The sequence below is a fragment of the uncultured Microbacterium sp. genome, assembly GCF_963528945.1.
Classification (GTDB): Bacteria; Actinomycetota; Actinomycetes; order Actinomycetales; family Microbacteriaceae; genus Microbacterium.
In genome coordinates this window covers 684814-799183 of the sequence record NZ_CAURWX010000001.1, presented here as the reverse complement: position 1 = coordinate 799183, position 114370 = coordinate 684814, and the positions used below count along the sequence as shown (strand labels likewise).

The 114370-nt window shown below is 69.8% G+C and carries 105 protein-coding genes, 1 tRNA gene and 1 other RNA gene (1 of these 107 cut by a window edge); 24 read left to right on the top strand and 83 right to left on the bottom strand.

Features of this window, described 5'->3' with window-relative positions:
* Positions 1–53: 53 nt before the first annotated feature.
* Positions 54–423, bottom strand: a transfer-messenger RNA (tmRNA) gene (gene ssrA, locus RWS82_RS03630).
* A gap of 159 nt (positions 424–582) precedes the next feature.
* Here ssrA and RWS82_RS03625 point away from each other — a divergent pair.
* Positions 583–1248 carry an SIMPL domain-containing protein gene (locus tag RWS82_RS03625; RefSeq protein ID WP_314647021.1) on the top strand — a complete coding sequence of 222 codons (666 nt, stop codon included), beginning with the start codon at positions 583–585 and terminating at the stop codon, positions 1246–1248.
* A 34-nt stretch (positions 1249–1282) separates the two neighbouring features.
* Here RWS82_RS03625 and hflX read toward each other — a convergent pair whose 3' ends face one another.
* Positions 1283–2788, bottom strand: coding sequence for a GTPase HflX (gene hflX / locus RWS82_RS03620; RefSeq protein WP_314647020.1), 1506 nt, complete (start codon positions 2786–2788; stop codon positions 1283–1285).
* A 67-nt stretch (positions 2789–2855) separates the two neighbouring features.
* On the opposite strand from hflX, the gene RWS82_RS03615 reads away from it, so the two are divergent.
* Entirely contained in the window at positions 2856–3497 is a 642-nt protein-coding gene (locus tag RWS82_RS03615; RefSeq protein ID WP_314647016.1) for a methyltransferase, read from the top strand.
* A 54-nt stretch (positions 3498–3551) separates the two neighbouring features.
* Here the strand turns inward: RWS82_RS03615 and dapF are convergent, their stop codons facing one another.
* From dapF to RWS82_RS03545, 14 genes are all read right to left on the bottom strand, one after another.
* Positions 3552–4424: a diaminopimelate epimerase gene (dapF, locus tag RWS82_RS03610; protein ID WP_314647013.1), complete on the bottom strand. Its 873-nt coding sequence runs from the start codon at positions 4422–4424 to the stop codon at positions 3552–3554.
* 9 nt (positions 4425–4433) lie between these two features.
* On the bottom strand, positions 4434–4988 hold the full coding sequence (locus tag RWS82_RS03605) for a dihydrofolate reductase family protein (protein ID WP_314647009.1): 555 nt from the start codon (positions 4986–4988) through the stop codon (positions 4434–4436).
* A 61-nt stretch (positions 4989–5049) separates the two neighbouring features.
* Positions 5050–5982 (bottom strand): tRNA (adenosine(37)-N6)-dimethylallyltransferase MiaA, encoded by a 933-nt coding sequence (gene miaA / locus RWS82_RS03600; protein ID WP_314647007.1) that lies wholly within the window; start codon positions 5980–5982, stop codon positions 5050–5052.
* Positions 5979–7526, bottom strand: coding sequence for a tRNA (N6-isopentenyl adenosine(37)-C2)-methylthiotransferase MiaB (gene miaB, locus RWS82_RS03595; protein WP_314647005.1), 1548 nt, complete (start codon positions 7524–7526; stop codon positions 5979–5981). The genes miaA and miaB overlap by 4 nt, the downstream gene beginning before the upstream one ends.
* A 50-nt stretch (positions 7527–7576) precedes the next feature.
* Positions 7577–8464: a regulatory protein RecX gene (locus RWS82_RS03590; RefSeq protein ID WP_314647004.1), complete on the bottom strand. Its 888-nt coding sequence runs from the start codon at positions 8462–8464 to the stop codon at positions 7577–7579.
* The gene (gene recA / locus RWS82_RS03585; RefSeq protein WP_314647001.1) at positions 8461–9510 is read right to left on the bottom strand and encodes a recombinase RecA; all 1050 of its coding nucleotides are present in this window, start codon (positions 9508–9510) and stop codon (positions 8461–8463) included. Before recA ends, RWS82_RS03590 begins: the two co-directional genes overlap by 4 nt.
* Before the next feature lie 257 nt (positions 9511–9767).
* Positions 9768–9992 (bottom strand): DUF3046 domain-containing protein, encoded by a 225-nt coding sequence (locus tag RWS82_RS03580; RefSeq protein ID WP_314646998.1) that lies wholly within the window; start codon positions 9990–9992, stop codon positions 9768–9770.
* 19 nt (positions 9993–10011) lie between these two features.
* Positions 10012–10320: a helix-turn-helix transcriptional regulator gene (locus tag RWS82_RS03575; RefSeq protein ID WP_314646997.1), complete on the bottom strand. Its 309-nt coding sequence runs from the start codon at positions 10318–10320 to the stop codon at positions 10012–10014.
* 141 nt (positions 10321–10461) lie between these two features.
* A complete protein-coding gene (locus RWS82_RS03570) occupies positions 10462–10950 on the bottom strand; it encodes a CinA family protein (RefSeq protein WP_314646994.1) in 489 nt (162 codons plus the stop codon).
* Positions 10947–11519 (bottom strand): CDP-diacylglycerol--glycerol-3-phosphate 3-phosphatidyltransferase, encoded by a 573-nt coding sequence (gene pgsA / locus RWS82_RS03565; protein WP_314646991.1) that lies wholly within the window; start codon positions 11517–11519, stop codon positions 10947–10949. The genes RWS82_RS03570 and pgsA overlap by 4 nt, the downstream gene beginning before the upstream one ends.
* On the bottom strand, positions 11519–14263 hold the full coding sequence (locus RWS82_RS03560) for a DNA translocase FtsK (protein WP_314646989.1): 2745 nt from the start codon (positions 14261–14263) through the stop codon (positions 11519–11521). Before RWS82_RS03560 ends, pgsA begins: the two co-directional genes overlap by 1 nt.
* Positions 14264–14329: 66 nt before the next feature.
* Positions 14330–16006: a ribonuclease J gene (locus RWS82_RS03555; protein WP_314646987.1), complete on the bottom strand. Its 1677-nt coding sequence runs from the start codon at positions 16004–16006 to the stop codon at positions 14330–14332.
* Between the two features lie 53 nt (positions 16007–16059).
* Positions 16060–17037 (bottom strand): 4-hydroxy-tetrahydrodipicolinate synthase, encoded by a 978-nt coding sequence (gene dapA / locus RWS82_RS03550; RefSeq protein ID WP_314646985.1) that lies wholly within the window; start codon positions 17035–17037, stop codon positions 16060–16062.
* A gap of 28 nt (positions 17038–17065) precedes the next feature.
* Positions 17066–17434, bottom strand: coding sequence for an EF-Tu/IF-2/RF-3 family GTPase (locus RWS82_RS03545; protein ID WP_314646982.1), 369 nt, complete (start codon positions 17432–17434; stop codon positions 17066–17068).
* A 40-nt stretch (positions 17435–17474) separates the two neighbouring features.
* Here RWS82_RS03545 and RWS82_RS03540 point away from each other — a divergent pair, with 40 nt between their 5' ends.
* Complete coding sequence (locus RWS82_RS03540) at positions 17475–18023, top strand: NUDIX hydrolase (protein WP_314646980.1); 549 nt, start codon at positions 17475–17477, stop codon at positions 18021–18023.
* Between the two features lie 3 nt (positions 18024–18026).
* Here the strand turns inward: RWS82_RS03540 and RWS82_RS03535 are convergent, their stop codons facing one another.
* Genes RWS82_RS03535 through RWS82_RS03525 form a run of 3 tightly spaced genes read right to left on the bottom strand, consistent with a single transcriptional unit; the run spans position 18027 to position 20073 of the window.
* Positions 18027–18788 (bottom strand): SDR family oxidoreductase, encoded by a 762-nt coding sequence (locus tag RWS82_RS03535; RefSeq protein ID WP_314646979.1) that lies wholly within the window; start codon positions 18786–18788, stop codon positions 18027–18029.
* On the bottom strand, positions 18788–19267 hold the full coding sequence (locus RWS82_RS03530) for a dihydrofolate reductase (RefSeq protein WP_314646976.1): 480 nt from the start codon (positions 19265–19267) through the stop codon (positions 18788–18790). Before RWS82_RS03530 ends, RWS82_RS03535 begins: the two co-directional genes overlap by 1 nt.
* Positions 19264–20073 carry a thymidylate synthase gene (locus tag RWS82_RS03525; protein ID WP_314646974.1) on the bottom strand — a complete coding sequence of 270 codons (810 nt, stop codon included), beginning with the start codon at positions 20071–20073 and terminating at the stop codon, positions 19264–19266. The genes RWS82_RS03530 and RWS82_RS03525 overlap by 4 nt, the downstream gene beginning before the upstream one ends.
* 135 nt (positions 20074–20208) lie before the next feature.
* Between RWS82_RS03525 and RWS82_RS03520 the strand changes: the two genes are divergently transcribed.
* A complete protein-coding gene (locus tag RWS82_RS03520; RefSeq protein ID WP_314646971.1) occupies positions 20209–20634 on the top strand; it encodes an OsmC family peroxiredoxin in 426 nt (141 codons plus the stop codon).
* Positions 20635–20642: 8 nt separating this feature from the next.
* Here RWS82_RS03520 and RWS82_RS03515 read toward each other — a convergent pair whose 3' ends face one another.
* The 5 genes from RWS82_RS03515 to RWS82_RS03495 form a co-directional block, all read right to left on the bottom strand.
* Positions 20643–21080, bottom strand: coding sequence for a hypothetical protein (locus RWS82_RS03515; protein WP_314646969.1), 438 nt, complete (start codon positions 21078–21080; stop codon positions 20643–20645).
* Positions 21077–21817 (bottom strand): 4-hydroxy-tetrahydrodipicolinate reductase, encoded by a 741-nt coding sequence (gene dapB / locus RWS82_RS03510; protein WP_314646966.1) that lies wholly within the window; start codon positions 21815–21817, stop codon positions 21077–21079. Before dapB ends, RWS82_RS03515 begins: the two co-directional genes overlap by 4 nt.
* Positions 21818–21888: 71 nt before the next feature.
* Positions 21889–22491, bottom strand: coding sequence for a histidine phosphatase family protein (locus RWS82_RS03505; RefSeq protein ID WP_314646964.1), 603 nt, complete (start codon positions 22489–22491; stop codon positions 21889–21891).
* A gap of 81 nt (positions 22492–22572) precedes the next feature.
* Complete coding sequence (locus tag RWS82_RS03500) at positions 22573–23601, bottom strand: aldo/keto reductase (protein WP_314646962.1); 1029 nt, start codon at positions 23599–23601, stop codon at positions 22573–22575.
* Positions 23602–23815: 214 nt separating this feature from the next.
* Positions 23816–26092, bottom strand: a complete 2277-nt coding sequence (locus tag RWS82_RS03495; protein WP_314646960.1) for a polyribonucleotide nucleotidyltransferase — start codon at positions 26090–26092, stop codon at positions 23816–23818.
* Between the two features lie 378 nt (positions 26093–26470).
* Here RWS82_RS03495 and RWS82_RS03490 point away from each other — a divergent pair, with 378 nt between their 5' ends.
* On the top strand, positions 26471–27781 hold the full coding sequence (locus tag RWS82_RS03490; RefSeq protein ID WP_314646959.1) for a UDP-glucose/GDP-mannose dehydrogenase family protein: 1311 nt from the start codon (positions 26471–26473) through the stop codon (positions 27779–27781).
* Between the two features lie 45 nt (positions 27782–27826).
* On the opposite strand, the gene RWS82_RS03485 is transcribed toward RWS82_RS03490, so the two are convergent.
* A complete protein-coding gene (locus RWS82_RS03485) occupies positions 27827–29752 on the bottom strand; it encodes a GDSL-type esterase/lipase family protein (RefSeq protein ID WP_314646957.1) in 1926 nt (641 codons plus the stop codon).
* Between the two features lie 154 nt (positions 29753–29906).
* Between RWS82_RS03485 and RWS82_RS03480 the strand changes: the two genes are divergently transcribed.
* Together RWS82_RS03480 and RWS82_RS03475 are read left to right on the top strand one after the other, a co-directional pair.
* The gene (locus tag RWS82_RS03480) at positions 29907–30521 is read left to right on the top strand and encodes a VTT domain-containing protein (RefSeq protein WP_314646955.1); all 615 of its coding nucleotides are present in this window, start codon (positions 29907–29909) and stop codon (positions 30519–30521) included.
* Positions 30522–30531: 10 nt separating this feature from the next.
* Positions 30532–30711, top strand: coding sequence for a DUF5302 domain-containing protein (locus RWS82_RS03475; protein WP_314646952.1), 180 nt, complete (start codon positions 30532–30534; stop codon positions 30709–30711).
* 85 nt (positions 30712–30796) lie between these two features.
* On the opposite strand, the gene RWS82_RS03470 is transcribed toward RWS82_RS03475, so the two are convergent.
* Positions 30797–31441, bottom strand: coding sequence for an FMN reductase (locus RWS82_RS03470; RefSeq protein ID WP_314646949.1), 645 nt, complete (start codon positions 31439–31441; stop codon positions 30797–30799).
* 1 nt (position 31442) lies between these two features.
* Positions 31443–32669: an LLM class flavin-dependent oxidoreductase gene (locus RWS82_RS03465; RefSeq protein ID WP_314646946.1), complete on the bottom strand. Its 1227-nt coding sequence runs from the start codon at positions 32667–32669 to the stop codon at positions 31443–31445.
* Between the two features lie 108 nt (positions 32670–32777).
* Between RWS82_RS03465 and RWS82_RS03460 the strand changes: the two genes are divergently transcribed.
* Together RWS82_RS03460 and RWS82_RS03455 are read left to right on the top strand one after the other, a co-directional pair.
* A complete protein-coding gene (locus RWS82_RS03460; RefSeq protein ID WP_314646943.1) occupies positions 32778–33908 on the top strand; it encodes an acyltransferase family protein in 1131 nt (376 codons plus the stop codon).
* A 9-nt stretch (positions 33909–33917) separates the two neighbouring features.
* Positions 33918–34781, top strand: coding sequence for a serine hydrolase (locus RWS82_RS03455; protein WP_314646940.1), 864 nt, complete (start codon positions 33918–33920; stop codon positions 34779–34781).
* 21 nt (positions 34782–34802) lie between these two features.
* On the opposite strand, the gene efeB is transcribed toward RWS82_RS03455, so the two are convergent.
* From efeB to efeU, 3 genes are read right to left on the bottom strand one after another with little or no spacing between them, the layout of a single operon-like run.
* Positions 34803–36101 (bottom strand): iron uptake transporter deferrochelatase/peroxidase subunit, encoded by a 1299-nt coding sequence (gene efeB / locus RWS82_RS03450; RefSeq protein WP_314646936.1) that lies wholly within the window; start codon positions 36099–36101, stop codon positions 34803–34805.
* 28 nt (positions 36102–36129) lie between these two features.
* Positions 36130–37362, bottom strand: a complete 1233-nt coding sequence (gene efeO / locus RWS82_RS03445) for an iron uptake system protein EfeO (protein ID WP_314646932.1) — start codon at positions 37360–37362, stop codon at positions 36130–36132.
* Entirely contained in the window at positions 37359–38333 is a 975-nt protein-coding gene (efeU, locus tag RWS82_RS03440; protein WP_314648174.1) for an iron uptake transporter permease EfeU, read from the bottom strand. The genes efeO and efeU overlap by 4 nt, the downstream gene beginning before the upstream one ends.
* A 123-nt stretch (positions 38334–38456) precedes the next feature.
* On the opposite strand from efeU, the gene RWS82_RS03435 reads away from it, so the two are divergent.
* On the top strand, positions 38457–39461 hold the full coding sequence (locus tag RWS82_RS03435) for a 2-oxoglutarate and iron-dependent oxygenase domain-containing protein (protein WP_314646929.1): 1005 nt from the start codon (positions 38457–38459) through the stop codon (positions 39459–39461).
* 132 nt (positions 39462–39593) lie between these two features.
* On the opposite strand, the gene rpsO is transcribed toward RWS82_RS03435, so the two are convergent.
* The gene (rpsO, locus tag RWS82_RS03430) at positions 39594–39863 is read right to left on the bottom strand and encodes a 30S ribosomal protein S15 (protein WP_017203073.1); all 270 of its coding nucleotides are present in this window, start codon (positions 39861–39863) and stop codon (positions 39594–39596) included.
* Between the two features lie 187 nt (positions 39864–40050).
* On the opposite strand from rpsO, the gene RWS82_RS03425 reads away from it, so the two are divergent.
* Entirely contained in the window at positions 40051–41343 is a 1293-nt protein-coding gene (locus RWS82_RS03425; protein WP_314646927.1) for an MFS transporter, read from the top strand.
* 30 nt (positions 41344–41373) lie between these two features.
* On the opposite strand, the gene RWS82_RS03420 is transcribed toward RWS82_RS03425, so the two are convergent.
* From RWS82_RS03420 to RWS82_RS03410, 3 genes are all read right to left on the bottom strand, one after another.
* Complete coding sequence (locus RWS82_RS03420) at positions 41374–41922, bottom strand: YceI family protein (protein ID WP_314646924.1); 549 nt, start codon at positions 41920–41922, stop codon at positions 41374–41376.
* A 166-nt stretch (positions 41923–42088) separates the two neighbouring features.
* Positions 42089–42457 carry an FKBP-type peptidyl-prolyl cis-trans isomerase gene (locus tag RWS82_RS03415; protein ID WP_314646921.1) on the bottom strand — a complete coding sequence of 123 codons (369 nt, stop codon included), beginning with the start codon at positions 42455–42457 and terminating at the stop codon, positions 42089–42091.
* A 197-nt stretch (positions 42458–42654) separates the two neighbouring features.
* Positions 42655–44106, bottom strand: a complete 1452-nt coding sequence (locus RWS82_RS03410; RefSeq protein ID WP_314646919.1) for a PrsW family intramembrane metalloprotease — start codon at positions 44104–44106, stop codon at positions 42655–42657.
* 89 nt (positions 44107–44195) lie between these two features.
* Between RWS82_RS03410 and RWS82_RS03405 the strand changes: the two genes are divergently transcribed.
* Positions 44196–45065, top strand: a complete 870-nt coding sequence (locus RWS82_RS03405; protein ID WP_314646917.1) for a fumarylacetoacetate hydrolase family protein — start codon at positions 44196–44198, stop codon at positions 45063–45065.
* Between the two features lie 53 nt (positions 45066–45118).
* Here RWS82_RS03405 and RWS82_RS03400 read toward each other — a convergent pair whose 3' ends face one another.
* The 4 genes from RWS82_RS03400 to RWS82_RS03385 all read right to left on the bottom strand — a co-directional run bounded on the left by RWS82_RS03400 (position 45119) and on the right by RWS82_RS03385 (position 49292).
* Positions 45119–46579 carry an aspartate ammonia-lyase gene (locus RWS82_RS03400; protein ID WP_314646916.1) on the bottom strand — a complete coding sequence of 487 codons (1461 nt, stop codon included), beginning with the start codon at positions 46577–46579 and terminating at the stop codon, positions 45119–45121.
* A 90-nt stretch (positions 46580–46669) separates the two neighbouring features.
* A complete protein-coding gene (locus RWS82_RS03395) occupies positions 46670–47578 on the bottom strand; it encodes a phosphodiesterase (RefSeq protein ID WP_314646915.1) in 909 nt (302 codons plus the stop codon).
* 32 nt (positions 47579–47610) lie between these two features.
* Positions 47611–47946: a peptidase gene (locus RWS82_RS03390; protein ID WP_314646913.1), complete on the bottom strand. Its 336-nt coding sequence runs from the start codon at positions 47944–47946 to the stop codon at positions 47611–47613.
* A complete protein-coding gene (locus RWS82_RS03385; protein WP_314646910.1) occupies positions 47943–49292 on the bottom strand; it encodes an anion permease in 1350 nt (449 codons plus the stop codon). Before RWS82_RS03385 ends, RWS82_RS03390 begins: the two co-directional genes overlap by 4 nt.
* A gap of 154 nt (positions 49293–49446) precedes the next feature.
* Here RWS82_RS03385 and RWS82_RS03380 point away from each other — a divergent pair, with 154 nt between their 5' ends.
* A complete protein-coding gene (locus RWS82_RS03380; RefSeq protein ID WP_314646907.1) occupies positions 49447–51543 on the top strand; it encodes a S9 family peptidase in 2097 nt (698 codons plus the stop codon).
* Positions 51544–51592: 49 nt separating this feature from the next.
* On the opposite strand, the gene RWS82_RS03375 is transcribed toward RWS82_RS03380, so the two are convergent.
* From RWS82_RS03375 to truB, 6 genes are all read right to left on the bottom strand, one after another.
* On the bottom strand, positions 51593–52621 hold the full coding sequence (locus tag RWS82_RS03375) for a 6-phosphofructokinase (protein WP_314646904.1): 1029 nt from the start codon (positions 52619–52621) through the stop codon (positions 51593–51595).
* Positions 52622–52827: 206 nt separating this feature from the next.
* Positions 52828–54972 carry a DEAD/DEAH box helicase gene (locus tag RWS82_RS03370; RefSeq protein ID WP_314646902.1) on the bottom strand — a complete coding sequence of 715 codons (2145 nt, stop codon included), beginning with the start codon at positions 54970–54972 and terminating at the stop codon, positions 52828–52830.
* A gap of 199 nt (positions 54973–55171) precedes the next feature.
* The gene (locus tag RWS82_RS03365; RefSeq protein WP_314646899.1) at positions 55172–56125 is read right to left on the bottom strand and encodes a bifunctional riboflavin kinase/FAD synthetase; all 954 of its coding nucleotides are present in this window, start codon (positions 56123–56125) and stop codon (positions 55172–55174) included.
* Entirely contained in the window at positions 56122–56559 is a 438-nt protein-coding gene (locus RWS82_RS03360) for a hypothetical protein (protein WP_314646898.1), read from the bottom strand. The genes RWS82_RS03365 and RWS82_RS03360 overlap by 4 nt, the downstream gene beginning before the upstream one ends.
* 55 nt (positions 56560–56614) lie before the next feature.
* Positions 56615–56983 (bottom strand): hypothetical protein, encoded by a 369-nt coding sequence (locus RWS82_RS03355; protein WP_314646896.1) that lies wholly within the window; start codon positions 56981–56983, stop codon positions 56615–56617.
* Positions 56980–57873, bottom strand: a complete 894-nt coding sequence (gene truB / locus RWS82_RS03350) for a tRNA pseudouridine(55) synthase TruB (RefSeq protein WP_314646895.1) — start codon at positions 57871–57873, stop codon at positions 56980–56982. The genes RWS82_RS03355 and truB overlap by 4 nt, the downstream gene beginning before the upstream one ends.
* Before the next feature lie 66 nt (positions 57874–57939).
* Between truB and RWS82_RS03345 the strand changes: the two genes are divergently transcribed.
* Complete coding sequence (locus tag RWS82_RS03345; protein WP_314646893.1) at positions 57940–58839, top strand: A/G-specific adenine glycosylase; 900 nt, start codon at positions 57940–57942, stop codon at positions 58837–58839.
* Between the two features lie 5 nt (positions 58840–58844).
* Here RWS82_RS03345 and RWS82_RS03340 read toward each other — a convergent pair whose 3' ends face one another.
* The 8 genes from RWS82_RS03340 to RWS82_RS03305 form a co-directional block, all read right to left on the bottom strand.
* Positions 58845–61004: a LuxR C-terminal-related transcriptional regulator gene (locus tag RWS82_RS03340; protein WP_314646891.1), complete on the bottom strand. Its 2160-nt coding sequence runs from the start codon at positions 61002–61004 to the stop codon at positions 58845–58847.
* Positions 61005–61122: 118 nt separating this feature from the next.
* On the bottom strand, positions 61123–61551 hold the full coding sequence (gene rbfA, locus RWS82_RS03335) for a 30S ribosome-binding factor RbfA (RefSeq protein WP_314646889.1): 429 nt from the start codon (positions 61549–61551) through the stop codon (positions 61123–61125).
* Positions 61552–61685: 134 nt separating this feature from the next.
* Positions 61686–64439 carry a translation initiation factor IF-2 gene (infB, locus tag RWS82_RS03330; protein ID WP_314646888.1) on the bottom strand — a complete coding sequence of 918 codons (2754 nt, stop codon included), beginning with the start codon at positions 64437–64439 and terminating at the stop codon, positions 61686–61688.
* A gap of 59 nt (positions 64440–64498) precedes the next feature.
* Complete coding sequence (locus RWS82_RS03325; protein WP_314646886.1) at positions 64499–64771, bottom strand: YlxR family protein; 273 nt, start codon at positions 64769–64771, stop codon at positions 64499–64501.
* 61 nt (positions 64772–64832) lie between these two features.
* Positions 64833–65816 (bottom strand): transcription termination factor NusA, encoded by a 984-nt coding sequence (gene nusA, locus RWS82_RS03320; RefSeq protein ID WP_314646883.1) that lies wholly within the window; start codon positions 65814–65816, stop codon positions 64833–64835.
* Positions 65817–65909: 93 nt separating this feature from the next.
* Positions 65910–66950 (bottom strand): TIGR00730 family Rossman fold protein, encoded by a 1041-nt coding sequence (locus RWS82_RS03315; protein WP_314646880.1) that lies wholly within the window; start codon positions 66948–66950, stop codon positions 65910–65912.
* A 100-nt stretch (positions 66951–67050) separates the two neighbouring features.
* Positions 67051–68808 (bottom strand): proline--tRNA ligase, encoded by a 1758-nt coding sequence (locus RWS82_RS03310; protein WP_314646877.1) that lies wholly within the window; start codon positions 68806–68808, stop codon positions 67051–67053.
* A gap of 47 nt (positions 68809–68855) precedes the next feature.
* Positions 68856–69626 (bottom strand): isocitrate lyase/phosphoenolpyruvate mutase family protein, encoded by a 771-nt coding sequence (locus tag RWS82_RS03305; RefSeq protein ID WP_314646876.1) that lies wholly within the window; start codon positions 69624–69626, stop codon positions 68856–68858.
* A 62-nt stretch (positions 69627–69688) separates the two neighbouring features.
* Between RWS82_RS03305 and RWS82_RS03300 the strand changes: the two genes are divergently transcribed.
* The gene (locus tag RWS82_RS03300; RefSeq protein WP_314646874.1) at positions 69689–71107 is read left to right on the top strand and encodes an RNB domain-containing ribonuclease; all 1419 of its coding nucleotides are present in this window, start codon (positions 69689–69691) and stop codon (positions 71105–71107) included.
* 25 nt (positions 71108–71132) lie between these two features.
* Here RWS82_RS03300 and RWS82_RS03295 read toward each other — a convergent pair whose 3' ends face one another.
* A complete protein-coding gene (locus RWS82_RS03295; RefSeq protein ID WP_314646873.1) occupies positions 71133–71999 on the bottom strand; it encodes a hypothetical protein in 867 nt (288 codons plus the stop codon).
* Positions 72000–72007: 8 nt separating this feature from the next.
* Positions 72008–73138: a flavodoxin-dependent (E)-4-hydroxy-3-methylbut-2-enyl-diphosphate synthase gene (gene ispG, locus RWS82_RS03290; RefSeq protein WP_314648172.1), complete on the bottom strand. Its 1131-nt coding sequence runs from the start codon at positions 73136–73138 to the stop codon at positions 72008–72010.
* Between the two features lie 248 nt (positions 73139–73386).
* Between ispG and RWS82_RS03285 the strand changes: the two genes are divergently transcribed.
* On the top strand, positions 73387–75273 hold the full coding sequence (locus RWS82_RS03285) for a chorismate-binding protein (protein ID WP_314646871.1): 1887 nt from the start codon (positions 73387–73389) through the stop codon (positions 75271–75273).
* A 35-nt stretch (positions 75274–75308) separates the two neighbouring features.
* Here RWS82_RS03285 and RWS82_RS03280 read toward each other — a convergent pair whose 3' ends face one another.
* The gene (locus RWS82_RS03280) at positions 75309–76622 is read right to left on the bottom strand and encodes a site-2 protease family protein (protein ID WP_314646870.1); all 1314 of its coding nucleotides are present in this window, start codon (positions 76620–76622) and stop codon (positions 75309–75311) included.
* A gap of 61 nt (positions 76623–76683) precedes the next feature.
* Here RWS82_RS03280 and RWS82_RS03275 point away from each other — a divergent pair, with 61 nt between their 5' ends.
* The gene (locus RWS82_RS03275; RefSeq protein WP_314646867.1) at positions 76684–78306 is read left to right on the top strand and encodes a UDP-N-acetylmuramoyl-L-alanyl-D-glutamate--2,6-diaminopimelate ligase; all 1623 of its coding nucleotides are present in this window, start codon (positions 76684–76686) and stop codon (positions 78304–78306) included.
* Between the two features lie 16 nt (positions 78307–78322).
* On the opposite strand, the gene dxr is transcribed toward RWS82_RS03275, so the two are convergent.
* Positions 78323–79405: a 1-deoxy-D-xylulose-5-phosphate reductoisomerase gene (gene dxr, locus RWS82_RS03270; protein ID WP_314646864.1), complete on the bottom strand. Its 1083-nt coding sequence runs from the start codon at positions 79403–79405 to the stop codon at positions 78323–78325.
* Positions 79406–79442: 37 nt separating this feature from the next.
* The gene (locus tag RWS82_RS03265; protein WP_314646862.1) at positions 79443–80399 is read right to left on the bottom strand and encodes an FKBP-type peptidyl-prolyl cis-trans isomerase; all 957 of its coding nucleotides are present in this window, start codon (positions 80397–80399) and stop codon (positions 79443–79445) included.
* 122 nt (positions 80400–80521) lie between these two features.
* Here RWS82_RS03265 and RWS82_RS03260 point away from each other — a divergent pair, with 122 nt between their 5' ends.
* Positions 80522–81301, top strand: a complete 780-nt coding sequence (locus tag RWS82_RS03260) for a lysophospholipid acyltransferase family protein (protein ID WP_314646859.1) — start codon at positions 80522–80524, stop codon at positions 81299–81301.
* A 3-nt stretch (positions 81302–81304) separates the two neighbouring features.
* On the opposite strand, the gene RWS82_RS03255 is transcribed toward RWS82_RS03260, so the two are convergent.
* Complete coding sequence (locus RWS82_RS03255) at positions 81305–81799, bottom strand: OsmC family protein (RefSeq protein ID WP_314646857.1); 495 nt, start codon at positions 81797–81799, stop codon at positions 81305–81307.
* Between the two features lie 85 nt (positions 81800–81884).
* On the opposite strand from RWS82_RS03255, the gene RWS82_RS03250 reads away from it, so the two are divergent.
* Positions 81885–82880 carry an asparaginase gene (locus RWS82_RS03250; RefSeq protein ID WP_314646854.1) on the top strand — a complete coding sequence of 332 codons (996 nt, stop codon included), beginning with the start codon at positions 81885–81887 and terminating at the stop codon, positions 82878–82880.
* A gap of 30 nt (positions 82881–82910) precedes the next feature.
* Here RWS82_RS03250 and RWS82_RS03245 read toward each other — a convergent pair whose 3' ends face one another.
* The 17 genes from RWS82_RS03245 to prmC form a co-directional block, all read right to left on the bottom strand.
* Positions 82911–85781, bottom strand: coding sequence for an FtsK/SpoIIIE domain-containing protein (locus RWS82_RS03245; protein ID WP_314646852.1), 2871 nt, complete (start codon positions 85779–85781; stop codon positions 82911–82913).
* A 58-nt stretch (positions 85782–85839) separates the two neighbouring features.
* Positions 85840–86640: a protein phosphatase 2C domain-containing protein gene (locus tag RWS82_RS03240; protein WP_314646850.1), complete on the bottom strand. Its 801-nt coding sequence runs from the start codon at positions 86638–86640 to the stop codon at positions 85840–85842.
* Positions 86641–86718: 78 nt separating this feature from the next.
* Positions 86719–87702, bottom strand: coding sequence for an aldo/keto reductase (locus RWS82_RS03235; protein ID WP_314646848.1), 984 nt, complete (start codon positions 87700–87702; stop codon positions 86719–86721).
* Positions 87703–87798: 96 nt separating this feature from the next.
* The gene (locus tag RWS82_RS03230; RefSeq protein WP_314646846.1) at positions 87799–88611 is read right to left on the bottom strand and encodes a DUF5684 domain-containing protein; all 813 of its coding nucleotides are present in this window, start codon (positions 88609–88611) and stop codon (positions 87799–87801) included.
* 123 nt (positions 88612–88734) lie between these two features.
* On the bottom strand, positions 88735–89493 hold the full coding sequence (locus tag RWS82_RS03225) for a peroxide stress protein YaaA (RefSeq protein ID WP_314646843.1): 759 nt from the start codon (positions 89491–89493) through the stop codon (positions 88735–88737).
* A gap of 71 nt (positions 89494–89564) precedes the next feature.
* Positions 89565–89825, bottom strand: coding sequence for a F0F1 ATP synthase subunit epsilon (locus tag RWS82_RS03220; RefSeq protein ID WP_314646841.1), 261 nt, complete (start codon positions 89823–89825; stop codon positions 89565–89567).
* Positions 89826–89827: 2 nt separating this feature from the next.
* Positions 89828–91282, bottom strand: coding sequence for a F0F1 ATP synthase subunit beta (gene atpD / locus RWS82_RS03215; RefSeq protein ID WP_314646840.1), 1455 nt, complete (start codon positions 91280–91282; stop codon positions 89828–89830).
* A 26-nt stretch (positions 91283–91308) separates the two neighbouring features.
* Positions 91309–92205, bottom strand: coding sequence for a F0F1 ATP synthase subunit gamma (locus RWS82_RS03210; RefSeq protein WP_314646838.1), 897 nt, complete (start codon positions 92203–92205; stop codon positions 91309–91311).
* Between the two features lie 19 nt (positions 92206–92224).
* Entirely contained in the window at positions 92225–93865 is a 1641-nt protein-coding gene (gene atpA, locus RWS82_RS03205) for a F0F1 ATP synthase subunit alpha (RefSeq protein ID WP_314646836.1), read from the bottom strand.
* Between the two features lie 47 nt (positions 93866–93912).
* Positions 93913–94701 carry a F0F1 ATP synthase subunit delta gene (locus RWS82_RS03200; RefSeq protein WP_314646833.1) on the bottom strand — a complete coding sequence of 263 codons (789 nt, stop codon included), beginning with the start codon at positions 94699–94701 and terminating at the stop codon, positions 93913–93915.
* Positions 94701–95258 carry a F0F1 ATP synthase subunit B gene (locus tag RWS82_RS03195; protein ID WP_314097611.1) on the bottom strand — a complete coding sequence of 186 codons (558 nt, stop codon included), beginning with the start codon at positions 95256–95258 and terminating at the stop codon, positions 94701–94703. The genes RWS82_RS03200 and RWS82_RS03195 overlap by 1 nt, the downstream gene beginning before the upstream one ends.
* Before the next feature lie 27 nt (positions 95259–95285).
* Positions 95286–95525 carry an ATP synthase F0 subunit C gene (atpE, locus tag RWS82_RS03190; protein ID WP_045265023.1) on the bottom strand — a complete coding sequence of 80 codons (240 nt, stop codon included), beginning with the start codon at positions 95523–95525 and terminating at the stop codon, positions 95286–95288.
* A 44-nt stretch (positions 95526–95569) separates the two neighbouring features.
* A complete protein-coding gene (gene atpB, locus RWS82_RS03185) occupies positions 95570–96355 on the bottom strand; it encodes a F0F1 ATP synthase subunit A (RefSeq protein WP_400190068.1) in 786 nt (261 codons plus the stop codon).
* Positions 96356–96486: 131 nt separating this feature from the next.
* Positions 96487–97020, bottom strand: coding sequence for a hypothetical protein (locus RWS82_RS03180; RefSeq protein WP_314646829.1), 534 nt, complete (start codon positions 97018–97020; stop codon positions 96487–96489).
* On the bottom strand, positions 97017–98183 hold the full coding sequence (locus RWS82_RS03175) for an MraY family glycosyltransferase (protein WP_314646827.1): 1167 nt from the start codon (positions 98181–98183) through the stop codon (positions 97017–97019). The genes RWS82_RS03180 and RWS82_RS03175 overlap by 4 nt, the downstream gene beginning before the upstream one ends.
* On the bottom strand, positions 98180–98896 hold the full coding sequence (locus RWS82_RS03170; RefSeq protein WP_314646825.1) for an L-threonylcarbamoyladenylate synthase: 717 nt from the start codon (positions 98894–98896) through the stop codon (positions 98180–98182). The genes RWS82_RS03175 and RWS82_RS03170 overlap by 4 nt, the downstream gene beginning before the upstream one ends.
* A 39-nt stretch (positions 98897–98935) precedes the next feature.
* Positions 98936–99796 (bottom strand): peptide chain release factor N(5)-glutamine methyltransferase, encoded by an 861-nt coding sequence (gene prmC / locus RWS82_RS03165; protein WP_314646822.1) that lies wholly within the window; start codon positions 99794–99796, stop codon positions 98936–98938.
* 92 nt (positions 99797–99888) lie between these two features.
* On the opposite strand from prmC, the gene cysK reads away from it, so the two are divergent.
* Both cysK and epsC read left to right on the top strand, forming a co-directional pair.
* The gene (gene cysK / locus RWS82_RS03160) at positions 99889–100827 is read left to right on the top strand and encodes a cysteine synthase A (RefSeq protein ID WP_314646819.1); all 939 of its coding nucleotides are present in this window, start codon (positions 99889–99891) and stop codon (positions 100825–100827) included.
* Between the two features lie 8 nt (positions 100828–100835).
* Positions 100836–101399 carry a serine O-acetyltransferase EpsC gene (gene epsC, locus RWS82_RS03155; RefSeq protein ID WP_314646816.1) on the top strand — a complete coding sequence of 188 codons (564 nt, stop codon included), beginning with the start codon at positions 100836–100838 and terminating at the stop codon, positions 101397–101399.
* A gap of 49 nt (positions 101400–101448) precedes the next feature.
* Here the strand turns inward: epsC and prfA are convergent, their stop codons facing one another.
* The 5 genes from prfA to lysA all read right to left on the bottom strand — a co-directional run bounded on the left by prfA (position 101449) and on the right by lysA (position 108290).
* The gene (gene prfA / locus RWS82_RS03150; protein WP_314646814.1) at positions 101449–102528 is read right to left on the bottom strand and encodes a peptide chain release factor 1; all 1080 of its coding nucleotides are present in this window, start codon (positions 102526–102528) and stop codon (positions 101449–101451) included.
* 11 nt (positions 102529–102539) lie between these two features.
* Positions 102540–104447 carry a transcription termination factor Rho gene (gene rho / locus RWS82_RS03145; protein ID WP_314646811.1) on the bottom strand — a complete coding sequence of 636 codons (1908 nt, stop codon included), beginning with the start codon at positions 104445–104447 and terminating at the stop codon, positions 102540–102542.
* A 166-nt stretch (positions 104448–104613) separates the two neighbouring features.
* Positions 104614–105549, bottom strand: a complete 936-nt coding sequence (gene thrB, locus RWS82_RS03140; protein WP_314646809.1) for a homoserine kinase — start codon at positions 105547–105549, stop codon at positions 104614–104616.
* Complete coding sequence (locus RWS82_RS03135) at positions 105546–106850, bottom strand: homoserine dehydrogenase (protein ID WP_314646807.1); 1305 nt, start codon at positions 106848–106850, stop codon at positions 105546–105548. The genes thrB and RWS82_RS03135 overlap by 4 nt, the downstream gene beginning before the upstream one ends.
* A gap of 21 nt (positions 106851–106871) precedes the next feature.
* On the bottom strand, positions 106872–108290 hold the full coding sequence (gene lysA / locus RWS82_RS03130; protein ID WP_314646804.1) for a diaminopimelate decarboxylase: 1419 nt from the start codon (positions 108288–108290) through the stop codon (positions 106872–106874).
* A 150-nt stretch (positions 108291–108440) separates the two neighbouring features.
* On the opposite strand from lysA, the gene RWS82_RS03125 reads away from it, so the two are divergent.
* Positions 108441–109529 (top strand): YihY/virulence factor BrkB family protein, encoded by a 1089-nt coding sequence (locus tag RWS82_RS03125; RefSeq protein WP_314646801.1) that lies wholly within the window; start codon positions 108441–108443, stop codon positions 109527–109529.
* A gap of 28 nt (positions 109530–109557) precedes the next feature.
* On the opposite strand, the gene RWS82_RS03120 is transcribed toward RWS82_RS03125, so the two are convergent.
* Together RWS82_RS03120 and argS are read right to left on the bottom strand one after the other, a co-directional pair.
* The gene (locus tag RWS82_RS03120) at positions 109558–110400 is read right to left on the bottom strand and encodes a DUF2993 domain-containing protein (protein ID WP_314646798.1); all 843 of its coding nucleotides are present in this window, start codon (positions 110398–110400) and stop codon (positions 109558–109560) included.
* Positions 110401–110437: 37 nt separating this feature from the next.
* Positions 110438–112102, bottom strand: coding sequence for an arginine--tRNA ligase (gene argS / locus RWS82_RS03115; RefSeq protein ID WP_314646796.1), 1665 nt, complete (start codon positions 112100–112102; stop codon positions 110438–110440).
* A 70-nt stretch (positions 112103–112172) separates the two neighbouring features.
* Between argS and RWS82_RS03110 the strand changes: the two genes are divergently transcribed.
* Together RWS82_RS03110 and RWS82_RS03105 are read left to right on the top strand one after the other, a co-directional pair.
* Complete coding sequence (locus tag RWS82_RS03110; protein ID WP_314646794.1) at positions 112173–112979, top strand: SGNH/GDSL hydrolase family protein; 807 nt, start codon at positions 112173–112175, stop codon at positions 112977–112979.
* Positions 112980–112995: 16 nt separating this feature from the next.
* Positions 112996–113071, top strand: a tRNA-Arg gene (locus RWS82_RS03105).
* A 233-nt stretch (positions 113072–113304) separates the two neighbouring features.
* Here RWS82_RS03105 and RWS82_RS03100 read toward each other — a convergent pair.
* Positions 113305–114370: the 3' portion of a hypothetical protein gene (locus RWS82_RS03100; protein WP_314646792.1), read on the bottom strand. 782 nt of this gene lie beyond the right edge of the window; only the last 1066 of its 1848 coding nucleotides appear in the window; its start codon lies beyond the right edge, outside the window; it ends in the stop codon at positions 113305–113307.

The window sequence follows — 114370 nt, the reverse complement described above, 5'->3', positions numbered from 1 at the left end:
CGCCTCCCCAGTGCTTACCGGGGAGGCGAGCCTCTTCGTGTGCGACAGCGACCTGGTGGAGCTGGGGGGAATCGAACCCCCGTCCAACGCTGAGTCTCCACGCCTTCTCCGGGCGCAGTCTGTGGAAGCGTTCTGCTCGGCTCCGACCTTTGTCACAGACACCTAAGTCGACGAGCCCAGCCTGGGAAGAGTCCCACGTGACGTCCAGACGCCGTCACGCAGCAAGATTCCTCAATGACGCCAGGATCCGTATCGGAATCACATACGGTCTGACGGACTATCGGGCTCGCTTAGGCAGCGAGGGCGAAGTCGTTGCGCTTGGTTTCGGCAACTATTGTTTTGCAGAGAGCGTTAACGAGATAACTCTGCATCCTCGGCCCGCTTCTCGTGGATTCACAGGCGCTGTCGAAACCGATCAGCCCCGTGGTCCTTCTCTCGAAGGAGCCGCTGTCGCTCTGTGGAGTTTTCACAACCGGATGCTCCGCACCCGGCTTCACAGGATACAACGAACTCGATACCGGTGTCATTCCCGCCCGACCCGGCTCCCCGGTCGCAGCCAGGCGACGGGCGTAGAGTCGCCGCATGAGCGATGTCACCGTCACCGTCCGCGGCGAGCACGAGGCGCGCATCGCGCCCGAGCGCGCCACCGTTCGTCTCAGCGTCCGATCGGACGGTCCCGACCGTGCGGCGGTGGTCGATGAGGTGATGCGCCTGGCGCAGCCCGTTCGCGACACCATCACCGACCGGGCGGCGAGCGGGGTGGTGCACGACTGGTCGAGCACCCGCCTCTCGGTCCGGGCCGAGCGCCCGTGGAACAACGAGGGCAAGAGACTCGCCCCGGTGTACTACGCCGGCATCGACTTCACCGCGACGTTCTCCGAAGCCACGGAGCTCTCGCTCTGGGTCTCCGACGTCTCCGCGTGGGACGGGGTGGAGATCGGCGGAGTGAACTGGCACCTGACCACGGAGACGCGGGCTCGCATCGAGCGCGAGGTCGCCGCGGCCGCCGTCGGCGTCGCCGTCACCCGCGCGGAGGCCTACGCCGGAGCCCTCGGACTCGAGAGCGTCCTTCCCCTTGAGATCGCCGATGTCGGCCTCATCTCCGGCCCGCAGGGAGCGTCGTCTGCGCCGGTGTTGAAGGCGCGCGCGGCGGCCTTCGCCGTTGCCGACACCGCACCGGGCATGGCGTACGAGCCCGACGAGATCGTCGTCTCCGCCACCGTCGAGGGACGTTTCCTGGCCCGCTGAGATCCGTGCGGAACGCTCGTCCGACCCCGATCGCTCAGCCGGAGAACGGCGCGAGGTCGGCGGCGAGCCGCTCCGACACCCGTGCGTGCACGGCCGTGCCGTCTTCACGATGCTCGACCGAGAGCAACATGCCGGTCTCGTGAATGGCGGCGACGAGGTCTCCGCGGTCGTACGGGACGACAGCGCGCACCTCGACCGCGGGCTTCGGCAGGGCCTCCTCGATCGCAGTGCGGAGTTCATCGATCCCCTCGCCCGACCGGGACGAGACGAAGTGAGCCTTCGGCTGCAGCCCTCGCAGCACCATCCGCTCGTCATCGTCGAGCAGGTCGGCCTTGTTGAAGACGACGATCTCCGGCATGTCGCGCACACCGACGTCGCCCATCACGTCGCGGACCGTCTGCAGCTGACCGGCGGGATCGGGGTGCGAGCCGTCGACCACATGCAGCACGACATCCGCCTCGCCCACCTCTTCCAGCGTCGAACGGAAAGCCTCGACCAGCTGATGCGGCAGGTTGCGCACGAAGCCGACCGTGTCAGTCAACGTGTAGACACGGCCATCCGAAGTCTCCGAACGTCGAACCGTGGCATCCAGCGTGGCGAAGAGAGCGTTCTCGACGAGCACGCCCGCACTGGTGAGAGCGTTGAGCAGGCTCGACTTGCCGGCGTTGGTGTACCCGGCGATCGCGACCGAGGGGATCGTGTTGCGCTTGCGTTCGGCCCGCTTCGCTTCTCGCGCGGGGCCGAAATCGCGGATCTGACGACGCAGCAGCGCCATCTTCGTGCGGATGCGTCGACGGTCGAGTTCGATCTTCGTCTCACCCGGACCACGCGAACCCATACCGGCCCCGCCGGCGCCGACCTGGCCACCGGCCTGACGGCTCATCGAGTCACCCCAGCCGCGCAGGCGCGGCAGGAGGTACTCGAGCTGGGCGAGCTCGACCTGGGCCTTGCCCTCGCGGCTCTTCGCGTGCTGGCTGAAGATGTCGAGGATGACCGTCGTCCGGTCGATGACCTTGACCTTGACGACGTCCTCGAGGGCACGCCGCTGGCTGGGAGCCAGCTCGGTGTCGGCGATCACGGTGTCGGCGCCGACGGCCGCGACGATGTCCTTCAGCTCCTGGGCCTTGCCCCGTCCGAGGTAGGTCGCAGCGTCGGGGTGCGGGCGGCGTTGCAGCACCCCGTCGAGCACCACGGCGCCCGCGGTCTCGGCGAGGGCTGCGAGCTCGCGGAGAGAGTTCTCGGCCTCCTCCTGCGCCCCCTGCGGGTATACGCCCACGAGCACCACGTTCTCGAGGCGCAGCTGGCGGTACTCGACCTCGGTGACGTCTTCGAGCTCGGTGGAGAGACCGCCCACGCGTCGGAGCGCATGCCGATCCTCGAGGTCCCACTGCTGTCCGTCCGACGCCGTGTGCGCCGCCGTCGACTCGTCCTGCAGCGCCTGTGCTGCCCCGAAGACTCTGACCTCCGACCGACTGTCGGCGTTCGCGAGCACCCGATCCAGTGCGTCGCCGTCTTCGTGCTGAGTGGTGGTTTCCGTCATCCGTCCCTGATCTCTTGCTGTCATACGCGCCTTAACCTTAGCCCGCGCTCTCCGGTACGCTCACCGTATGGGGTCCGATCACTACTTCACGGCGACCCCGGCCAGTCCTGAGAACCTGCGAACGATCCGCGTGACGCTCGCCGGTCGCGAGCTGGAGCTGACCACCGCGGGTGGCGTCTTCAGCCCCGACCGTCTGGACGCCGGGACATCCGTGCTTCTCGCGAACACGCCGCCGGTTCCGCCGGGCGGTCACCTACTCGACATCGGCAGCGGGTGGGGACCCATCAGCCTGTCGATGGCGCTCGCCGCTCCCCATGCCACAGTGTGGGCCGTGGACGTGAACGAACGGGCTCTCGACCTCGTTCGCCGCAACGCGGAATCCCTCGGCCTCACCAATGTCAACGCATCGCTGCCCGAAGATGTTCCCGCCGAGGTCTCCTTCCGCACGATCCGCTCGAATCCACCCATCCGCGTCGGCAAGAGCGTGCTCCACGATCTGCTCGAGACCTGGCTCCCCCGTCTCGACGAGCGCAGCGACGCGTGGCTCGTCGTGCAGCGCAACCTCGGTGCCGATTCGCTGCAGCGATGGATCGGGTCGACCTTCCAGCCCGGGTACAGCGTGTTCCGCGCAGCGACCAGCAAGGGCTACCGCGTCCTCAAGGTGCGCAAGCACGGCACTCCGCCGACGGCGCCCATCGTCGTTCCCTGACCGGGCGGGCGCCGTCTCGACCTCGGGAGCGCGCGTCGGCGGGGCGAACCGGGGTCAGACGAGCTCGACCTCGCCGTGGAACGACAGCTGGGCGGGACCGGCGAGGGCCACGTGCTCGCCGTCCTCGGCCGGGAACATCCGCACCGCGAGGGTGCCGCCCGGCACCTCGACCCGCCAATGATCGGGAGCGTGGACACCGGCCCAGTGGCGCACGGCCAAGGCGGTCGCGGCCACGCCCGTGCCGCAGCTGAGGGTCTCGCCCACGCCTCGCTCGAACACGCGCATCCGCACGTGTCCGATGCCGTCGCGCACCAGCGGTTCCCCGGGAACGACGAACTCGACGTTCGCACCGGCCGGCGGTGCGGGTTCGAGCAACGGCTGACGCTGCAGATCGAGCGCGGCGAGCTCCGACTCCGACGCCACGGCCACCACGACGTGCGGGTTGCCGACGTCGATGCCCAGACCGGGCCGGGTGACCGAGAGCCCGCTCGCGGTCACCTCAGGATCGCCGCCGTCGAGCCGCCAGCGGCCGAGGTCGACCTGATAGCCGTTCTCGCTGCGGGTGACGTCTCGCACACCTGCGCGGGTCCCGATCGGGAGGGTCGTGCCGTGCTCGATCGTCGCCAGCCCTGACCACACGAGGTAGTGGGCGAACACCCGGATGCCGTTCCCGCACATCTCCGCGATGGATCCATCGGCGTTGCGGTAGTCCATGAACCACTCGGCCGCAGGTTCCTCGGCGAGCGATGCCGCGCCGTCGGGGATGGCCGCCGAACGCACCACGCGGAGCACCCCATCCGCCCCGATCCCGAAGTGTCGATCGCACAGGGCGGCGACCTGTTCGGGGGTCAGGTCGATCGCTCCCTCGGGGTCGGCGATGATGACGAAGTCGTTGCCCGTGCCGTGCCCTTTGGTGAATGCGACCATCCGCCCAGTCTAAGAGAGTCGGGAATCGCCTTCGTCGTCTCGAGCCACGCGATAACGCGCGCACACGAACGAGCGGTTCTGTGCGGTCTCGACGAGCTCGAGGTCGAGGCGGCGCGGAAGAAGCGGAGCGCCCGCACCCAGCATGACCGGCGCGTACTGGACCCACACCTCGTCGAGCAGCCCGGCATCCGCGAACTGTCCCGCGAGGTCGCCTCCCCCGATCACCCACACGTCTCGTCCGCCGGCGGCCTCGACGAGGACGGGATGCAGATCGGACACCGCGCCGTGCGCGAAGCGGATGTCGGCACCCTCGACCACCCGCAGATCGCGGTGCGTGAGCACCCAGGTCGGCGACGAGTATGGCCACGGCTCCTCTCCCTGCTCCCGAAGGAGCCACTCGTAGGTGGACGCGCCCATCACGAGAGCGCCGATGCGCTGCAGGAAACCTGCGTAGGCCATCGGTCCGTTCTCGTCGAAGTCCTGCGAGAGCAGCCAGTCCAACGAGTGCTGAGGAGTCGCGATGAAGCCGTCGAGGCTCGATGCGGTGTAGTAGTGGGTCGCCATCCCGTCATGCTGCCAGCGACCACCGACACGGGCGGGAAGTGACATGTTGGGGCGCAGCGCGCTAGCGGACGAGAGCGTCGACGTCGATCGGATGCCCGATCCACTCGATCGACGGATACCTTTTGAACCACGACACCTGTCGCCGCGCATAGCGCCGGGTCAGGGCCTGCGTCTCCGCGATCGCTTCGGCCTCGGTCGAACGCTCCTCGATCTGCGCCAGAGCCTGCGCGTAGCCGATGGCACGACCCGCCGTGGACCCGAGCTCGAGCCCGCGAGAACGGAGGTCGGCGACCTCCTCGACCAACCCGGCGGCCCACATTCTCTCGACCCGCGCATCGAGCCGAGCGACGAGTTCGGAACGCTCGACCTGCAGTCCGATGATGCGCGTCTGCGGCGACCAGAGCGTCGGGGCATCGGGTAGGACGGCTCCGTGGTTGTGGCCGCCCTGCTCGACAACCTCGAGCGCGCGCACCACTCGACGCGTGTTGCGCGGATCGATACGCGCAGCCGTGGCGGGGTCCGCCTCGCGGAGGCGTGCCAGAAGGACACCCACCCCGTCGCGCGCCAGCTCGGCCTCCAGGCGTTCGCGGACCCCCGGCATGCGCGGAGGAAAGCGGAAGTCGAAGATCACGCTCGACACGTACAACCCGGAGCCGCCGACGAGGATGGCATCGCCCCCGCGTTCATGAATCTGCTGCACCGCCGCGCAGGCTTCGGGTTGGTACCACGCGACCGCCGCGTCCTGATCGACCTCGCGGACATCGAGGAGATGATGCGGGATGCCCCGTCGCTCGTCGACGGAGAGCTTCGCGGTGCCGATGTCCATGCCGCGGTAGAGCTGCATGGCGTCGGCGTTGACGATCTCGGCCGGGTTGCCGTCCGCACGGAGACGCTCCGCGAGGTCGAGCGCGAGGTCGCTCTTCCCCGTGCCCGTGGCGCCGACCACGGCCCAAAGCCGTCGCCCCGCGCCGCGGGAGCCGTCGAGATCGTTCACACCCCGACGCGCAGCGTGGGAAGACCCAGCGACACCGCACGAGGAGCGCCCGGAGCGCTCGGGGCCGGGACCGCGCAGGACTCGGCCTGCGACCGATCCCACGCATCTCCGCCACGCGTGCGACGGATGCGGAGAGGCTGTCCACTGGGGTCATCGGCGAGCAGATGGAACGGCGCCGCATGCGTGATCCGCACGGTCACCACGTCGCCCGGCCGCGGCAGGTCAGACCCCGGGGTGACCTCGAAGTGCACCAGTCGGTTGTCCTGCGCACGACCGGTCAGCCGGTGGGTCTCGGCGTCCTTCTTGCCCTCACCTGTCGACACGAGAACCTCGACCTCGCGCCCGAGCTGCTTCTGGTTCTCCTCGAGCGAGATGCGCTCCTGGAGGGCGATCAGGCGGTCGTACCGCTCCTGCACCACGGCCTTGGGAACCTGATCCTCCATCGTGGCCGCCGGCGTGCCCTCGCGGATCGAGTACTGGAAGGTGAAGGCTCCCGAGAACCGCGACAGCTCGACGACGCGCATGGTGTCTTCGAAGTCCTCGTCGGTCTCGCCCGGGAACCCGACGATGATGTCGGTCGTGATGGCGGCGTCCGGCATGCGTTCCCGCACGCGGTCGAGGATGCCGAGGAACTTCTCGCTGCGGTACGAGCGTCGCATGGCCTTAAGGATCCGGTCGCTCCCCGACTGGAGAGGCATGTGGAGCTGAGGCATGACGCTGGGCGTCTCGGCCATCGCGTCGATCACGTCGTCGGTGAAGGCCGCCGGGTGCGGACTGGTGAAACGGATGCGCTCCAACCCGTCGATCTCCCCTGCGGCGCGGAGGAGCTTGCTGAACGCCTGACGGTCGCCGAACTCTACGCCGTACGAGTTGACGTTCTGTCCGAGAAGGGTAACCTCGATCGCTCCGTCTTCGACCAGGAGGCGGATCTCGTTGAGGATGTCTCCCGGTCGGCGGTCCTTCTCTTTGCCTCGCAGACTGGGGACGATGCAGAAGGTGCACGTGTTGTTGCACCCGACCGAGATCGAGACCCATCCCGAGTGGGCGGAGTCGCGCTTCGTCGGCAGGGTGGAGGGGAAGACCTCGAGGGATTCGAGGATCTCGAGCTCGGCATCGCCGTTGTGACGCGCTCGCTCGAGAAGTCCGGGCAGGGAGCCCATGTTGTGGGTGCCGAAGACCACGTCGACCCAGGGCGCCTTGTCGATGACCGCCTGCTTGTCCATCTGCGCGAGGCACCCGCCAACCGCGATCTGCATGCCGTCCTTGCGACGCTTGACAGCCGCGAGTTGACCCAGGGTGCCGTACAGCTTGCCGGCCGCGTTGTCGCGCACGGCGCACGTGTTGATGATGACCACGTCGGCCTCGACCCCGGCGTCGGCGCGGACGTACCCGGCGCTCTCGAGCGAGCCGGAGAGACGCTCCGAGTCGTGGACGTTCATCTGGCACCCGAAGGTGCGCACTTCGTAGGATCGCTGTCGCCCATCGTGACCGATGGCGGCCGACGAGGCGCTGATGATCGTCGGTTCGCTGCGCGGAGTAGTCATGATGAGTCCATTCTACGAGCGACCGGGCCGCCCCACCGCCGGGCGCGGGATCAGTCGGAGTCGACGAAGCGCACACCGGACGGTCGTGCCGGTGACGAGACCTCGCGGAGTGCGGTCTTCGCCGCCGACATGGCCGCCGACCCACCGTACCCGCGCCGAGCCAGCTGCCCCATCAGACGGCGGAGCGCGGTGTCGGGATCGAGCCGGCTCATCGACCGTGCTTTGGATCGCGCGAACTCGAGCGCACGCTCCTCGTCGTCGTCTGGCACCTCGCTGAGCGCCGCCTCGACGACGTCTCTCGCGATGCCACGCTTCGCGAGCTCGCGCGCCAGCACGACCCGGCCCTGATTCCGCCGCTCGACGCCCGACGTGACGAGCGATCGGGCGAGTTCTTCGTCGTCGAGGTACCGACGTCGCAGGAAGTCGTCGAGGAGATCGTCGACCTCGGAGGAAGGGAGCTCGTGGGAGCGCAAGACCTGACGGGCCTCAGAGACGGAGAGAGATCGCGCGCGAAGCTTGCGCAGGAGGGCTTCCTCCGCGGTCGCACGAACCTGTTCGAGGTCCGCGGCGGCCTCGTCGCCGTCCTCCTCCGCCGAGGACGGCAGGGCGCGCAGAACCTCGGCGGCCCGCTGCGTTGGGGCAGCGGAGCGGGCGGGGTGCCGGGGGCTCGGAGACCCCATGGCATCGAGGCGCGCGCGCGATGCTGGATCACGAACCTGCTCCTCGGCACGGTCCGGACGCTGCCCGGACGAGGGGTGCCACGTCGATGCCCACGGTGCGTCGTCCCCCGACGATGACTCGGCGGCCGACGAGGGTCCGCCGGTTCCGGAGGATCCGCGCGAGGCGTCGCTCCCGGAGCGGCCGAACAGTGGGATCACGGGGGCGATGCGCTCGGACTCCCCGCGCGCATCGCCCCCGCTGATGTCATCCATCGTCATGCAGGCCGGCGCTCGGCGAGCTCATCCGCCGGCGCAGCGCCCGGCGCCTTGGCCCCGATGCCGAGCTTCTGGAGGATCTGCGTCTCGATCGCGAGCGCGACGTCCTTGTTGTTCAGCAGGAAGGTGCGGGCGTTCTCCTTGCCCTGACCGAGCTGATCGCCGTCATAGGTGTACCACGAGCCCGACTTCTTGACGATGCCGTGTTCGACTCCGAAGTCGATCAGGCTGCCCTCGCGCGAGATTCCCACCCCGTAGAGGATGTCGAACTCGGCCTGCTTGAACGGCGGCGCCATCTTGTTCTTGACGATCTTGACGCGAGTGCGGTTTCCCACCGCATCCGTACCGTCTTTCAGCGTCTCGATCCGTCGGATGTCGATGCGCACCGACGCGTAGAACTTGAGCGCCTTTCCACCGGCCGTGGTCTCGGGAGAACCGAAGAACACACCGATCTTCTCGCGCAGCTGGTTGATGAAGATCATCGTGGTGTTGGTCTGGTTGAGACCACCGGTCAGCTTGCGGAGAGCCTGCGACATCAGTCGTGCCTGGAGGCCGACGTGGGAGTCGCCCATCTCGCCTTCGATCTCGGCGCGCGGAACGAGCGCGGCGACCGAGTCGATCACGATCAGGTCGATGGCGCCCGAACGCACGAGCATGTCGGCGATCTCGAGCGCCTGCTCTCCGGTGTCGGGCTGCGACACGAGCAGCGCGTCGATGTCGACACCGAGCTTCGCGGCGTAGTCCGGGTCGAGCGCGTGCTCCGCGTCGATGAACGCGGCGATTCCGCCGGCGCGCTGGGCGTTCGCGATCGCGTGCAGGGTGAGCGTCGTCTTACCCGACGACTCCGGACCGTAGATCTCCACGATCCGACCACGCGGGAGGCCGCCGACGCCGAGCGCGACGTCGAGGGCGATGGAGCCGGTCGGGATCACGGCGACGGGTGCGCGCTCGTCGCTGCCCAGCCGCATGACCGAGCCCTTCCCGAACTGGCGATCGATCTGGGCGAGGGCGGTCTCGAGGGACTTCTCGCGGTCTGCGGGAGATGGCATGTCGTGCTCCTAATGCTCGCGTGGTGCCGCCTGTAGGCTGTCGCGGCGCTCCCGGCTGGAAGCAGACTCTCCGACAAGGCGTATGGCTCGGGGCCATGTCTTCACCGTACGAGGGGCCACCGACATTGAGCGGGCGGATACAAGCACGGTGGAGAGAAATGATCTCGGAACCACTGTGCAGAACACTACGCCCGCTTCGAACGGATATTCGACGACACGCCGATCAATCGCGGCGACCGCTCGCACGTCTCGAAGAGTCAGCGCTTGCGCGGCTCCAGCCGGCCCGCGCCGTGGCGACGGTTCTCGGGAACGTCCATCTCCGCGCACAATGCGAGCCAGATGTCGCGCGGTGGCACGCCGGCAGCGAGAGCCTCGGTCGAGGTCTGGCCGGCGAGGGGTGAAAGGACGAGGTCGTTCAGCAGTGCTGACGTGCGCCCCGGGAATTCGTGTTCCACGGCGCGCAGGAACTCACTACGACGCATGAAGGAAGAAAGCGCCCGGTCAGTGCAGCGACAGCTCGGGCTCGACCTCGGCGACCAGGTCGTCGGGAACGACGTCCGGGAAGACCTGGATGCCCTCGAGCACGGAGATGCGGTCGCCGACCTCGCGCATGATCTTGGAGATGGGAACGTCGAGGGCTTCGGCGACCGAGGCGAGGATCTCGCTCGACGCTTCCTTCTGTCCCCGCTCCACCTCACTGAGGTAGCCGAGGGCGACCGAGGCCTTGCTCGCGACCTGGCGGAGGGTGCGACCCTTCTGAAGACGGAAGTCCCTCAGAACATCGCCGATCTCCTGTCGTACAAGAATCATCGGAACCTCCTCCCCCATCGATCTCGCGAGGCCTTCCCCGTCGAGATGGCCAGTATAGTCTCGCCGTCCTGCACAGAATCTACCCTTGCACTCTGTGGTTTGAATGTGAGCACAAAGGTGATAACCGCCGCGGGCGGCGGGCTATTCCCCCAGGCATTCCGCAAGCAGGCGGAGCGCCGCGTCGACGCTCTGCGCTCGCACCGTCTCGCGATCCCCCTCGAAGAGGAACGCCCGGGTGAGCGTGCGCTCGGGGGTCGACACCCCGATGTGGACGGTGCCGACCGGTTGGCCGTCGGGAGAATCCGGACCCGCGATGCCCGTGGTCGCGACACCGACAGAGGCCTCCTCATCGGAGACCTGCAGTGCGGTCCGCACACCTCGGGCCATCTGCCGCGCGACCTCGGGGTGGACCGCCCCTTCGCGCGCCAGCAGCGCGGCATCCACCCCGAGCACGGAGTGCTTGATCGGGGTGGCGTACGCCACGACCCCACCCCGCAGCACCTCAGACGCCCCCGGAACAGAGACGAGAGCAGCGCACAACGCGCCGCCCGTGAGGGACTCGGCGACGGCGATCGTCCATCCGCGTTCGCGCAGTCCGCGAACCACCTCCGCCGCAGGGATCACCGTCATCGCCGCCGGGCACCCCGCATCTGGGCCACGATGTAGTCGATTCCGCTCAGCACGGTGAGCCCGACGACCACGATCATCAGCACGGTCGTCACCGTCGTCCACAGCGGTTCGCCCAGCCAGACATGAAGCGGCAGCAGCGCCCACGACAAGGCCACCGCCTGCACGGCGGTCTTGAGCTTGCCCATCCAAGCGGCCGCCACAACGTGCTCGTTCACGATCATGAGCCGGTGCACCGTGATGCCCCACTCGCGCACGAGGATGACGATGACGATCCACCACGGCACCTCGCCGAGGATGGCCAAGCCGATGAAGCCGGCGCCCGTGAGCAGTTTGTCGGCGATCGGGTCCCACAGCTTGCCGAAATCGCTGACGATGTCATAACGCCGGGCGAGGTAACCGTCGACCCAGTCGGTCGAGATCGCGAGGATGAACAACACCGCGGCGACCCACCGCAGGGTCAGATCAGCGTCGCCTTGTGCACCACCGAGGAGCAGCAGCACGAAGAACACCGCCGCGAGCGGGATGCGGGCGACCGTGATGGCGTTCGGCAGCTGGCGGGGAATGGTCATCAGTCGCGCCCCGTCAATCCCCAGGCATCCTCGTCGCCCTCGGCCTCCACCTCGGGGAGCCCCTGGAACTGTGCCTCGATCGGATCGGACGCCATCCCGGCGGGCGGACCGGCAGTCGCCGGAGTCGACGAGGGCGCGGCCGGTGACGCGGGCACATCTTCTCCACGGAGTTTCGCCATGACAGTGGGCAACTGCTCGACGGTGACGAGCACGTCGCGCGCCTTCGACCCCTCGGAGGGGCCGACGATCTCGCGGGACTCGAGCAGATCCATCAGACGACCCGCCTTCGCGAAGCCGACGCGGAGCTTGCGCTGCAGCATCGACGTCGATCCGAACTGGCTCGAGACGACCAGCTCCGCTGCGGCCAGCAGCAGCTCCAGGTCGTCGCCGATGTCTTCGTCGACCTCCTTCTTGCGCGGCTCCAGCGCCTCCTGCACGTCGGGTCGGTACTCGGGCTGCGCCTGGCGCGTGACGTGCTTGACGACCGCGTCGATCTCCTTCTCGTCGACCCACGCGCCCTGCAGCCGGAACGGCTTCGAGGAGCCCATGGGTGAGAAGAGCGCGTCACCCTGACCGATGAGCTTGTCGGCGCCGGGAGCGTCGAGGATCACGCGGCTGTCGGTGACGCTGGTGACCGCGAACGCGAGGCGCGAGGGCACGTTGGCCTTGATGAGTCCGGTGACCACGTCGACGCTCGGTCGCTGCGTGGCGAGCACCAGGTGGATGCCCGAGGCACGCGCGAGCTGGGTGATGCGCACGATCGAGTCCTCGACATCGCGCGGGGCGACCATCATCAGGTCGGCGAGCTCGTCGACCACGACGAGCAGGTAGGGGTACGGCTTGAGCACGCGCTCGCTGCCCACGGGGACGTCGACCTCACCGGCGCGGACGGCCCGGTTGAAGTCGTCGATGTGGCGGAATCCGAACGACGCGAGGTCGTCGTACCGCATGTCCATCTCCTTCACGACCCACTGCAGCGCTTCGGCCGCCTTCTTGGGGTTCGTGATGATCGGCGTGATGAGGTGGGGCACGCCGGCGTAGCTCGTGAGCTCCACGCGCTTCGGGTCGATCAGCACCATCCGCACGTCCGCCGGACGGGCCCGCATGAGCAGGCTGGTGATCATCGAGTTCACGAAGCTGGACTTTCCCGAGCCCGTCGAACCGGCGACCAGGAGGTGCGGCATCTTGGCGAGGTTGGCGGTGACGAAGTTGCCGCCGACATCCTTGCCGACGCCGATCGTGAGCGGATGCGTGCTCTTCTGAGCGGCCTGCGAGCGCAGCACGTCGCCCAGAGCGACCGTCTCGCGGTCGGTATTGGGGATCTCGATGCCGATCGCGCTCTTGCCCGGGATGGGCGACAGGATGCGGACATCGTTCGACGCGACGGCGTACGCGAAGTTGTTGCTCAACTGGAGGATCTTCTCGACCTTGACGCCGTGCCCGACCTCCACCTCGTACTGCGTGACCGTCGGTCCGCGGGAGAACCCGGTGACCTTGGCATCGACGTTGAACTGCGACAGCACGCTGGTGATCTGCTCGACGATCCGGTCGTTCGCCTCGGACCGTGCGACCGAGGGCGGGCCGTCGGCGAGGATGCCGGGCGAGGGCAGCACGTACGGCGTCATCGGCGCCTGCAGGCCCCGCTCCCCCGGGCCATCGGTGCCGAAGCCGTCGAGTCCGGGCAGCTCGGGCATCTCGCCCGTGTCGGAGTCGTCGTCGAGGAGTGCCGTCGTCTGCTGCTCGGAGAGCGCATCGGCGACCGAGCGCACATCGGAGAGAACCTCGGTGGCGGCGTCGTAGGGGTGATCGTCGACGACGACCGCCTGGTCGTAGGCGGGAGTGGCGTCGGTGGTGGAGAGCAGCGCGGTGATGTCGTCGGAGCCGAGGGTGCCCTCGTCGGGGTCTTCCTCGCGTCCGGTCTTGTTGCGGCGCCACCACGGGAGGACGTTCTCGTCGTCGGTCTTGTCGGCCTCGTCGATCGCCACCTCCTTCGGCGCCGGCTCCGCTCGCTGGGCGTCGAACATCCACGCGTAGAGGTCGCCGAGCCGCTGCCCGATGCGGTTCGGGGGCGTCTTGGTGAGGATGAGGATGCTGAGGCCGGCCAGCAGGCCGAGCACGACGTAGGCCAGGATCGGCGTGACGAGGGCGAGCGGCTCGCCGACGAGCCAGCCGGCGAGTCCGCCGGCCTCGCTGACCGCCGGGGGGCCCTGGCTGGGGTGCGGGCGGACGACGCCGGCGCTGCCCGTCGTTCCCGCCGCGGCGTGACTGATGCCGGCGACGGCGATCACGAACAGGCCGAAGCCGATTCCGATCCTGCCGTTGTCGTGGACGGAGGACGGGTGACGGAAGAGCCAGCCCGCCAGCAGCAGGAGCAGCACCGGCATGAAGAAGGCCACGCGGCCGACGAGGAGGCCGACCGAGTACGCGCTGATGTTCGCGGCGACCTCGTTGCCGATGAAGAACCACTCGTTGACTGCTCCGGCGATCGCGAGCAGCACCAGGAACAAAGGGAACCCGTCGCGGCGATCGTCTTTCTCGAGCGTCTCAGGGCCGAAGGCGCGGAACAGGCCGCCGACGGCATGAGCCAGACCGTTCCAGGCCCGGACGGCCACGGGAGGCTTGTCGAGCTCGTCGATGTACTTCTTCGGCGCGGGCGAAGCCTTGGCCTTCGGAGCCGCCTGCCGCTTCGGGCGTGACGATGCGCTCTCCGACGCGCGCTCGGACTTGGTCGTGCTCCTGGCCATGCCCTCACGTTACGCCGGGCGTCGGACATCTCCGCGTATCGACGCGGCTTTCCGGGGATCCGGAGGTCAGGCCTCGATCACCAGCGGGACGATCATGGGCCGGCGACGCAGCTTCTGGTTGACCCAGCGGCCGATGGTGCGGCGAACCACCTGCGACAGTGCGTGCGTGTCGCGCACGCCGTTGCCCGAGGCCTCCTTGAGCGCCGCGACGATCTTCGGGGCGACGTCGTCGAACACCGAGTCGTCCTCGGCCACACCCCTGGCGTGGATCTCGGGTCCGGAGATGATCCGACCGGTCGCGGCATCCACCACGACGATGACCGAGATGAAGCCCTCCTCGCCGAGGATGCGGCGGTCCTTCAGATCGGCGTCGGTGATCTCGCCGACCGTCGAGCCGTCGACGTAGACGAAACCGAGGTCGAGCTGGCCCGCGATCCGCGCGGCGCCGTCCTTCAGATCGATCACGGTGCCGTTGGACGCGATGATGGTGCGCTCCTCGGGAATGCCCGTCTCCTGCGCGAGCTTCGCGTTCGCGATGAGGTGGCGGTACTCGCCGTGCACGGGCAGCACATTGCGGGGCTGCAGGATGTTGTAGCAGTAGAGCAGCTCGCCGGCCGCCGCGTGGCCGGAGACGTGGACGCGAGCGTTCGCCTTGTGCACGACGTTCGCTCCGAGCTTCGTGAGTCCGTCGATCACGCGGTAGACGGCGTTCTCGTTACCCGGGATGAGGCTCGACGCGAGGATGACGGTGTCGCCCTCGCTGATCTCGATCGCGTGGTCCATGTTCGCCATCCGGCTGAGCACGGCCATCGGCTCGCCCTGCGAACCGGTCGACATGTAGACGATCTGCTCGTCTGGGAGGTCGCGGGCCTTCTTGAAGTCGATGAGAACACCGTCGGGCACCTTGAGGTAGCCGAGCTGCTCGGCGATCGTCATGTTGCGCACCATGCTGCGGCCGAGGAAGGCGACGCGGCGGCCGTGAGCGTGCGCTGCATCGATGACCTGCTGCACGCGGTGGACGTGGCTCGAGAAGCTGGCGACGATGACCCGCCGCGGCGCGCGGCCGATCACCTGGTCGAGCACGGGACCGATCGAACGCTCGGTCGGGGTGAAGCCGGGGACGTCGGCGTTCGTGGAGTCCACCAGGAAGAGATCGACGCCCTCTTCGCCGAGCCGCGAGAAGGCGCGGAGGTCGGTGATGCGCCCGTCGAGAGGCAGCTGGTCCATCTTGAAGTCGCCGGTGGCGAGCACGAGACCCGCGGGCGTGCGCACCGCGACGGCCAGCGCGTCGGGGATCGAGTGGTTGACGGCGACGAACTCGAGGTCGAAGGGTCCGACCTTCTCCTGCTGCCCCTCCTTCACCGTGAGGGTGTAGGGCTTGATGCGGTGCTCCTTGAGCTTCGCCTCGACGAGCGCGAGGGTGAGCCCGGAGCCGATCACCGGGATGTCGCCCTTGAGGCGCAGCAGGTACGGGACGGCGCCGATGTGGTCCTCATGTCCGTGGGTGAGGACGACGCCGACGATGTCGTCGAGCCGATCGCGGATGGGCTCGAAGTCGGGAAGGATGAGGTCGACACCCGGCTGGTGCTCCTCGGGGAAGAGCACGCCGCAGTCGATGATCAGGATCTTGCCCGCGTACTCGAACACGGTCATGTTGCGGCCGATCTCGCCGAGCCCGCCGATCGGGATGACCCGAAGCGTGCCCTCCTCGAGCGCCGTCGGTTCTGCCAGGGGAATGGACATGCTGTCTCCTCAGTCGGACACTCCGCGCGTCCGTTCGTTCGTGGTGACGCGACTCAGCGCGTCGTGCCGTGCACCTTGGGCAGGGCACCACCCGCGGCCGCGTTGCGGTCGGGGCGGAAGTTCGAGAAATCGGCGCCGGGGACGCCCGTGACGAGATCGAGCTCGTCTTCGATGAGGGCGGCTTCCCACTCCTCGGGACCGACCAGCGGCAGCCGCACTCGCGGGCTGGAGATGCGGCCGAGGCCGTGCAGGATGTACTTCGCCGCGACCGTGCCGGGAACGTGGGTCATGACGGCACGGACGAGAGGCTCGAGGCGCCGGTGCTCGGCGGTCGCGGTCGCGAGGTCGCCGCGGTTCACCGCATCGATGATCGTGCGGTACGGGGTCGCCGCGATGTTCGCGGTGACGCCGATCAGGCCTGCCGCGCCGATCGACAGGTGCGGCAGCACATTCGCGTCGTCGCCGGAGAAGTACATCAGGTCGGTCTGGTTGAGCACGCGGCTGACCTCGGAGAAGTCGCCCTTGGCGTCCTTCACGGCGAGGATGTTCGGGTGCTTGGCCAGGCGCAGGATCGTCTCGTACTTGATCGGGACTCCGGTGCGCCCGGGGATGTCGTAGAGGATGACCGGGAGATCGGTCGCATCGGCCACGAGCCGGAAGTGGGTCAGGATGCCCGCCTGCGTCGGCTTGTTGTAATACGGCGTGACGATCATGATGCCGTCGGCGCCGGCCTTCTCGCTCGCCTTGTACAGCTCGATGGCGTGAGCGGTCTCGTTCGATCCGCCGCCCGTGATGATCTTCGCCCGACCGGCCGAGACGGATTTGCCCACCTCGACGAGCTTGAGCTTCTCAGGGTCGGTGAGGGTCGAGGTCTCACCCGTGGTGCCGGTGACGACGACGCCGTCGGCGCCGGCCGTGATGACGTCGTCGATGTGCTTCTCGACCGCGGGCCAGTCGACCTCGCCGTCGGCCGTCATCGGAGTGACGAGCGCGACGAGAACCTGTCCGAAGGGGTTGCCCGTGTGCGTCATGCCTCCAGCGTATCGTCTCGCCGCAGCGTCACGATGATGCGGATGCCCGGATGACGTCACCCGACGCGACGTCGACGCGGTGCCGGAACAGGATGCCGACCGTGGCCCCCACGCTCGCCTCCGTCGCGCGTTTGCGGAACATCTCGATTCCGGCGATCTCCGTCGACGACACCGTCGCGCCGTCGCGGACGATGCTGATGCGATCGCCGACCCGCAGGACGCCGGAGGCGACCTTCCCCGTCGCGATCGTGCCGCGGCCGGTGATCGAGAACACGTCGTCGACCGTGAGCTCCCCCGCGCCGACCGCGGACAGTCGAGCGGTCTGCTCGTCGTTGTAGCGGCGCAGCATGTCCTCCGCGCTCTCGGGCTCCTTCTTCCTGCCGAACAGCCATCCCATGCTTCGATCCTAGGCAACCGCGCCGCCTAGGCTCGGACCCATGACTTGGGTGACTCACGGCTCGCAGACGGTCTACACGAACCCCTGGATCGAGGTGCGGGAGGACGCCGTGACCGGTCCGGGCGGGGCGCCGGGCATCTACGGCGTCGTGACGATGCGGCATCCGGCGGTCTTCGTGGTGGCCATGGACGATGCCGATCGCGTGTGCCTCGTCACCGTCCAGCGGTACACCACCGGCACGTCGGTCGAGGTGCCCGCCGGCGGAAGCGACGGCGAGGACCCCGCGATCGCTGCGCGACGCGAGCTGCTCGAGGAGACGGGTTTCGAGGCCGCGGAGTGGACGTCGATCGGCCGCATGAACGCGCTCAACGGCATCGCGGATGCTCCCGAGCACGTCTTCCTCGCCCGGGGACTCCGAGCATCCGACCCCGAGGCCGCCGCCGAGGGTCAGCGCGACGAGGGCATCGGGGCCGTGTCGTGGGTGCCGTTCGCGGACGTGCTGGCAATGATCGCCGATGGACGCATCACCGATGGGGAGACCATGGCCGCGATCACCCTGGCCGGCATCCGTCTCGGACGGTTCCGCTGACGGTCAGACCCGGCCGCGCCGTGCGACGCGGGCGGTCACCGACGGCGGCAGCACCCGGGTGAGAGCGACGAGGGCCTTGTAGCGCAGCGACGGCACGGACACCGCGCGCCCGCGGGCCGCATCGCGCAGACCTTCGCGCACGACGTCGCGTGCGTCGAGCCACATGATCGGCGGTACGCCCTCGTGACCGGGAGCGAGTCCCATCCGCTCGTGGAAGGACGTGTGCGTGAACCCCGGGCACACCGCGGTGACGCTCACACCGTCGCCCGCGTACTCGGCGTTGGCCCAGCGGCTGAATCCGATGAGCCACGCCTTGCACGCCGAGTACGTCGAGCGCGAGATGAAGCCCGCGACCGAGGCGACGTTGATGATGCGTCCTCCGCGCCCGCGCATGACCTGGAGCGCGGCGTGCATCAGCCGCATCGATGCCTCGACGTGTACGCGCAGATGGCGCACCTCATCGTCGACGTCGTTGTCGGCGAACTGCAGAGGCAGGCCGAATCCCGCGTTGTTGATCAGGAGGTCCACCGGGTCGCTCGCGTCGCGCAGGCGTGCCGCGACGCGTGCGACACCGTCGTCGGTGGCGAGGTCGGCCGCCATGACCTCGACGGCCACGCCGTGCTCGCCGCGTAGCTCGGTCGCCAGCTCGTCGAGCGCATCGACGGAGCGCGCCACCAGCACGAGGTCGGCCCGGCGTCGCGCCAGTTGACGAGCGAACTCTGCGCCGAGGCCGGCGCTCGCGCCGGTGATCAGTGCGGTGGGCATCAGCGTTCCAATCCCAGGAAGCGGAAGCGGACTCCCGTGCGCGAGGTCTGCCATTCGCCTTCGTCGACGACCCGCCATCCGACCCTCGACGGCGCGAAGGCGTCGCCGCCCTCCACCTCGAGGTCCAGCTCGGTGACCTCCAGCCGATCGGCGTCCCCGATGACCTGGCGGAAGATCTCCGCACCGCCGATGATCCACACGCGGTCGGCTCCGCGCACGGCCTCGGCCACGGTGGCGGCACGCCGGGCCCCGTCGGCCGCCCAATCCTGCTGGCGCGTGACCACGATGTTCTCGCGCCCGGCGAGCGGGCGGAACCGTTCGGGCAGGGAGTCCCAGGTCTTGCGCCCCATCACCACGGGAGCGCCGAGGGTGATCTCCTTGAAGTGCGCGAGATCCTCCGGCACATGCCAGGGCATGCCGCCCTCGGCGCCGATGACGCCATCAGCGGCCTCGGCCCAGATGAGCCCGACCCAGGTCATACCGCCACCGCCGCCCGGATCGGCGCGTGGTGCTGGTAGTCGTCGACGATGAAGTCCTCGTAGCGGTAGTCGAAGATCGACGCGGGCTTTCGGGCGAAACGAAGCGTCGGGTACGGGAAGGGCGCGCGCGTCAGCTGCTCGGCGACCTGCTCGCGGTGGTTGTCGTAGATGTGCGTGTCTCCGCCTGTCCAGACGAAATCGCCGGGCTCCAGCCCGACCTGCTGGGCGATCATCATGGTCAGCAACGCGTAGGAGGCGATGTTGAACGGCACACCGAGGAACATATCGGCGCTGCGCTGGTACAGCTGGCAGGAGAGCCGCCCGTCGGCCACGTAGAACTGGAAGAGCGCGTGGCACGGGGCGAGGGCCATATCGGGGATGTCGGCGGGGTTCCATGCCGACACGATGAGTCGGCGCGAGTCGGGCGTCCGGCGGATCTGGTCGATCACCTCGCTGAGCTGATCGATGCTCGCGCCCTGCGGCGTGGGCCAGGATCGCCACTGGACGCCGTACACCGGGCCGAGCTCGCCCGCGTCATCGGCCCACTCGTCCCAGATCGACACGCCGTTCTCCTGCAGCCAGCGCACGTTGGAGTCACCCCGCAGGAACCACAGCAACTCGTAGGCGATGGACTTGAAGTGCACGCGCTTCGTCGTGATCAGCGGGAACCCCTGCGACAGGTCGAAACGGATCTGACGACCGAAGACGCTCGTCGTCCCCGTGCCCGTCCGGTCGGACTTGCGGGTGCCGTTCTCGAGCACGTCGCGGAGGAGGTCTTCATAGGGCGTCGGCACGACATCGCTCATGCTTGCCAGAATACCCGCCTCGGTCGGTCGAGGGACGGACGGGCGCCGACGGCCCGTTCCGCGGGGCGGGGCCGCTCGCTAGGCTGGCCACGACGCGACGCTGCAGACCCGCGCGGCGCGAGAACCGGAGGAATCATGCCCGTCACCAGCGAAGCCAACACCACCTGGACCGGAACCCTCGCCGACGGGAGCGGGACCGTGGCGTTCTCGTCGTCGAAGCTCGGCACCTTCCCCATCGACTGGAAGGCCAGGAGCGAGGGCAGCGAGACCACCACGACGCCCGAAGAGCTGATCGCCGCCGCGCACGCCTCGTGCTTCAGCATGGCTCTCGCCCACGCACTGAGCGAGAACGGCACCCCTCCGGAGCGCATCGATGCCGGAGCATCCGTCACCTTCAAGCCGGGGACGGGAATCACGGGCAGCCACCTGAACGTCAACGCCGTCGTGCCCGGACTGTCGTCGGAAGACTTCCAGCGGATCGCCGCCGAGGCGAAGACCGGATGCCCCGTCTCGCAGGCACTCGCAGGGATCGAGATCACCCTGGAGGCCACGCTCGCCTGATCGCGACGCTAGGCGCGGGAGCGGCGGATCGCCTCGCGGATGCTCGCGCGGGCGTCCTTGCGCCGCCCCGCCGCGTCCTGGACGACACCGAGGCGGAAATGGGACCGCCAGTCGTCCGGCGCCTGAGCCGCCTCCGCCGCGTATCGCTCGACCGTCGGCCCGGCGTCCTCCCGAGCCAAACGGCCGCTCGGCGTGAGCGGGGTCTCGGGCTCCGGCATCCGCCCCTCCGACTCGAGCGTGCGGGCCAGCCGATCCGCCGCGAAGCCGAACTGCATCTCGCGGAGCAGCGCCCAGGCCCCGATCAGCGGCATGACGATCAGGGCCACCCCGATCGCGATCGCGATCGGCTCCCCCGTCATCAACATCAGCACGGCGCGCTGGCCGACCACGACGATATACAGCAGAAGGCAGAGCGCCATGACGGCGACGCCGATGCGCGACGTCATGAGCGGAGACCGATGTCGATCATGTTCTCGAGTCCCACGACGATCCCGCGGGCATCTCGAGCGAAGGGCACGGCGAGACGGATGCCCGGGGCATAGGCGAGCGCGGGTTCGACGGTGTCGTGCGTGAGGGTCAGCGACTCGCCGGGCCCCGAGAGCACGACCTCCTGCTTCGCGACGACGCCCGGACGCCGGAGCGAGTGGATGGGAACGCTGCCGACCTGCTGGCCGCGGGCGCGCTGATCGGCATGCGGCGCGCTCACCGGGCCCTGTTCGGACCGGGCAGCGGCGATGAGCTCGGCGGTGCGCACTGCGGTACCGCTCGGCGAATCCACCTTGGTGTCGCGATGCGCCTCGACGATCTCCACCGATCCGAAGTACGGGGCGGCTGCGGCGGCGAGGGCGGATCCCAGCACGGAACCCAGCGAGAAATTCGGGATGAAGACGGCGCCCGTCTCGGCATCGTCGACGAGCGCCCGCACGAGCGCGATGCGCTCGGCCGACCAGCCCGACGTGGCGACGAGCACGTTGATGCCGCGTTCGACCGCCGCGCGCACGACGTCGATGCTCACCTGCGGGGTCGAGGCATCGATGACCAGGTCGGCGCCGTCGAGCTCCGTCAGGCTGCTCGACGAGCTGAGTACCCTAGTGACCTCGAAGCCGTCCATCTCGTCGACCACCGCATGGATGATCGATCCGAGCCGGCCCGTGCCGCCGACGAGTGCAACCTGCGTGGTCATACTCCCAGTCTAGGGAGCGCGGCCGAACACCGGCCTCGGGGCGCGCGGACGCGACGGAGACGCGGGATCGATCAGACCGGGATGGGGTCGGGCATCCCCGTGCGCAGTTCGACGGGGAGGTGGCCGGTGTCATTGTGCGTGAGCAGTGTCCACGGGCGGCCCTGCTTCTGCGCGATGACGGTCAGCGCGCAATGCGCCTGGTTGAGTGTCATCCATCGCCATTCCGGAGCACCCAGCACCTCGCGCACGAACCACGAGATCACGAAGTTGTGGGTGATGAGCACCTCGTGCACCTCACCGGTCTTGCGCACGAGGAACTCGTTGACCGCGTCGGACATCTGAGCACCGCCGGCCTCGACCTCGGCGTCGGTCACCGAACCGAAGAACGGCTCGAACACGGCGGGCGTCTCCTCCGTCATCCCGGTAGGGACGCAGTCGAAGAGCAGCGAGGTCGGCTTGGGGTCGACCGACGGCAACCGGGCCGCGATGGCGCGCGCCGTCTCGGCCGCCCGCAGGAGCGGGGAATGCCACACGGCATCGAGGGGCAGCCCGCCGAGGCGGTCGGCGATCAGCTCGGCCTGCCGCTGACCCCGCGGCGACAGTGGACCGTCGGTGAGACCGTGCTCGGCATCCTGATGCTCACCGTGTCGAACCAGATAGATGTAATGCGTCACAACCCGCTCGCTTCGCTGCCAGCGTCTGCCGGACTTTCCTCCACCCTACGTCACACCTGTGACGAGAGCGGGAAGCCTCGCTCAGCCGGCCGCTCGCGAGAGTTCCGAGACGTGCGCCCGGGTCAGCGCGACCCCGGCTCCCTGGATGAGCTCGTCGACATGGTCGGCCGAGAACACGTTCACGATGGGAGCCGCGACCGTGCGCTGCGCGAGCAACCAGGCGATCGACACGGCCGCGACGGGCACGCTCAGCTCGGCGGCCACCTCGTCGAGTGCCCGCAGCACCTTAGTGCCGCGGCGGTTCATACTGCCCCGCAGCTGCTCGCCCCGCACCCCGCGCGACGCGACCGCCTTCGACCGGTGGCGCCCCGAGAGGAAGCCGTGCTCGAGCGCGTGCGACGGCGTCACGGCGAGGCTCTGCGCCGTGGCGACCAGGCGGAGGTCGCCCTCGAAGGCCTCGCGACGGAGCAGGTTGTACGGTGCGTCGACGATCTCGATCCTCGGGTACCCCGCCGAGGCGAGGATGCGCGCCTCGACCAGGCGCTCGGCCGAGAAGCCGTAGGCACCGACGGCACCGATCTTGCCCGCCTCGACGAGCCATTCGACCGTGGCGAGCGTGTCTTCGAGGTTCGTGGTGGTGTCGAGCGTCGCGTCGAGGTAGAGCACGTCGAGGCGCTCGACCCCGAGGCGCGAGAGCGATCCTTCGACCGCTCGCACGAGGTTCACCGACCCGAGGCCGGGGTTGTCGGCGTGCGCCCCGATGCGCGCCGCCAGGACGATGTCGTCGCGCACCCCACGGGAGCGCAGCCACTGACCGATGATGTGCTCGCTGCGACCGCCCGAGAAGCCGTCGGCCGTGTGTACGGCGTTGCCGCCGAACTCGACGTACCGATCGAGGATGCCGTGGCTTGTCTCGAGATCGACGTTCCAGCCGAACTCGGCAGCGCCGACGAACAGCGGGAAGATCGTCAGGCCCGTCTCCCCCAGGTCGACGCGCACGGCCTCGCCGACCCCTGGCCCGACGATCGGGATGGGAGCGGACGGGTGGGAGGACTCGGTCTGCGGCGCGCGTTCGTCCGGCGCTGTCGCACCTGCATTGAACAACCGCATATCCTCACCCCCACGTCGATCGGCGTTTTCCGATCCGGCGTATCGCACCTCAGCACCCCCCGGTGCGTACTTCGAGAGTAGGCGAAGACGAGGAGCGGGCCGACCAAACCACGGAACGGCGGAAGAACTTCCTATAACGGTTTGATCACGCCTCACGACGAGAGCCCGACACCATCCCGGAGGGGCGGTGTCGGGCTCTCGAAGACGAAGCCGATTACTCGGCTGCGGCCTCCTCGGACGCCGCAGCGTCGGAGGCGGGCGCCTCGTCGATGACGGGCTCGAGCGACAGCTTGCCGCGGTCGTCGATCTTCGTGATCTTCACGAGGATCTTCTGGCCGACCGACAGCACGTCCTCGACGTTCTCGACGCGCTTGCCACCGGCGAGCTTGCGCACCTCGGTGACGTGCAGCAGGCCGTCCTTGCCCGGGAGCAGCGAGATGAAGGCGCCGAAGGTGGCGATCTTCACGACGGTTCCGAGGAACTGCTCGCCGACCTCGGGGTTGGTCGGGTTGGCGATCGCGTTGACCTGGGCGCGGGCGGCCTCGGCCGACGGGCCGTCGGTCGCGCCGATGTAGACGGTGCCGTCCTCCTCGATGGAGATCTGCGCGCCGGTCTCGTCCTGGATCGCGTTGATCGTCTTGCCCTTCGGGCCGATCAGCTCGCCGATCTTGTCGACGGGGATCTGCACGCTGATGACGCGCGGCGCGGTGGGCGCCATCTCGTCGGGAGCGTCGATCGCGGCGTTCAGCACGTTGAGGATCGTCAGACGCGCGTCGCGCGCCTGGGTCAGCGCACCCGCGAGGACCGACGACGGGATGCCGTCGAGCTTCGTGTCGAGCTGGATCGCCGTGACGAACTCGCTGGTACCCGCGACCTTGAAGTCCATGTCGCCGAGAGCGTCCTCGGCGCCGAGGATGTCGGTCAGCGCGGCGTAACGCGTCTCACCGTCGACCTCGTCCGAGACCAGGCCCATGGCGATGCCGGCGACGGGAGCGCGCAGCGGCACACCCGCGTTCAGCAGCGACAGGGTCGACGCGCAGACCGAGCCCATCGACGTCGAGCCGTTCGAGCTCAGCGCCTCCGAGACCTGGCGGATCGCGTAGGGGAACTCCTCGCGGCTGGGCAGCACCGGCACGAGGGCGCGCTCGGCCAGGAAGCCGTGCCCGATCTCGCGACGCTTCGGCGAACCCACGCGGCCGGTCTCGCCGGTCGAGTAGGGCGGGAAGTTGTAGTGGTGCATGTAGCGCTTGCTCGTCGTGGGCGACAGCGAGTCGATCTGCTGCTCCATCTTGAGCATGTTCAGCGTGGTGACACCCATGATCTGGGTCTCACCGCGCTGGAAGATCGCCGAGCCGTGCACGCGCGGGATGACCTGCACCTCGGCGTCGAGCGGACGGATGTCGGCCAGGCCACGACCGTCCATGCGCACGCTCTCCGTGAGGATGCGTCCGCGGACGATGGTCTTCGTGACCGACTTGTAGGCGGCGGAGAACTCCAGCGGCGCACCGGCGGGAAGTTCCCCCGCCTCGACGGCGGCGATCAGATCGGCCTTGACGCGGTCCTTCACGGCGTCATCGGCGCTCTGGCGCTCCTGCTTGTCGGCGATCTGGTAGACGTTCACCAGGTCGTCGTACGAGCGTCCGGCCACGAAGTCGTAGACCTCGCTGCTGTATGCGGGGAAGACCGGGTACACGCCCGGCTCCTTCGACGACGTCGCGGCGAGCTCGGCCTGTGCCTTCACCAGCTGCGCGATGAAGGGCTTGGCGGCCTCGAGGCCCTGGGCCACGACGGCCTCGTCGGGCTTGGTCGCCCCGGCCTTGATGAGGTTCCAGCTGCCCTCGGTCGCCTCGGCCTCGACCATCATGATCGCGACGTCTTCGGTACCGTCGGCCTTGGTGACCACGCGGCCCGCGACGATGAGGTCGAACACGGCCTCCGAGACCTGCTCGGCGGTCGGGAACGCGACCCACTGGTCGGCGTGCTCGCCGTGACCGGGGATGAACGCGAGACGCACACCCGCGACCGGACCCGAGAAGGGCAGGCCGGAGATCTGGGTCGACGCCGATGCGGCGTTGATCGCCAGCGCGTCGTAGAACTCACCCGGCGCGATCGAGAGCACGGTGATGACGATCTGGACCTCGTTGCGCAGGCCGTCGACGAACGACGGACGCAGCGGACGGTCGATCAGACGGCAGACGAGGATGGCCTCGGTGGAGGGGCGGCCCTCACGACGGAAGAACGAGCCGGGGATCTTGCCCGCGGCGTACGAGCGCTCCTCGACGTCGACCGTCAGCGGGAAGAAGTCGAAGCCCTCGCGCGGGTGCTTGCCCGCGCTGGTGGCCGAGAGGAGCATGGTCTCGCCGTCGAGGTACGCGGCGACAGCGCCCTGAGCCTGCTGCGCAAGGCGGCCGGTCTCGAAGCGGATGGTACGGGTGCCGAAGCGGCCGTTGTCGAGAACGGCCTCGGTGGCGGTGATTTCAGGACCTTCCAAGAGGTCTCTCCTTCTTTGTTTAGACTCGCGAATCCGTGTGACGCGCGAGCGTGTTCATGAAGGAGCGGAACGGCAGGATAAGGGCGCGCGAGCACTCTCGCGAATGTCGCCTGCGCTGGCCACCAGTAGAAAGCCACCCGACATGCCATGCCGAGGAACCCACCACAGGGGACCAGCTCCTCCGCCGATCGCTCCATGAGTCGATGTGAAGTTGTGGGCCGCGCCGGAGCACAGCCCCCACGACTCTACCAGCGCGGCCTGCGGATACGTCGGAGCATCTGCAGGGAGATCGGCGTCGGATCGAACCGTCAGCCGCCGGACACCCGCCGTTCATCGGCCGGATGCCTGCGCTGCCGGTGCATCCGCTGAGGTGTGACCATGCGCATGTCAGTGATCGGATGCGGGTACCTGGGTGCCGTGCATGCCGCCGCGATGGCCTCGATCGGGCACGACGTCGTCGGGATCGACGTCGACGAGCAGAAGGTGGCGCGATTGTCGCGCGGCGAGGCTCCGTTCTTCGAGTCGGGACTCGACGATCTGCTCCGCGCCGGCATCGACTCCGGGCGGCTCTCGTTCTCGACGGACATGGCGGATGCCGTCGGCGCGGAGGTCCACTTCCTCGCCGTGGGCACACCGCAATCGTCCGACGGCGACGCCGCCGACCTCCGTTTCGTCTCGGCAGCGGTGGACGCGCTGCTCCCCCATCTGCGGCAGGGCGACGTGCTCGCCGGGAAATCCACCGTGCCGGTCGGCACGGCCGCCGGAATCGCCGAACGTATCGCTCCCGTCGGGGCGACCCTCGTATGGAACCCGGAGTTCCTGCGCGAGGGGTGGGCCGTGCACGACACTCTCACCCCCGATCGCATCGTCGTGGGCGTGCCGGAGGGCGATGCCGGGCGACGGGCGGCCGACCTGCTGCGATCCGCGTATCGGACGGCGGTCGAGACCGACACCCCGTTCCTGGTGACGGACCTCGCCACGGCGGAGCTGGTGAAGGGCGCGGCGAACGCGTTCCTGGCGACGAAGATCTCCTTCATCAACGCGATGGCCGAGATCGCCGACGCGGCCGGCGCCGACGTGACCCTGCTGGCGGAGGCGCTCGGGCATGACAGCCGCATCGGCCGGCGCTACCTCGGTTCGGGGATCGGATTCGGAGGCGGATGCCTGCCCAAGGACATCCGCGCCTTCGCCGCACGCGCGGAAGCGCTCGGACGTGGCGAGTCGGTCGGATTCCTCCGCGAGGTGGACGCCATCAACCTGCGTCGACGCGACCGCGCGGTGCAGCTCGTGCTCGATGCCCTCGAGGGCCGCGTGTTCGGCCGACGCGTCGCCGTGCTCGGTGCCGCCTTCAAGCCGTTCAGCGACGACATCCGCGACTCCCCCGCTCTCGACGTGGCGGTGCGCCTGCGCGGTCTGGGCGCCGACGTCGTGGTGACCGATCCCGCCGCGATCGACAACGCCGAGGCCGCCCACCCGCAGCTCGCCTACGCACGGGCGACCGACGACGCCCTACGCGACGCCGATGCGGTGGTCGTGGTGACCGAGTGGGACGAGTACCGTCGCGACCTCACGCCGACCCACGCGGGGTCCCTCGTCCGCCAGCGGATCGTCATCGACGGACGCAACTGCCTCGACGCGGCGGCCTGGCGTGCAGCGGGGTGGAACTACCGGGGCATGGGACGACGCTGAGTGCCGCCGGAGCGCCGCGCTCCACGGCTCGCCCCACCGGGGGCCTCAGGGGACCAGGACGCTCCGCTGGGCATCGGACCGCCCGACGTAGACGTAGTCGTCGTGCTTGGCCGAGCGGCCGTCGCCCGCGGTGCGGCCGTGCAGGCGCCGCCACACCCACGGCAGGGCGTGGCGTGACCACCACTGCCCGGTGCTGATCGTCGACGACTCGTGCAGAGCCGCGTCGAGCGCACCGAGCGCATCGGCATGCGGAACACCCAGCACGTCGCCGACGCGGTAGGCGAGGAACCGGTGGCCGCTGCTGCTCAGGTGGACGAGATCCTCCCCCCAGTGCTCGCGCTCGCGGAGAGCCGGGTGCAGATCGGTGTCGATCAGCACCGCTCCCGTGCGCGCGGCGACCCCGGCGAGCGCTGTCGCGAACGCCGCGAAGCGCGCCGTGTAGATGCGGGCGGCGCGGCGGCCCGGCAGGAACGGAGTGACCAGCACCACCGTCGCGCCGATCGCGCGGAGCCGGCGGACGGCCCCCTCCACCGCCGCGGCCAGGGTCGGGATGTCGACGCGGTGCTTCACGAGGTCGTTGGCGCCGATGAGGATCGACACCAGGTCGGGCTGCAGAGCGACGGCGCGTTCGACCTGCCCGCCGCAGAGGTCGGCGACGCGCTTCGAGCGCACCGCGAGGTTCGCGTATTGCAAGCCGCCCCGACCGGCGAGCAGCAGGGCGAGCCGGTCGGCCCAGCCCCGCAACGACCCGTCCGGTGCGGGATCGCACAGGCCCTCGGTCAGCGAGTCGCCGAGAGCCACGTAGCGGCGCCACCGCTGCGGATCGACCGGCACGGGGCTCTCCGGCCGGACCGAACGGCGGGCGGCAACGGCCCGATCCGCCCCGTGCAACCGGCGGGCGTCGTCGTAGTGCGTCAGCAGCTGATCGCACACGCTCTCCCAGGACCGCGCCTGCACCGCGGCGTGCCCCGCCGTCCCGAATGCTCGGCGCGCGCGGGGGTCGTCGACGAGGCTGCCGACACGGGCGCGCAGATCGCGCAGCTCACCGGGGCGGTAGAGCCATCCGTCGACACCGCTGCGGACGAGGTCGACCGGACCCCCGCGGCCGGTGGCGACGACGGGCACGCCGCTCGCGTGCGCCTCTTGCAGGGTCTGCCCGAACGTCTCACTCTCGCCGGGGTGCACGAAGACATCGAACGACGCGACGGCTGCGGCGAGCGCGTCGCCGCTGAGGTGGCCGAGGAAGACGGCGGACGGCAGCAGGGCCTCGAGGCGGGGGCGGCTCGGACCGTCGCCGACGATCACCAGGCGGATGCCGGGGAGGTCGTGCAGCACCGCGAGATCCTCGACCTGCTTCTCGGGCGCGAGCCGTCCGACGTATCCGACCACCGTGCCCCCGCCCCACGCCGCGCGCAGCGCCTCGTCCCTCCGGTGAGGCGCGAACCGCTCGGCGTCGACGCCCCGTCCCCACCGGCGGAGCCGGTCGACGCCGAGCCGCTCGAGCTGCTGAGCGGATTCCGACGAGGGCACGAGCGTGAGGGTGGACCGCCGGTGCAGCCGCGCGATGTGCGCCTGGGCGAGACCGGTCGTGGCGGGAACGCGGTAGCGCTCCGCGTATGCCGCGACGTCGGTCTGGTACGCCGCGACGGCCGCCACGCCCCGACGTTCGGCGGCGAGCACCCCACGCCAGCCGAGGGCGAACGGGGAGGCGAGGTGCACGACGTCGGGTTCGAAGCGCTGGAGCGCGAGAGCGACGCGGGATGCCGGGGAGGTGCCGACGCGCACGTTGCGGTACCCGGGCAGGGGCAGGCTCGGCACGGCCTCGACACGAGCGCCGTGGAGGGTGTCCGGCATTCCGTCGGCTGCGGGCGCGATGACGTGCGCCTCGTGGCCGCGACGTTCGAGATGACGGAGGATCTGGAGCACCGATCCGGTCACGCCGTTCATGTGCGGGAGGAAGGACTCTGTCACGATCGCGACTCTCACCTGCCCAGGATGACGCCGACCGCGGCGCCGCGCACGCGTATCCGCCCGGTCTCACCGGATGTTCACCGGATGCACGAGCGCCGGTCACCGGCTATCCCGATTTCAGTCGCCGTTCACCGCCTGCGGGCACCGTGGAGGGGTGCTCGCAGACCTGCTCTCCTCCGCCGTGACCGGACCTTGGGCGCTGCTGCTCATGTGCCTGCTCGTGTTCGGCGACGCGTTCCTCGTGGTCATTCCCGGCGAGGTGGCGGTCACCGCGCTGGGCGCCGCCGCAGCGACCGCGGGCGCTCATCCGCTCTGGGCCGTGATCGTGTGCGCGGGGGCATCCGCCGCCGCCGGCGACGTCGCCTGCTACCTGCTCGGTCGCCTCGCGGGCACCGACCGCTGGCGCTGGATGCGCACCGTGCGGGTGCGGGGCGCGCTCGCCGCAGCGCGACGCCGGCTCGACGGCGGCCTGGCGACCGTGCTGTTCACGGCGCGCTTCGTGCCGTTCGCGCGCCTCGCGGTGAACCTGGTCGCCGGGGCATCCCGCGTTCCTCCCGCGCGCTACCTCGCGCTGGTTTCGGTCGCGGCTTTCGGCTGGGCGGCGTATCAGGCCTCGGTCGGCGCGGCCGTCGCCGCCCTGCTGCCCGGAGGTGTTCTCGTGGCGGTGCCGGTGTCGATCGCCGTCGCGGTCGGGCTCGGGTTGCTGATCGACTTGATCGTCCGGCGTGCGAGCCGTCGGCGCCCCCACGGCGAGACTCCGGTGTCCTAGGCTGGCGGACATGAGCACCGAAGAAGGCGCCTCCTCCCCCGCGGAGGAGATGAAGCGCAAGTTCAAGGAAGCGCTCGAGAAGAAGAACGCGCACCACCGGGAGGGCCAGGCCCACCTCGACGGCGATTCCGCCGTCCACGGCGGCGCGGCTCCGCAGACGCGGCGCGAGTTCCGACGCAAGAGCGGGTGACCGCCGATGCGGGGGCCGGTCGTTGCCGGCCCCCGCATCCTGTTCTCCGCGATCGGCGTCCGCCGGGGTCATCCCGGCTGCGGCCTCACTCCCCGGCGAGACCGCCGAGCAGGTGTCCGAACGAGCGCCCCTCGCCGAGATACGTCGCGGGGTCGAAGGGATCGGTGGACACGGCGGCGTCCCGTCGCGCGACGGCATCCGCGAGTTCCCTCGCGCCCTTCTCGACCCGCTTCGCCAGCGGGGCGACCTGATCGCCTGCGCCGCCCCAGTCGCTCGACGCGGCGAAGACACCGGTCGAGACGGCGTCGGCGTGCAGGTACGCGAAGAGCGGACGGATCGCGTAGTCGATCGCAAGCGAGTGCCGGGCCGTCCCGGCGTTGGCACCGATCAGCACGGGCTTGCCGGTGAGGGCGTCCGGGTCGAGCACATCGATGAACGACTTGAACAGGCCGGAGTAGCTCGTCGAGAAGATCGGGGTGACCGCGATCAGAGCGTCGGCCGAGACGACCGTGTTGACGGCGGCTTCGAGGGCCGGCGGCGCGAACCCCGTGAGCAGGTTGTTCGTGATGTCGTGCGCATGGTCGCGCAACTCGATCACGTCGACCGTGGCCTCGATGTCGCGCTCACGGAGCGCCTTCACCGTCTCGGCGGCGAGGCGGTCGGCCAGCATGCGGGTCGACGACGGATTCGACAGCCCCGCCGACAGGACGGCGATGCGACGCGCGGTCATCTCAGGCTCCCTTCCGGCTGAGGCCGAAAGCGGCTCCGGCCGCGGCGGGCGTGTCCTGGTAGGGGCTGTCGCCGGTGAGGTTGTCTCCGCGGTTCGCCCCGGGACGCGCCTGGCGGGTCGGCCCGTCGCCGAACACGGCCTTCACGCGAGCGCTGTGGGTGGGAGCATCCGGCACCGACGCCGGGCGGTCCTTGGCGAGCTCGGCGCGCAGCACGGGCACGACCTCCGAGCCGAGGATGTCGAGCTGCTCGAGAACCGTCTTGAGGGGCAGGCCGGCGTGGTCGATGAGGAACAGCTGGCGCTGGTAGTCGCCGAAGTGCTCGCGCATGCCCGCGTAGCGGTCGATCACCTGCTGGGGCGAGCCGACGGTGAGCGGCGTCATCTCGGTGAAGTCCTCCATGCTCGGACCGTGACCGTAGACGGGGGCGTTGTCGAAGTACGGGCGGAACTGGTTCACCGCATCCTGCGACTTCGCCGCCATGAAGACCTGTCCGCCGAGCCCGACGATCGCCTGCTCGGGCGTGCCGTGTCCGTAGTGCGCGTAGCGCTGGCGGTAGAGCTCGATGAGGCGCTGGTAGTGCTCCTTCGGCCAGAAGATGTTGTTCGCGAAGAAGCCGTCGCCGTAGTACGCGGCCTGCTCTGCGATCTCGGGCGTACGGATGGAGCCGTGCCAGACGAACGGCGCGACGCCGTCGAGGGGACGCGGGGTGGACGTGAAGCCCTGCAGAGGCGTGCGGAACTTGCCTTCCCAGTCGACGACGTCCTCGCGCCACAGCTTGTGCAGCAGCGCGTAGTTCTCGATGGCGAGGGGCAATCCCTGGCGGATGTCCTGACCGAACCACGGGTAGACCGGGCCGGTGTTGCCGCGGCCGAGCATGAGGTCCATGCGCCCGTCGGACACGTGCTGGAGCATCGCGTACTCCTCGGCGATGCGCACCGGGTCGTTGGTGGTGATGAGCGTGGTCGAGGTCGAGACGATGAGGCGCTCGGTCTGCGCGGCGAGCGCGGCGAGGAACGTGGTCGGGCTGGACGACCAGAACGGCGGGTTGTGGTGCTCGCCGACGGCGAAGACGTCGAGGCCGACCTCCTCCGCGTGCTTCGCGATGGCGAGGGTCGCCTTGATGCGCTCCTGCTCGCTCGGGGTCTCGCCCGTCGTGGGGTCGCGCGTGATGTCGCTCACCGACATGATGCCGAACTGCATCGCGGGTGCCCCTGACTGCTGGCTCATGATTGCTCCAACTCTCTCGATTCGGACCTGGGATCCGGTTCTATTCACTTGAATGTATATGAGTCAACGCGATCGCCTCCACTTTATTCCCCCCGGTAGCCTGAGCGGATGAGCACCACCGGGACCGCCGACCCCTCAGGCCCCGCGACGGAATCCGCGTCGCGCCCGCGGCGACGCGTGCCGTTCTGGGACAACGCCCGCTACGCGTGCATCGTGCTGGTGGTGCTCGGCCATGCGATCCAACGCCTCATCTACGACTCCGACATCGCGTTCGCGTTCTATCTCGCGCTGTACGCCTTCCACATGCCGGCCTTCGCGATCATCTCGGGGTACTTCTCGAAGTCGGGTTCGCCCACGAAGACTCAGATGGCCCGCATCCTGACCGACATCGTCCTGCCCTACGTGATCTTCGAGACGCTGTGGACCGTGACGAAGTGGCTCGTCGAAGGTCAGGTCAACCCCAACCCCTCGCAACCGTCGTGGACCCTGTGGTTCCTCCTGGCGCTCGGCATCTTCCGTCTCGTGCTCCCCTACCTCGCCCTGCTGCGGTGGCCCCTGCTGTGGACGGTCGTGATCTCGATCGGATCCGGCTACCTCCCGAACATCGACAGCACGTTCTCCCTCTCACGGACCCTCGGCCTCCTGCCGTTCTTCGCGCTGGGATGGTGGCTGCGCGACCGCGACATCGTCGCGCGACTGCGCCTCATCGACGCGCGCCCGTGGTGGTCGCGTGTCGCGGCCGTCGCCGTGCTGGCCGCGGCGGGATGGGCCGCGTGGCACTGGCTGCCGCTGTGGGAGCAGGTCGACCTGCGCCACTGGCTGTTCTACGAGGACTCCTACGCCGACCTCGCCGGCGAGCAGTGGTGGGCCGGGGGCATCCGCATCGCGCTGATGCTGCTGGCGGTGCTGCTGTGCGCCGCGTTCTTCGCGCTCGTGCCGCGGGGGTCGTATCGGTGGACCGTGTTCGGGCAGTACACGATGTACGTGTACCTGCTGCACTCGTTCGTGCTGTACCCGTTCCGCGAGTCCGGCGCCCTGCGGGGGCTCGAACCCACCTGGCTCTGGCTCCCTCTCGTCACGGGCCTCTCGGTGGTCCTCGCCCTCGCCCTCGCGACGGCGCCGGTGCGCCGCGTGTTCCGGCCCCTCGTCGAACCGCGTCCTCGCTGGCTGTTCCGCGACCCCGAGTTGGCCTCCGGCCGAGGCAGGAACGATCCGACCGGGTCGCGGCGACCGCGATAGCGTGGAGCGGTGACCCGAGCCGAGGCCTTCCGCGACCGCATCGTCGCCCACATCGAGACCGTCGGGTTCGGCGCCCTCGGGCTGCACGTGCTGGCGGGTGCAGACGAGGCTCAGCACCGGTGGTCGCCCGACGACCGCATCGACGTGCAGTCGGTCGCGAAGGGCGTATGCGTGATCGCGGCGGGGATCGCCGCCGATGAGGGTCTCGTCGATGTCGACGCACCGATCGCGGAGCTGCTCCCGTCGTGGCAGACGGGCTCGGGGACCGATGCCGTCACCCTGCGTCACCTGCTCAGCATGTCGAGCGGCATCGACCTCGCCTGGTCCGAGACGATGATGACGGATTGGCCCGACCTCGCCGCCGAGTTCCTGCGCCGCCCCACGACCGGCCGCCGGTTCCAGTACTCGAACGCCAGCACGTACACCGCGATGACGGCACTGGCGGAGCGCACCGGCGATGTGGTGTCGTATCTGCGCCCACGGTTCTTCGAGCCCCTCGGCATCCACGACGTGCAGTGGGAGCGATGCCCGAACGGGCGGATTCTGGCGGGAGGCGGGCTGATGCTGCGCACCACCGAGATGGCGGCGATCGGACGTCTCATCCGGGACCGCGGTGCGTGGGAGGGTCGCCGGATCGTCTCCCCGGGTTGGATCGATGCGATGCACGGCGACTGGGTACCGGCGGGCACCTCCCCCGCCTACGACCGCTACGGCCTCGGCGGGTGGGCGGGGCCCGGGCCGTCCTGGCGGCTGCACGGAGCGCACGGTCAGCTGCTGCTGTTCGTCGACGACGTCGTCGTGACGATCACCGCGCACGACCATTTCGGTGCGGATGCCGTGGCCGCCGCCGTGGTCGACATGGTCGCGGCCTGAGCTCCCCCTCGTTCCCGCCGGTCAGGCGAAGAGTTCGGCCCCGACGTACGAGCCGGGGGTGGCGCCGCGGGGGATCGCCCAGATCCCGGAGCCGACGTGACGGATGTACTCGTTCAGCGCGTCGGTCGACAGCCGCTTCTGCAGCTCGATGAACTGCGCGGGAGACCGCTGGTACGACAGGAAGAACAGGCCGGCGTCGAGGCGACCGAGATCGTTGTTACCGTCGACGTAGTTGAACCCGCGACGCAGGATCCTGGTGCCTCCGTTCGAATCCGGATGCGCCAGACGCACGTGCGCGTTCACGGCGATCGCGTCGCCGTCGAGGTCGGGGCGCGCGAACTCGTCGCCGCCGGAGAGGGGGGCACCCTTCCCCTTGTCGCGCCCGATGATTCCATCCTGCTCGGACAGGCGCACGCGATCCCACGTCTCGATGAGCATGGCGATCTTGCGGGCGACGAGGTACGAACCGTCCGCCATCCACGCCGGCTCATCCTCGGGGCCCACCCACACGTGCGCGTCGAGCGCAGCGGTGTCGTCGGCGAGGATGTTCGCCGTCCCGTCCTTGAACCCGAACAGATTGCGCGGTGTGGCCTGGGCCGAGGTCGTGCGCGACGTCTTGCCGAACCCGAGCTGCGACCACCGCAGCCGCGCACGCCCGAACGCGATGCGACTGAGGTTGCGCACGGCGTGCACGGCGACCTGAGGATCATCGGCGCACACCTGGATGCAGAGGTCTCCGTGGGACCGCTGCGGGTCGAGGTCCTCGCCGAGGAACGGCGGCAGCCGTTCCAGCACCGCGGGGCGACGATCGGCGATGCCGTAGCGGTCGCCGTCCTCGTTCTCGAACAGCCCCGGACCGAATCCGAAGGTGACCGTGAGCCCCGACGCCGGCAGTCCTTGCGCCTCGCCGGTGTCGTCCGGCGGTTCGTCCGCCGAGCCGCCGACGGCACCGGTCGCGCTGACCTCGAGTCCCTGCGTCATGCGCGCGGCCGCGTAACTCCAGTCCTGCAGCAGTGCGACGAGGTCGTCTCGATCGGTGCGGGGCATCATGTCGAAGGCCGCGAAGTGCAGGTGCTCCTGCACGGGCGTCGTGATTCCCGCCTGATGCGCTCCGAAGAAGTCGTACGCGTGCTGTGCATCTTCCGCGGCCTGTGCCCGGCCCAGGGCCGCGCCGCCCGCCACGCCGGCGCCCGCGCCGATCGCGAGTCCCGCGACGCCTCCGCCGATGGCGAGGCCGAACAGACCGCGCCTGCTCAACCCCGCCGGGGCGGATGCCGTGCGGCGCCCGTCGCCGTCGGCATCCGATCCCGCGTGCTCCATGCCCGTACCCTCGTCGCTCACCGGCCGGTCACTCGAGCACGGTGCCGGTGAGCTGCGACAGCGGTTCGGCGAGGGCGTTGATCAGATCGGTGAACTCGCGCTTGTCGGCGTCGGTGAGCTCCGCGTAGGGCACGAATCCCTCGGTGAGCGAGCCGTGCTCGGCCAGCGAGGCTTCGAGAGCCGCGTAACCCTCTTCGATCTCGGAGACGAGCGCGTCGCCCTCGTCGCCCTGGGCGGCCGCGAAGTCCTGCACGAGCGAGAAGGCCATCTTCGACCCCTCGACATTGGCGGCGAAGTCCGAGAGGTCGGTCCCCGACCACCAGTCCTCCTCGCCCGAGATCTTGCCGGTCGCGACCTCGTCGAGCAGAGCGATCGCTCCGTTCGAGATGCCGCCGATGCCCTGGTCGTCGAGCGAGTCGGTGAAAGCGTCCGAGTGCACGTAGTCGTACAGCTCCTGCACGTCTGCCAGCAGCAGGTCGCCGAAGTCGGCGCGCTGCTCGGGCGTCGATGGCTCCCAATCCTGCCACGCCGGTGTCTCACCGTCGGCGTTCAGTGCATCCTGCGCCGGCACCCAGAGGTCCTTCTCGATGCGGTGGAACCCGGTCCAGTCCAGCCCCTCGGCCACGGCGTCCACCTCGCGGTAGTCGATGCGCGGGTCGAGATCACCCAATGCCTCGGCGACGGGTTCGATGCGCTCGTAGAAGGCGCGCGTGGTCGGGAAGAGCGTACGAGCGGTCTCGTCGTCGCCCGACTCGTAGGCCGCGACGAAGTCCTCGACGGCCGGGACGAGCTGGCCCACCTGATCCTTCACGAACGCGGCGTACAGATCGACGGCCTGCTGCTTCTGCTCCGCATCCGGACCATCGACACTCACCCGGTCGCCGCTCACCGTGAACCCCGCCTTGCCCACTCCGTCACCGATCATGCCCGGCTTGCAGAGGGTGAAGTAGTCGCCCGGCTGTGCGACCACGGTGAGGGTGCGCGATGCCGAGGGCGCGATGTTCTCGACCTCGCCGACGATCCGCAGGCCGTCGTCTGCGAGCAGGTAGAACTCCGACACCTGACTGCTGCTGTTGGTCACCTCGAACGTGAGCGTCCCGCTCTTCGCGGTCGTGCCGGACACCTCGCACGAGGAGTCCGTCGACGTGACCTCGAACGCCGCTCCGGATGCGGCGTCGCTCTTCGCGACGCAGCCGCTGAGGACGAGGGCCGCGGCGCCGGTCGCGGCGATCGCGGCGAGGGCTCGCTGAGAGGTGGTCATAGTGCTCCTTGTTCGCTGGACAGGGTGGTGTGCTCGTCGTGTCCCGCTGCCGGGCGCGGAGTGGCGACGGGCGAGGAGGACGAGCGGGGCTTCGAAGCGCGGGCGGCCCGGAGGCCGCGGGCGAAGAGGATGCCGACGACCACGAGGTACAGGCTCCACGCGACCACCTGCAGCCAGGTCATGCGCGGCATGAAGCCGATGGTCGCCTGGAGGATGGCGGCGACGGCACTGTCGGGCGGAATCATCCCAGTCAGGTCGAAGGCCCAGCCGAAGGGGAACGCCGCGGCGCCCACCGTCACCGCACCGGAGGTCGGATCGACGGGAGCGGCCGCGGTGAACGGGCCCGGGAGCGCACCGGCCTCCTGCAGGTCCATGACGGCGTAGGCGAGGACGCCGGCCGCCACGACGACGAGGAACCCTCCCGTCCACGCGAAGAATCGACGCAGGTCGAGCCGCACCGCTCCGCGGGCGATGAGGGTGCCTGCGACGACGGCCGCGGCCAGCCCGAGGAGCGCGCCGAGCAGGGCCGCCGGCGCGTCGCCGAAGGACTGCACCATCGACCACAGAAGGAGCGTCGTCTCGATGCCCTCCCTGGCCACGGAGACGAACCCGATGGCGACGAGCGCCCAGAGCCCGCCGTGGGTGAGGGCGCGGTCGATGCCGCCCTCGAGGGTGGCCTTCATGGTGCGGCCGGCGCGCTGCATCCAGAAGATCATCCACGTGACCATCCCCACCGCCAGGAGCGAGAGGAGGCCGCCGATCATCTCCTGGGCGACGAAGGTGAGTTCGTAGGCACCGAACGTCAGCACGGCTCCGATGGCGAGCGCGAGAGCGACGGCGAGACCGACGCCTGCCCAGAGACGCGGCAGGACGTCGCGACGGCCGAGGCGCCCCAGGTAGGCGACGAGGATGCCGACGACGAGCGCGGCTTCGAGGCCCTCGCGGAGACCGATGAGGAAGGTGGCGAGCACGGGTGGAGACCTTCTGACGTTCGGGGTGAGGTAAGGCATCCCTTACCGACGGAAGACTCTAGCATCGAAGTAATGGTCCGCAACACACGGCATCCCCTGTGCAGGCGCACGTACGCTCGTGCCATGGCTGAACTCTCGCTTCCGATCCTCGACCTCTCGCAGCTCGACCAGGGCCCGGACGCGGCCGCCCGGTTCCGCGACGACCTGCGCGCCGCGACGCACGATGTGGGCTTCTTCTACCTCGCCGGCACGGGCATCTCCCCCGCTCTCGAGGCACGGCTACACAAGGCGGCACTCGACTTCTTCGCCTTGCCTGAGGCCGACAAGCTGGCGATCGAGAACGTGCACAGCCCGCACTTCCGCGGGTACACGCGCATCGGCGGCGAGCGCACCCAGGGCGAGATCGACTGGCGAGAGCAGATCGACATCGGCCCGGAGCGGCAGCCCGTCGAGCATGGCCCGGCGTTCAACCGGCTGATCGGCCCCAACCTGTGGCCTGCGGCACAGCCCGATCTGCGCGAGGTGGTGTCGGAATGGCACGAGACCCTCAGCGATGTCGCTCGACGTCTGCTGCGGGCCTGGGCGGAGGCGCTGGGGGCAGAGGCCTCGTACTTCGACGAGCATTTCGGGGAGCCCTCGACCCTCATCAAGATCGTTCGCTACCCCGGGACCCATGAACCCGAGCCGCAGCAGGGTGTCGGTGCACACAAGGACTCCGGGGTCCTCACCCTGCTCTGGGTCGAACCGGGCAAGGGCGGTCTGCAGGTCGAGCGCGACGGCGAGTGGGTCGATGCTCCCCCGGTCCCCGGCGCGTTCGTGGTGAACATCGGCGAACTGCTGGAGTACGCCACCGGCGGCTATCTCAAGGCCACGAACCACCGCGTCGTCTCGCCGCGGGCGCCCCACGAGCGCATCTCGATCCCGTTCTTCTTCAACCCGGCTCTCGACAAGCGGCTGCCGCTCATCGACCTGCCGGCCGACCTCGCCGCCGAGGCGACCGGCGTGACGCAGGACCCGAGCAACCCCATCCACGCCCTCTACGGCGAGAACGCGCTGAAGTCGCGTCTGCGGGCCCACCCGGACGTCGCGGCGATCCACCACGCCGATCTCGTCGGCGCGCCCGCCTGACCGCAACGGATGCCGCGGCCGACACGGGGTCGCGGCATCCGTGCGCACCCCCGGATATGACGAAGGCCGCCCCACACCTGGGGCGGCCTTCTCAAGAATGTTTTGCGCGATTGTACGCTGGCGTGCTCTGCCTTATCGACGGAGACCCAGGCGAGCGATCAGCGAGCGGTAACGCTCGATGTCGACGCTCTGGAGGTAGCCGAGGAGACGACGGCGCTGACCGACGAGCAGGAACAGACCACGACGCGAGTGGTGGTCGTGCTTGTGCTCCTTCAGGTGCTCGGTGAGGTCCTTGATGCGCTGCGTCAGCATGGCGGCCTGCACCTCGGGGGATCCGGTGTCACCGGGGTGCGTCGCGTACTCTTCGATGATCGCCTTCTTGACGTCTGCTTCGAGTGCCATAGATTCGATCCCCTTTCAGCTTGTTGCGCGGCGCCCGACGCCTGATGCGAGGGCTCTCTTTATCCGCGGCCGATCAAACGGCAACCTGACGAGTCTACCAGTCGCGACGACCACGGGCGACCAGGGGCGGCCCCTCCCGCCGTGCCGAGCGATACGCTCGACGGGTGCGGTTCGACGGGGCTCGGAAGTGAGCGATACACGAGGCCATCTGATCGACCTCTCCCCCCTGCGCGCGAGTCCCGCCTTCGCCCGCATGTGGATCGGCTCGGCCCTCACCGGCATCGGCGGCCAGCTCACGCTCGTGACCGTGATGCTCCACGTGTTCGAGCTGACCGCGAGCACGTTCGCCGTGTCGATGATCGCGGTCGCGGGCCTCGTCCCCATGATCCTCGCCGGCCTGTACGGGGGCATGCTCGCCGACGCGTTCGATCGGCGCCGCGTCGCGCTCCTCGCCGCGACCATCACCTTCGCGTCGACGGCGCTGCTGGCCGCCCTCACCTGGACGGGTTCGGAGACCATCTGGTGGTTGTACGCGTTGAGCATGATCAACGCGGCCGCGAACTCGGTGGGCATGGCGACGCGCACCGCGATCGTGCCCCGGCTCATCCCCCGCGAAAAGCTCGCGGCCGCTTCCGCGTTGAACGGTGTCTCGATGGGCATCACCGTGATGGCCGGCCCAGCCCTGGCCGGCGTCCTGGTCGCGCTCACCGGCTACGGCTGGACCTACACGATCGACGTCGTCCTGATGCTGTCGATGTTCCTCGGGCTGTGGTCGCTCCCCGCTCTGCGCCCCGAGGGTGAGACGGTGCGGCCCGGCCTGGCGTCCCTCGTCGACGGCTGGCGTTTCCTCCGGCGTGCGGGCAACATCCGCACGCAATACGTCGTCGACATCATCGCCATGACCTTCGGGCAGCCTCTCGTGCTCTTCCCCGCCCTGGGCACGGTCCTGCTCGGCGGCGGAGCGGTGACCACCGGCATCCTGACCGCCGCCGTGGCCGTCGGCACGTTCGCATCGAGTCTCTTCTCGGGACGCGTCGTGCACTACCGCTGGCACGGTCGCGGCATCGCACGCGCTGTCGAGGCCTACGGCGCCTCGATCCTCCTGTTCGGCCTGGTGCTGGTGGCCGGCTTGCTCCTCCCGGCGGCCTCGGAGACGTCGCCGCACGTGGCCCTCATCGTCGCCGCGTGCGTCGCTCTGGCACTGTCGGGCGCCGCCGACAACGTCAGCGCCATCTACCGCAACACGATGATGCAGGCGGCGGTGCCCGACGCGATGCGCGGACGCCTGCAGGGTGTCTTCATCGTCGTGGTCGCGGGCGGTCCCCGTGTGGGCGCGCTCTACGCCGGCACCCTGGCGACCGCGACCGCGCTCTGGTTCCCGCCCCTCCTGGGCGGGCTCCTGGTGATCGGCCTCGTGGCGCTGCTCGTGCGCCGGAACGCTCGATTCGCCGCCTACGACGCGGAGAACCCCGAGCCGTGAGCGGCCCGGGGTTCTCGAGGGATGCGGCACTCAGGCCTGCAGCGCCGCCTGCAGGTCGAGGTTGATCGTCACGTCCTTGCCGACGAGCACGCCGCCGGTCTCGAGCGCGGCGTTCCAGGTGAGGCCGAAGTCCTCACGGTTGATGACGGCCTTCGCCGAGGCGCCGGCCTTGTAGTTGCCCCACGGGTCGGAGCCGAAGCCACCGAAGTCGACCTCGAAGGTGACGGGCTTCGTGATGCCGCGGATGGTGAGGTCGCCGTCGACGAGCAGCTCGCCGTTCTCGGAGCGCGCACCGGTGGAGACGAAGTCCATCGTCGGGAAGTTCTCGGTGTCGAAGAAGTCGCCGGAGCGGAGGTGCTGGTCGCGGCCCTCGTCGTTCGTGTCGACGGAGGTGACGTCGACACTCGCCTCGACCTTGGTCTCCAGGGGGTTCTCGGGGGCGACGAGCGTCGCGCTCTTCACACCGAAGGTGCCGCGCACCTTGGAGATCATCATGTGACGCACGCTGAACGTGACCTCGCTGTGCGACGGGTCGAGGACGTAGGTGCCGGGACGGTAGCCGGGGATGTCGATGGTCATGTGATTCTCCTTCGGGGAAGCGGTCCGCAATCGCGGTATACGGGAGGCAACGGCCGCCGTGGAAGATCTATTCCCATGAATGAGAAATTTCAATGATCGGCACCCGCGCATACGCGAAGACGCCCCGCCCGTGGTGCGGGCGAGGCGTCTCCGTGCGACGCGGGGGTCAGCCGACAGCGACGAGGTCGATGATGAAGATCAGGGTCTTTCCGGAGAGGAAGTGGCCCCCGCCGGCCGGACCGTAGGCCAGGTGCGGGGGGATGGCGAGCTCGCGGCGGCCGCCGACCTTCATGCCGGGGATGCCGTCCTGCCATCCCTGGATCAGGCCACGCAGCGGGAACTGGATGGTCTCACCGCGGCCCCACGACGAGTCGAACTCCTCGCCGGACTCGAACTCGACACCGGCGTAGTGCACGGTGACGGTGTCGCCGGGCTTGGCCTCGGCGCCGTCGCCTTCGATCAGGTCTCGGATGACCAGTTCCGCGGGGGCGGGGCCGGTCGGGGCGTCGAACTCGGGCTTCGTACGATCAGTCATGACTCCATCCAACCGGAGCCGCCCGGAGCGGTCAACGCGTCGGCGCCTGCTCACAGCGAACACGGCGGGAGATCGCCCTTGACACCTCTCGGACCCGGGTGCACCCTGGTTTCAGACCAACTCAGCGCCCGGGAGACTCGCAGGCATCGCCGCAGCACCGGGCGCTGAGTCTGTCCGGGGTCGGGCCGCTCCGCAGCTCAATACGCGAGCAGGGCCGCTCGCGTCGCGCGCGTGCGGATGAGCAGGGCCCGTTCGTCGTCGACGGCCAGCGGGTCGCGGCCCGTGATGGCGCGCTGCCGCACCGAGGCGAGAGCAGTCGCATCTTTGATGAACTCACGCATCAGCGGGCGCCGATCGCCGCGCAGGCCCCCCGCCCACGCCATGCCGACCTTGCGACCAGCCGGAGTGGCCAGCATCGTGATCTCCTCGGGCGTGAACCACCCGGCCGCGGCATACTCCCCCAGTCGCACGCGGGTGAGACGCGCCTCCTCCCTCCGCAGCGCCGCGATGCCGATGATGAACCCGATGAAAAGCGGCACCTGCAGCGTGAAGTACAACAGGAAGAAGTCGGAGAAGACCGCCGAGCCGTTCCAGAGCGCGTGAAGCACGATCGCGCCGACCAGCCCGAGCAGCCCCGCCCCGAAGCCCGCACCGACCGACGCGTGGCGACGCGCCGCGAGGCCGATCGCGAGCCCGGTCAGCGACGTGAACATCGCGTGCGCGAACGGCGAGAGGAGCCCGCGCATCACGAATGTGACCGACAGCTGCGCGCCGCCGCCCTCGATGAGACTGACCGCGAAGTACTGGATGTTCTCGGTGAACGCGAAGCCCGCGCCCACGAGTGCGCCGTAGACGACGCCGTCGACCGGGCCGTCGAACGCCCGCCGGGCGAACAGGAAGATGAGGAAGACACCCAGGCCCTTCCACAGCTCCTCGACGATGGGCGCCTGCACCACGGCCGAGAACGTGTCGGGTCGCAGGCCGATCACGACGGTGAGGGCGAGGTCGACGAGCAGCGTGAGCCCGACCGCGGCGATCGCCCCCCACGCGATCGCGAAGAACACGAGACGCTTCGGCTCGGGCTCCCAGCGATCGATCATGCGCACGCCGAAGAACACAATCGCCAGCGGGAAGAGCGCGAGCACGAGACCGACGACGGATGCCGCGGGGCCGAGCGCCATGGCGAAGTAGCCGATGAGGCCGAGGAGCAGGAAGCCGAGCACGCCGAACAACCACATCGAGATGCTGCGCCCCTTGCGCGTCGGCATCGGCAGCGCCGGAAGCCCGGCGGCCGGAGATGGAGCGGCGGGCGCCGGAGGGGAATAGGGCGTGGGCTGCGCGAGCGCGGACGCATAGGCGGGCTGCTGCGAGAACTGCCGCGGCGTGTACGCCGAGTGCGCATACTGCTGCTGTGAGAACGCCGGAGCCGGGGCGGGCGGCGGCGTGGGCTGCGCCGCGGGCGACGGAGGCATGTACGACGGGTTCGGCGGCGGCGGCGAGTACTGCGGCTGCTGCGGGGCGTACTGCGGAGGCTGCGGCTGCGGGGCGTACTGCGGAGGCTGCGGCTGCGCGGTATTCGGAGGGGTCGCAGCGGGCGGCGGCGTGTACGGCGAGGGCTGCTGCGGTGGGACTGGTCCTCCGGAACTCATAGCCCCGAGCTTAGAGCGCACCGCGGGCCGCGAGGCGCATCCCGAGCCGGTCCGCGGCTCCGTCCCGTCGACCGGGTACCGTAGAGGACATGCGGTTCGCTCATCTGCGCCGTCCCGACTCCCCTTCTGCGCTTCTGGCCGTGGTGGAGCGCGACGACGCCATCCTCGTCTCCGATCTCGTCGACGACGGCCCGACGTCGCTTCAGCAGCTCATCGAACGCGGGGAGTCCGGACTCGCCGAGATCCGGTCGGCCCTCGAAGACACCACGGCCCCTCGGCATCCCCTGGGCAGCTGCGACTTCGCCTCCGCAGTGCTCGCTCCCCCGGCCGTGCTCGCCGTCGGCCTCAACTACGCGGCGCACTCGAGCGAGCTCGGCCTCAAGACCGACACCGCCCCCACCGTCTTCACGCTGTGGCCGAACTCGCTCACCGGGCACCAGCAGACCACCTCCTGGCCCCGCGCACTCAGCGAGGCCGTCGACTACGAGGCCGAGCTCGGTGTGCTCATCGGCAGCCCGGCCAAGAACGTCGATACTGCGGATGCCCTCTCCCACGTGTGGGGCTACACGGTCGTGAACGACATCACCGCCCGCAACATCCAGTTCGCCGAGGCGCAGTGGTCGCGCTGCAAGTCGTTCGACGGTTTCACGCCCACCGGCCCGTTCGTCGTGACCGCCGATGAGATCGCCGATCCGCAGGATCTGCACATCTGGACCGTCGTCGACGGTCATACCGTGCAGGATGCGTCGACGGGGCAGATGGTTCGGTCGGTCGCGACCCTCATCGCCCACCTCTCGCAGTCGCTCACCCTGCTGCCCGGCACGCTCATCTCGACGGGCAGCCCCGGCGGCGCGGGGTACTCGCGCGACCCGCAGATCTTCCTCCGGGATCGGTCGACCGTCACGGTGGGCATCGACGGCATCGGCGAGCTCACCACGCACTGCCGCATCCTCGACTGAGCACCTGAACGACGAAGGGGCGGATGCCGATGCATCCGCCCCTTCTCCATGCCTCAGATCTCGATGAGGTCGTCGCTCGGGATGATCGGGATGGCCGCCGTCACGGCCTCGAGCCCGGACAGGCGCGCCGGCGACAGCTGCTTTGTCACCTCTTCGCGCGACATCAGCCCGGCCTCGACGACGAGGTCGGCGACGTTGCGGTTCGTGAGGAGCGCGGTCTTCGCGAGCGCCGCGGAGGCGGCGTACCCGATGAACGGGGTGAGCGCGGTGACGACGCCGACCGAGGCACCCACCATGGTCACGAGCCGGTCGCGGTTGGCGGTGATGCCCTCGACGCAGTTGACGCGCAGCGTCCACATGGCCTGACGCATCCAGGTGATCGACTGGAAGATCGAGTGCGCGATGACCGGCTCGAAGGCGTTGAGCTGCAGCTGCCCGCCCTCGACGGCCATCGTGACCGTCATGTCGGCGCCGACGACGGCGAACGCGACCTGGTTGACGACCTCCGGGATCACCGGGTTGACCTTGCCGGGCATGATGCTCGAGCCGGCCTGGCGGGCGGGCAGGTTGATCTCGCCGAGGCCCGCCTGCGGGCCCGACGCGAGCAGGCGCAAGTCGTTGCAGATCTTCGACAGCTTGATGGCGTTGCGCTTCAGCGACGACGAGAACGACATGAAGGCGCCGGTGTCGCTCGTGGACTCGACGAGGTCGGTCGCCGTCTCGAGGTCGAGACCGGTGATCTCGCGCAGGTGCCGCAGCACGGCGGGCGCGTAGTCAGGGTGCGTGGTGATGCCGGTGCCGATCGCCGTCGCTCCCATGTTGATCTCGAACATGAGCGACGCGTTCTCGGTCAGGCGGCTGTGGTCCTCGCCGAGCGTGGTGGCGAACCCGTGGAACTCCTGGCCGAGCGTCATCGGAACCGCGTCCTGCAGCTGCGTGCGGCCGACCTTGAGCACGTCGTGGAACTCGCTCGACTTCGACAGGAACGATCGCCGCAGCAGGTCGAGTTCCTCCAGCAGCGCCTGCAGCGTGAGCGACAGACCGATCTTCACGGCGGTCGGGTACACGTCGTTGGTCGACTGGCTGCGGTTCGTGTGGTCGATCGGAGACAGGAAGGCGTAGTCGCCCTTCTCCCGGCCCGCCATCTCGAGCGCGACGTTGGTGATGACCTCGTTCGCGTTCATGTTCGTCGACGTACCGGCGCCGCCCTGGATGACGCCCACGGTGAACTGATCGTGGAACTCGCCGTCGATCACGCGCTGGGCGGCGCGATCGATGAGCTCGGCGCGTTCGGGATCGAGCACCCCGATCTCCCGGTTCGCGCGGGCGCTGGCCTGCTTGACCATGGCGAGCGCCCGGACCAGGTCGGGGTAGACCGAGATGGGTCGCTTGGTGATCGGGAAGTTCTCGTCCGCGCGGGCCGTGTGGATCCCCCAGTAGGCGTCGGCGGGGATCTCCATGCTCCCGAGGGAGTCGGTCTCGGTGCGGGTGAGGGTGGGCTCGGCAGAAGCCATGTCACATCCTTGTGGGTCGTGGCGAATGATGGAGTGGGGGATGCGTCCAGTCTACGCCCGCGCCCTGGAACACCCCCGAGGGGTGTGGAATCAGCGCGTCGGCTTGCGGGAGAACGCTTCGAGGCGCTCCTGGGGCGACAGGGCCGCCATCTCCTCGAGCCAGGACTCGGAGAAGTAGTCCCCCGTCGGAGCATCCGTGACCGGCACGACGGTGTGCGTGATCGTGTCCGGGTGCACGTGCACGAGGTTGAACGCCTGAGCCGCGTCCATGCCGTTCACGTCGGGGGCGGGCCGTGCGACGTTCATCGTGTAGCAGGTCGCCGATGCAACGCTCACCGGGATCCCCGCGAAGAGGCCGGTCGACGAGTAGTGCAGGTGCCCTGCGAGGATGCCGCGCACGTCGGTGCCGCGCACCACCTCGGCCAGGTCGTCCTGCCGCCGGAGCTCGAGGATGTCGAACAGCGGCAGGTGGCTGGGCAGCGGGGGGTGGTGCATCGCGAGCAGCGTGCCGTGGGGCGCCGGGGTGCGCAGCAGATCGGCGAGCCAGGCGAGCTGCTCCTCGTCGATCTCCCCGTGGTGCCAACCCGGCACCGACGAGTCCAGCGCGATCAGCCGGAGTCCGTCGAGATCCCAGACACCCGTCACCGGCTCCTCTGTCGCGTCCGCCCCGAGCAGCGTCGAACGGAGGGCGGGGCGCTCGTCGTGGTTGCCCGCCACCCAGACGATCGGTGCGCCGAGTTCGGCCGCGACGGGCTCGACCGCGTCGCGGAGGCGGCGATACGCATCCTCCTCGCCGAGGTCGGCCAGATCGCCGGTCATCACGATCGCCGCGGGGGCTGGGGCGACCGACCGGATCGCCTCCAGCGTGCGCGCGAACGTGCGCTCGACTTCGTAGCGCCCGCCGAGCAGCGCGCCCCCGGCGAGGAAGTGCGGGTCGCTGACGTGGATGATCGTGTGGGACGCCGGCTGGTGCCGACCGAAGACGTATGGCCCGGTCATGGCACCAGCCTAGGGTGCCCGTCCGAAGCGGGTCAGTGCCCGACGACGATGACGAGGATGCCGCCGACGACCGCCGCCGCGCACAGCGCGAAGCATGCGTAGGCGCCGACCAGCGCCAGGCGTCGCTGCCCCTCGGTGAGCGGGCTCTTGCGCGCCGCCTTCGCCGCCTGCTTCTCGGCCCGCTTGAGCTCCTTCTCGGTGATCACCGTGATGGCGTCGGTGAACTCCGCCGGGCTCACGACCGGGGCGTGCCCGCTGCGCACGAGCAGACGAAGACCGAGGGCGTAGAACGTGACGATGGCGACCGCACCGATCATCGCCGCGGCGAAGACCAGGAGGAACGCGCTCCAGTCGATGGAGACGATCATTCGCCCTGCTCCTTCCGTGCGCGGGCCTCGGTGTCGACCGCGGCGCCCGCCTTCGCCTGGGCCTTGGCGTCGGCCTTGACCCTCGCGTCCGCCTTCGCATCGGCCCGGGCATCCGCCTTGGCCTGCTTGCGCGCCTTCGCCTCGGCCTTGGCCTGCTGGATGCGCTGCTGACGACGCGTGGGCGGCGGCACCTCGGCCACCTCGACGGCGAGTCCGGACTCGGCGACATCGCTCATGGCGTTCGCCGGCGTGACGGCGTCACGGCGCGAACGCAGGAACAGACCCAGGATGATCGCGAGGGCGAGCACGGCGTCGATCGCGATGCCCCACCCGCCGAGCCACAGCGCGATGAGGGCGGCCAGGGCGCCCACCGCGCCCGCGGCCGGGAGCGTGAGCACCCAGCCGATGGCGATGCGACCGGCGGTCCGCCAGCGAACCGTCGACCCACGCCGGCCGAGGCCGGATCCGATGACCGATCCCGAGGCGACCTGCGTGGTCGAGAGGGCGAAGCCGAAGGCGCTCGACGCGAGGATGGTCGCCGACGTGGCGCTCTCGGCCGAGAAGCCCTGCGCGGGCTTCACCTCGGTGAGTCCCTTGCCGAGCGTGCGGATGATCCGCCAGCCGCCCAGGTAGGTTCCCAGCGCGATCGTCACCGCGCAGGCGATGATGACCCACAGATACGGGTCGGCCTGATCGGCGTTCTGCCACCCCACCGTGATGAGGGCGAGGGTGATGACACCCATCGTCTTCTGGGCGTCGTTGGTGCCGTGCGCGAGGGCGACGAGCGAAGACGTGAAGATCTGCCCCCACCGGAATCCGTCGCGGCCGTCGGGCTTGCCGTCGTAGCGACGGGTGATCGAGTACGCGGCCTTGGTCGCGACGAAGGCGATGACGCCCGCCGTGAGCGGTGCGATCAGCGCCGGCAGGATGATCTTCGACAGCACCATCCCGAAGTCGATGCCCTGCACGCCGACGCCGACGAGCGTGGCGCCGATGAGGCCGCCGAAGAGCGCGTGCGACGAGCTCGAGGGCAGCCCGAGGAGCCAGGTGAGCATGTTCCAGGTGATCGCACCGATGAGTCCCGCGAAGATCATCGGCAGGAAGACTTCGGCTTGGATGCCCTCCTCGTGGATGATGCCGTGGGAGACCGTCTTCGACACCTCGGTCGACAGGAATGCCCCGACGAGATTCAGCGCGGCGGCGAGGAGGACGGCGGTCTTGGGCTTCAGGGCTCCCGTCGCGATCGGCGTCGCCATCGCGTTCGCCGTGTCGTGGAATCCGTTCGTGAAGTCGAAGAAGAGTGCCAGCAGGATCACCAGCACGACGATGAGGGCTGCGGTTTCCACCGTTCGCTTTCGGTCGTTGAGGAAGAGGGAGATGTCGACGGGATCGACGTGACGAACGAAGAGTTCACCGTGGGTTTTACTTCCGTTTACCGGCCCCGGTAAATGATCCCACCGTCCCCCGCGCCGGTCAACTCGACTGGGATAGCGTGGAACGGTGAGCAACGCCCCCATCGCAGACCGCCGCCCCACCCCTCGCACGCACCACGGCGACACGTTCGACGACCCGTACGAGTGGCTCCGCGAGAAGGAGTCCGCCGAGGTCATCGCGCATCTCGAGGCCGAGAACGCGCACACCGAGGCCGAGCTGGCGCACCTCAACGCACTCCGCGAGACGCTCTTCCAGGAGATCAAGGGGCGTGTGCAGGAGACCGATCTCTCGGTCCCGACGCGTCGGGGCGAGTGGTGGTACTACAGCCGCACCGAGGAGGGAGCGCAGTACGGCATCCACTGCCGTGCCGCGGCCGTCGCCGACGATTGGACGCCTCCGGTCCTCGAGCCCCGCGTTCCGGTTCCGGGCGAGGTCGTGCTGCTCGACGGCAACGTCGAGGCCGAAGGACACGAGTTCTTCTCGCTCGGCGCGTTCGACACGAGCGACGATGCCCGCATGCTGCTGTGGTCGACCGATTTCGAGGGCGACGAGCTCTACACGGTGCGCGTGCGCGACCTCTCGACGGGAGAGACGCTGCCCGACGAGATCCCGAACACGGGCGGCGCTTTCTTCACCCCCGACGGCACGGCGGTGATCTACACCACCCGCGACGACGCCTGGCGTCCGGACACTCTGTGGTTGCACCGCCTCGGTACCCCGGTGTCCGACGACGTGCAGCTCTTCCACGAGCCCGACGAGAAGTACTGGCTCGGCGCCGGGATCACCCGCAGCCGCCGGTACCTCGTGATCGGGGTCGGTTCGAGCATCACGAGCGAGGAGTACCTCGTCGACCTCGAGGGCGACCTGACGGCCGCACCGCGGGTCGTCTGGCCGCGCGTCGAGGGCGTCGAGTACTCCCTCGAGCACGCGATGGTCGACGGCGAAGACCGTCTGCTCATCCTCCACAACGACGGAGCTCTCGATTTCGAGCTCGTCTCGGTGTCTGCCGACGACCCGCAGGGGGCCCGGCGGACGGTGCTCCCCCACACCCCCGGTCGGCGACTCCTCGGCGTCGATGCCTTCCGCGACTTCGCGACGGTCGAATACCGCGCCGAGGGCTTAGAGCGCGTCGGACTGCTCGACTACGCCACCGGAGCGGTCGATGACATCGCCTTCGACGAACCGCTCTATTCGGCCGGCGTGAGCGGCAACCCGGAGTGGCACTCCCCCTTCCTCCGCCTCGGCTACGCCTCGTTCGTCACTCCGGGCACCGTCTACGACCTCGACCTGAGCACGCGCGAACTCGTCCTGCGGAAGCGCGCCGTGGTCCTCGGCGGCTACGACCCGGCGCACTACGGCCAGCGGCGCGAATGGGCCGTCGCACCCGACGGCACCCGCATCCCGATATCGCTCGTGTGGAAGAACGCGTTCGGCGAGCCCGGCGCAGCCCCGCGGCCCGTGCACCTGTACGGGTACGGATCGTACGAGCACTCGATCGACCCCGGCTTCTCGGTCGCGCGGTTGTCGGAGCTCGACCGCGGTGTCGTGTTCGCCGTCGCCCACGTGCGCGGCGGCGGCGAGATGGGCCGGCAGTGGTACGAAGACGGCAAGCTGCTGCACAAGCGCAACACGTTCACGGACTTCGTCGCCTGCGCCGAGCACCTCGTCGGAGCGGGCATCGCGGCTCCCGATCGCCTGGTCGCCGAAGGCGGGAGCGCGGGCGGGCTGCTCATGGGCGCAGTCGCGAACCTCGCGCCCGAGGTGTTCACGGGCATCCTCGCAGCGGTGCCGTTCGTCGACGCGCTCACGACGATCCTCGACCCGTCACTGCCGCTGACGGTGATCGAGTGGGACGAGTGGGGCGACCCGCTGCACGACCCCGAGGTCTACGCCTACATGAAGTCGTACTCGCCCTACGAGAACGTCCGCGACGGGGCGCGCTACCCCCGCATCCTCGCCGTCACCTCGCTCAACGACTCCCGCGTGCACTACGTCGAACCGGCGAAGTGGGTGGCGCGTCTGCGAGAGGCCGGCGCAGCGGATGTGCTCCTGAAGTGCGAGATGGTGGCAGGTCACGGCGGCGTCAGCGGCCGTTACAACTCGTGGCGTGAGCGCGCCTTCGAACTCGCCTGGCTGCTCGAGACGCTCGGCCTCGCCGACTGACCGGACGGACCGGCCGATCGGTCGAACCGGCCGGCGCGTGTCGGCCGGTTCAGCCGAAGAGGGCAGCAGCCTCGTCGTAGCGACTGCGCGGAACGGTGTTCAGTTCGCCCAACGCCTCGGCGAACGGCACGCGCACGATGTCGGTGCCGCGGAGCGACACCATCTGGCCCCAGGACTCGTCGGTCAGGGCATCGGCGGCGTGCAGCCCCAGTCGCGTGGCAAGCACGCGGTCGAAGCCCGACGGCGAGCCGCCCCGCTGGATGTGGCCGAGAACCGTGGAGCGCGTCTCGATGCCGGTGATGCGTTCGATCTCCGGAGCGAGGACCTCGCTGATCCCACCCAGGCGCGGGCGGTTGAACGCGTCGAGGCCCTTGTCGCTGTAGGCCGTCTCCATGCCCGTGAGCGTGAAGCCCTCCGAGACGACGACGAGCGGCGCGCGCCCGCGGTCGTGCGCACTCGACACGAGCGCGCAGATCTCGTCGATCGACATCGGCACCTCGGGGATGCAGATCACATGGGCACCCGCGGCCATCCCGGCGTGCAGTGCGATCCATCCGACATGGCGCCCCATGACCTCGGCGACCATGCAGCGCTGATGCGAGTCGCCCGTCGTGCGGAGGCGGTCCATCGCGTCGGTCGCGATGTTGACCGCCGTGTCGAAGCCGAAGGAGTAGTCGGTCGCGCGCAGGTCGTTGTCGATGGTCTTCGGCACGCCGATGACGTTGATGCCGTCGTTCGCGAGACGGTTGGCCGCGGCGAGAGTGCCCTCTCCGCCGATCGCCAGGATGCCGTCGATGCCGTGCGCGGCGAGCGTCTTCGCGATGTTCTCGGCACCGCCGCGCGGACCCTCGTACGGGTTGGTCCGGCTGGTGCCGAGGATGGTGCCGCCGACCTTGGAGAGCCCCTTCACCTCATGTCGGGTCAGGGGGAAGAAGTCTGCGTCGACCACACCGCGCCAGCCGTCGCGGATGCCGACGAACTCCATGTCGTAGGTCTCCGTGCCCTTCAGCACGACGCCGCGGATGACCGCGTTGAGTCCGGGGCAGTCGCCGCCGCTCGTGAGGATGCCGATCTTCATGCTGCTGCCTTCGGGGGTTCGGGGAGGTACGGGACGCGGCGACGCTGCCTGCGATCGACACTAGCGGCAAGCGTCGTCCGGGCGCCATTCGGGGCGCGCGAAAACGAGCGATTTTGACGGCCCGTGCGCGATGGGGTGGCCTGGAAACGCAGAATCGCGCTTCCTCGGCCCCGAGAGGCCGGAAGAAGCGCGATTCTTAACGTGATTCAGGCACCGCCGAGCGCGTGGCGGAGGAGGTGCATGAGGGCTCCGAGCTGCACGGGCTCCGCCGCGACCTCGTCGAGCGCCTCACCGTCGAGGGCGCGCGCCGCGAGCCCCTGCTTCTGATCGATGAGCTCGGCGATCTTCGCGTCCACCGTGTGCGCGGCGATGATGCGCCAGGCCGTGACGGGTTCGTCCTGACCGATGCGGTGCACGCGGTCGATCGCCTGGGTCTGCTCCGCCGCCGTCCACGACAGCTCGGCGAGCACGACGTTCGAGGCAGCCTGGAGATTCAGCCCCACGCCGGCGGCCGTGAGCGAGCACACCGCGATCCCGACCTGCGGGTCGCCGTTGAAGTCGTCGATCGCCTGCTGACGAGCGGTGGTCGACTGATCGCCGCGGATCGACACCGAGCGGATGCCCGCCGACGCGAAGTGCGCCTCGGCCTGGTCCATCACATCGATGTGCTTGGCGAAGAACACGACCTTGCCGACCGAGCGCTGCAGCTGAGCCGCGTAGTCGGCCGCCAGATGCGCCTTCGCCTGGCCGATGCGGCGGACCATGGTGAAGACGTTGTCGCCGCCGGTCCCCGCGGACTTCGACTCCTCGAGCTCGTTCTGCGCGACGAGACGCACGATGTCGTCGTCGATCTCGCCGGGTGCGAGGCCGCGGTCCCCGCGCGCCTCGATGATGCGGCGATACCGAGCGGCGAGGCGCTCCCCCAGCTCGCGCTCGGCCTGACGGATGCTCCGACCGAACTCGTCGTCGAGCTGCACCGGCAGGTCGGCGATGAGCTTGTCGGGGAGGTCGGCCGCGACGTCCTTCTTCTTGCGCCGCACGATGCCCATCGAGATGACGGCATCTCGCGCCTCGGGATAGAACGCCTTGTCGGCCGGAGTGAACCCGGTGGCGTCGAGCTTCTCCATGAGCTCGGGCCCGGGCTTCTCGCCGTTGGTCCACCCGAGGAAACGCCAGATCGCGTCGAAGTCCTCGACGTCGTTGATAAGCGGCGTTCCCGTGAGCGCCAGCATCAGCGGGTTGCCGCCCGGTGTGCGCTCGCGCACGCGAGAGGCCAACGACAGCACGTTCTGCGAGCGCTGCGACGACAGGTTCTTGATGAAGTGGGCCTCGTCGACGACCATGCCGCGCAGGCCGATCGACGCGAGCCACGACAGGTGACGGTCGAGGATCTCGTAGTTGACGATGAAGATGTCGGCGAAGGCGTCGATGTCGTCGCCGTCGCCCTGGATGACGGTGGCGCGCCGCTGCGGCGTCCATCGCTCGACCTCGCGGGCCCAGTTCATCTTCACGACGTTCGGCACCACCACGAGCAGCGGGTACGCCCCCGCCACGGAGGCGGCGAGGACGGACTGGGCCGTCTTGCCGAGACCGGGCTCGTCGGCGAGCAGGAAGCTCCGATGCCCCTGCCGCACGGCCTCGAGGAAGCGAGACTGGTGCACCATGAGCTCGCGGCCCTTCGGCGACACATGGTCGTACTCGGGGACCGGCGGAAGGTCCATGCTGGCCGCGGAGCCGCCCGCTCCGCTCTCGAACGCCTTGTAAAGGGGGCCCATGAGCTCCCAGCCGTCGAGACGTCGTCGCGGCGTCGATGTGGCGCGCGGGGTGAGATCCGGGGCCAGGAAGGGATTCGCCAGCTGGCGGGACTCGACCGAGGGCGGCGTCACCTGCCGCTCGGCGATCGCGGCGGGCACGACCGGCACCTGGATCGGTGCGATGTCGGCGATGATCAGCTCCTCGGGCGGCAGCTCGGCCCCCGATTCCAGCAGCCAGTCGCGGCGCATGCGCTTGGCGACCGGCGAGGTGGCCTGGTCGGCCTCCAGCAACTGGATGAGCGAGGTGTCGCGTGCGGCCGTCTTGGCGAGGATCGTCGCGACGCCGTCGAGTCGCTTGAGCAGCTCGACGCGCGCCGCATCAGCGAGCTCGGCATCCGCCTTGACCCTGGCGCGCTCCTCGCGCACGAGGAAGGCGATCACCTGGAACTTGACGCGGTTCGTCGGTCCCAGCTTGCCGCGCTGGGACTTCGCCTCGATCTCGCGCACCTTGCGCGCGAGGATCGGGATGAGGGGCGCCTCGTCATCACGACGGGACGACTTCTTGCGCCGCGATGCGGCGGGTGCCGTGGTCGGCATGCTCCTCCTGAGCCTGAAGGCCGGACCATCTGGGAGGACCCGGCGTTCTCGATGTCCGCGTGTGGCACGAGCCAGGACCGTGCGGACGGTAGATCTCCGCCTCCGACGGTGACGAGCGAGACGCCCGAGGACCGCAGGAAGCTGCACCCACTCTACGCCATCCGGGCGGGATGCGGCGGGCATTCGCCGCGCGGCGTGCTCAGGCCTTCGTGTCGCGCAGCACGCGCTCGGCGTCGTCGACGTCTGCCGCCATCTGCTGCTTGAGCTTCTCGATGCCCTCGAACGCCACCATGCCGCGCAGCCGCTCGACGAACTCGACCGTCACATCGTGGCCGTACAGGTCGAGGCCCGTCTCGCCCACCACGTGCGCCTCGACCTGGCGCTCGAGCACATCGTCGAACGTCGGATTCGTCCCCACCGAGATCGCCGACGGATGCCGGATCCCGGTGTCGTGGTCGACCAGCCATCCCGCATAGACGCCGTCGGCCGGCACGAAGGCATCGACGATCGGCGACAGGTTCGCCGTCGGGAATCCGAGTTCACGTCCGCGTTTCAGACCGTGCACGACGACGCCGCGAACATCGGGGAATCGTCCGAGCACGCGCGACGCCGCCACCACGTCGCCCGCCATGAGCAGCTCGCGGATCCACGTCGACGACACCCGCCGGTCCGACCCCTCGAGGTACACATCGTCGACGACCTCGACCGTGAAGCCGTACCGCGGCCCCAACGTGCGCAGCAGGTCGGGCGTTCCGGCGCCGCGATGGCCGAACCGGAAGTCCTCGCCCACGAGGACCGTCGACACCCCCAGCGCGTCGACGAGGATCCGCGAGACGAAGTCCTCGGCGCTCAGGGCGGCCAGCTCCTCGTCGAAGGTGAGCAGCAGCGTCGCGTCGAGCCCCAGCTCGCCCAGGAGTTCGATCTTGCGCGAGACCGTCACCACGTTCTCCGGGCAGCGGTCCGGCCGCAGCACGGCGAGCGGGTTGCGGTCGAACGTGACGGCGACGGATCGGGCGCCGCTCTCGGCCGCGCGCTCCTCGAGGCGGCGGATCACGGCGCGGTGACCGGCGTGCACCCCGTCGAACTTGCCGATCGCCACGACGCTCGGACCGAAGTCGTGCGGCACCTCGGACGGGTCGCGGAAGACGATCACGCCGGCACCTCGGTGCCCGCGTTCACCGGAGCGGGACGGTGCGTGCGCAACCACCAGATGCCGAAGACCGGCAGCACGAGCGGGATGAACAGGTATCCCCGCCCGAAGAGCGACCACACGGTCTCGTGCTGGAACAACTCGGGGAGCACCAGGCTCAGCGCGCCCACCACCAGCACCCCGGTCAGCTCGAAGACGATGGCGACCCAGGCCACCGTGTACCACCCGCGACGGCGGGCGAGCACGAGGGCGAGCGTCGCGAGGATGTACACCACGGCGGCGAGAGCCGAGAGGGAGTAGGCGAGCGGTGCCTCGTCGAACCGGCGGACGATCTGCACGAAGCTGCGGCCGGTCGCCGCGAGCGCCATGACGGCGTAGACGATCACGAGGACGCGGCCGATGCCGGTCATCCTGGTGGTGGGGGCGGAGGTGCTCATAGCGCATTCCATCCTAGATGCGCGCGGCGCACCGCTCGCCCGCATGCGAGCGGGGTCAGGCGACCTGCACGGTCCAGATGACGTGCATCCGCCAGACCATGACGGCGATGGCCATCGCTGCCACACCGAGGATCACGGTGCTCCATCGGCTGCGCTCCATCAACGCCCAGAGCACGGCGCCGATCGGCAGCAGCGCGGCGGACACCAGGTAGACCCAGAACTCGAGAAGATCACCGGTGGGCGGGTTCCCGGCGAGCGGAGCGACGATCGCGATCACGATCTGCGCGACGAGCAGCACCTCGACGACCGCGAGGGCACCGACCGACCAGTCGCTGGGCCGGCGACCGGCGAGGCCAGCGACCACGCAGAACAGGCCGGCAGCGATCGCGACGGCCAGCTGCACGAGGGTGAACCACAGGATCATCGGGCCACCTCCGGCATGTTCATGGCGCTCTTGATGTCGGCGCCGCGCTTCTCCACCACTCCGACGAGCACTCCCTCGTCGTCGATGGCGGCCGCCTGGCCCCCCTCCAGACGCTCTGCCGCACCGGGCAGGCGTTTGCCGTGGCGCAGGTCGCGGGCCTCGTCGCCGGACACTTCGAGCGACGGAAGGACGCGGACGGCCGCGGCTGCGGGGGTGAGCAGAGGCGCGCCGTCGAGGGCGTCGATGCCGACGGCATCCGCCACGTCGAACGCCCCGACGCGCGTGCGTCGCAGCGCGGTGAGGTGACCGCCGACGCCGAGCGCGGCACCGAGGTCGCGCGCCAGAGACCGGATGTACGTCCCCGATGAGCATTCGACGACGACGTCCAGATCGCGGAAGCCGTCGGTCGCGCGGTCGTCGGTGACGTCGAAGCGGGAGACGACGACGTCGCGGGCGGCGAGAACGACCTCCTCCCCCGCGCGCACACGGTCGTAGGCGCGACGACCATCGACCTTGATCGCCGACACCGAACTGGGAACCTGCGAGATCGCGCCGGTGAGCGCGCCGATCCCCTGAGCGACGCGCTCGTCCGTGACGGATCCCCACGCATCGGGCGCCGCGCGATCGACGATGTCGCCGTCGGCATCGTCGGTCGTGGTGGTCGCGCCGAGACGGATCGTCGCCTCGTACGTCTTGTCCGCGCCGACGATGTACGTGAGCAGACGGGTCGCGCCTTCGACACCGATCACGAGCAGCCCTGTCGCCATGGGGTCGAGCGTGCCGGCGTGGCCCACCTTGCGCGTGCCGAGGGCGCGACGTGTGCGCGCGACGACGTCGTGGCTGGTGAGCCCTGCGGGCTTGTCGACGAGGAGGATGCCGGGCGAAACCATCCCTCCAGCCTACGGCGACGGACGCCTGGCCCGCGTCCCACTGCAGGCTCGCATACGCTGGAGGGGATGCCTGCTACCGAGACGACCCCCGGACGGATTCCGGCGTCGGCGCTCGGCGATTGGTATCGCTCCGCCGCCCGCGACCTGCCGTGGCGTCGCACGGCGTTCCATAACGATTTCGGCGCGTGGGGCGTGCTCGTGAGCGAGTTCATGCTGCAGCAGACCCCGGTGGCCCGCGTCATCCCGCTCCTCGACGCGTGGCTCGCCCGGTGGCCGACGCCGACGGCTCTCGCCGCTGCGTCCGGAGCCGACGTCGTGCAGCAGTGGGCCAACCTCGGCTACCCGCGTCGCGCGCTGTGGCTGCACCGCGCCGCCCAGGAGATCGTCCGGCTGCACGACGGCCGCGTCCCCTCCGACGTCGACGCACTGCTCGCGCTGACGGGGATCGGTGATTACACCGCACGCGCCGTCTCGGTCTTCGCCTACGGGGAGCGCCACCCCGTGGTCGACACCAACACCCGGCGGGTGCTGGCGCGTGCCGTCGAGGGGCGCGCGCATCCCTCCGCCGCGTCCCGCCGCGACCTCGTTCTGATGGAGTCGCTGCTCCCCGCCGACGACCGGGAGGCCGCGGTGTTCAACGCCGCCGCAATGGAGCTCGGCGCCACCATCTGCACCGCCCGCGCCCCTCGATGCGAGAGCTGCCCCCTCGCCGCGTCCTGCGCCTGGCTCGCCGACGGCCGGCCGGACACCCCCGACACGCGGCGGCGACAGGCCGGCTACGAGGGGTCCGACCGGCAGGCCCGCGGCGCGGTGCTGCGCATCCTCCGCGAGGCGGATGCAGCCGTGTCGCTCGAGCGCATGCTGCCCGATTGGCCGGACCCGCTCCAACGCGACCGCGCCATCGACTCGCTCATCGCCGACGGACTCGCCGAGGCCGAAGACGGGCTGCTCCGCCTGCCCAGGTGAACCCGCTAGAGCAGCCGTCCCATGCGGTGGGCGCGCACCGTCAGCTCGACGCGCGACCGCACGCCCAGTTTCGTGAACGCCCGGCCGAGATGCACCTCGACTGTGCGCACCGAGATCGAGAGGGCGTGCGCGATGTCGCGGTTGGGTGCGCCGGCGGCGGCCCGCATCGCGACATCCAGCTCGCGTGCGGTGAGATACGGCGCCCACGCGGCACGTGACGCGGCGAGCGGGTCGGCCACGGACGAGGGCAGCCCGACGAGCCGGTCGAGACGACGCTCGGTCGCGACCTGCCACGCCCGCGCACCACTCAGCTCGAACAGCCGCGACGCCGCACGCAGATGCTCGCCCGCATCCGCATCCTCGCCCGCCACCGCGCAGCGCACACCGAGCATCGCCTCCACGCGGGCACGGAGGAACGGAGAGGCGATCCCTCGCGCGGCATCCGCGATGTCGCTCCGCTCGGCCGTCCACCGCGCCTCGGGGACGGCCGCGATCCCTTGCAGCAACCTCTGCGTCTCACGCATATCGGGCGGGGCGATCATCGGCCTCTCGTCGTCGGGCGTCGACGGGCCACCGACCTCCTCCAGGCCGGGCACCGCCAGGGTCGGTCCCGCATTCCCCGTGTCGCGCCATAACCGTGACGATTCGGCGGCGGCGGTGAAGTCGCCGGCGAGAAAACGTTCGATGGCCCGGTCGAGCAGCACGTCGATCCGTCGCGGCGGGGGCAGCGCGGCGGTGAGCGCCGCGGCCACCGGTCCGACGTGTCCGAGCACCGCGAGGTCGAGGCGTCTGGCGAGCACGACGCCGAGTCCCGCGAACGGCACCGAGATCGGATGCGACTGCGCCGCAGCGAGCAGCCGGTCGCGCGCGGTGGAGACGTCTCCCCGCCAGAGGATCAGGAGGGCATGCGCGACCGCGCGATACGCGGCCACGACGGGACTGCGCTCGAAACCCTCCACGAGCGGATCCACGTCGCCGCCGAGGGACGCGCCGTGGGCCAGCAGACGGATGCCGTCGTCCACCCTGCCTTCGACCGCGGCCGTCAGGGCGCGGAGAAGCACGCCGGTCACCGGTCCGGTCCCCCGCGCCTCCGGAGCGTCCGGCTCGCCGAGGAGCATCCAGCTCAACGCCACGGTGGGGTCTCCCAGTGAGCGCTCGACGCCGACGCGGGCGGCGGACTCGTGCAGGATCCCCGCCCACCGACGCATCCCCCGCCGGTCGCCGCGCTCAGCGCAGAGCGCCGCGGCTAGGGCGGCAGCTCGGGCCGACGCGTACCAGTCCTCAGCGGCGTCGGAGCGAGGACGAATGGTCGCGGGGTCGATGCTCGGCACCGATCCATGGAGGTGGGCCTGAGCGATGACGAAGGCGGCGAGACCGCGGAGGCGGAATGTCTCCGCCCCCTCCGACATGAGGGGCGCCAGCCAGCCGCTCGCCTCTGCCGCGTACCCTCCGGCGACGGCGGCCGCGCCGGCGACCTGCCGCGCCTCGTCGAGGACCGCCCCGTTCGCGTGCGCGGCGGCCTCGCGGGCGAGCAGGAGGGCACGATCGCTGCGACCCGCTTCGGATTCCCCCCTCGCCGCCCCGACCAGGGTGGCCGCAACGGATGCGTCGGCGTGCAGGCTCGCCCGCGCCCGGTGCCAGGCCGCCGCGGTCGTACGACCGCGAGCCTGGAACACCCGGTGCAGCTGCTCGTGGATCAGGGCGGCCTCGGACGCCGGGGTCCTCTCGGCGATCCAGGGGGCGAGCCTCCGGTCGGCCAGGCGGATGCGACCCGCGCGAAGTTCGACGAGGTCGCCGATCGCCGAGCGACCGACCTCCGCCGCATCCCGGCCGTCGAGGGCGAGCAGCGGTTCGAGCTCGTCGTTGAGCACAACGGAGAGGGCGAACAGCAGAACGCGATCGCGCGTCGTCAGATCGAGGGACCGGAATGCCTGCGTGATCGCCGGCGTCGCAGGGAGCGGAGACGGCAGCGGCGCGAGCCCATTGCGCTGCGTCGAGGTCAGTCGCGCCGCGACCTCCACGATCGCCCGGTCGTCGTCCTCCACCTCGACGCGAAGGCGGGCGAGCACATGCGGCGCGCAGGGCGTGCCCAGGTCGCTCAGACGCCGCAACAGCGCGCCGACGTCGTCCGTCGGCGCGCTGTACGAATTCACGGTTGCCTGCATGACGTGCCCCTCGCCGAGGCGGGAGTCCTCCCGCCTCGGCGAAGCTAGCAATCATGCAGCCGGATGCCGGTCATCGGCAGCCGATATACCCTACGCGTCTCCGCGCGGTCGCCGACCCTTACGCGTCGTCTTCCTCGTTGCGCACGTACGGGTCTGAGTCGCCGGCGTGCGAGGCGGAGGAGGCGAGCTTGGCGACCTCCGCGTCGCGCTCCTGCGCCTCACGCAGCAGAGCCGTGATGTGGTCGGCGTTCTCCGGCAGTGCATCCAGGATGAACTCGAGCGTCGGCACGAGACGCGTGCTCAGCTGCCGCCCCACCTCACTGCGCAGCATGCCCGTCGCCGAGGCGAGCGCCGCGCCGCTGGCGATGCGCTCCTCTTCCGTGCCCAGCACCGTGTAGAACACGGATGCGTGCTGGAGGTCGCCGCTCACCCGCACGTCGGTGATCGTCACGAATCCGAGCCGCGGGTCGCGCAGCCCCTTCTCGAGCCGCTCCGCGAGGATCACGCGGATCCGGTCGGCGAGGCGTGCCTGTCGTTCTCCAGCCATGCTTGGTTCTCTCTCTTCCACCGCCGCAGCGGCTCAGGACTGTAGCGGAGGCGATGGATGCCATCGGGATAGTCGGGGTCTTGGGGGTTCCCGTTTTCCCAATGGCATCCATCGCCGGAGCGACTGAACGAGGATCAGCCGCGAGGCTTCTCCACCATCTCGGTGGTCTCGATCTCGTCGCCGATCTGGATGTCGTTGTACTTGCCGAGGCCGATACCCGCCTCGAAGTCCGTGCGGACCTCGGTGACGTCGTCCTTGAACCGGCGCAGCGACTCGATCGCCAGACCGTCGGCGATGACCACACCGTCGCGGATGACGCGTGCCTTCGCGTTTCGCGTGATCGTTCCCGACCGCACGATGACACCGGCGATGTTGCCGAACTTCGAGGAGCGGAACACCTCGCGGATCTCGGCGACACCCGACTGGACCTCTTCGAACTCCGGCTTGAGCATGCCCTTGAGGGAGTTCTCGATCTCGTCGATCGCGTTGTAGATGACCGAGTAGAACCGGATGTCCACGCCCTCGCGGGAGGCCCGCTCGCGCGCCTTCGTGTCGGGACGGACATTGAAGCCCACGATGATCGCGTTGTCGATCGTCGCCAGGTTCACATCGGACTCCGTGATCGCACCCACACCACGGTGGATGATGCGCAGCTGCACCGAGTCATCGACCTCGATCTTGAGCAGCGACTCCTCGAGCGCCTCCACGGCACCCGAGACGTCACCCTTGATGATGAGGTTGAGCGACTCGACCTTGCCCTCTTCGAGAGCACGGGTGAAGTCCTCGAGCGAGATGCGCTTGCGGGCCTTGGCCAGCTGGGCGTTACGCTCGACGGCCTCACGCTTCTCGGCGATCTGACGGGCCATGCGGTCTTCCTCGGTGACGATGAACACGTCACCGGCGCGGGGCACCGAGTTCAGACCCTGCACCTGCACGGGACGCGACGGGTAGGCCTCGAGGACCTGCTCGCCGTTCTCGTCGGCCATCGCACGCACGCGGCCATAGGCGGTGCCGGCGACGATCGCGTCTCCGACGCGGAGCGTTCCGGACTGGATGAGCACCGTGGCGACCGAACCGCGGCCCTTGTCGAGCTTCGCCTCGATGGCGACACCGCGAGCGGCCTTGTTCGGGTTGGCGGTGAGGTCCAGACCCGCGTCCGCCGTGAGCAGCACGGCGTCGAGGAGCTCCTGGATGCCGGAACCGGCGCGAGCCGACACGTCGACGAACATGACGTCTCCGCCGTACTCCTCGGCGACCAGTCCGTACTCCGTCAGCTGCTGACGCACCTTGGCCGGGTTGGCCTCGGGCTTGTCGACCTTGTTGACCGCGACGACGATCGGCACGTTCGCCGCCTGCGCGTGATTCAGGGCCTCGACCGTCTGCGGCATGATGCCGTCGTCCGCCGCGACCACGAGGATCGCGAGGTCGGTCACCTGCGCACCACGGGCACGCATGGCCGTGAAGGCCTCGTGACCCGGGGTGTCGATGAAGGTGATGGCGCGCTCGATGCCCTCGTGCTCGGTCCACACCTGGTACGCACCGATGTGCTGGGTGATGCCGCCGGCCTCGCCCTCGATGACGTTGGTCTGACGGATCGCATCGAGCAGGCGCGTCTTACCGTGGTCGACGTGACCCATGACGGTGACGACCGGGGGACGGATCTCGAGGTCGTCCTCGCTCTCCTCCTCCAGCTCCTTCTCGAGGTCGAGACCGAAGCCCTCGAGGAGCTCCTTGTCCTCGTCCTCGGGCGAGACCATCTGGATCTTGTATCCGAGCTCCTCGCCGAGCACCTCGAAGGTGGCCTCGTCGAGCGACTCGGTGGCCGTGGCCATCTCGCCCAGGTTGAAGAGGATGGTGACGAGCGTGCCCGGCTGCACGGTGTAGCCGGTCAGCGTCTCGATCTTGTCGGCGAAGTCCGCGATCGATGCGCCGCGGCGCATGCGGATGATCTCCCCGTTACCGCGGGTGACGTTGACGCCACCGACGACCGGGGCGCTCCGCATCTCGAACTCTTGCCGCTTCGCCCGCCGCGACTTGCGCTGCTTGCTCTTGCCGCCGCCCTTACCGAAGGCACCGGCGGTGCCACCACCGGGACCACGGCCACGACCGCCGCCCCCACCGGGACGACCGGCGAAGCCACCACCGGGGCGCGCGCCGGCACCGGGACCGCCACCGGCACCGCCGGGACGACCGGGACCGCCGGGACGCTGCTGGAACGGTGCGCCGGGGCGACCGCCCTGACCGCCGCGGGGTGCACCCGGACGGGGCGAGCCCGGACGCGGGGCGCCGGGACGCGGGGCACCGGGGCGAGGCGCCTGCGGACGCGGGATGTTGCCGGGCGTGGGACGCTGGCCCATACCCTGCGCCGAGGCGAAGGGATTGTTGCCGGGGCGCGGGCCCGCGGGACGCTGCCCCATGCCCTGCGCCGACGAGAACGGGTTGTTGCCGGGGCGCGGAGCGCCCGGCTTGGGAGCACCCGAGTCGCCGGGCTTGGGTGCCGCGGGGGTCGGAGCGCTGGGCGCGGCGGGAGCCGCCGGGCCGGGGGTGGGTGCCGCGGATGCTTCGGCGGCCGGAGCCGCGGGAGCCTCAGCGGCCGGGGCGGCGGGAGCCGCCGGCGCGGGCTTGGGACCGGGCTTCGGGCCCGGGGTCGGCCCGGACTTCGCCGCCGGCTTCGCGGCAGCGGGCTTCGCGGCCGGAGCGGCTTCCGCTCCGCCCTTGAGCGAGGGGTCGGCCTCGATCGCCGCGCGCAGCTTGCGGGCGACGGGAGGCTCGACGGTGGACGAGGGGCTCTTGACGAATTCGCCGAGCTCCTTCAGCTTCGCAAGTGCGACCTTGCTGTCGACGCCGAGTTCAGCGGCGATCTCGTGTACGCGTGGTTTACCAGCCACAATTCTCCTGTCTGGGGCGGTCTGCCCAGACAGGGCAGACCATTAGTCGCGGACGGGTCTCATTTCGAGCCGTTCACTTTGTTTCCATAGCCGTTCAGCCGTTTCTCGATGGTCTGCGTGTCCACTGCGGCGGACACACGGAGTGCTCGTCCGAAAGCACGGCGCCGCAGCGCGGCATCCATGCATTCCTGCGTCGGATGCACCCACGCGCCCCTCCCCGGCAGGACGGCTCGTTCGTCGATGACGAGGATGTCGTTCTGGGACACCACCCTGATCAGGGCGGAGCGGGAAGCACGCGTGCGGCAACCGACGCACGTTCGTACGGGTTCCATCTTACACCTGGGATTCATCGGGATCCGCACGCGCGGTGCGCGTCGGACGGCCCTCGGACGCTCAGTCGAGCACGCTGTCCGGCTGGATGTCGATCTTCGCACCGGTCAGCTTCGCGGCGAGGCGGGCGTTCTGGCCCTCCTTGCCGATGGCGAGCGACAGCTGGTAGTCGGGGACGAGGGCGCGGACGGCCTTCGTCGTCGCGTCGAGGATGAACGAGCTGGTCACCTTCGCGGGCGAGAGCGCGTTCGCGACGAACGCCGCGAGCTCCGGGTGGTGGTCGACGATGTCGATCTTCTCCCCGTTGAGCTCCTCGGTGACGGCCCGCACGCGGCGTCCGAGCTCACCGATGCAGGCGCCCTTGGCATTGATGGCGGGATCGTTCGCGCGCACCGCGATCTTGGTGCGGTGACCCGCCTCCCTGGCCAGCGAGACGATGTCGACCAGTCCTGCGGCGATCTCGGGGACCTCGAGCGCGAACAGCTTGCGAACGAGACCCGGGTGGGTGCGCGAGACGGTGATCTGCGGACCCTTGAGCCCCTTCGCCACACTGGTCACGTACACGCGCAGGCGCGCGCCGTGCGGGTACTCCTCGCCGGGCACCTGCTCCTCGGGAGGAAGGATCGCCTCGACCGAGCCGAGGTCGACGTGGATCATCTTCGGGTTCGGTCCCTGCTGGATCACGCCGGCGACGATGTCGCCCTCCTTGCCGCGGAACTCTCCGAGCACCGCGTCGTCGGCGATGTCGCGCAGACGCTGGCTGATGACCTGCTTGGCCGCGAACGCCGCGATGCGGCCGAAGTCGCTCGGAGTGGCGTCCTCCTCGCCGACGACCGCGCCCTCGTCGTCGGTGACCGGCTGCAGCACCGCGACGTGACCGGTCTTGCGGTCGAGGTCCACGCGCACACCCTCGGGGAGGTCGCCCTCCGCGGAGATGTGCTTGGAGTACGCGGTCAGGATCGCCTGTTCGATGATGGAGACGAGCTCGTCGAAGGGGATGCCCTTCTCCTTCTCGATCCCTCGCAGCAGACTCAGTTCGATGTCCATGACGGCCTCCCTATTCAGCTCTCGTCGCGCGGAAACATCACGCGCCACATCCGTACAACGATACCGTGCCGCGGCGCGGGCCGCCACGCGGCATCAGCGCCCGGCGGCGGAGGGCAGCGCGTTCACCCCGCGGATCAGCTGGAAGAGGTTGCCGACCTCGCGCTGACCGAGGTGCAGAGCGAGTCGCGGAAGGTCGAGAGCGTCGCCGTCGGCGACCTCGGGCGCGCCCGGTTCGGCGCGCTCGATCCGCCCCTCCGACACGAGCGCGGCGAAGTCGTCGTTCAGTCGGGCGATCTCGTCGTCGGTGGGCACATGACGCAGACGCAGCACGAGCCGGTCGCCGATCCACCGCAGCGAATGGTAGTTGCGCCAGAAGCCGGTGATCTCGGCCCGCGCCTCCTCCACCGAGTCGGTCACGAGCACCCGATCGAAGTCGCCCGGTGAGATCACGCCCGCCGGCGCGAGGTGCTCGTCGATGAAGTCCTGCAGCCCCTGCCAGAACCCTCCGCCGGTCTGGTCCAGCAGCACGATCGGCATCGGCTCGGCCTTCCCCGTCTGCTGCAGCGTGAGCAGCTCGAACATCTCGTCGAGCGTGCCGAAACCGCCGGGCAGGCAGATGAAGCCCTGCGACTCCTTCATCAGCATGAGTTTGCGCGTGAAGAAGTACTTCATCGCCACGACCTGATCCTGCCCCGTGACGATGCCGTTGGGCTTCTCCTCGAACGGCAGCCGGATCGAGACGCCGAGCGACAGCGCGGGACCGGCCCCCTCCGCGGCGGCCTGCATGATGCCGGGCCCGGCGCCGGTGACGACCATCCAACCGTCGGTCGCCAGCGCGGCCGCCATGTCCCGCGCACGCACGTACAGCGGATCGTCGGTGCGCGTGCGCGCCGAGCCGAAGACGGTGACCTTGGGCACGCCGTGGAACGGGGCGAACAGGCGGAAGGCGTCGCGCATCTCCGCGAGAGCCGCCGAGGCGATCTTGAGGTCGAGTCGGCTCGTGCCGTCCTCGCCCAAGAGGATGGCCGTGCGCAGCATGCGCATCACCAGCCGACGATCGGTGTGCACGCCCGCCTCGTCGAGGACGGCGTTGATCTCGGCGCTGAGCGCCTGCGGGAGCGGTTCGTCGATCATGCCCCCAGCGTGTCACGCCGCGCCCGAGAAGCTCGACCCGCAACGCCGCGGGCGGGAGCAGCGGGGGGCGCGGCCCGGCCGCACTCCCCGCGCCCCGCGATCAGCGTGCGGTCAGTCGCGCGAGAGCCTCGTCGACCGAGACGGCGTCGCGCACTCCCCCGGCGCGATCCCACAGCTCGACCTGACCGTCGGCGGCCCCGCGGCCCACGACGACGATCCACGGGACACCGACCAGCTCGGCGTCTCCGAACTTCACCCCGGGCGAGACCTTGGGGCGGTCGTCGTAGAGCACGTCGAGTCCCGCGGCCTCCAGCGACGCCGACAGCTCGGTCGCGACGTCGAACGCGACCTGATCGCGTCCGGCGGCCACGACCTGCACGTCGAACGGTGCGACGGACGTCGGCCAGATCAGGCCCTTCTCGTCGTTGTTCAGCTCGGCGATGATCGCGAGGATGCGGGTCACGCCGATGCCGTACGAGCCCATCGTGACCGTGACGAGCTTGCCGTTCTCGTCGAGCACCTTGAGTCCGAGCGCCTCGGCGTACTTGCGGCCGAGCTGGAAGACGTGACCGATCTCCATGCCGCGCGCGAGCTCCACGGGACCCGAGCCGTCCGGGGCGGGGTCGCCGGCGCGGACGTTCGCGATCTCGACGATGCCGTCGGCCTCGAAGTCCCGGCCCGCGACGACCGAGTGCGCGTGCTTCTGGTCGATGTTCGCGCCGGTGATCCAGCTCGTGCCCTCGCTCACGCGCGGATCCACGAGATAACGGATGCCCGTGGCGGATTCCTCACCGAGCACCGCGCCGGTGGGCGACCACGGACCGATGTACCCCTTCACCAGGAGCGGGTTGTTCTCGAAGTCCTCGGCCGTCGCCGTCGTGACCTCGGCCGGCGCGAACGCGACCTCCGCACGCTTCTCGTCGACCTCGCGGTCGCCGGGGATGCCGACGACGACGAGCTCGCGGGTGCCGTCGAGGTGGGTGAGCGCCAGCACGACGTTCTTCAACGTGTCGGCGGCGGTGTACTCGCCGCCGAGCACGGCGTTCGCGTGCGCGACGAGCGTCTCGATGGTCGGCGTGTCGGGCGAGTCGAAGATCACCGGGGTTGCGTCGGCGTCGAACGGGATCGCCTCCGGCACCGCGGTCGTGAACGCCTCGACGTTCGCGGCGTACCCGCCCGCGCTGCGGACGAAGGTGTCCTCGCCGACCGGCGTGGGGTGCAGGAACTCCTCGCTGCGGGAGCCGCCCATCGCTCCGGCATCCGCCTGCACGATCGCGTACTCGAGCCCGAGGCGCTGGAAGATGCGCTCGTAGGCGTCGCGCTGGGCCTGATAGCTGGCGTCCAGGCCTGCGTCGGAGGAGTCGAAGGAGTAGGCGTCCTTCATCGTGAACTCCCGACCGCGGAGCAGACCGGCGCGCGGGCGGGCCTCGTCGCGGTACTTGTCCTGGATCTGGTAGATCGTCAGAGGGAGATCCTTGTACGACGAATAGAGGTCCTTCACGAGCAGCGTGAACGCCTCTTCATGCGTGGGGGCGAGGAGATAGTCGCCGCCCTTCCGGTCCTGCAGGCGGAACAGCAGGTCTCCGTACTCGTCCCAGCGGCCGGTCGCTTCGTACGCCTCGCGGGGCATGAGGGCCGGGAAGTGCACCTCCTGCGCGCCGGCGTTCGCCATCTCCTCGCGCACGACCTTCTCGATGCGCGCCTTGACGCGCAGTCCGAGCGGCAACCAGGCGAAGATGCCGGCTGCCTGCGGGCGGATGTAGCCCGCGCGGATCAGCAGCTTGTGACTGGCGACCTCTGCGCCGGCAGGGTCTTCGCGGAGGGTGCGGAGGAAGAAGTTCGAGAGACGAGTGACCACGGGCCAAGTCTAGTGACCCGCGGTCACCCGCCTCTGCGGTGCGTCGATCAGTTCAATGCCGGGAGACCGGAGGGCACGACGCCGCCCTGGTAGAGGTCCGCGGCGAGCTCCTGCAGCGCGGTCAGAGCGACCCGCTGCGGGAGCGGCCCGTAGGAGATGCGCGCGACGCCCAGCTTCTCGTACTCCGACGCGGCGAGCGCGCCGGGGAGCCCGATCACGCTGACCTTGCGGTCGCCGATCCCTTCGACGAGACGGCGGGTGACGTGCGCGTCGAGGATGCCGGGAACGAACACCGAGGTGGCCCCCGCGTCGAGGAAGGCACGACCGCGCTGGATCGCGTCGGCGATGCTCTCCTCGACGGGACGCGACCCGCCGCGCACGAAGGCGTCTGTACGGGCGTTGAGCGCGAAGGGGACGCCCTCGGCCTCGGCAGCGCGCACGATCGCCTCGACGACGGCGACCGACTCGTCGAGCGGCTTCAGCCGGTCCTCGACGTTCGCTCCGACAATGCCGGCGGCGATGGCGAGGCGCGTGGTCTCGCCCGCGTCACCGTACCCGTCGTCCAGGTCGGCCGTGACGGGCACCGAGACGGATGCGGCGATGCGCCCGACCATGTCGATCATGACGTCGCGCGGTGTCGTGCCGTCGTCGTAGCCGTAGGAGGCGGCGATGCCGTGCCCTGCGGTGGCGATGGCCCGGGTCTCGGGCAGGTTCGCGACGGCGCGCGCGGAGACGACGTCCCACACGTTCACGACGCGGAGGATCTCGGGGGCGTGGTAGAGGTCGACGAGGGTCTGGGCCTTCGATGCGGTGGTCATGCCTTCCACGCTAACGCCCGTCGGCATGCGGCGGGCCGAGGCCGCCCGCCTAGGGTGGACGCATGCCCCAGCGTCGTACGCACGTCTCGTCCTCGGCTTCCCGGACCGAACTCGCCGCGGCGTTGGCCGCGCTCCGCGCCGAGGTGGATGCCCCGCTCGAGTTCCCGCAGGAGGTGCTCGACGAGGCGGGGTCCGCGCACGCGGCATCGGCCGACCGGGATCTGCGGGATGTGCCCTTCGCCACGCTCGACCCCGCCGGTGCCCGTGATCTCGACCAGGCCTTCCACCTCGCGCGGCGCGGCGACGGGTACACGGTGCACTACGCGATCGCGGACGTGCCGGGGTTCGTGCACCCAGGAGGGGCGGTCGATGCGGAGGCTCGTCGTCGCGGACAGACCCTGTACGCCGCGGACGGCACGATCCCCCTGCATCCCCCGGTGCTCAGCGAGGACCGGGTCTCGCTCCTCCCCGGCGTCGACCGGACCGCCCTGGTCTGGTCCTTCGATCTCGACGCTGCGGGTGCCGTCGTCGACACCCGTCTCGAACGCGCGCTCATCCGGTCGCGTGCGCAGCTGGATTATGTGACGACGCAAGCGGCGATCGAACGCGGCGACGCCGGTTTCGCGGAACTGCTGCCGGAGATCGGCCGCCTGCGGCTGGCGCAGGAACGCGAGCGTGGCGGGGCGAGCCTGAACCTCCCGGATGAGGAGATCGTGCGATCGGAGGACGGCGCGTACGCCATCGAACGCCGCCATCCCCTCCCCGTCGAGGACTGGAACGCCCAGCTCTCCCTCATGACGGGTATCGCGGCGGCCGAGATGATGCTCGGCGCGGGCGTCGGCATCCTGCGGACCATGCCCGAGCCCGACGAGGCGGCATTCGAGGCCTTCCGCACGCAGACGCGGGTGCTGGGGCGGCCGTGGGAAGCCGGTCGGTACGGCGAGTACCTCGCGGGACTCGACCGCTCCGATCCCCTGACTCTTCCCGTGCTGCAGGCCGCGGCGGCGCTCTTCCGCGGGGCCGGGTACGTCGCGTTCGACGGGACGGCTCCGACCGAGACGCGCCAAGCGGCGATCGCCGCTCCCTACGCTCACGTGACGGCGCCTCTGCGTCGGCTCGTGGATCGGTGGGGTCTGGCGATCTGCCTCGCCGTCGCCGAGGGGCGGCCCGCGCCGGAGTGGGCTCGGGAGTCGCTGGACGAACTGCCCGCGCTCATGCAGGCGTCCGGTCAGCGCGCCTCGCGCCTGGATACCGCCACAGTGAACGCTGTCGAGGCGGCCCTCCTGCAGCCGCTGGTCGGCAGGGAGCTGTCGGCAACGGTGATCGCGCGGCGCGGCGAGGACCGGGCGACCGTGCAGCTGTCCGACCCGCCGGTGACGGCGACGGCCCCGGTCGCTCCCGACGCACGCGTGGGCGACACGGTGGTCCTGCGGCTGGAGAGCACCGACATTTCCCGGGGCGAGGTGGTGTTCTCGATCTGATCGCCGCTCCGACGGCGCCGGTTGCTCAGGCCGGGGTCGCCGTGGTGGTCATCACGAGCAGCTGCGGGTCGCTCAGGTCGAGCTGTACGCGGATGCCCGCAAACGAGCCGAGCGACTCGACGTGCGTGCCGCCGCAGAGGATGATCGCCTCCCCTTCGGGAAGCACACAGCGCCACCGCCGCCGGTCGGTGATGGTCGGCCCATCGGTCTCGATGCTGCTCGCCGCCGCCGACTCCACCCAGTGCGCGAGCTGGGCGTTGACCCGCTCTTCACGCTCGGCGAGTGTCGCGGCGAAGGTCTCGGTGTCGAAACCGGCGCGTCGCAGACTCTTGCCGAGACGGTACTCGTCGACGCTGCCGTCGGCGTGGATGCGACTGGACTGGTTCGCCCGCCCCTCGAAGTCGGGATTCCCGAGAGCGTCCTCACCCGCGTCCTTCCGCCACAGGTCGGCGAGCGCGAGATCGAGAGCCAGCGAAGCCAGGTGGCACGCGGTGTGCCCGCGACTCAGACCGGCGCGCCGCTCATCGTCGACCTCGAGCCCGACCTGCGCCCCTTCAGCGATCCAGCCCGGAGCGGGGTCATCGAGCAGATGCGCGACGAGCCACACCCAGCCCTCGGTGCCACGGCGCACGGGGATGTCGGTGCCGACGGCGAACTGCCCCTCGGGGCCGACCGCAGCCATGACCGCTTCGGTCACCGGCACGCGCTGGTCTCCCCCGATGATCTCCCCGGCGTCGCCGGGCTGATCGGGCCAGGTGTGGTCGACCGGGTGGAACGGCGTCGATGCGACGACGACCGCCGTCCCCTGAGGGGTGGACTCGACCCGGGTGACGACGCTCTCCCCGCGGGTGGCCCCACCGGCGAACGAGACGAGGGTCGGCTGGATGCTCATCGGCGCGCTCAGGCCGTGACGACCTGTGCGGTGCCGAGAGGGGCCTCGGGTCCCATCTCGTCGGCGAGGCGGTTCGCCTCTTCGATGAGGGTCGCGACGATGTCGGCCTCCGGCACGGTCTTGATGACCTCGCCCTTGACGAAGATCTGCCCCTTGCCGTTGCCGGATGCGACGCCCAGGTCGGCATCGCGGGCCTCGCCCGGGCCGTTCACGACGCAGCCCATCACGGCGACGCGCAGCGGCACGGTCATCTCCTTGAGCCCCTCGGTGACGTCTTCGGCGAGCGTGTAGACATCGACCTGCGCGCGACCGCATGACGGGCACGACACGATCTCGAGTTTGCGCTCGCGCAGGTTGAGCGACTGCAGGATCTGGTGGCCGACCTTGACCTCTTCGGCCGGCGGGGCCGAGAGCGAGACCCGGATGGTGTCGCCGATGCCCTCGCCGAGCAGGATGCCGAACGCCGTGGCGCTCTTGATCGTGCCCTGGAACGCCGGTCCGGCCTCGGTCACGCCGAGGTGCAGGGGCCAGTCGCCCCGCTCCGCCAGCTGGCGGTACGCCTTGACCATCACGATCGGGTCGTTGTGCTTGACCGAGATCTTGAAGTCGTGGAAGTCGTGCTCCTCGAAGAGCGACGCCTCCCAGACGGCGCTCTCGACGAGCGCCTCGGGCGTGGCTTTGCCGTACTTCTCGAGCAGACGGCGGTCGAGCGACCCGGCGTTCACGCCGATGCGCAGCGAGACGCCCGCATCCTGCGCGGCCTTGGCGATCGCGCCGACCTGGTCGTCGAACTTGCGGATGTTGCCGGGATTCACCCGTACCGCCGCGCATCCGGCGTCGATCGCCTGGAAGACGTACTTCGGCTGGAAGTGGATGTCGGCGATGACCGGGATCTGGCTCTTCTTCGCGATGATGTGCAGCACGTCGGCGTCGTCCTGCGAAGGGACGGCGACACGCACGATCTCGCACCCGGAGGCGGTGAGTTCGGCGATCTGCTGCAGGGTGCCGTTGATGTCGGTGGTCTTCGTCGTGGTCATCGACTGCACGCTGACCGGCGCGTCTCCCCCGACGAGCACCTTGCCCACCTTGATCTGGCGGGACTTCCGTCGCGGGGCGAGGACTTCGGGGATCTTGGGCATCCCAAGGTTCACGGCTGGCACATCCTCAGCCTACGCCGCCTGCGCGGGCGAAGGCTGTATACGCACGCATGATCCCCGCCGGCGTCGGAGCATCGCCTCTCGCCCCGTGTGGTAGTTTCGCCCCATGCGCACGAACGTCACCTGGTGGCCCGCCTCCTAGGCGGTGTGTTCGCGTTCCCACGAATCCAGACCGCCTCCGGGGCGGTCTTTTCGTTGCCGAGCCGGAGCCCCTCCCACAGGAGACATCGATGACACTCGCACGACTGGCGGAGCTCGCCGCGGATCCCTCCTCCTCGTTCGTCCTCATCGCCCGCGACGGCGCCGACGACGTCGAGCTGCTGACCGGCGACGTGGTCGACGTCGACCTGCTGGCCGATATCCCTCTCTCCTCCGCCGGCACGCCGAACGAGGTGTTCGCGCTGGTGCCGTACCGGCAGGTGCGCGAGCGCGGTTTCGTCGCCCAAGACGACGGCGCGCCGCTGCGCTGCCTCGTGGTCGAAGAGCACCTGCGTCTGCCGATGCCGGCGCTGCTCGCTGCGCTGCCCACCGCCGAGGTCGCCCTCCACGATGACGGCTTCGACATCTCCGACGACGAGTACGCGCGCATCGTCGAGACCGTCATCGCCGACGAGATCGGACGCGGCGAGGGCGCCAACTTCGTGATCCGCCGAGACTTCACCGCCCGCATCGAGAGCGACGACCGCACGGCCGCCCTCACCTGGTTCCGTGCGCTCCTCGCACATGAGCGCGGTGCGTACTGGACGTTCGCCGTGTTCACGCCGGGTCACATCGCGGTCGGCGCGAGCCCCGAGGCGCACGTCGTCGCGCGCGAGGGCGTGGTCACCATGAATCCCATCTCGGGAACGTTCCGTCATCCGGCGGGCGGCGCCACCCGGGAGACGCTCGTCGATTTCCTCTCCTCCACCAAGGAGACCGAGGAGCTCTTCATGGTCGTCGACGAGGAGCTCAAGATGATGAGCGCCGTCTGCTCCGACGGCGGTCGCATCACGGGCCCGCACCTCAAGGAGATGTCGCGGCTCACCCACACGGAGTACATGCTTCGCGGACGCAGCCGGCTCGATCCGCGCGACATCCTCCGCGAGACGATGTTCGCGCCGACCGTCACGGGGTCGCCCATGCAGAACGCCTGCGCGGTGATCCGGCGTCACGAGACGCGTCCGCGGGGCTACTACTCGGGCGTCGCCGCCCTGTTCACGCCGAATGCCGAGGGCGGACACGACCTCGACGCCCCCATCCTCATTCGTACCGTCTACGTCGTCGACGGCGAGGTCCGCGTACCCGTCGGGGCGACCCTCGTGCGCCACTCCGATCCTCTCGGCGAGGTGGGCGAGACGCACGGCAAGGCCGCGGGCGTGCTCGGGGCCATCGGGGCGATCGACCGAGACCGCGCAGCCGAGGCGCGCGACGACACGGATGCCCCGGGCGAGGCGCCCGCCCTGTCCGCCGACCCCGCGGTGGCGGAGCTTCTGGCGTCGCGGAATTCACGACTGGCCGACTTCTGGCTCGACCCGCAGTCGGAGGACCACACGGGGCCGTTCGCAGGACGGCGCGCGCTGGTCGTCGACGCCGAGGATCGCTTCACGACGATGCTCGCGCATCAGCTCAGGCACCTGGGCTTCGAGGTGTCGATCCGTCCGTGGGACTCGGTGACGGACACCGAGGCGGATGCTGCGGACATCGTCGTCGCCGGACCCGGTCCCGGTGACCCCCGCGATGCGACGAACCCGCGCATCGCCCGGATGCGCGAGGTCGTGCGGCGTCGCCGCGCGAACGGAACCCCCCTGCTCGCCGTCTGCCTGAGCCACCAGATCCTCGCCGACGGACTCGGCATCACGCTCGTCCCACTCGATGCCCCCCACCAGGGTCTGCAGAAGCCGGTTCCGGTGTTCGGCGAGCAGGCGTCCATCGGCTTCTACAACACCTTCACGGCGCGCGTCGCGCCCGGCGTGACGACGGTCGGCCCGGCCGAGGTGTCCGCCGATCCCGCGACGGGCGACGTCTACGCCCTCCGCGGCTCCGCCTTCGCCTCGGTGCAGGGGCACCTCGAATCGATCCTGTCGCGCGACGGCATCCGCACGCTGGAGCGGCTCGTGACGCACGCACTGCAGAGCTGACGCGGGGCGCGGCCCGCCGCGTCGCGGGAGGGTCGCTACTGCAGCAGGTCGACCGGGTTGAAGACGTCGGCGACCAGGAGCAGCGCCCCCATGCCGATGAGCAGCACCGCGACCACGACCGTCAGCGGCACGAGACGTGTCGCATCGACGGGTGCCGGCGGTGGGCGGCGGAAGACCCGAGCCCAGCCGCGCTTCACGCCCTCCCACAGCGCGACGACGATGTGCCCGCCGTCGAGCGGCAGCAACGGGATGAGGTTGAAGACGAACAGCGCGATGTTGAGCGAACCCAGCAGGTTGAGCAGCACGGCGAAGCGATTGAGGATGGGCGCCTCGGTCGCCGCGACCTCGCCCGCGATGCGTCCGACGCCCACCACGCTGAGCGGACCGTTCGGGTCGCGCTCCGTGCCCGTCACCAGCGACGCCCCGACGTCCCACAGGCGCACCGGCAACGTCGCGATGAGCGACGCGACGCGCCCCACGTTCTCCACCGCCATCTCCGGGCCTGCAGTCAGCGGTTGCGGCACGAATCCCATCTGCGACGCCATCCCCACGTAGCCCACCTCGCGCACGACCTGCTCGCCGTCGTCGTCGAGCACCGGCCGACCGGTCGCGTCGGTGAGCTCGCGTTCGGCGGCGATCGGCGTGATCGTCAGCGCCATGTCTTCGTCGTCGCGCCTCACCACCACGTCCAGCGGCTTCCCGGGGGATGCCTGCACGATCTCGGTGGCCTCGGCGAACGTCGACACCGGGGTGCCGTCGATCGACACCAGGACGTCGCCGGGGCGGACGCCCGCCTCGACCGCGGGAGACGCGGGGTCGTCAGCCGAGCACGCCTCCTGCGTCGTCCCGGCCGGCACGACGCACTGGGTGACCGAGGCGATGGTCGTCGTGCCCTGCTGCAGCCCGATCCCCGACGCGAGAACCGTGAAGAGCAGCAGCGCCAGCAGGAGGTTCATGAGAGGACCGCCGAACATCACGATCGCCCGTTTCCACACCGGGAGGCGGTAGAAGACGCGGTGCTCCTCGCCCTCGGCGATGGTCTCGTCGTTCGCGGCCCTCGCATCCTGCACGAGGCTGCGGAACAGGCCGCCGACCGGGCGCGCGCTCGGCGACGCCGGATACATGCCGGACATCGAGATGAACCCGCCGACGGGCAGGAGCTTCACGCCGTATTCGGTCTCGCCGATGCGGCGCGACCAGATGCGCGGGCCGAACCCGATCATGTACTGGCCGACACGCACGCCGAACAGCTTCGCGGGCAGGAGGTGGCCGATCTCATGCAGACCGATCGAGAGGCCGAGGCCGATCAGCATGAAGAGGATGCCACCCGCATAGAGCAGGATTTCCACCCGCTCACGCTACTGCCTCGCGCCTAGGAATCAGCCCCGTGCATGCGATCATGGAAGAGACATGTCGATCGAACACAACTCGAGCCTGCCTCCCGTGCTCCGCCCCGCGAACCCGCCCCGGCGTGAGCTGTCCGAAATCGCCGCACGATTCGCCAGGGAGGTGCGCGGCACCGTCGACGGCGTCGTCGTCTCCGGCATCACCCTCGCGACCGCCGATCTCCGAGCCGGAGAGGCGTTCGTCGCCATCCGTGGCGTGAACCGGCACGGCGCCGAGTTCGCGGATGCCGCGGCCGAGAAGGGCGCCGTCGCGGTCATCACCGACGACGCGGGAGCCGACATCGCCGCCTCGGCCGGTCTGCCGATCCTCGTCGTCGACGACCCCCGCGCCGTGCTGGGGGACCTCAGCGCCTGGGTGTACGGCACCGGCGCCGACGACCCCCTGCCGCTCCTGTTCGCGACGACCGGCACGAACGGCAAGACCAGCGTGTCCCATCTCCTCGAGGGCATCCTCGACCAGCTCGGCGTCGTCACCGGGCTCTCGTCGACCGCCGAGCGTCACATCGCCGGCGAGGTCATCGTCTCGCGCCTCACGACACCCGAGGCATCCGAGTTCCACGCTCTGCTCGCCCTCATGCGCGAGCGCGAGGTCGAGGCGGTCGCCGTCGAGGTCAGCGCGCAGGCCCTGTCACGGCACCGCGTCGACGGCATCCACTTCGACGTCGCGGGATTCACCAACCTCAGCCACGACCACCTCGACGACTACGCCGATATGGAGGAGTACTTCGAGGCGAAGCTGCCGCTGTTCCGCGCCGACCGTTCGGGACGAGCCGTTGTCTGCCTCGACTCGCCTTCCGGCGCCGTCGTGGTGGAGCGCGCCGAGGTCCCGGTGGTGACGGTCGGCACCCCGCTCATCGCCGCGGACGCCGACGCCGCCGGCCGGGCGGACTGGGTCGTCACGATCCAGGACGAGCGCGCGAGCGGCACGACTTTCACGATGACCGGTCCCGCCGGCTCGCTCACCACCACGGTCCCGGTCATCGGACCGCACATGGCGGCCAATGCCGCGCTCGCGATCGTCATGCTGCTCGAAGGCGGCTACGAGTGGCAGCGCATCGTCGATGCGCTCGACCGCGACGGCGGCATCCGCGCGTACCTCCCCGGGCGCACGCAGCTCGTCTCGGGCGACCGCGGGCCGGCGGTCTTCGTCGACTTCGGCCACTCCCCCGACGCATTCGAGAAGACCCTCGCCGCCGTGCGCCGGGTCACCCCTGGCCGCGTCGTGATGCTGTTCGGCGCCGATGGCGACCGCGACGCCAGCAAGCGCTACGACATGGCGCGCACGGCGGTCGAGGGCAGCGACATCCTGGTCGTCACCGACCACCACCCCCGGTTCGAGGACCCGGAGTCCATCCGAGCGACCCTCGTCGCCGGGGCGCGTCGCGCCCGTCCGGATGCCGAGATCCACGAGTTCTCCCCGCCGGAGACCGCGATCGTTGAGGCGGTCGCGCTCGTCGGCGACGGCGACGCGATCCTGTGGGCGGGACCGGGGCACCAGGACTACCGCGACATCCGCGGCGTCCGCACGCCGTACTCGGCTCGCGAACTCGCACGCCGTGCACTGCGCGCCGCCGGCTGGCCGGTGCCCGAGCCGCGCTGGCCCCTGCCCTACCCCGACGAGGACTGACCCGCGTCGGCGAAGGTCAGCGGGCGGCGATCATCCGGTCCGCGGTCTCCCGCGCCCAGCGCTCGGCGTCGCTCAGCGACTCCACCGTGAGCTCGTCCGGCGCGTCGTGCGCATCGACGACCGCGGCGATCGTGTCGACGATGCCGAGGAACGGCAGTCGTCCCTCGTGGAAGGCGTCGACGGCCTGCTCGTTGGCGGCGTTGTAGACGGCGGGGAAGGTCGCGCCCGCGCGCCCGACCGTCTTCGCGAGGGCGACCGCGGGGAACGCGTCGTCGTCGAGAGGCTCGAACGTCCACGACGTGGCCGTCGTCCAATCGAGCGGACGACCCACGCCCCCGACCCTATTCGGCCAGTCGAGACCGAGCGAGATGGGCAGGCGCATGTCGGGCGGCGAGGCCTGGGCGATCGTCGATCCGTCGATGAACTCCACCATCGAATGCACGATCGATTGCGGATGCACGACCACGTCGATGTCGTCGTACGGCACGTCGAAGAGCAGCTGCGCCTCGATGACCTCGAGCCCCTTGTTCACGAGGGTCGCGGAATTGGTCGTCACCATGCGCCCCATGTCCCACGTCGGGTGCGCGAGCGCCTCGGCCGGGGTGACATCGGCGAGCTCGGAGCGGCTGCGCCCGCGGAAGGGCCCGCCGGATGCCGTGACGACGAGCCGCCGGACCTCGGATCGCTCGCCGCTGCGCAGCGCCTGGGCGATCGCCGAATGCTCGGAGTCGACCGGCACGATCTGGCCGGGTCGGGCGGCGCGCTGCACGAGCGCGCCGCCGACGATCAGGGACTCCTTGTTGGCGAGCGCCAACGTACGACCGGCCTGCAGCGCGGCGAGGGTGGACCCCAGCCCGATAGACCCGGTGATCGCGTTGAGCACCACGTCGGCATCGACGTCGCGCACCAGCTGCTCCGCCTCGGCGGCACCGAGGGCGGTGCTGTCGACGCGGAAGTCCTGCGCCTGCTGCGCGAGCGTCTCCGCGTTGGATCCGGCCGCGAGACCCACGAGCTCGAAGCGTCGGGGGTTCGCGCGGATGACGTCGAGCGCCTGCGTGCCGATGGAGCCGGTGGAGCCGAGGACGATGACGCGCTGCATGCCCGCCAGCCTATGGCACGCCCCCGGCTCGGCCCGCTCAGGGCTGGGTCGGCGTGGTGGCGAGGATGTCGACGACGAACACGAGGCTCTCGTTCTGCAGCTCGTGTCCCTCGCTCGCGCCGTACCCCTCCGACGGCGGCATCACGACGACGACCTGCGAGCCGACCTGCTGACCCTCCAGCGCCTTGCGGAAGCCGGTCACCACGCCGGTGGTCTGGAACTGGGAGGGAACCGCGTCGCGGCTCCAGCTCGAGTCGAACTCCGAGCCGTCCGACCACTTCACACCCAGGTACTGCACGACGACGAGGTCGCCCTCGCCGACGGTCGCACCGTCGCCCTGCTTGAGCAGGGCGACCTTGGTCTCGGTCGGGGCGTCGCCATCCGGGATGGTCACGGTCGGCGCACCGTCGTCGTCGAGCTCGACGGTCGGCATGCCCTCGGTCGGCTCGACGGGGGTGCCGTCCGCCACCTCGGGCAGCTCCTCGACGGCCTGGGCGTAGACGACCTTGTCGGTCTGCCCCTCGCCGAAGACACTGCCCGGCAGGGCGAGCACGACCTGGGTGCCGAGCGGCTGGCACTCGAGCGCTGCCAGGAAGAGCGACGAGCTGTTCTGGTCGAGCAGCACGGGCAGCTCGCCGTCTTCGCCACGCGCCGAGGAGTCGACGATCTCTCCGGTCGACGCCTCGACGAGCTGGAATGCGACGGACACGAGGTCGCCGTTGACGACGTCGTCGCCGTCGCCCTCCGACAGCACGGTGCGCTCGACGCCGGCGAAGGCGGCGTCAGCGGGAACGGAGACGGTCGCGTCGGCACCCTCGCCCTCGACGGTCACGGCGTCGGAGGTCTCGCCCGGCTGCGCGTCGAGCATGCACTCGCTGGAGCCGGATGCGTCGGGAGTGGCCGAGCTCTCGGGCTCGGCACCGCCCGAGCAGCCCGCCAGGATCAGGGTCGCCGCAGCGACGGTGGACAGGAGAACGAGCGGACGCTTGCGCACAGTGAAACCTCGAGATCGCGGGCGGGACGCTCCATCCTCTCGCATTTCGCTTTGCCCACGCTGGGAGAAAGGCCGATCGGCGCATTCCAGGGCGGGCATGGATTCGGGAGTAGCCTTCTCTGATGACCTCCGAGCAGCCCGCAGAGCCGGACGCCCCCGAAGAACAGGGCTCCGCCCCTCGCCACGCGGGCTTCGCGTATGCGCTCGGGCGGAGCCTCATCACCCCCCTCGCCCGGCTGCTGTACCGGCCGCGCATCGAGGGTCGCGACAACGTGCCCCTCGATGGGGCCGTGATCTTCGCCAGCAACCATCTGTCGTTCATCGACTCGATCGCCATCCCCGTCGCGGCGCCGCGACCGGTGCACTTCCTCGCGAAGTCGAGCTACTTCGAGGGCACGGGCTTCCGCGGATGGTTGAGCAAGACGTTCTTCGAGTCCATCGGTGCCATACCGGTGCGCCGCGGTGCCGGACAGGCCGCGCTGGATGCCCTCGATCTGCAGCGGCAACTGCTCGACGAAGGACTGGCGGTGGCGCTGTACCCCGAGGGGACGCGTTCGACCGATGGCCGCCTGTACAAGGGCCGCACGGGTGTCGCGTTCCTCGCGTTGCAGACCGGCGCTCCGGTCGTGCCGGTGGGGTTGATCGGGACCGACAAGGTGATGCCCGTCGGCGCCAAGATGCCGACCATGAAGGAGCGCATCACGGTGCGCTTCGGAGAACCGCTCGACCTTTCGGGCCATGGCCCCGCCGGCAGCGGGCGCGCTCGACGCCAGGCCACAGACGAGATCATGGCGGCAATTCACGCCCTGTCGGAGCAGGAGCTCGCGGGCACGTACAACGAGTCCCCCGCGCAGGGCACGATCGAGAAGATCAAGCAGGCCCTTCCGCACGAACGCCGCTGACGGTCACTCCGCGGCGGTGACCGTCGCCTCGTGCCGCACGGGGAAGTTCACCGAGTTCGCGATGAAGCACCAGGCGTTCGCCTGGGCGTGCGCACGTTCGGCCGCCTCGATCATCGACGCTTCTGCGACGACGACCTGCGGGCGCAGCACCACGTCGACGAATGCACCGCCGCCCCGGCCGTCTTCGCGCATACGTCCCGACGCTCGGTCGGTGTACGACACGACGCGCACTCCCGCGGTCACGCAGGCGTGCAGATACGACAGCAGGTGGCATTCGGAGAGTGACGCGAGGAGCATGTCCTCCGGGTTCCATCGCCCGGGGTCGCCGCGGAACGGCTTGTCCGCGGAGGCGAGCAGCTCGGGCTTGCCCTCGACCGAGACCGTGACGTCGCGGCGGTACTCGCGGTAGCCGCTCGTGCCGGTGCCCGTGTTGCCGGTCCACTCCGTGGTGAGCGCATAGTGGTGCTCGCCGAGCACGCGGGTCTTCTGCTCTGTCATGGGTCCAGTGTGGCACCGCCCGCCGACACTCCCGAGCCGTGTCGGGGCGGCGGGCCGGTCGGGGGGCGGGCGATAGTCTTGTCGGATGCTGGAGACCCTCACCGTTCAGGATTCCGTCGAGCTCGCCGTGGTCGAGCGGAGTGGTTTCGTCGAGTCGCGTCACGTGGGTGCGGCCGTGGTCCTCTCTCCCGACGGGGAGGTCGTCGCGCGCCTCGGCAACGCCGAAGCGCTGATCCTGCCGCGGTCGAGCATGAAGCCCCTGCAGGCGGTGGCCTGCCTCACGGCCGGAGCGGTCCTCGACGGCGAGCAGCTGGCCCTGTCGACCGCGAGCCACTCCGGGACCGATCGCCATGCCGCCGTGGTCCGCGACGTGCTGGCCGAGGTCGGACTCAACGAAGACGCTCTGGCGTGCCCGCCGGCGTGGCCCGGCGACGTCGCCACGCGCGACGACATGATCCGCGAGCACGGGGCGCCCGCGGCGGTGCGGATGAACTGCTCCGGAAAGCACGCGGCCATGCTGCGCGCGTGCGTGGCCACGGGCTGGCCGACCGAGGGCTATCTCGACCCCTCCCATCCCCTGCAGGTCCACATCCGCGAGGTGGTGGAGCGTCTGATCGGCGAGAAGGTCGCCCACACGGCGATCGACGGCTGCGGCGCACCCGTCTACGCGATGTCGCTCACCGCGCTGGCGCGCGGCATCCACCGCGTGGGCACCGCCTCGGAGCGGTCGCCCTTCGCTCTTCATCGTGTCGCGGGTGCGCTGGTGCGTGCCGTGCGAGAGCACCCGTGGACGATCGAGGGCCCTGGTCGCCCCGACACCATCGCCATCGAGTCGTTGGGCGTGTTCGCCAAGGGCGGCGCCGAAGGCGTCATGGTCATGGTCGCCCCGAACGGCACCACTGTGGCTCTGAAGATGCTCGACGGCTCGCTGCGCGCGGCGACGATCGCGGCGGCCACTCTTCTCGCCCGTCACGGAGCCCTCTCGGCCGAGCAGGTCGCGCAGCTCGGCGAGGCGCTCGCACTGACGGTCCTGGGCGGCGGCCGGCCGGTCGGCGCGATCCGACCCGGCAACGCGATCTGACGATTCCGCTGCAGGCCCGTACGACGCGCGTCACCGCCCCGCATCCTGCCGCAGACGGCGCCGTGTGGGCAGGGTGTCGGCGGACTCTGTGCGAGCCGCGGTCGCCTCTCCCCCGATGAGTCCGGGGATCACACGACGCACCGGCGCCCGGTCTCCGCGCACGACCCAGACCCGGGCGGCGTGCGGGCGGGCATACGGCGGGAGCTCGCGCACGCCCGCCAGCTGACGCAGCTCGACGGGACGCTCTGCGCGCACCAGCACCTCGCCCTCCGCACGCACACGCTGCCATAGCGCCCATTCCCGTTGCCAGGCGTCGCCCTCGCCGACGATGATCTGCGCCCGGCCCCCCGATGAGCGATCGAGCGCTCGCACTCGGTCGCTCCCTTCCGCGAGGCCCAGCGCCCAGACGTCGACGCCCGGATACGCGACCTGAAGCGATCGCGCGACGGCGTGCGCCCCGGCCGACACGAGAGCGGAGACCGGCATCTCCGGCATCCACTCGGTGGCGGCGGCGCGGCCCGGCGGCATGGGGAGGCTCGACTCCCCGTCATCGGGGCGAGACTCCATCCGCACGATCTGCATCTCACGTCCATCGAGGAGGGCACGCCCGGCGGGGCGCCGCTCGTCCCAGGCGTCGGAGGCGCCCCCGGCGGCGACGTGCTCCATACGGCTGCCGGTGCGCAGTAGCGCTCGACGCGGCAGCATGTCGAGCAGACGGCCCGCCGGACCCCCGGCACGCATCGCCGTCATCACGATGGTCGTGCCGGATGCGGCCCGCACGACCTGTTCCCAGCGTTGCGCGAGTTGCTGAGCGTACTCCGCGGGCAATTCCGCGAAGCGCGCGTCGAGGTCGTCCACGAGCAGCAGGGGCGGGAGCGGCTCCGCCCCCTCGGACAGCGCGGTCACCCGGTCCCACGCCTCCTCGGGGTCGGAGGGCATCCACACCGCGTCGTCCCGCTGGAGGGCGAGCGCGCGCAGCGCCGTGGTCCGTCCGCTTCCCGACGCGCCGATCACGCTCACACCCCGCTCGCCGCCCACATCGAGCAGGACCGGGGGCTGGGACTGCGTGTCGGGAGCGTCCGAGAGCCCCCACAGCACCCCGGGGACGCCTCGAGGCGCCCGCTGCCGGAGGTCCGACAGCGAGAGGTCGTCCGGAAGCGGTGGCAACCACGGGCTCGTCGCGCGCCGGGGGTGCTCCGCCCACTGACGTGAGATGCGGTCGATGTCCGACGCCCGGCTCAGGGCGACGCGCGTGGGGGCAGGAGCGGCATCGTCCGATCGCCGCACCAGACACAGCCCCTGCGCGAGTACGCCGCCGGGGATCTCGGCCGCCGCCGTCGTGCCCAGCACAGCGCGGCTGTCGGCGGGATCGCTCACCCGCAGGCTCAGCCGCAGCGGGCAGTTCGCCGCGAGAGCGTCCCTGATCACCCCGGACGCCCGCTGGGTGCCGAGGACGAGGTGCATGCCGAGCGCGCGGCCGCGGGCGGCCACGTCGGTGAAGATGGCCGCGAGATCGGGGTGCTCGCTCACGAGCGCGGCGAACTCGTCGACGACGATCACCAGCCGGGGCAATGCCGTCTCCCGCACGTCGCGCACTCGTGCCGACGCCAGCACTCCCTCGCGCCTCCGCAGCTCGGCGGTGAGGCTCTGCACGCCGCGACGCGCGCCTCGGGCGTCGAGGTCGGTGATGATCGCCGCCACGTGCGGGAGCGGGCGCAGCGGCTCGAACGCCGTGCCGCCCTTGAAATCGACCAGCACGAACGCCACGCGGTCGGGTGATGCCGAAGAAGCCAGCGCCGCGACCCAGGAGACGAGGAGCTCGCTCTTGCCCGTGCCGGTCGTCCCCGTCACGATGGCGTGCGGTCCGTCTTCGACGAGGTCGACGATCGTCGTCTCGTTGCCGGCCCCGCGCCCGATCGCTGCGGGCAGACCGTCGGCCGCGGAGGGGGCTCCGAGGTCGGCGAGGTCGACGCGGGCGGGAAGAGCGTCCGCGTCGTTCGCGCTCGTCCGCACTCGCGCACCGGCGATCACGGAGAACTGCTGTGTGGAGATCCCTTCAGGCTGGATGCGGCAGTCGCCGTCTGGCCGGCGAAGCGTGGCATTCCCGGCGTCGTGCACCTCGAGGACGGTGGAGAACCCCGGCGGAACGTCTTCGTCGGCGCGCAGAGCCAGCACCCAGGCATCCGCATCTCTCGGGTGGTGAGAAGCCGTACCCACGCCGAGGCGGAAGGCACCCGCTCTCCGGAGCGCGTGAGGCAGGTCGGCGAACTCGGCGTCGAGGCCGTCTCCCCCAACGACCGCGAGCTGCGTCGCGTCGTACCGCAGGCACAGTTGCAGCACGAGAGCGCGCACCACGGACGCCGTCAGGGGCGCCGCTCCGCGCACGCACACCCCGCGGCCGAGCGGCGCCTCGATCGGCCCGTCGCGCAGCACGCGACTGCGTTCCTGGAACGCCCGCGCACGCTCGCCGTCACCGCCCGTCGTGCGCACCATGCTCGGAATGTCGCCACGCCCCACCACCACCGGTGTCGTCGCGTCGGGCCCTGCCGCGGCGGGAAGCGGCTCCCGCTCGACGCAGCTCCGCACATCGGGTCGCGCTTCCTGCCGGCGACGTCGTTCCGCGGCGTGCAGTTCAGTCAGCTCGCGTTCGGCTCGACCCCACGCCGCGTGCGCCTCGGCGTCGAGGCGTCGCGTCTCGCGTCGCCGCGTGCGCGCGTGGTCGACGGCCGAGGCCGCCAGCATGAACGGGCCGATCGCCGCGAAGCAGAGGGCGAGCAGCGAACCAGTCACGAGCCAGAGCACCACGCCCGCGGCGACCGGGATCACCGAGGCGAGCAGGGGCAGCGACTGCCGGCGCGGGGGTGCCGGGTCGGCGGGGAGGACGATGGGCAGCGGTTCCATGCCGCCCATTCGATGCCATCCGCGCCCGGGTGAACCGCAGATTTCCGCGAATCGGCAGTCAGTCGTCCGACGCGGCGTCCGTGGAGGAAGGGTCTTCGACGTTCTCGACCTGCACGATGATGAGCGTGACGTTGTCACGACCGCCGTTCTCGAGGGCGGCCGCCAGCATGGCGTCGACCGCGGGTCCCGGCTCGGGGTTCTCGCGGAGGAAATGCTGGATGCCGTAATCGGTGAGCTCCTTGGTGAGCCCGTCCGAGCAGATCACGAAACGGTCGCCGGCGCGCACGTCGATGGTGAGGTAGTCGGGCGCGGTCAGTTCGCTGGCGCCGACCGCACGCGTGATGACGTTGCTGTAGGGGTGGCCCTCGGCCTCTTCCGGGCTCAGCTTGCCGGCGGCGATCAGCTCCTGCACCACGGAGTGGTCGGTCGTCACCTGCACCAGGCGATCATCGCGGAGCAGGTACACGCGCGAATCGCCGATGTTCAGCGAGACCCAGTGCGGCTCGCCGTCCTCGTACTCGAGGAAGATGCCGGTCAGCGTGGTGCCGGTTCCCTCATCGGTCGTCTCGGGGTGATCGGCGATGTCGGCCACGGCCATCTCGAGAGCCTTCTCGATCGGCGCGCGGGCCACGCCGCCGGCCACGATGGCCTGCAGACGCTGCACCGTGCTCTGACTCGCGATCTCGCCTCCTGCGTGCCCGCCCATTCCGTCGGCGACGACGAACAGGGGGAACTCGGCGAGGAAGGCGTCTTGATTCGTGTCGCGACGGCGCCCCTGATCCGTCACTCCCGCCCAGGAGAGCTGCAGTCGTCGCTGCGCGACCGTGACGCTCTGCGTCGTCGTTGTCGTCTCAGCCACGTGCTGCCTCCGGTGATTCCGCGACCGATCGGACGGCCGCGAGGTACCCACACATCGTAGTCGACGCGAGGATGCCGCTCACACCTGCGCTCCCGGATCAGCCGGAAGGGGGAAGATGCGGTCGATCGCCGCGAGGTCATCGGCGTCGGGTCGCCAGGCGTCGCCCGCCTGGGCATTGGCCTCGACCTGTGCGACGGAGGTCGCACCGGCGATCACGCTCGACACGGCGGGGCGTGCGAGCAGCCAGCCGAACGCCGCCTGCAGCATCGTGATGCCACGCTCGTCGCAGAAGGAGCGGAAGGCCTCGACGGCGTCCCACGGAGCGTTCTCCCACACGTGTCGACGCGTCGACATGATGCGGCTGCCGTCCGGCCCACCCTCCCGGGTGAACTTGCCGGTGAGCAAGCCGTTGTGCAGAGGGAAGAACGGGAAGAATCCCAGGCCGTATCGCTCGACGGCGGGAAGCACCTCTCGTTCGGCCGCGCGCGCGAGGAGCGAGTAGTGGTTCTGCGCCGAGACGAAGCGCCCTGTCGACCGCGCGACCGAGGTGAACTCGGCCTCGGCGATCTGCCACCCGGTGAAGTTGGAGTGTCCGTAGTACCGGATCTTACCCTCACGCACGAGCTCGTCGAGGGCATCCGTGGTCTCGGCGATGGGCGTCTCGGGGTCGGGCAGGTGCAGCTGGTAGAGGTCGATCCAGTCCGTCTGCAGGCGGCGGAGCGACTGCTCCACCGCGAGCCGGACATAGCGGCGCGAGCCCCGCGCTGCGGGGAAGTCGTAGCCCATGTCGCGGTCGTGCCCGAACTTGGTCGCGAGCACGACACGGTCCCGCCGACCGCGCAGCGTCTCCCCCATGAGCGTCTCGCTCGTCCCGGCGACGGCGCCGTACATGTCAGCGGTGTCGAACAGCGTGATGCCGTTGGCGATCGCCGCGTCGATGACCGCACGCGTGCCCTCGATGCTCTCGGTGGCCGTGCCGGCTCTGCCGAAGTTGTTGCATCCGAGGCCGGTGGCGGAGACGAGAAGTCCGGACGCGCCGACGCGGCGCTGCGACATGACCATGCCTCCACGTTATCCCAGGCGGCTGCTCCGCTCGCGCGTCGTGGAGGACGGAAAGCGAAAGACCCCCGACCGGAGAGTCGGGGGTCTTTCGTCGAATCAGGCCGGGGGCTGGTTCGGGTTGGTCGGCGGTGCGGGCGGCGCTGCCGGCGGTGCCGCGGGCGGTGCCGGCGGCGTGGGCGGCGTCTGCGGAGCACCGGTCGCCGGAGGCGTGTATCCGGGCTGGGCCGGCGGCGCGTATCCCGGCTGTGCGGGCGGTGTGTATCCGGGCTGAGCCGGCGGCGCGTACCCCGGCTGGGCCGGCGGCGCGTAGCCCTGCGGAGCGGGCGGCGCGTAGCCCTGGGGAGCACCGTAGCCCGGCTGAGCACCGTAGCCCGGCTGCGGGCCCGCGGCGGACGGCTGCTGAGGGATGCCGTCCCAGACGGTGCGGTCGCCGAGAAGGGCGTTGCCGCCCCAGGGAGCGGGCGCGATGTTCGGGTTCCAGCGCGACTGGTCGAACGCGTTGATACCGAGCCAGACCGGCGGGAGGAAGAAGTAGAGGATGAGCCACACGGCGTCCTTCTGCAGCTTCAGACCCACGCGCCAGGCGACGAGTAGCTCGACGACACGACCCGCGAGGGCGATGAGCGGAAGGATGAGGAACCAGCCGAGGAACGGGATGATCGAACCGAGAATGGCGCCACCGACGAGGTAGAGCACGATCCACGGGCTGACGTCGCCGAGCTTGTAGAAGGTCATCGTGTTGTACACGGGGACCCACGCGCGCCACTTGCCCTGCACGCCGGCCTTTTCGAAGATCTTCATGTAGAAGAAGGCGTAGATCGCGTAGATCGCGAGCGGCACGATCGTGTAGAGCAGGACCATCGCGACGAGCGCGCCGCCTGAAAGCCCATAACCGTAGTTGTCGTACATGATCCCCTCCGGATCCGATGGAGCTGGCGCCGTTCGCGCCGCGACACAACCATAGCGGTGTGCCGATGACCCGAGCAACGACCGTGACGGCGCTTCGCGGAAGGCCGGTACCGGCCCCACCCCTCACTCCGTGACGACGAGCTCCCATACGCCCGCGTCGCGGGCATCCCGCACGATGATGCCCCGCCGCTCCGCCCAGGCGCGCAGTCCGCGAGCGGTCGTGATCGAGGGACGGTCTTCGGCCAGCGCGCGCACGAGATGGCCCTTCGCCTTCTTGTTGAAGTGGTTGAGCGCGCGCGTGCCTCCGTTGCCGTCATCCGTGACGACGCGAACGTAGGCCGACGCGATCGCCGCGGGAATCGGTCCGAGCGCTCCGTACGCCTCACTGCGCAGATCGAGAACGAATGACGGCGCCTCCTCGGCGATCGCCTGAGTCGTGGCCGCCGCCCAATGACGCCGCAGTGCGGGCACGCCCGGCAGCGACGTGCCGGCAGCGAGTCGATAGGCCGGGATGCCGTCGAGAGCGCCGATCGGACCGAACGGAGCCGAATGGATCCACACGTGACTCCCCAGCCACCGCCGCGATGCCCCGCCGAGCGATGCCGCATCAAGGGCGTCGAAGAGCACGCCCGTGTAGCGATCCACCGCGGGCATCGTGGGCGCCGTCGCGAGCGCGCGATTGTGAGCGATGTCTCCGAGTTGGCGTGCGCTGAGCTTCAACACCCGTTGCGCGGCCACCTCATCGCCGGAGAGGGCGACCAGTGCCTCGACCACGGCGGTGCGCTGCGGGAGGAGCGACGGCAGCGCGAGACCGGCGAAGTCGAGGGCGGGACCGTCGCCACCGGAGTGCTTGGTCTCCGACGGCGGGAGCAGGATCTTCACGAAGCCTCCGGGGAAGACAGATGCGCCCGCCTGCGACCCGGAAGGGTCGAGGCGGGCGCATCGAGGGACTGCTAGGAGATGAGAGCCGCGTTGCCGGCGACGATCGTCAGGACGTTGCCCTCCATCGAGAGGAAGCCGTCCTGCGCGTTCGCGAGCACCTTGGTGCCGTCGGTCTGCGTGATGCGGACCTGGCCCTCGGCGAGGATCGCCAGCACCGGCTCGTGGCCGGACATGAAGCCGATCTCGCCCTCGACGGTCTTGGCGATCACGAGGCTCGCCTCTCCCGTCCAGACCTCCGCGTCGGCGGAGACGAGGCTGACGTTGAGCGCCATGGTCAGGCGTTCTCCTTCTGGATCTTCGCCCACTGCTCTTCGACGTCGGAGATGCCACCGACGTTGAAGAAGGCCTGCTCGGCGACGTGGTCGAAGTCACCGCGCGTGATCGCATCGAACGACTCGATGGTCTCCTTGAGCGGCACGGTCGAACCCTCGACACCCGTGAACTTCTTGGCCATGTAGGTGTTCTGCGAGAGGAACTGCTGGATGCGGCGTGCACGCGACACGACGATCTTGTCTTCCTCGGAGAGCTCGTCGACACCGAGGATGGCGATGATCTCCTGCAGCTCCTTGTTCTTCTGGAGGATCTGCTTGACGGTGGTCGCCACGCGGTAGTGGTCCTCGCCCAAGTAGCGGGGGTCCATGATGCGCGACGTCGAGGTCAGCGGGTCGATGGCGGGGTACAGACCCTTCGACGCGATCTCACGCGAGAGCTCGGTGGTCGCATCGAGGTGGGCGAACGTCGTCGCCGGAGCCGGGTCGGTGTAGTCATCGGCCGGCACGTAGATCGCCTGGAGGGAGGTGATCGAGTGACCGCGGGTCGACGTGATGCGCTCCTGGAGCAGACCCATCTCGTCGGCGAGGTTCGGCTGGTACCCCACGGCGGACGGCATGCGGCCGAGCAGCGTGGAGACCTCGGAACCCGCCTGCGTGAAGCGGAAGATGTTGTCGATGAAGAGCAGCACGTCCTGCTTCTGCACATCGCGGAAGTACTCCGCCATGGTCAGGGCCGACAGCGCGACGCGAAGACGCGTCCCCGGCGGCTCGTCCATCTGGCCGAAGACGAGGGCGGTCTTGTCGAAGACGCCCGCCTCCTCCATCTCGTGGATGAGGTCGTTGCCCTCACGGGTGCGCTCGCCGACACCGGCGAACACCGACACACCACCGTGATCCTGTGCGACACGCTGGATCATCTCCTGGATGAGGACGGTCTTGCCCACGCCGGCGCCACCGAACAGACCGATCTTTCCACCCAGCACGTAGGGGGTCAGGAGGTCGATCGACTTGATGCCGGTCTCGAACATCTGGGTCTTGGACTCCAGCTGGTCGAAGTTCGGGGCCTTGCGGTGGATGGGCCAACGCTCGGTGACCTCGATGGTCTCACCGGGCTCGAGGTTCAGAACCTCGCCGATCACGTTGAAGACCTTGCCCTTGGTGACGTCGCCGACGGGCACGGAGATGGCCTCGCCGGTGTCGCGCACCTCCTGGCCGCGGACGATGCCGTCGGTCGGCTTCAGCGCGATGGCGCGGACGAGGTCGTCGCCGAGGTGCTGAGCGACCTCGAGGGTGATCTCGGTCGCCTCGTCACCGATGGTGATCGTGGTCTTCAGGGCGTTGTAGATGTCGGGGATCGAGTCGTGCGGGAACTCGATGTCGACAACCGGACCGTTGACGCGTGCGACGCGCCCGACGACCGCGGTCGCGGGCTGGTCAGCCGTGGCGGTGGTGGTCATTTCTTCGTCTCTTTCCTGAGGGTCTGTCAGCTCGAAGCGAGAGCGTCGGCGCCACCGACGATCTCGGCGATCTGCTGGGTGATCTCGGCCTGACGCGCGTTGTTGCGCAGGCGGGTGTAGTCGGTGATCAACTTGTCGGCGTTGTCGCTGGCGGACTTCATCGCCTTCTGCGTCGCCGCCTGCTTCGCGGCGGACGACTGCAGCAGTGCGTTGAAGACACGGCTCTGGATGTACACCGGGAGGATCGCGTCCAGCACGGTCTCGGCATCCGGCTCGAATTCGTACAGCGGGTAGATGGCGCTGCCGGCCTCCGACTCGTCGGCTTCCGCGATCTCGAGCGGGAGCAGACGGACGGATTCCGGAGACTGCGTCATCATGCTGACGAACCGGTTGAAGACGAGGTGGATCTCGTCGACGCCACCGTCGTCACCCCCGCGGGAGAACGCGTCGAGCAGGGTCGCCGAGATCTCCTCGGCGGTCTGGAACGACGGGGTGTCGGTGTCGCCGGTCCACTGCGCAGCCGACGCGATGCGACGGAACTGGAAGTAGCCCACGGCCTTGCGGCCGACGAGGTAGAACACCGGCTCCTTGCCCTGGCTGCGCAGCAGCTCGGCCACCTCGAGACCCTCACGGAGGATCTGCGAGTTGAACGCGCCGGCCAGGCCGCGGTCCGACGAGAAGATGACCACCGCGGAACGGCGGATCTGCTCGGGCTCGCGGGTGAGCGGGTGATCGACGCTCGAGTGCGTCGCGACGGCCGACACGGCCCTCGTCACGGCCCGCGCGAAGGGAGTGGACGCCTTGACGCGTCCCATCGCCTTCTGGATGCGCGAAGCCGCGATGAGTTCCATCGCCTTCGTGATCTTCTTGGTCGTCTGAGCAGAACTGATCTTCTGCTTGTAGACCCGGAGTTGTGCGCCCATGTATCAGTACCTCACGCGATTACGCGCGACGACCCTTGACGATCTTCTCCTGGTTGACGTCGTCCGCCTCGGCCGCCGCGTGCTCCTCGTGGCCGGGGGCCCCGATCGCGCCGCCCTTGCCACCCTGGAACTCCAGGATGAAGGCGTCGGTGGCCTTGCCGAGCTCGGCGACGGTGTCGTCGTCGAGGACGTTCGTCGCGCGCAGCGTGTCGAGCACCTGCGTGTTGCGACGCAGGTAGTCGAGCAGCTCGCGCTCGAAGCGCAGCACGTCTTCGACCTCGATCGTGTCGAGCTTGCCGTTCGTGCCGGCCCAGATCGAGACGACCTGCTCCTCGACGGGGTACGGCGAGTACTGCGGCTGCTTGAGCAGCTCGGTCAGACGCGCACCACGCGAGAGCTGACGGCGCGATGCCGCGTCGAGGTCGGAGGCGAACATCGCGAACGCCTCGAGCGACCGGTACTGCGCCAGCTCGAGCTTCAACGTTCCCGAGACCTTCTTGATCGACTTGACCTGAGCGTCACCGCCGACTCGCGAGACCGAGATACCCACGTCGACCGCCGGACGCTGGTTGGCGTTGAAGAGGTCGGACTGCAGGAAGATCTGGCCGTCGGTGATCGAGATCACGTTGGTCGGGATGTACGCCGACACGTCGTTCGCCTTGGTCTCGATGATCGGGAGACCGGTCATCGAGCCGGCGCCGAGCTCGTCGGACAGCTTCGCGCACCGCTCGAGCAGACGGGAGTGCAGGTAGAAGACGTCGCCGGGGTACGCCTCGCGGCCCGGCGGGCGGCGGAGCAGCAGCGACACGGCACGGTAGGCCTCGGCCTGCTTCGACAGGTCGTCGAAGATGATGAGCACGTGCTTGCCGCCGTACATCCAGTGCTGGCCGATGGCCGAACCGGTGTAGGGGGCGAGGTACTTGAAGCCGGCGGGGTCGGATGCCGGAGCGGCGACGATCGTCGTGTACTCCAGAGCACCGGCCTCTTCGAGCGCGCCCTTCACCGAGGCGATGGTCGAGCCCTTCTGGCCGATGGCGACGTAGATGCAGCGCACCTGCTTGTTGACGTCGCCCGACTCCCAGTTGGCCTTCTGGTTGATGATCGTGTCGATCGCGATGGCCGTCTTGCCGGTCTGGCGGTCGCCGATGATGAGCTGGCGCTGGCCGCGACCCACGGGGATCATCGCGTCGATCGCCTTGATGCCGGTCTGCATCGGCTCGTGAACCGACTTGCGCTGCATGACACCGGGCGCCTGCAGTTCGAGCTCGCGGACGCCCTCCGTCGCGATGGTGCCGAGGCCGTCGATCGGGTTGCCGAGCGGGTCGACCACGCGGCCGAGGTAGCCGTCGCCCACGGGGACCGACAGGACCTCTCCGGTGCGCGTGACCTCCTGGCCGGCCTCGATGCCGGTGAAGTCTCCGAGGATGACCACACCGATCTCGTGCTCGTCGAGGTTCAGGGCGAGGCCCTTCACGCCGTTCTGGAACGTCACCAGCTCGTTGGCCATGACACCGGGCAGTCCTTCGACGTGCGCGATGCCGTCTGCGGCGTCGATGACGGTGCCGACCTCGGTCGCCGCGGCCCCGGTGGGCTCGTAGGCGGCGGCGAAGTCCTTCAGCGCGTCACGGATGACGTCGGGGCTGATCGATAGTTCTGCCATTGTCTTCCCTTTGTATCTGGGTGCGCGGTTCCCCGCGCGAAGTCGTGTTAGCCCGCGAGCTTCTGGCGAAGGTCTGCGAGACGGGCGGCGATGCTGCCGTCGATGACGTCGTCGGCGATCTGCACGCGCAGGCCTCCGAGGACGGTCGGGTCGATGACGACGTTGAGCGCGATCTCTCCGCCGTAGCGACGGGAGAGCGCGTCGGCGAGGCGTGCGCGCTGGGCGTCGCTGAGAGCGGACGCGCTGTAGACCGTCGCGACCACGCGATCACGCTGGTCGGAGACGATCCGCATCGCGCGGCTCAGCAGCTGACGGATCCGCCGCTCGCGCGGCTGACGCACCATCGACGTGACGATCAGCGCCGCGGGGGCGCTCGTCGTCCCGGCGAGGAGCCGATCGATGAGAGCCACCTTCGCGTCGCGACCGCCGAGTCGGCTGCCCAGGGCAAGTTCCAACTCGGGGTTCGATGCGACGACACGGGAGAAGCCGAAGAGCTCGCCCTCGATGTCGGCGCCCGAGTCGGCGATGGTGGCGGCGCGGATCGCGAGCTCGTCGATACCGTCGATGAGTTCGTCGGCGTTCGACCAGCGCTCGGTGACGACCGTCTTGAGAACGGTGCGCGTGTTCTCCGACAGCCCGGAGAAGACGGCGGACACGACGTTCTGCCTCGCTGCGGCGGGTGCCGCCGGGTCGGCCAGCGCGCCGCTCAGCTGCGACGACTCCCCGATGGCCTGCGCGGCGGCGAAGAGCTCGCGCGCGGTCTCGAGGGTGACGCCGTTCGCTGCGGCAAGCGTCTGGATGGATGCCGCGAGTGCCTGAGTGGTCGCGCTGCCCATTACTGAGCCGCCTTCTCGGATGCCTCGAGGTCGGCGAGGAAGCGATCGACGACAGCCGTCGCACGTGCGTCGTCGGAGAGCGTCTCTCCGACCACGCCGCCGGCGAGGTCGAGAGCGAGCGTTCCGACCTCGCTGCGCAGGGAGACGAGCGCCGCCTGGCGCTCGGCCTCGATCTGCGTGTGCGCGGTCGCGGTCAGACGCGCGGCCTCGGTCGACGCCGTCTCCTTGGCTTCGGCGACGATCTTCTTGCCGTCCTCACGGGCGGCCTCGCGGATCTCACCGGCCTCGGTGCGGGCCTCGGCCAGCTGACGCGTGTACTCCTCGAGTGCCGCCTCGGCCTGCTTCTGCGCCTCGTCGGCCTTCGCGATGTTGCCCTCGATGGCGGCGGACCGCTCGTCGAGCATCTTCGTCAGCTTCGGAAGAGCGACCTTCCACACCACCGCGAGGATGATGACGAACCACAGGCCCGACCAGATGATGTCGTACCACGCCGGGATCAGCGGGTTGTGGGCCGCCTCACCCTCAGCTGCGAGGTTCGTGACAAGAGCGTTCAGCATCCTGTCTCCTTCAGAAGTCGGTGGGGATTACGCGGGGAACGGGATGAATGCGACGGCGATGCCGACGAACGCAAGCGCCTCGGTGAAGGCGATACCGATCCACATGAGGACCTGGAGACGGCCGGCCAGCTCGGGCTGACGGGCGACGCCCTCGATGGTCTTGCCGACGACGATGCCCACACCGATGGCCGGACCGATCGCTGCGAGGCCGTAGCCGACCGCACCGATGTGACCGTTGATTTCAGCGAGAACCGTAGTAGCGTCCACGGGGTTTTTCCTTTCGTTGGGTGGGACGGCAGTTGCCGACCCGCTCAGTGCTCTTCTGCGACCGCGAGCTGGATGTAGACCGCGGTGAGGACGGTGAAGACGTATGCCTGCAGCACGGCGACCAGGATCTCGAAGAGAGTGAAGGCGCCGCCGAAGGCGAGGGTTCCGACACCGAGCGCGGCCCAGCCGCCGCCCGCGGTGAAGAAGAAGAACTGGGTGGCCGCGAAGCACAGCACCAGGAGCATGTGGCCGACGACCATGTTCATCAGGAGTCGGAGCATGAGGGTGACCGGGCGCAGTACGAACGTGGAGACCAGCTCGATGATGGCCACGATCGGGAGCGCGAACACCGGAACACCCTGGGGGAAGAGCGCATTCTTGAAGAAGCGCACGCCGTGCTGACGGATGCCGGCGTAGATGAAGGTGATGTAGCTCACCACGGCGAGCAGCAGCGGCACGGCCGCGATGCTGGTACCGGCAATGTTCAGGAACGGGATAATTCCCGTGATGTTCATGAACAGCACCATGAAGAAGATCGTGGTGAGGATGGGGAGGAACCGCTCGCCGTCCTTGCGTCCGAGGAGGTCGTGCGCGATGCCGCCGCGGACGAAGCCGAGACCCATCTCGACGAGGCTCTGGAAGCGGCCGGGAACCACGCGCATGCGTCGGGTGCCGAGCCAGAGGATGAGGACCACGGCGATGACCGAGAGCAGCTGGACCAGGTGGATCCGGTGCACAGGGATGCCCGCGACGTGGAAGAGGATCTCCGGGAAGAACTCGTCGATCGAGGGGCCGTGGAACTCGCCATCGGACGCGAGTCGGGGGGTCAGGGTCGCAGCGAGATTAAACAGCGCGGGCTCCAGCTTCGGGGCACCGGTCAGAACCGGGGCGACGATGGTCGGTGTGCTTCAGGCGCAAGCGCTCGCGGGCGAGCGGCGGGCACAGGTCAACCTTATCAGAGTCACAGGGGGCGCGAGTCCGTCCCGTCGCCCCGCTCGTCGCCGGCACCGGCGTCGAGGCGCCGCGCGCCGGGAGCGACGTCCTCCGGCACCTCCGTCGGGAGGGTGGCGTCGCTGACGTGCGGCAGCCGCATGCGCGTGAGCACGACCACGTCGATCGCCAGCGACATCAGCACGCCCGCCACGATCGAGAGGAAGAACACCATCGGCACGATCCACGGCTGCCCACTCAGGACGATCATGACGACGATGAAGACGCCCAGCTTGAGCAGCCATCCACCCAGCACGATCGCGAAGAAGAGCTGCACGTAGATCGGGTCGCCGTACCAGCGGTTGGCGATGAGGATGCTGATGCCGGTGATCGCGAGGAACACGGCGGCGAGAAGGATGCCGAGGAGTCCGCTGACGAGCCCCTCCCCCTGCGCGACGGCGAAGCCGACCGCACCGGCGACGATGGCCAGGACCACCGTGGCGACCGCCGACCAGATGAGGGTGCGGCGGAGGATCGGCGTGCTGGACACAGGGCTCGGGCTCATGAGGGCTTCCTGGAGATCGGGTCGGGGGCCGCCTCGGGTCGGGCGGGACGAGAGGGCTTGAGGGTGAGGACGAGGCACGCGATGACCCCGACGACGCCGAAGGCGACCCCGGGAAGGTACTGACCCGGCCAGTCCTCACGTGCGCCGATGTACATCAGCAGCACGGCGAGCGAGATCACCGCCGTCCACGCGTAGAAGATGAGCACCGCGTCGCGATCGCGGTGACCCAGGTCGAGCATGCGGTGGTGGAGGTGCTTGCGGTCGGGAGAGAACGGCGACTTGCCCGCATGCATCCGACGCAGGACCGCGAGGCCGAAGTCGAGGAGCGGGAGCAGCACCACCATGAGCGGCAGCAGGATCGGGATAAACGCACCGAGCAGCTGGGAGCGGCCGAGACGTTCGGGGTCGATCGCCGACGGATCCATCTGCCCGGTGATCGCGACGGCGCTCGTCGCCATCAGCAGTCCGAGGACGAGCGCGCCCGAATCGCCCATGAACAGTTTCGCGGGGCTCCAGTTCCACGGCAGGAACCCGATGCAGGCGCCGATCAGGACCGCCGCGATGAACGTCGAGAGGTTGAAGTAGCTGGACGCCCCCGAGTCCCGCGTGAAGATGTAGGAGTACGCGAAGAAGACGCCGTTGGCGATCAGGCAGACCCCGGCGACCAGGCCATCCAGGCCGTCGATGAAGTTGACGGCGTTCATCACGATCACGATCGCGAACATCGTGATGGTGATGCTCAGCCAGCTGGAGAACACCAGGAGATCGCCGATGGGCAGCGAGAGGATCTGCAGCCCTCCCCCGATGGTGAGGAGCGCAGCCGCGACGAACTGGGCACCCAGCTTGATCATCCAGTCGAGGTCCCACAGGTCGTCGACCACGCCGATGACGGCGATGATGAAGGACGCGCCGAGGATCGACCACATCGTCTGGGGCGGCATCCAGATGGTCTGGAAGAACGGATTCACCGCCGAGAAGCCGATCGCCGCGGCGATGCCGAGGAAGATCGCCACTCCCCCCAGCCGCGGCTTGGGCGTGGTGTGGACGTCGCGGTCGCGGATGGCCGGATACAGCTTGAACCGGAGACTGAGCTTCCAGACGGCGCCGGTGAGCACGAAGGTGATCGCCGCCGTCAGGAGAATCGTGAACAGGTACTGCTTCACGAATCCGCACCGCGCGAGGTCGGCTCCTCCGGCTCGGGCGCGGGCTCCAGCAGGTCGCCGAGCGCCTCCTCCAGACGCTCCCGGGTCACGGCCCCGTCGCGAAGGATGCGGATACGACCCGGCTCGGCGTCCGGAGTGCGTGCCACGAGGGGCGTGGCGTCGACGATGGTCGAGGCGACGCCGTCGCGGCTCATCCCGTCGGCCAGGTACACCGCGACACTGTCGCCCAGCATCTGTTCGGCGTCGTATGCCGAGACCGCGGCGGCCATGCCGGTGAGGTTCGCACTGGAGACGGCCAGCGGCCCGGTCTCGGCGAGCAGTTCGAGGGCCACCCGCCCCTCGGGCATCCGCACGGCGACGGTGCCCTCGGTGTCCCCCAGGTCCCACACCAGGGAGGGCTGGGCGGGGAGCACGATGGTCAGCCCTCCGGGCCAGAAGGCCTCGACGAGCCGTTGGACCGGTTCCGGGACGGTCTCGGCGAGAGCGTAGAGCGTCTCCTTCGTACCGACCAGAACGGGCGGCGGCTGGTTGCGGCCGCGTCCCTTCGCATCGAGCAGTCGCTGCACGGCGGCCGGGGAGAACGCGTCGGCCCCCACGCCGTAAACGGTGTCTGTGGGCAGGACGATGAGCTCGCCACGGCTGATGGCCTGACGCGCATGGCGCATTCCGGCGAGCAGCTGAGCCTCGTCGCCGCAGTCGAAGATGGAGGACATGTCGCTGCGATTCTACGCGAGCGGCGCCGGAGATGCGGCTCAGGGACGCAGCGCCGTCGTCGCGCGGTCTCGGAGGGTCAGGTCGCGGTGCGTGGCGGTGGCCCGCCAGCCGTCATGGTGGAGGATGCCCCGGATGTCGGCCCCCTGCAGCTCCCCGTGCTCGATCACGAGCAGCCCGCCGGGGCGCAGGAGTCGCAGGGCGTTGGCGCTCAGAGCGCGGACGAGGTCGAGTCCGTCCGCCCCGCCGTACAGCGCCATCGCCGGGTCGAAGAGCCGCACCTCCGGGTCCCGCGGGATCGCGGAATCCGGCACGTACGGGGGGTTCGAGATCACGACGCTGGCGAGGCCGGCGAGCTCCGGGAAGGCGTCGGCCATGTCGGCGAGCACGAGCGTGAGGTTCTCGACGCCGTCGGTGTTCCGGCTCGCCCACGCATGGGCCTCGGGAGAGAGTTCGGCCGCGAACACGCGAGCGTGCGGCACCTCCGTCGCCATCGCGAGGGCGATCGCGCCGCTGCCCGTGCCGAGATCGATCGCGATCGGTGAGGGGTCTGGCGCGTGGAGCAGAGCGTCGATCGCATGCTGCACGACCGTCTCGGTCTCGGGCCTCGGAACGAACACCCCTGGCCCCACCGCCAGGGAGAGGTGCCGGAACGGCGCCGTTCCCGTGATGTGCTGCAGCGGCTCGCGCGCCTCGCGGCGCGCGATGAGGGCGTCCAGGCGCTCAGCCTCGTCGACCGTGAGCGCGTCGCCGCGCACCATGGCCGCCTGCAACTCGCCCCGACCGACCCCGCGCACATGACCGGCGAGCAGCTCGGCGTCGACCACGGGGTCGGGCACCCCGGCGGCGGCGAGTCGGGCGGCGGCGGCGCGCACCAGGGCGGCGACGGAGGTCTCTGGCATGTCTCCCAGCGTAGGTCCCGCGTCACAATGATCCCGTCCTGCAGCGCCTCCCATAGGCTGGACGGAAGCGACCCGCACAGGAAGGCCCCCTCATGCCCGGTATCCATTCCGACATCACGACCGCGTTCGGCAACACCCCTCTGGTGCGCCTGAACCGTGTGACCGAGGGCCTCGGGGCCACCGTCCTCGCGAAGCTCGAGTTCTACAACCCGGCGTCGAGCGTCAAGGACCGCATCGGTATCGCGATGATCAACGCCGCCGAGGCATCGGGTGAGCTGAAGCCCGGTGGGACCATCGTCGAGTCGACCAGCGGCAACACCGGCATCGCCCTCGCGATGGTGGGTGCGGCCCGCGGCTACAAGGTGATCCTCACTATGCCGGCGTCGATGTCGAAGGAGCGCCGCGTGCTGCTCAAGGCATTCGGCGCCGAGATCGTGCTCACCGACCCGACCAAGGGCATGAGCGGCGCGATCGAGATCACGAAGCAGATCGTCGCCGACACCCCCGGTGCGGTCTGGGTGCGCCAGTTCGAGAACGCCGCCAACCCGCAGATCCACCGCGAGACCACCGCGCAGGAGATCCTGCGCGACACGGACGGCGAGGTGGACATCTTCGTCGCCGGCGTCGGCACGGGCGGCACCGTCACCGGGACCGGTCAGGCGCTGAAGGCCGCCAAGCCCGGCGTCCAGGTGATCGCGGTCGAGCCGAAGGACTCCCCCGTGCTCAGTGAGGGGCACCCCGGCCCGCACAAGATTCAGGGCATCGGGCCGAACTTCGTGCCGGCCATCCTCGACCGCGATGTCATCGACGAGGTCGTGCCCGTCGAGTTCGACGACGCGATCCGCACCGCTCGTGCCCTCGCAGCCCAGGAGGGACTGCTGGTGGGCATGTCGTGCGGTGCCGCCACCTGGGCGGCGCTGCAGGTCGCTGCTCGTCCCGAGAACGCGGGCAAGAACATCGTCGTGATCCTCCCCGACACGGGCGAGCGCTACCTCTCGACGGCCCTGTTCGAAGACCTGCGCGAGGACTGACCGCCCGCATGATCGGACGAATGCGCGAGGACGTCGCCGCCGCGCGCCTGCGCGACCCCGCCGCCCGCAGCGGCCTCGAGGTCGCACTGCTCTACCCCGGCCTGCACGCCGTCTGGGCCCATCGCGTCTCGCACGCCCTCTGGCGCCGGCGGTTGCGCCTTCTCGCCCGGGCCACCTCGCAGCTCGCCCGTTCCCTCACGGGCATCGAGATCCACCCGGGGGCGCGCATCGGCCGACGCTTCTTCATCGACCACGGGATGGGCGTCGTGATCGGCGAGACCGCGGTCGTCGGCGACGACGTCATGCTCTACCACGGGGTGACCCTAGGCGGCCGCTCCCGTGACGCCGGCCGACGGCATCCGACGCTCGGCGATGGGGTCGCCGTCGGCGCAGGAGCGAAGATCCTCGGCCCGGTGACCATCGGTGCCCGGTCGGTCGTCGGCGCGAATGCCGTGGTGACGCGCGACGCCCCCGAGGACAGCGTTCTGGTCGGCGTGCCGGCGAAGCCGAGGCAGCGCTCCGGTACGGAAGACACCCGCGCTCTGTTGACCGCGCCGGACTACTCGATCTGAACCCCGGGCGCGCTCTGCGCGCCGTCCGCGACGCGGATGCCGCCGTCGGTCAGGACTCGCTGCCGACCGCCGCCAACCGCGCCTCTTCGTCGGCGGCGATCGCGGACTCGATGATGGGCCCGAGGGCGCCGTCCATCACCTGGTCGAGGTTGTACGCCTTGAACCCGGTGCGGTGATCGGCGATCCGGTTCTCGGGGAAGTTGTAGGTGCGGATGCGCTCGGAGCGGTCCATCCCGCGGATCTGCGAGCGCCGGGCATCCGACGCTGCCGCGTCGAGTTCCTCCTGCTGCTTCGCCAGTAGACGAGCACGGAGCACGCGCATGGCCGCCTCACGGTTCTGCAGCTGCGACTTCTCGTTCTGCATCGACACGACGATGCCGGTCGGCACGTGCGTGATCCGCACGGCGGAGTCGGTCGTGTTGACCGACTGACCGCCCGGCCCCGACGATCGGAACACGTCGATCTTCAGATCGTTCTGGTTGATCTCGATCTCGTCGGGTTCGTCGACCTCGGGGAAGACGAGCACGCCGGTGGTCGAGGTGTGGATGCGCCCCTGCGATTCCGTGGCCGGCACCCGCTGCACACGGTGCACGCCGCCCTCGTACTTGAGGTGCGCCCAGACGCCCTGCGCGGGGTCCGTCGACGTGCCCTTGATAGCCACCTGGACGTCTTTGTAGCCACCGAGGTCCGACTCGTTCCGTTCGAGGAGCTCGGTCTTCCAGCCCCTCGACGCCGCGTACTGCACGTACATGCGCAACAGGTCTGCGGCGAAGAGCGCGCTCTCGGCGCCGCCCTCCCCCGCCTTGATCTCCATGATCACGTCGCGCGCGTCGTCGGGGTCCCGCGGGATGAGAAGGCGACGCAGCTTCTCCTGCGCCTGCTGCAGCTCGGTCTCGAGGGCCGGGATCTCGGCGGCGAACGCCTCGTCCTCGCGGGCGAGCTCCCTCGCCGCATCGAGATCTTCGGACGCCGCCACCCATGACTCATGCGCCGAGACGATGCGCGACAGCTCGGCGTAGCGCCGATTGACGCGTTTCGCCCGCGCGGCGTCGGCGTGCACCGCCGGGTCGGAGAGTTCCTCCTGCACCCGGCGGTGCTCGTCGATCAGAGTCTGGACGGACTCGAACACGGCGGTTCCGCTCAGCGGATGTTGTTGTCGTGCGCGCCCGAGGGCAGCGTCGGGATCGACTTCTGCATCTGCACGAGGAACTCGACGTTCGACTGCGTCTCCTTGAGCTTGCCGAGCACGACCTCGAGGGCCTGCTGGGTGTCGAGGCCCGCGAGGGCACGACGCAGCTTCCAGGTGATCTTGACCTCGTCGTTCGAGAGCAGCATCTCCTCGCGACGGGTGCTCGACGCGTTGACGTCGACCGCCGGGAAGATGCGCTTGTCGGCGAGAGCCCGCGAGAGGCGCAGCTCGCTGTTGCCGGTGCCCTTGAACTCCTCGAAGATGACCTCGTCCATCTTGGAGCCCGTCTCGACGAGCGCCGTGGCGAGGATCGTGAGCGATCCGCCGTTCTCGATGTTGCGCGCGGCGCCGAAGAACCGCTTGGGCGGGTACAGCGCCGAGGCGTCGACTCCACCGGTGAGCACACGACCCGACGCGGGGGCGGCGAGGTTGTACGCACGCCCCAGACGGGTGATCGAGTCGAGCAGCACGACGACGTCGCGGCCCAGTTCGACGAGGCGCTTGGCGCGCTCGATCGCGAGCTCGGCGACGGTGGTGTGGTCTTCGGCCGGACGGTCGAACGTCGAGGCGATGACCTCGCCCTTGACCGTGCGCTCCATGTCGGTGACCTCTTCGGGGCGCTCGTCGACGAGCACGACCATGAGGTGCACCTCGGGGTTGTTCTGCGCGATCGCGTTCGCGATCTGCTGCAGCACGATGGTCTTACCCGCCTTGGGGGGCGCGACGATCAGACCGCGCTGGCCCTTGCCGATCGGGGCGACGAGGTCGATGATCCGCTGGGTGAGCTTCTCGGGCGCGGTCTCGAGGCGCAGACGCTCCTGCGGGTACAGCGGCGTCAGCTTGCCGAACTCGACCCGCGTCGCGGCGTCGTCGATCGACAGGCCGTTGATCGAGTCGACCTTGACGAGCGCGTTGTACTTCTGGCGACCCTGCTGATCGCCCTCGCGCGGCTGCTTGATGGCGCCGACGATCGCATCGCCCTTGCGCAGGTTGTACTTCTTGACCTGACCGAGCGAGACGTAGACGTCGCTGGGTCCGGCGAGGTAGCCGGTGGTGCGCACGAACGCGTAGTTGTCGAGCACGTCGAGGATGCCCGCGATGGGGATGAGAACGTCATCCTCGCCGATCTCGGTCTCGAACTCGTCGACGGGTCCGGTGCCGCGACGCTTGTTGCGCTGACGGTTGCGGCCGTTGCCGCCCTGCTCGTCCTCGGCGGGGGCGCTCTGCTGCGGCTGGTCCTGACCGCCGCCGTTCTGGCCTCGCCCGCGGTTGCGGCTGCGGTTGCGGCTCCGGCTGCGTCCGCCCTGTTCGTCGCCACCCTCGCCGTTCTCGCCGGACTGCTCGGACGATGCCGGCTCGACACTCGCGGCCTCGGAGGAGGCTGCGGCAGGAGCGGCGTCGGTCTCGGAGTCGGTCTTCTTGGGCGTGCGGCGACCGCGGCCCTTGGCCTTGGGTGCACCCTGCGCGTCGTCGGAGCTCTCCGCGGCGGGCTGCTCGCCCTTCGCGGCGGCCGACGGCGCGTCGCTCTGCGCGGGAGCCTCGGCCGGGGCCGGCGCGGAGGATCCGCCGTCGGCGACGGGGGCCTCGGGGGCGTCAGCGTCGGCCTTCTTCGCACGGGTCCGGCGCGGGGCCTTCGCCTTCGGCGCAGCCTCGGCCTGCTCGGCGGCCGGAGCCGCGGCCGCCGCCGGCGCGGTCTCAGCGCTCGGGGCGGCCTCGCCCGCCTTCTCGGCCTTGGCCGCGGCAGTGGCCGTCGTCGCACGTCGCGGTGCGCGCTTACGGGCCGGCGCCGAGGCGGTGCCAGCGGAGGCGTCGACGGCCGGAGCGGCCTGATCGTTCTGGGTCTCGGAGAGGTTCTCCACGAGTACTCCCTCTATGTCTCGGGAAATGAGCGGTCCACGCACGCAACGGGTGCTGCGCGCGATCGCACGGGCTGACGCTCGGCGTCAGCCGCCTTTGGCACGTGTGCCGGGAGGATGGACGTGCGGGTCTTGCAAGATCTGCAATGGGGCCAGATTCACGAAGAAGTTACGTGGAGCCCTCCGCTCGATCCCCCACTGTACCACCCCGCACATCGACGGCGAGCAGGAGCGCGTCCCACGGAGTGTCGGTCACCTGGGCAGCCAGATCCAGAGCCTCCTGGCGCCGGCCGGGCCCGTCGGCGAGCACGAGCACGCTGGGGCCGGCACCCGAGACGACGGCGGCGAAGCCGGCGGCCCTGAGCGCCTGCACGAGCCGTTGCGTCTCGGGCATGGCCTCGGCCCGGTAGTCCTGGTGCAGCCGATCAGCGGTGGCGTCGAGCAGCAGCTCCGGGCTCTGGGTCAGCGCCGCGATCAGCAGCGCAGAGCGCGAGACGTTGAAGACGGCGTCGGCCGTCGACACGTGCGGCGGCTGGAGCGATCGTGCCTGCGACGTCGACATCGTGTAGGCCGGGACGAGCACGAGCGGCGAGACGCCGCGGTGCACGAGGAGCTTTTTGTGCATCGGCCCCCGCTCGCCCATCCAGGCGATGGTGAGGCCGCCGAACAGTGCCGGAGCGACGTTGTCGGGATGCCCCTCGATCTCGGTCGCGAGGCGGAGCAGGTCGTCGTCGCCGATCTCGACGTCGCCGGCCAGCAGGCCCTTGGCGATCAGCACTCCCGCCACGACGGCCGCGCCGGACGAGCCGAGTCCGCGTCCGTGCGGAACCCCGTTCTCGGCGGCGATACGCAGACCGGGCATCGGGCGTCCTGCATCCGCGTAGACATGCGCGACCGTGCGGACGATGAGGTTCGAGGCGTCGCGAGGGATGTCCTCCGCGCCCGACCCGGAGACCTCGATCTCGAGCTCACCGGCGGGCAGCTCGGTCACCACGAGGGCGTCGTAGACGCTGAGAGCGAGCCCGAGGGTGTCGAAGCCGGGCCCGAGGTTGGCGCTGGTCGCGGGGACGACCACCTCGATGGTGCGGCCCAGGCCCACCGTCACTCGCCTTCCACGCGCAGCACCGACACCACGCGCTCCACGACGGCGCTGGCGGCGAGGGCATCCACGGCGGCGCTGAGGGCACGGTCGGCGGCGCGGTGCGTGCCGATGATGAGTCGCGCGGTCGGCTCCTCCTCGCCCTCGACCGTCTGGACGATGGTCGCGACCGACACGTCGCCGTCGCTCAGGATGCCGGCGACCGTCGCGAGCACGCCCGGCGCATCGGCCACCTCGAGCGTGATCTGGTAGCGCGTGGTGACGAAGCCGATCGGGACGACCGGCAGGTTGGCCCGGGTGGACTCGCCCACGCCCACACCGCCGGCGATGTGGCGGCGCGCAGCCGACACGACGTCGCCGAGGACGGCGGACGCGGTCTGGACGCCGCCGGCGCCCGCGCCGTAGAACATCAGCGAGCCGGCGGCCTCCGCCTCGACGAACACCGCGTTGTTCGCGCCGTGCACCGAAGCGAGAGGGTGCGACTGCGGCACCAGAGCGGGGTACACGCGCACCGAGATCGACTCGGTGCCCTCGACGACCACGCGCTCGCAGACGGCGAGAAGCTTGATGACGAGTCCGGCCGAACGGGCCTCCTCGATCATCGAGGCCGTCACCGACGTGATGCCCTCTCGGTGCACCGCGTCGAGCGGCACCGCCGTGTGGAACGCGAGGCTGGCGAGGATCGCCGCCTTCTGCGCGGCGTCGTACCCCTCGACATCCGCCGTGGGGTCGGCCTCGGCGTATCCGAGACGCTGCGCATCGGCGAGCACGTCGGCGAAGTCGGCGCCCTCGGTCTCCATGCGGTCGAGGATGTAGTTCGTGGTGCCGTTGACGATGCCCATGATGCGCACGATGCGGTCACCGGCCAGCGAGTCGCGCAACGGCCGGATGATCGGGATGGCGCCGGCGGCCGCGGCCTCGTAGTGCACCGACGCGCCGACACGGTCGGCCGCCTCGAAGAGCTCGGGCCCGTGGGTGGCGAGCAGCGCCTTGTTCGCCGTGACGACGTCGGCACCCGCGCCGATCGCCTGCAGGATGGTCGTGCGCGCCGGCTCGATGCCGCCGATCAGTTCGATGACGATGTCGGCGCCGAGCACCAGCGACTCGGCATCGGTCGTGAAGAGCTCGCGCGGCAGATCCACGTCGCGAGGGGCGTCGAGGTCGCGCACGGCGATGCCGGCGAGCTCCAGCTCCGCACCCGCCCGATCGGCGAGCTCGTCACCGTGCCGCAGCAGCAGGTCGGCCACCTGCGAGCCGACCGCTCCGGCGCCGAGCAGCGCCACTCGAAGTCGTCGGTAATCAGCCATGGTCACTCCTTCGGGGGTGGGTCATTTCTCTCCCTCGGGGGCCGGGGCCCCGTCGATGCCCGCGTCGCGGGCCAGCAGGTCGTCGACCGTCTCGCCGCGCACGATGATGCGCGACCGGCCACCGCTCACCGCGACCACCGGCGGACGGGGCACGTGGTTGTAGTTGCTCGCGAGCGAGACGCAATAGGCGCCCGTGACGGGCACCGCGAGCAGATCGCCCGGGGTGAGGTCGGCGGGGAGGTATTCGTGGTCGACGACGATGTCGCCCGATTCGCAGTGCTTGCCGACGACACGACTGAGGCGCGGCTCGCCGTCGCCCGCGCGCGACGCGAGACGGGCCGAGTACTGCGCACCGTAGAGAGCCGGACGGGCGTTGTCGCTCATCCCGCCGTCGACGCTGACGTACCGGCGGGTGGCGCCGGCGTCGACCGTGACGTCCTTGGTTGTCCCGACCTCGTAGAGCGTCACCCCCGCGGTGCCGATGATCGCACGGCCGGGTTCGAACGACAGGGCCGGAACCGGGATGCCGCGGGCGGCGCAGCCCTCGGCGACCGCGGAGACGATCTCGGACGCCAGGGTGTCGATCGGGGTCGGGTGGTCGGCCCGCGTGTAGGCGATGCCGAAGCCGCCGCCGAGATTCATCTGGGGCACCGGACCGTGCGCGAGCAGGGCCGCGTGCAGCTCGAGCACGCGCTCGGCCGACTCGCGGAACCCGGCGACGCCGAAGATCTGCGAACCGATGTGGCAGTGCAGCCCGGCGAAGTCGAGACCGGGGATCTCGCGGATCCGTGCGACGGCGGCCTCGGCCTCGTCGAGCGGGAAGCCGAACTTCTGGTCTTCGTGAGCGGTCGCTAGGAAGTCGTGCGTCTCGGCGTGCACGCCGCTGACCACGCGGACGAGCACCCGCTGCACGGCGCCGACGCGAGCGGTGATGGCCGCCAGGCGCTCGATCTCGATGGCGCTGTCGACGATGACGGAACCCACCCCCACCTCGACCGCGCGTTCCAGCTCGGCGACCGATTTGTTGTTACCGTGGAAGCCGATCGCGCCCGGGGCGACTCCCGCGGCCAATGCGACGGCGAGCTCGCCGCCCGTGCAGACGTCGACGCGCAGACCCTCGTCGATCACCCAACGGGCGACCGTCGTGCTGAGGAAGGCCTTGCCGGCGTAGTAGACCTGCGCCGTCGTGCCGTTCCGCGCCGCCGCCTCGTCGAAGGCCGCACGGAACGCGCGGGCCCGTGAGCGCGCCTCGTCCTCATCGAGAACGAGGACGGGCGTGCCGTAGGTGCGCGCGAGGGTCGCGGCATCCACCCCGCCGAGGGCGAGCACGCCGTCGGCGTCGCGGGCGGCGCTCGCGGGCCACACGCCCGGGGCGAGGTCGTTCGCATCTTCGGGCACGGTGAGCCACTCGGGCGCGAGCGAATGGGCAGCGGAGAGCACGGAACACCAATCGTGGGGCGGGGAGGGGGGCGACGGGCGCCCTTCGAGACCTGCCCCGATTCTAGGGCACCGCACAGGCCCTCCTAGCCAGGGTGACGACGCTCCCGCAACCCCTGTGCCCCGCCGCCCGCGCGCTCCTAGGGTGGGACCGTGAGCACCTCGCCGAACCCCGAACGATCGCACAGCACCGACGTCGAGCGCGACGCCGCACCCGCGGACGGTGCGCCCACGGCGAGCACCCCCGGGCCGATCCCCCGCGCTGTCGCCGCGGTCATCCGGTGGGCGCTCATCCGCAAGCCGGTGCGCGCGTTCCTGCTCTACAGCGAGCGGCGCGGCGCCATGCTGGCCGACAGCGTGACCTACCGGGCGCTCTTCAGCGTCTTCGCCGGCGTGCTGCTCGGCTTCTCGGTCGCCGCGCTCTGGCTCGCGGGCAACCCGCAGGCGTGGGACGCGATCATCGACGCCGTGCAGTCGGTCGTTCCGGGGCTGATCGGCGACGACGGTGTCATCGACCCGTCCCAGTTGCGCGAACCGGTGTCGCTATCGTTCGCCGGTGCGATCTCGACGGTGGCGCTCATCGGAGCTGCTCTCGGGGCCGTCGGATCCCTTCGCACGGCGGTGCGCGTGATCTCGGGCACGGCGCAGAGCGACATCCTGTTCATCTGGGTCATCCTGCGCAACCTCGCGCTCGCCGTCGGCATCGGCGCCTCATTCGTGGCAGCGGCCTTCCTGTCGATCGCCGGTCGCGTCGGCATCGGCTGGATCGCGGGCCTGGTGGGTCTTCCCGAGGACTCCCCCGTCGCAACCTGGGGCGTGCGGATCATCTCGCTCGTCATCGTGTTCGCGCTGAACACGGGGCTGCTCATCGCGGTCTTCCTGCTGCTGTCCGGCGTGAAGCCCGCGGCCCGTTCGCTGTGGTCCGGTGCACTGCTCGGCGCTTTCGGCCTCCTCGTGCTGCAGGAGCTCTCGTCGCTCTTCGTGGGCGGGGCCACGAGCAATCCTCTGCTCGCGTCGTTCGCGTCTCTCCTGGCGCTCCTCATCTGGCTCAACCTGTCGGCGCAGGTCATGCTGATCGCGTGCGCCTACATCGTCACCGGCGAGGAGGAGGTGCGCGACCGCGTGCGCGCGCGCTACGGCGCGACGACGTTCCCGCAGCGACGGGTGCAGCGCGCGGAGGTCGACGTGCAGATCGCGACGGACGAGCTGCGCGAGGCGCAGAAGGCCGCTGCCGAGGCCTGACGACGACGGACCAGCGTGCGGCCCGTCCTCACCGTCCGGGGCAGGTGCCCTTCTCGAGCAGCGTCTCGTCGGTGGCGATCGCTCCGTCGACGTCGAGGTCGATGACCGCGGCGGTGCCCTCGATCTCGAGTCCGGTGAGTGTGAGACCCGCCGGCAGCTGGTCGGCGATGCAGATGCGTTGCGGCTCGGTCAGCCCCGAACCGATCGCTCCCAGGTTGGATCCGACGTCGGATGCATCGATCTCGATCCCCCCGATGCTCGCCGACACGGGGGTCAGCTCGAGGTCTCCGTCGACCGCTCCGGGCGTCAGGGTGAGCGACACGGGCACGGAGGCACCGAGCACGCTGATCGATCCGGACACGGTGGCGTTCGGCGCATCGAGCGCGACGGTCTCGATCGGCAGGTCGGTCGATGCGAGCAGGGCGGTGAACTGGTCCTGATCGATGCGGATCGTACCCTCGGCGCTGCGCAGGTCTCCCCCGCGCAGCGGCACTCCTGTGGCCGTCACGTCGGCCGCGCCGGTGATGCCCTCGAGCGTCACCCGATCGGTCGACAGGTGAAGGCGGTCGAGCGAGCCCCCGATCAACTGCGTCAGCAGGATGCCGTCGGCCTCCACGTCGAGCTGCTGATCGGCGGGCAGGTCGAGCTGCTCGATCACCAGGGAACGCACCACCCCCGGGAGTACGGCGCGGGCCACGAACTCGGCCGCGACGACCAGGGCGGCAAGCACGAGAACGATCACGAGGATCACCCAGGGCCAGCGGCGACGCCGGCGCGCCCCCGCCGCCGGACGCTCGTCGCCCGGCAGCACGAGCGTGGGATGCTCGGCATCCGGTTCCGGGTACGGCAGCGTGCGGTTGTCGTCGCTCATGGAACCATGATGCCGTAGGCGTCGGCGTCGACTGTCGTCACATGCGTTCCGGAGCGGACACCCCGAGCAGGTCGAGCCCGTTGCGGAACACCTGTCCCGCGGCGTCGTTCAGCCACAGACGCGTGCGGTGCACGCTCTCGATCGGGTCGTCGCCCTGCGGGATCACGCGGCAGTTGTCGTACCAGCGGTGGTACAGGCCGGCGAGTTCCTCGAGGTAGCGGGCGACGCGGTGCGGCTCGCGCACCTCGGCGGCGAACGCCACGATGCGCGGGAACTCCTGCAGAGCACCAAGCAGCGCGGCCTCGGACGCATGGGTCAGGGTCTCGGGCGCGAACTCGGAGCGGTCGACGCCCGAGTCGTGCGCGTTGCGGCTCACGTTGTGCGTGCGGGCGTGCGCGTATTGCACGTAGAACACGGGGTTGTCGTTCGTGCGCTTCTGCAGCAGCTCGGGGTCGAGGTCGAGCGGCGAGTCGGCCGGCGATCGCTCGAGCGAGTAGCGCAGCGCGTCGGTGCCGAGCCAGTCGAGGAGGTCGTCCATCTCGATGATGTTGCCGGCGCGCTTGCTCAGACGCGCTCCGTTGATCGACACCATCTGCCCGATGAGCACCTGGATGTTCTTCTCGGGGTCCTCCCCCGCCGCGCCGGCCACGGCCTTGAGGCGGTGCACATAACCGTGGTGGTCGGCGCCGAGGAGGTAGATCTTGTTCTGGAAGCCGCGGTCGCCCTTGTTCAGGTAGTACGCGGCGTCGGCGGCGAAGTAGGTGTACTCGCCGTTGGAGCGGCGGATCACCCGGTCCTTGTCGTCACCGAAATCGGTGGTGCGCACCCACACGGCACCATCCTCGTCGTAGACATGACCCTGCTCGCGCAGGCGCTCGACCGCCTGGTCGATGAGGCTCGACCCCGTGGCGTCCTTCGCGTGCAGCGTGCGCTCCGAGAACCAGACGTCGAACGGCACGTTGAAACGGTCGAGCGAGTGCTTGATCTCGGCGAGCTGGTACTCGTAGCCGAGATCGCGCGCGACCACGAGCTGCTCGGCGTCCGGGAGCGAGAGGAGGTCGGGACGCGCATCGAGGATGCGCGCGGCCAGCGTCGCGATGTACTCGCCGGGGTAGCCGCCTTCGGGCGTCGGCTCCCCCTTGGCTGCCGCGACCAGCGAACCGGCGAACCGGTCCATCTGCGCACCGGCGTCGTTGATGTAGTACTCGCGTACGGCGTGCGCGCCGCTGGCGAGGAGCAGGCGCACGATCGCGTCACCGAGCGCGGCCCAGCGGGTGTGGGCGATGTGCAGCGGGCCGGTCGGGTTCGCCGAGACGAACTCCAGGTTGACGCTGACGCCCTGCTGCGACGTGTTGGTGCCGTATGCGGGGCCGGCGTCGACGATGGTCTTCGCGAGCGCGCCGGCAGCGGCGGCCTCGAGTCGGATGTTGAGGAAGCCGGGGCCGGCGACCTCGGCGCTCGCGATCCCTTCGACCGAGAGCAGACCGTCGGCGATCTGCTGGGCGAGCTCGCGCGGGTTCACCCCGAGCGGCTTCGCCAGGCGCATCGCGATGTTCGATGCCCAGTCCCCGTGGTCGCGGTTGCGCGGGCGCTCGAGAACGATGTCGGATGCCGTGAGTCCGAGTGCCTCGCCCGGGCGTCGCTCGTCGGCGATCGGGGCGACGACGGAAAGAAGCGCTGCGGCGAGGGTTTCAGGATTCATAGGTGACCCAGTTTACGGCGCGGAGAGGCGGCGAATTCGCGAAACGGCCGACGTGACCTACCCTCGTCCCATGACCGCCGTTCCCGCCCGCCGTCGTCTGCGCCGTGCCGCCATTGCCACTGCACTCGCGCTCGCCGTCGCGGCCGGTGTGCTCGGCGTCTGGCGCCCCTGGGCTCCTCTTCCGTCGGCCGCGCCGGTGGGTGCCGCGGACGGCGCACCCGCGGCGCTGGTGGCCCCGACGCCGCTCGCGCTCCCCGAGCATCCGACCGTCCTGGTCTTCGGCGACTCGTGGACCTACGGTTCGGCGGCCACCGTGCCCACGGAGGGCTACGCATACGTGCTCGCCGATCTGCTCGACGGCAAGACGATCGTCGACGGCGTGCGCGGCAGCGGATACCTGAAGCCCGGCATCGACGGCCCGACCTTCGGCGAGCGCATTGCGGCGCTCGACCCGTCCCTCGCCCCCGACCTCGTCGTCGTGCAGGGCTCGATCAACGACCGCGAGCAGGGCGAGGCGGGCTACCGGGAGGCGGTCACGGCCGCCTGGGACGCCCTGGCAGCGACATATCCGGAGGCGGCGATCGTGATCCTCGGACCGGCGCCGCACCAGCTCCCCGCCGCCGCGGGTACCGTGCGCATCGACCGGGACCTCGGCGAACTCGCGGCCGCGCGCGGCTGGTGGTACATCTCTCCCCTCGCCGACGGATGGATCACCGAGCAGAACTATCTCGACGTCATCGATGTCGAGGTGGGGCGCCGGCATCCGTCCACCGACGGGCACCGGTACCTCGCCGAGAAGCTCGCCGCCGCGCTCGGTGAACTGGGCGACGCGCCGGTCACCGTCGCCGGCGGTTCGGAGACCACCCCCGAGCAGTGATATCGTCGTTCGGTACGCCTCCGTAGCTCAGTGGATAGAGCGCCGGTTTCCGGTACCGTAGGTCGCAGGTTCGACTCCTGTCGGGGGCACCACGGGTTGTACGCGGATGGTATGTGAATACGTACGCGTAACCCCCAAGTACGAGAAAAGCCGCCTGGTTTCAGGCGGCTTTTCTCTTTGCTGCTCAGTAGGGATCTCTATTGCTGCGCTCTAACCGTGCCACGGGAACAGAAAAGGCCCGAAGACTGACGCCGGTACCCGAGATTGGGCATGCTGGCGCCGACCTTCGAGCCGGTGATCTGAATGGGTGTAGCGAACCCGCCCGCTACGTGCGGACGGGATTTCGTTTCGCTCGACCACGCTGGTGCGTCACGCGCTGCTGCGGAGTGCTGCGACGAGGCTTGCGCTGCTTGGCACGCGGTGCGGCGATGCCAGACTCGTGGTCAAGACCGTCTTCAACCTTCTGAGCCGCGAAGTCGATGATCTTGTCGAGGTTCGCAGCCACGACAGTCATCGTGGCCAAGAAGTATTGCGCTGCGGAGCCGCGCAGCCGCCGACGGGATCCATCCTCGAGTGCATGGGTGCCGCCGTCCTTGAGGTAGGCGTTGAAGGATTCGACACTGTTACGGCCGTGGCCGTACATCTCGCGCCATTCCTTCGAACCGTACTGGTACTCCTGGGCGAACTTGCCGCCCGCCTCAGCGGGGAAGGTGGTGCTCGTCTTGTTATCGCAGACCTTCGCGGGTCCTTCGACGGGTCGCCTGATGATGGTCAGCGGAACCTTGCCGGAGGCCAGATTGGTCGGCTTACGGGGACAGGAAGCAGTGGGTGAGTTGCCGGCGGCGGGGCACATCCAGGGTGTGCGTCCCTTGGCGTCCGGTAGCTCCTTACGGCTGAAGAGATAGGGCGCGCGTGCGGCGACGTCGCTCTGCCACTGCTCCAAGCGAGACTGAGCGCGCGCGGCGCGCTGAGACTTCGTCAGGGAACGATTCTTGTCGTCGGCGTCCTCGCCGGCGCGGTAGCGCTTGCTTGCGTCGATGAGAATCTGCGGCATCGAGGCGCAGTACCAGTTGCCGTCGACCATGATGGCGCCCGCGTAGCTGTCCTGGTAGCCGAGGAAGGTCTTGTGATAGTCCATGACGAGCTTCGCGCCGGAAGAGCGAAGGAAGTTCTGAAGGTCGGCTTCCTTCGCGCCGGGGAGGTACGCGCGGTCGCCAATGACGTGGTCGAGGTGCAGTCCCCTGTTGATGATGTTCTCGAACATCGCGCGCGCCGCCTTGCCGGGTCCGAACGCGGGAGCGTGGTGGCCGATTCCGACGACGATGTGCGGGATGTCCTCCGGACGGGTCGGGTCGTTGCTGGTGAGGACACCCAGCTCGAGCTCGTACGCG

Coding starts and splice junctions, on each gene's coding strand:
- RWS82_RS03625 (WP_314647021.1), top strand. CDS start 583: ATGAGCGATGTCACCGTCACCGTCCGCGGCGAGCACGAGGCGCGCATC.
- hflX (WP_314647020.1), bottom strand. CDS start 2,788: ATGACGGAAACCACCACTCAGCACGAAGACGGCGACGCACTGGATCGG.
- RWS82_RS03615 (WP_314647016.1), top strand. CDS start 2,856: ATGGGGTCCGATCACTACTTCACGGCGACCCCGGCCAGTCCTGAGAAC.
- dapF (WP_314647013.1), bottom strand. CDS start 4,424: ATGGTCGCATTCACCAAAGGGCACGGCACGGGCAACGACTTCGTCATC.
- RWS82_RS03605 (WP_314647009.1), bottom strand. CDS start 4,988: ATGGCGACCCACTACTACACCGCATCGAGCCTCGACGGCTTCATCGCG.
- miaB (WP_314647005.1), bottom strand. CDS start 7,526: ATGACTACTCCGCGCAGCGAACCGACGATCATCAGCGCCTCGTCGGCC.
- RWS82_RS03590 (WP_314647004.1), bottom strand. CDS start 8,464: ATGACGATGGATGACATCAGCGGGGGCGATGCGCGCGGGGAGTCCGAG.
- recA (WP_314647001.1), bottom strand. CDS start 9,510: ATGCCATCTCCCGCAGACCGCGAGAAGTCCCTCGAGACCGCCCTCGCC.
- RWS82_RS03580 (WP_314646998.1), bottom strand. CDS start 9,992: ATGCGTCGTAGTGAGTTCCTGCGCGCCGTGGAACACGAATTCCCGGGG.
- RWS82_RS03575 (WP_314646997.1), bottom strand. CDS start 10,320: ATGATTCTTGTACGACAGGAGATCGGCGATGTTCTGAGGGACTTCCGT.
- RWS82_RS03570 (WP_314646994.1), bottom strand. CDS start 10,950: ATGACGGTGATCCCTGCGGCGGAGGTGGTTCGCGGACTGCGCGAACGC.
- pgsA (WP_314646991.1), bottom strand. CDS start 11,519: ATGACCATTCCCCGCCAGCTGCCGAACGCCATCACGGTCGCCCGCATC.
- RWS82_RS03560 (WP_314646989.1), bottom strand. CDS start 14,263: ATGGCCAGGAGCACGACCAAGTCCGAGCGCGCGTCGGAGAGCGCATCG.
- RWS82_RS03555 (WP_314646987.1), bottom strand. CDS start 16,006: ATGTCCATTCCCCTGGCAGAACCGACGGCGCTCGAGGAGGGCACGCTT.
- dapA (WP_314646985.1), bottom strand. CDS start 17,037: ATGACGCACACGGGCAACCCCTTCGGACAGGTTCTCGTCGCGCTCGTC.
- RWS82_RS03545 (WP_314646982.1), bottom strand. CDS start 17,434: ATGGGATGGCTGTTCGGCAGGAAGAAGGAGCCCGAGAGCGCGGAGGAC.
- RWS82_RS03540 (WP_314646980.1), top strand. CDS start 17,475: ATGACTTGGGTGACTCACGGCTCGCAGACGGTCTACACGAACCCCTGG.
- RWS82_RS03535 (WP_314646979.1), bottom strand. CDS start 18,788: ATGCCCACCGCACTGATCACCGGCGCGAGCGCCGGCCTCGGCGCAGAG.
- RWS82_RS03530 (WP_314646976.1), bottom strand. CDS start 19,267: ATGACCTGGGTCGGGCTCATCTGGGCCGAGGCCGCTGATGGCGTCATC.
- RWS82_RS03525 (WP_314646974.1), bottom strand. CDS start 20,073: ATGAGCGATGTCGTGCCGACGCCCTATGAAGACCTCCTCCGCGACGTG.
- RWS82_RS03520 (WP_314646971.1), top strand. CDS start 20,209: ATGCCCGTCACCAGCGAAGCCAACACCACCTGGACCGGAACCCTCGCC.
- RWS82_RS03515 (WP_314646969.1), bottom strand. CDS start 21,080: ATGACGTCGCGCATCGGCGTCGCCGTCATGGCGCTCTGCCTTCTGCTG.
- dapB (WP_314646966.1), bottom strand. CDS start 21,817: ATGACCACGCAGGTTGCACTCGTCGGCGGCACGGGCCGGCTCGGATCG.
- RWS82_RS03500 (WP_314646962.1), bottom strand. CDS start 23,601: ATGCGGTTGTTCAATGCAGGTGCGACAGCGCCGGACGAACGCGCGCCG.
- RWS82_RS03490 (WP_314646959.1), top strand. CDS start 26,471: ATGCGCATGTCAGTGATCGGATGCGGGTACCTGGGTGCCGTGCATGCC.
- RWS82_RS03475 (WP_314646952.1), top strand. CDS start 30,532: ATGAGCACCGAAGAAGGCGCCTCCTCCCCCGCGGAGGAGATGAAGCGC.
- RWS82_RS03470 (WP_314646949.1), bottom strand. CDS start 31,441: ATGACCGCGCGTCGCATCGCCGTCCTGTCGGCGGGGCTGTCGAATCCG.
- RWS82_RS03465 (WP_314646946.1), bottom strand. CDS start 32,669: ATGAGCCAGCAGTCAGGGGCACCCGCGATGCAGTTCGGCATCATGTCG.
- RWS82_RS03460 (WP_314646943.1), top strand. CDS start 32,778: ATGAGCACCACCGGGACCGCCGACCCCTCAGGCCCCGCGACGGAATCC.
- efeB (WP_314646936.1), bottom strand. CDS start 36,101: ATGGAGCACGCGGGATCGGATGCCGACGGCGACGGGCGCCGCACGGCA.
- efeO (WP_314646932.1), bottom strand. CDS start 37,362: ATGACCACCTCTCAGCGAGCCCTCGCCGCGATCGCCGCGACCGGCGCC.
- RWS82_RS03435 (WP_314646929.1), top strand. CDS start 38,457: ATGGCTGAACTCTCGCTTCCGATCCTCGACCTCTCGCAGCTCGACCAG.
- rpsO (WP_017203073.1), bottom strand. CDS start 39,863: ATGGCACTCGAAGCAGACGTCAAGAAGGCGATCATCGAAGAGTACGCG.
- RWS82_RS03420 (WP_314646924.1), bottom strand. CDS start 41,922: ATGACCATCGACATCCCCGGCTACCGTCCCGGCACCTACGTCCTCGAC.
- RWS82_RS03415 (WP_314646921.1), bottom strand. CDS start 42,457: ATGACTGATCGTACGAAGCCCGAGTTCGACGCCCCGACCGGCCCCGCC.
- RWS82_RS03410 (WP_314646919.1), bottom strand. CDS start 44,106: ATGAGTTCCGGAGGACCAGTCCCACCGCAGCAGCCCTCGCCGTACACG.
- RWS82_RS03405 (WP_314646917.1), top strand. CDS start 44,196: ATGCGGTTCGCTCATCTGCGCCGTCCCGACTCCCCTTCTGCGCTTCTG.
- RWS82_RS03400 (WP_314646916.1), bottom strand. CDS start 46,579: ATGGCTTCTGCCGAGCCCACCCTCACCCGCACCGAGACCGACTCCCTC.
- RWS82_RS03395 (WP_314646915.1), bottom strand. CDS start 47,578: ATGACCGGGCCATACGTCTTCGGTCGGCACCAGCCGGCGTCCCACACG.
- RWS82_RS03390 (WP_314646913.1), bottom strand. CDS start 47,946: ATGATCGTCTCCATCGACTGGAGCGCGTTCCTCCTGGTCTTCGCCGCG.
- RWS82_RS03375 (WP_314646904.1), bottom strand. CDS start 52,621: ATGAAGATCGGCATCCTCACGAGCGGCGGCGACTGCCCCGGACTCAAC.
- RWS82_RS03370 (WP_314646902.1), bottom strand. CDS start 54,972: ATGCCGACCACGGCACCCGCCGCATCGCGGCGCAAGAAGTCGTCCCGT.
- RWS82_RS03360 (WP_314646898.1), bottom strand. CDS start 56,559: ATGAGCACCTCCGCCCCCACCACCAGGATGACCGGCATCGGCCGCGTC.
- RWS82_RS03355 (WP_314646896.1), bottom strand. CDS start 56,983: ATGATCCTGTGGTTCACCCTCGTGCAGCTGGCCGTCGCGATCGCTGCC.
- truB (WP_314646895.1), bottom strand. CDS start 57,873: ATGGTTTCGCCCGGCATCCTCCTCGTCGACAAGCCCGCAGGGCTCACC.
- RWS82_RS03345 (WP_314646893.1), top strand. CDS start 57,940: ATGCCTGCTACCGAGACGACCCCCGGACGGATTCCGGCGTCGGCGCTC.
- RWS82_RS03340 (WP_314646891.1), bottom strand. CDS start 61,004: ATGCAGGCAACCGTGAATTCGTACAGCGCGCCGACGGACGACGTCGGC.
- rbfA (WP_314646889.1), bottom strand. CDS start 61,551: ATGGCTGGAGAACGACAGGCACGCCTCGCCGACCGGATCCGCGTGATC.
- RWS82_RS03325 (WP_314646886.1), bottom strand. CDS start 64,771: ATGGAACCCGTACGAACGTGCGTCGGTTGCCGCACGCGTGCTTCCCGC.
- nusA (WP_314646883.1), bottom strand. CDS start 65,816: ATGGACATCGAACTGAGTCTGCTGCGAGGGATCGAGAAGGAGAAGGGC.
- RWS82_RS03315 (WP_314646880.1), bottom strand. CDS start 66,950: ATGATCGACGAACCGCTCCCGCAGGCGCTCAGCGCCGAGATCAACGCC.
- RWS82_RS03305 (WP_314646876.1), bottom strand. CDS start 69,626: ATGACCACCGCATCGAAGGCCCAGACCCTCGTCGACCTCTACCACGCC.
- RWS82_RS03300 (WP_314646874.1), top strand. CDS start 69,689: ATGCCCCAGCGTCGTACGCACGTCTCGTCCTCGGCTTCCCGGACCGAA.
- RWS82_RS03295 (WP_314646873.1), bottom strand. CDS start 71,999: ATGAGCATCCAGCCGACCCTCGTCTCGTTCGCCGGTGGGGCCACCCGC.
- ispG (WP_314648172.1), bottom strand. CDS start 73,138: ATGCCCAAGATCCCCGAAGTCCTCGCCCCGCGACGGAAGTCCCGCCAG.
- RWS82_RS03285 (WP_314646871.1), top strand. CDS start 73,387: ATGACACTCGCACGACTGGCGGAGCTCGCCGCGGATCCCTCCTCCTCG.
- RWS82_RS03275 (WP_314646867.1), top strand. CDS start 76,684: ATGTCGATCGAACACAACTCGAGCCTGCCTCCCGTGCTCCGCCCCGCG.
- dxr (WP_314646864.1), bottom strand. CDS start 79,405: ATGCAGCGCGTCATCGTCCTCGGCTCCACCGGCTCCATCGGCACGCAG.
- RWS82_RS03260 (WP_314646859.1), top strand. CDS start 80,522: ATGACCTCCGAGCAGCCCGCAGAGCCGGACGCCCCCGAAGAACAGGGC.
- RWS82_RS03255 (WP_314646857.1), bottom strand. CDS start 81,799: ATGACAGAGCAGAAGACCCGCGTGCTCGGCGAGCACCACTATGCGCTC.
- RWS82_RS03250 (WP_314646854.1), top strand. CDS start 81,885: ATGCTGGAGACCCTCACCGTTCAGGATTCCGTCGAGCTCGCCGTGGTC.
- RWS82_RS03245 (WP_314646852.1), bottom strand. CDS start 85,781: ATGGAACCGCTGCCCATCGTCCTCCCCGCCGACCCGGCACCCCCGCGC.
- RWS82_RS03235 (WP_314646848.1), bottom strand. CDS start 87,702: ATGGTCATGTCGCAGCGCCGCGTCGGCGCGTCCGGACTTCTCGTCTCC.
- RWS82_RS03230 (WP_314646846.1), bottom strand. CDS start 88,611: ATGTACGACAACTACGGTTATGGGCTTTCAGGCGGCGCGCTCGTCGCG.
- RWS82_RS03220 (WP_314646841.1), bottom strand. CDS start 89,825: ATGGCGCTCAACGTCAGCCTCGTCTCCGCCGACGCGGAGGTCTGGACG.
- atpD (WP_314646840.1), bottom strand. CDS start 91,282: ATGACCACCACCGCCACGGCTGACCAGCCCGCGACCGCGGTCGTCGGG.
- RWS82_RS03210 (WP_314646838.1), bottom strand. CDS start 92,205: ATGGGCGCACAACTCCGGGTCTACAAGCAGAAGATCAGTTCTGCTCAG.
- atpA (WP_314646836.1), bottom strand. CDS start 93,865: ATGGCAGAACTATCGATCAGCCCCGACGTCATCCGTGACGCGCTGAAG.
- RWS82_RS03200 (WP_314646833.1), bottom strand. CDS start 94,701: ATGGGCAGCGCGACCACTCAGGCACTCGCGGCATCCATCCAGACGCTT.
- RWS82_RS03195 (WP_314097611.1), bottom strand. CDS start 95,258: ATGCTGAACGCTCTTGTCACGAACCTCGCAGCTGAGGGTGAGGCGGCC.
- RWS82_RS03180 (WP_314646829.1), bottom strand. CDS start 97,020: ATGAGCCCGAGCCCTGTGTCCAGCACGCCGATCCTCCGCCGCACCCTC.
- RWS82_RS03170 (WP_314646825.1), bottom strand. CDS start 98,896: ATGTCCTCCATCTTCGACTGCGGCGACGAGGCTCAGCTGCTCGCCGGA.
- prmC (WP_314646822.1), bottom strand. CDS start 99,796: ATGCCAGAGACCTCCGTCGCCGCCCTGGTGCGCGCCGCCGCCGCCCGA.
- cysK (WP_314646819.1), top strand. CDS start 99,889: ATGCCCGGTATCCATTCCGACATCACGACCGCGTTCGGCAACACCCCT.
- epsC (WP_314646816.1), top strand. CDS start 100,836: ATGATCGGACGAATGCGCGAGGACGTCGCCGCCGCGCGCCTGCGCGAC.
- RWS82_RS03135 (WP_314646807.1), bottom strand. CDS start 106,850: ATGGCTGATTACCGACGACTTCGAGTGGCGCTGCTCGGCGCCGGAGCG.
- RWS82_RS03120 (WP_314646798.1), bottom strand. CDS start 110,400: ATGAGCGACGACAACCGCACGCTGCCGTACCCGGAACCGGATGCCGAG.
- argS (WP_314646796.1), bottom strand. CDS start 112,102: ATGAATCCTGAAACCCTCGCCGCAGCGCTTCTTTCCGTCGTCGCCCCG.
- RWS82_RS03110 (WP_314646794.1), top strand. CDS start 112,173: ATGACCGCCGTTCCCGCCCGCCGTCGTCTGCGCCGTGCCGCCATTGCC.